At 64.9% G+C, this 114,392-nt stretch carries 96 protein-coding genes, 5 tRNA genes and 1 pseudogene (2 of these 102 cut by a window edge); 60 read left to right on the top strand and 42 right to left on the bottom strand.

What is annotated here, in order from left to right:
- The 5 genes in view from ACZ1JC_RS21240 to ACZ1JC_RS21220 are tightly spaced (at most 27 nt apart) and all read left to right on the top strand, a layout consistent with a single transcriptional unit that may run on beyond the window.
- Positions 1-1,209 carry the 3' portion of an efflux RND transporter periplasmic adaptor subunit gene (locus ACZ1JC_RS21240; protein WP_465138278.1) on the top strand. It extends 120 nt beyond the left edge of the window, so only the last 1,209 of its 1,329 coding nucleotides appear in the window; its start codon lies off the left edge, out of view; the stop codon is at positions 1,207-1,209.
- Positions 1,210-1,219: 10 nt separating this feature from the next.
- A complete protein-coding gene (locus ACZ1JC_RS21235; RefSeq protein ID WP_465138279.1) occupies positions 1,220-1,954 on the top strand; it encodes an ABC transporter ATP-binding protein in 735 nt (244 codons plus the stop codon).
- Positions 1,954-3,162, top strand: a complete 1,209-nt coding sequence (locus ACZ1JC_RS21230; RefSeq protein ID WP_465138280.1) for an ABC transporter permease — start codon at positions 1,954-1,956, stop codon at positions 3,160-3,162. The genes ACZ1JC_RS21235 and ACZ1JC_RS21230 overlap by 1 nt, the downstream gene beginning before the upstream one ends.
- A 21-nt stretch (positions 3,163-3,183) precedes the next feature.
- Positions 3,184-3,933, top strand: coding sequence for an enoyl-ACP reductase FabI (gene fabI / locus ACZ1JC_RS21225; protein WP_465138281.1), 750 nt, complete (start codon positions 3,184-3,186; stop codon positions 3,931-3,933).
- Positions 3,934-3,960: 27 nt separating this feature from the next.
- Positions 3,961-4,779 carry a universal stress protein gene (locus ACZ1JC_RS21220; RefSeq protein WP_465138282.1) on the top strand — a complete coding sequence of 273 codons (819 nt, stop codon included), beginning with the start codon at positions 3,961-3,963 and terminating at the stop codon, positions 4,777-4,779.
- A 4-nt stretch (positions 4,780-4,783) separates the two neighbouring features.
- On the opposite strand, the gene ACZ1JC_RS21215 is transcribed toward ACZ1JC_RS21220, so the two are convergent.
- Positions 4,784-7,447, bottom strand: a complete 2,664-nt coding sequence (locus tag ACZ1JC_RS21215; RefSeq protein ID WP_465138283.1) for an HAD-IC family P-type ATPase — start codon at positions 7,445-7,447, stop codon at positions 4,784-4,786.
- Positions 7,448-7,807: 360 nt separating this feature from the next.
- Between ACZ1JC_RS21215 and ACZ1JC_RS21210 the strand changes: the two genes are divergently transcribed.
- From ACZ1JC_RS21210 to trxA, 13 genes are all read left to right on the top strand, one after another.
- Positions 7,808-8,071, top strand: a complete 264-nt coding sequence (locus ACZ1JC_RS21210) for a GlsB/YeaQ/YmgE family stress response membrane protein (RefSeq protein WP_465138284.1) — start codon at positions 7,808-7,810, stop codon at positions 8,069-8,071.
- Between the two features lie 79 nt (positions 8,072-8,150).
- Positions 8,151-9,122 (top strand): L,D-transpeptidase family protein, encoded by a 972-nt coding sequence (locus ACZ1JC_RS21205; protein WP_465138524.1) that lies wholly within the window; start codon positions 8,151-8,153, stop codon positions 9,120-9,122.
- A gap of 120 nt (positions 9,123-9,242) precedes the next feature.
- A complete protein-coding gene (locus ACZ1JC_RS21200) occupies positions 9,243-10,253 on the top strand; it encodes a 2-hydroxyacid dehydrogenase (protein ID WP_465138285.1) in 1,011 nt (336 codons plus the stop codon).
- Positions 10,254-10,256: 3 nt separating this feature from the next.
- Positions 10,257-11,756 (top strand): L-lactate permease, encoded by a 1,500-nt coding sequence (locus ACZ1JC_RS21195; protein WP_465138286.1) that lies wholly within the window; start codon positions 10,257-10,259, stop codon positions 11,754-11,756.
- 778 nt (positions 11,757-12,534) lie between these two features.
- Positions 12,535-14,727, top strand: coding sequence for a catalase/peroxidase HPI (gene katG / locus ACZ1JC_RS21190; RefSeq protein ID WP_465138287.1), 2,193 nt, complete (start codon positions 12,535-12,537; stop codon positions 14,725-14,727).
- Between the two features lie 370 nt (positions 14,728-15,097).
- Complete coding sequence (gene ahcY, locus ACZ1JC_RS21185) at positions 15,098-16,513, top strand: adenosylhomocysteinase (RefSeq protein WP_465138288.1); 1,416 nt, start codon at positions 15,098-15,100, stop codon at positions 16,511-16,513.
- Between the two features lie 242 nt (positions 16,514-16,755).
- Complete coding sequence (locus tag ACZ1JC_RS21180) at positions 16,756-19,116, top strand: sensor histidine kinase (RefSeq protein WP_465138289.1); 2,361 nt, start codon at positions 16,756-16,758, stop codon at positions 19,114-19,116.
- Positions 19,113-19,559 carry a tRNA (adenosine(37)-N6)-threonylcarbamoyltransferase complex ATPase subunit type 1 TsaE gene (gene tsaE, locus ACZ1JC_RS21175; protein ID WP_465138290.1) on the top strand — a complete coding sequence of 149 codons (447 nt, stop codon included), beginning with the start codon at positions 19,113-19,115 and terminating at the stop codon, positions 19,557-19,559. The genes ACZ1JC_RS21180 and tsaE overlap by 4 nt, the downstream gene beginning before the upstream one ends.
- Positions 19,556-20,554, top strand: a complete 999-nt coding sequence (locus tag ACZ1JC_RS21170) for an aminoglycoside phosphotransferase family protein (protein ID WP_465138291.1) — start codon at positions 19,556-19,558, stop codon at positions 20,552-20,554. The genes tsaE and ACZ1JC_RS21170 overlap by 4 nt, the downstream gene beginning before the upstream one ends.
- Positions 20,551-21,276 (top strand): nucleotidyltransferase family protein, encoded by a 726-nt coding sequence (locus ACZ1JC_RS21165; RefSeq protein WP_465138292.1) that lies wholly within the window; start codon positions 20,551-20,553, stop codon positions 21,274-21,276. Before ACZ1JC_RS21170 ends, ACZ1JC_RS21165 begins: the two co-directional genes overlap by 4 nt.
- A complete protein-coding gene (gene addB, locus ACZ1JC_RS21160; protein WP_465138293.1) occupies positions 21,269-24,280 on the top strand; it encodes a double-strand break repair protein AddB in 3,012 nt (1,003 codons plus the stop codon). The genes ACZ1JC_RS21165 and addB overlap by 8 nt, the downstream gene beginning before the upstream one ends.
- Positions 24,277-27,771 carry a double-strand break repair helicase AddA gene (gene addA / locus ACZ1JC_RS21155; RefSeq protein WP_465138294.1) on the top strand — a complete coding sequence of 1,165 codons (3,495 nt, stop codon included), beginning with the start codon at positions 24,277-24,279 and terminating at the stop codon, positions 27,769-27,771. The genes addB and addA overlap by 4 nt, the downstream gene beginning before the upstream one ends.
- Positions 27,772-27,855: 84 nt before the next feature.
- Entirely contained in the window at positions 27,856-28,176 is a 321-nt protein-coding gene (gene trxA / locus ACZ1JC_RS21150) for a thioredoxin (protein WP_465138295.1), read from the top strand.
- A gap of 186 nt (positions 28,177-28,362) precedes the next feature.
- Here the strand turns inward: trxA and ACZ1JC_RS21145 are convergent, their stop codons facing one another.
- The 4 genes from ACZ1JC_RS21145 to argJ form a co-directional block, all read right to left on the bottom strand.
- Positions 28,363-29,328: a hypothetical protein gene (locus tag ACZ1JC_RS21145; protein WP_465138296.1), complete on the bottom strand. Its 966-nt coding sequence runs from the start codon at positions 29,326-29,328 to the stop codon at positions 28,363-28,365.
- 196 nt (positions 29,329-29,524) lie between these two features.
- Positions 29,525-30,337, bottom strand: coding sequence for an inositol monophosphatase family protein (locus ACZ1JC_RS21140; RefSeq protein WP_465138297.1), 813 nt, complete (start codon positions 30,335-30,337; stop codon positions 29,525-29,527).
- A gap of 23 nt (positions 30,338-30,360) precedes the next feature.
- Positions 30,361-30,984 carry a glutathione S-transferase family protein gene (locus ACZ1JC_RS21135; RefSeq protein ID WP_465138298.1) on the bottom strand — a complete coding sequence of 208 codons (624 nt, stop codon included), beginning with the start codon at positions 30,982-30,984 and terminating at the stop codon, positions 30,361-30,363.
- A gap of 2 nt (positions 30,985-30,986) precedes the next feature.
- On the bottom strand, positions 30,987-32,213 hold the full coding sequence (argJ, locus tag ACZ1JC_RS21130; protein ID WP_465138525.1) for a bifunctional glutamate N-acetyltransferase/amino-acid acetyltransferase ArgJ: 1,227 nt from the start codon (positions 32,211-32,213) through the stop codon (positions 30,987-30,989).
- Positions 32,214-32,363: 150 nt separating this feature from the next.
- Between argJ and ACZ1JC_RS21125 the strand changes: the two genes are divergently transcribed.
- Both ACZ1JC_RS21125 and secA read left to right on the top strand, forming a co-directional pair.
- Positions 32,364-32,642, top strand: a complete 279-nt coding sequence (locus ACZ1JC_RS21125) for a hypothetical protein (RefSeq protein WP_465138299.1) — start codon at positions 32,364-32,366, stop codon at positions 32,640-32,642.
- 110 nt (positions 32,643-32,752) lie between these two features.
- Positions 32,753-35,491 carry a preprotein translocase subunit SecA gene (secA, locus tag ACZ1JC_RS21120; RefSeq protein ID WP_465138300.1) on the top strand — a complete coding sequence of 913 codons (2,739 nt, stop codon included), beginning with the start codon at positions 32,753-32,755 and terminating at the stop codon, positions 35,489-35,491.
- Positions 35,492-35,593: 102 nt separating this feature from the next.
- Here the strand turns inward: secA and ACZ1JC_RS21115 are convergent, their stop codons facing one another.
- From ACZ1JC_RS21115 to ACZ1JC_RS21100, 4 genes are all read right to left on the bottom strand, one after another.
- Entirely contained in the window at positions 35,594-37,633 is a 2,040-nt protein-coding gene (locus ACZ1JC_RS21115) for a TonB-dependent siderophore receptor (protein ID WP_465138301.1), read from the bottom strand.
- 281 nt (positions 37,634-37,914) lie between these two features.
- A tRNA-Asn gene (locus ACZ1JC_RS21110) sits at positions 37,915-37,989 on the bottom strand.
- A gap of 80 nt (positions 37,990-38,069) precedes the next feature.
- Positions 38,070-38,144: transfer RNA gene (locus ACZ1JC_RS21105), tRNA-Asn, on the bottom strand.
- 157 nt (positions 38,145-38,301) lie between these two features.
- The gene (locus tag ACZ1JC_RS21100; protein WP_465138302.1) at positions 38,302-39,081 is read right to left on the bottom strand and encodes an NAD kinase; all 780 of its coding nucleotides are present in this window, start codon (positions 39,079-39,081) and stop codon (positions 38,302-38,304) included.
- A 104-nt stretch (positions 39,082-39,185) separates the two neighbouring features.
- Here ACZ1JC_RS21100 and ACZ1JC_RS21095 point away from each other — a divergent pair, with 104 nt between their 5' ends.
- The gene (locus ACZ1JC_RS21095; protein WP_465138303.1) at positions 39,186-40,508 is read left to right on the top strand and encodes an EAL domain-containing protein; all 1,323 of its coding nucleotides are present in this window, start codon (positions 39,186-39,188) and stop codon (positions 40,506-40,508) included.
- 2 nt (positions 40,509-40,510) lie between these two features.
- Here the strand turns inward: ACZ1JC_RS21095 and mfd are convergent, their stop codons facing one another.
- From mfd to ACZ1JC_RS21080, 3 genes are all read right to left on the bottom strand, one after another.
- Positions 40,511-43,981: a transcription-repair coupling factor gene (mfd, locus tag ACZ1JC_RS21090; RefSeq protein ID WP_465138304.1), complete on the bottom strand. Its 3,471-nt coding sequence runs from the start codon at positions 43,979-43,981 to the stop codon at positions 40,511-40,513.
- Between the two features lie 103 nt (positions 43,982-44,084).
- Positions 44,085-44,366, bottom strand: coding sequence for an FAD assembly factor SdhE (locus ACZ1JC_RS21085; RefSeq protein ID WP_465138305.1), 282 nt, complete (start codon positions 44,364-44,366; stop codon positions 44,085-44,087).
- 46 nt (positions 44,367-44,412) lie between these two features.
- A complete protein-coding gene (locus tag ACZ1JC_RS21080; RefSeq protein ID WP_465138306.1) occupies positions 44,413-44,835 on the bottom strand; it encodes a baeRF12 domain-containing protein in 423 nt (140 codons plus the stop codon).
- A gap of 108 nt (positions 44,836-44,943) precedes the next feature.
- Between ACZ1JC_RS21080 and recG the strand changes: the two genes are divergently transcribed.
- Both recG and ACZ1JC_RS21070 read left to right on the top strand, forming a co-directional pair.
- The gene (gene recG / locus ACZ1JC_RS21075) at positions 44,944-47,001 is read left to right on the top strand and encodes an ATP-dependent DNA helicase RecG (protein ID WP_465138307.1); all 2,058 of its coding nucleotides are present in this window, start codon (positions 44,944-44,946) and stop codon (positions 46,999-47,001) included.
- Positions 47,002-47,082: 81 nt separating this feature from the next.
- Positions 47,083-47,388 carry a helix-turn-helix domain-containing protein gene (locus tag ACZ1JC_RS21070; RefSeq protein ID WP_465138308.1) on the top strand — a complete coding sequence of 102 codons (306 nt, stop codon included), beginning with the start codon at positions 47,083-47,085 and terminating at the stop codon, positions 47,386-47,388.
- A 129-nt stretch (positions 47,389-47,517) separates the two neighbouring features.
- On the opposite strand, the gene ACZ1JC_RS21065 is transcribed toward ACZ1JC_RS21070, so the two are convergent.
- The 3 genes from ACZ1JC_RS21065 to ACZ1JC_RS21055 form a co-directional block, all read right to left on the bottom strand.
- Positions 47,518-47,594, bottom strand: a tRNA-Pro gene (locus ACZ1JC_RS21065).
- An 86-nt stretch (positions 47,595-47,680) separates the two neighbouring features.
- On the bottom strand, positions 47,681-49,240 hold the full coding sequence (locus ACZ1JC_RS21060; RefSeq protein WP_465138309.1) for a methyl-accepting chemotaxis protein: 1,560 nt from the start codon (positions 49,238-49,240) through the stop codon (positions 47,681-47,683).
- Positions 49,237-49,572 (bottom strand): hypothetical protein, encoded by a 336-nt coding sequence (locus ACZ1JC_RS21055; protein ID WP_465138310.1) that lies wholly within the window; start codon positions 49,570-49,572, stop codon positions 49,237-49,239. The genes ACZ1JC_RS21060 and ACZ1JC_RS21055 overlap by 4 nt, the downstream gene beginning before the upstream one ends.
- A 149-nt stretch (positions 49,573-49,721) precedes the next feature.
- On the opposite strand from ACZ1JC_RS21055, the gene thyA reads away from it, so the two are divergent.
- The 5 genes from thyA to ACZ1JC_RS21030 all read left to right on the top strand — a co-directional run bounded on the left by thyA (position 49,722) and on the right by ACZ1JC_RS21030 (position 55,134).
- Complete coding sequence (thyA, locus tag ACZ1JC_RS21050; RefSeq protein WP_465138311.1) at positions 49,722-50,693, top strand: thymidylate synthase; 972 nt, start codon at positions 49,722-49,724, stop codon at positions 50,691-50,693.
- 154 nt (positions 50,694-50,847) lie between these two features.
- Positions 50,848-52,146 carry a thiamine pyrophosphate-dependent enzyme gene (locus tag ACZ1JC_RS21045; protein ID WP_465138312.1) on the top strand — a complete coding sequence of 433 codons (1,299 nt, stop codon included), beginning with the start codon at positions 50,848-50,850 and terminating at the stop codon, positions 52,144-52,146.
- A 5-nt stretch (positions 52,147-52,151) separates the two neighbouring features.
- Positions 52,152-53,204: an alpha-ketoacid dehydrogenase subunit beta gene (locus ACZ1JC_RS21040; protein WP_465138526.1), complete on the top strand. Its 1,053-nt coding sequence runs from the start codon at positions 52,152-52,154 to the stop codon at positions 53,202-53,204.
- 4 nt (positions 53,205-53,208) lie between these two features.
- Entirely contained in the window at positions 53,209-54,534 is a 1,326-nt protein-coding gene (locus ACZ1JC_RS21035; protein ID WP_465138313.1) for a dihydrolipoamide acetyltransferase family protein, read from the top strand.
- 15 nt (positions 54,535-54,549) lie between these two features.
- The gene (locus ACZ1JC_RS21030; protein WP_465138314.1) at positions 54,550-55,134 is read left to right on the top strand and encodes a YdeI/OmpD-associated family protein; all 585 of its coding nucleotides are present in this window, start codon (positions 54,550-54,552) and stop codon (positions 55,132-55,134) included.
- Between the two features lies 1 nt (position 55,135).
- Here the strand turns inward: ACZ1JC_RS21030 and ACZ1JC_RS21025 are convergent, their stop codons facing one another.
- Entirely contained in the window at positions 55,136-55,594 is a 459-nt protein-coding gene (locus tag ACZ1JC_RS21025; protein ID WP_465138315.1) for a hypothetical protein, read from the bottom strand.
- Between the two features lie 243 nt (positions 55,595-55,837).
- Here ACZ1JC_RS21025 and ACZ1JC_RS21020 point away from each other — a divergent pair.
- A tRNA-Asp gene (locus ACZ1JC_RS21020) sits at positions 55,838-55,914 on the top strand.
- 64 nt (positions 55,915-55,978) lie between these two features.
- A tRNA-Asp gene (locus ACZ1JC_RS21015) sits at positions 55,979-56,055 on the top strand.
- A gap of 139 nt (positions 56,056-56,194) precedes the next feature.
- Here ACZ1JC_RS21015 and ACZ1JC_RS21010 read toward each other — a convergent pair.
- From ACZ1JC_RS21010 to ACZ1JC_RS20995, 4 genes are all read right to left on the bottom strand, one after another.
- On the bottom strand, positions 56,195-56,410 hold the full coding sequence (locus tag ACZ1JC_RS21010) for a DUF2842 domain-containing protein (RefSeq protein WP_465138316.1): 216 nt from the start codon (positions 56,408-56,410) through the stop codon (positions 56,195-56,197).
- 2 nt (positions 56,411-56,412) lie between these two features.
- Complete coding sequence (locus tag ACZ1JC_RS21005) at positions 56,413-57,015, bottom strand: 5-formyltetrahydrofolate cyclo-ligase (RefSeq protein ID WP_465138317.1); 603 nt, start codon at positions 57,013-57,015, stop codon at positions 56,413-56,415.
- 289 nt (positions 57,016-57,304) lie between these two features.
- On the bottom strand, positions 57,305-57,649 hold the full coding sequence (locus tag ACZ1JC_RS21000) for a cell division protein ZapA (protein ID WP_465138318.1): 345 nt from the start codon (positions 57,647-57,649) through the stop codon (positions 57,305-57,307).
- Entirely contained in the window at positions 57,646-57,849 is a 204-nt protein-coding gene (locus tag ACZ1JC_RS20995; RefSeq protein ID WP_465138319.1) for a hypothetical protein, read from the bottom strand. The genes ACZ1JC_RS21000 and ACZ1JC_RS20995 overlap by 4 nt, the downstream gene beginning before the upstream one ends.
- 211 nt (positions 57,850-58,060) lie before the next feature.
- Between ACZ1JC_RS20995 and tkt the strand changes: the two genes are divergently transcribed.
- The 5 genes from tkt (at position 58,061) to ACZ1JC_RS20970 (ending at position 64,662) form a co-directional block, all read left to right on the top strand.
- Positions 58,061-60,049 carry a transketolase gene (tkt, locus tag ACZ1JC_RS20990; RefSeq protein WP_465138320.1) on the top strand — a complete coding sequence of 663 codons (1,989 nt, stop codon included), beginning with the start codon at positions 58,061-58,063 and terminating at the stop codon, positions 60,047-60,049.
- A 16-nt stretch (positions 60,050-60,065) separates the two neighbouring features.
- A complete protein-coding gene (gap, locus tag ACZ1JC_RS20985; RefSeq protein ID WP_465138321.1) occupies positions 60,066-61,073 on the top strand; it encodes a type I glyceraldehyde-3-phosphate dehydrogenase in 1,008 nt (335 codons plus the stop codon).
- A gap of 279 nt (positions 61,074-61,352) precedes the next feature.
- Positions 61,353-62,552, top strand: coding sequence for a phosphoglycerate kinase (locus ACZ1JC_RS20980; RefSeq protein ID WP_465138322.1), 1,200 nt, complete (start codon positions 61,353-61,355; stop codon positions 62,550-62,552).
- A gap of 24 nt (positions 62,553-62,576) precedes the next feature.
- Positions 62,577-63,692, top strand: coding sequence for an acyltransferase family protein (locus ACZ1JC_RS20975; protein WP_465138323.1), 1,116 nt, complete (start codon positions 62,577-62,579; stop codon positions 63,690-63,692).
- Between the two features lie 58 nt (positions 63,693-63,750).
- On the top strand, positions 63,751-64,662 hold the full coding sequence (locus ACZ1JC_RS20970; RefSeq protein WP_465138324.1) for a fructose bisphosphate aldolase: 912 nt from the start codon (positions 63,751-63,753) through the stop codon (positions 64,660-64,662).
- Positions 64,663-64,719: 57 nt separating this feature from the next.
- Here ACZ1JC_RS20970 and ACZ1JC_RS20965 read toward each other — a convergent pair whose 3' ends face one another.
- Positions 64,720-65,274, bottom strand: coding sequence for a hypothetical protein (locus ACZ1JC_RS20965; RefSeq protein WP_465138325.1), 555 nt, complete (start codon positions 65,272-65,274; stop codon positions 64,720-64,722).
- A gap of 143 nt (positions 65,275-65,417) precedes the next feature.
- Here ACZ1JC_RS20965 and ACZ1JC_RS20960 point away from each other — a divergent pair, with 143 nt between their 5' ends.
- The gene (locus tag ACZ1JC_RS20960; RefSeq protein ID WP_465138326.1) at positions 65,418-65,966 is read left to right on the top strand and encodes a hypothetical protein; all 549 of its coding nucleotides are present in this window, start codon (positions 65,418-65,420) and stop codon (positions 65,964-65,966) included.
- Positions 65,967-65,993: 27 nt separating this feature from the next.
- Positions 65,994-66,632 carry a thiamine phosphate synthase gene (gene thiE, locus ACZ1JC_RS20955; protein ID WP_465138327.1) on the top strand — a complete coding sequence of 213 codons (639 nt, stop codon included), beginning with the start codon at positions 65,994-65,996 and terminating at the stop codon, positions 66,630-66,632.
- 335 nt (positions 66,633-66,967) lie between these two features.
- On the opposite strand, the gene ACZ1JC_RS20950 is transcribed toward thiE, so the two are convergent.
- From ACZ1JC_RS20950 to npdG, 4 genes are read right to left on the bottom strand one after another with little or no spacing between them, the layout of a single operon-like run.
- Positions 66,968-67,888 carry a TIGR03619 family F420-dependent LLM class oxidoreductase gene (locus ACZ1JC_RS20950; RefSeq protein WP_465138328.1) on the bottom strand — a complete coding sequence of 307 codons (921 nt, stop codon included), beginning with the start codon at positions 67,886-67,888 and terminating at the stop codon, positions 66,968-66,970.
- A 19-nt stretch (positions 67,889-67,907) separates the two neighbouring features.
- Complete coding sequence (locus ACZ1JC_RS20945; RefSeq protein ID WP_465138329.1) at positions 67,908-68,765, bottom strand: SDR family NAD(P)-dependent oxidoreductase; 858 nt, start codon at positions 68,763-68,765, stop codon at positions 67,908-67,910.
- Between the two features lie 13 nt (positions 68,766-68,778).
- The gene (gene cofC / locus ACZ1JC_RS20940) at positions 68,779-69,423 is read right to left on the bottom strand and encodes a 2-phospho-L-lactate guanylyltransferase (protein WP_465148461.1); all 645 of its coding nucleotides are present in this window, start codon (positions 69,421-69,423) and stop codon (positions 68,779-68,781) included.
- Positions 69,420-70,070: an NADPH-dependent F420 reductase gene (npdG, locus tag ACZ1JC_RS20935; RefSeq protein WP_465138331.1), complete on the bottom strand. Its 651-nt coding sequence runs from the start codon at positions 70,068-70,070 to the stop codon at positions 69,420-69,422. The genes cofC and npdG overlap by 4 nt, the downstream gene beginning before the upstream one ends.
- An 85-nt stretch (positions 70,071-70,155) precedes the next feature.
- On the opposite strand from npdG, the gene cofE reads away from it, so the two are divergent.
- Genes cofE through cofH form a run of 3 tightly spaced genes read left to right on the top strand, consistent with a single transcriptional unit; the run spans position 70,156 to position 74,209 of the window.
- Positions 70,156-70,938 (top strand): coenzyme F420-0:L-glutamate ligase, encoded by a 783-nt coding sequence (gene cofE / locus ACZ1JC_RS20930; RefSeq protein WP_465138332.1) that lies wholly within the window; start codon positions 70,156-70,158, stop codon positions 70,936-70,938.
- Positions 70,935-71,879, top strand: a complete 945-nt coding sequence (cofD, locus tag ACZ1JC_RS20925; protein WP_465138333.1) for a 2-phospho-L-lactate transferase — start codon at positions 70,935-70,937, stop codon at positions 71,877-71,879. The genes cofE and cofD overlap by 4 nt, the downstream gene beginning before the upstream one ends.
- An 11-nt stretch (positions 71,880-71,890) precedes the next feature.
- A complete protein-coding gene (cofH, locus tag ACZ1JC_RS20920; RefSeq protein ID WP_465138334.1) occupies positions 71,891-74,209 on the top strand; it encodes a 5-amino-6-(D-ribitylamino)uracil--L-tyrosine 4-hydroxyphenyl transferase CofH in 2,319 nt (772 codons plus the stop codon).
- Here the strand turns inward: cofH and ACZ1JC_RS20915 are convergent.
- The gene (locus ACZ1JC_RS20915) at positions 74,179-74,856 is read right to left on the bottom strand and encodes a TetR/AcrR family transcriptional regulator (protein ID WP_465138335.1); all 678 of its coding nucleotides are present in this window, start codon (positions 74,854-74,856) and stop codon (positions 74,179-74,181) included. The genes cofH and ACZ1JC_RS20915 overlap by 31 nt on opposite strands.
- 81 nt (positions 74,857-74,937) lie before the next feature.
- Here ACZ1JC_RS20915 and ACZ1JC_RS20910 point away from each other — a divergent pair, with 81 nt between their 5' ends.
- On the top strand, positions 74,938-75,708 hold the full coding sequence (locus tag ACZ1JC_RS20910; RefSeq protein ID WP_465138336.1) for a Coq4 family protein: 771 nt from the start codon (positions 74,938-74,940) through the stop codon (positions 75,706-75,708).
- On the opposite strand, the gene ACZ1JC_RS20905 is transcribed toward ACZ1JC_RS20910, so the two are convergent.
- From ACZ1JC_RS20905 to ACZ1JC_RS20895, 3 genes are all read right to left on the bottom strand, one after another.
- Positions 75,695-76,168 carry a VOC family protein gene (locus ACZ1JC_RS20905; RefSeq protein ID WP_465138337.1) on the bottom strand — a complete coding sequence of 158 codons (474 nt, stop codon included), beginning with the start codon at positions 76,166-76,168 and terminating at the stop codon, positions 75,695-75,697. The two genes, ACZ1JC_RS20910 and ACZ1JC_RS20905, sit on opposite strands and share 14 nt — an antisense overlap.
- Before the next feature lie 188 nt (positions 76,169-76,356).
- Positions 76,357-77,538, bottom strand: a complete 1,182-nt coding sequence (locus tag ACZ1JC_RS20900; protein WP_465138338.1) for a sulfotransferase family protein — start codon at positions 77,536-77,538, stop codon at positions 76,357-76,359.
- A 142-nt stretch (positions 77,539-77,680) separates the two neighbouring features.
- Complete coding sequence (locus ACZ1JC_RS20895) at positions 77,681-78,577, bottom strand: helix-turn-helix transcriptional regulator (RefSeq protein WP_465138339.1); 897 nt, start codon at positions 78,575-78,577, stop codon at positions 77,681-77,683.
- A gap of 167 nt (positions 78,578-78,744) precedes the next feature.
- Between ACZ1JC_RS20895 and ACZ1JC_RS20890 the strand changes: the two genes are divergently transcribed.
- Genes ACZ1JC_RS20890 through ACZ1JC_RS20880 form a run of 3 tightly spaced genes read left to right on the top strand, consistent with a single transcriptional unit; the run spans position 78,745 to position 81,842 of the window.
- Positions 78,745-79,539: an SDR family NAD(P)-dependent oxidoreductase gene (locus ACZ1JC_RS20890; RefSeq protein WP_465169075.1), complete on the top strand. Its 795-nt coding sequence runs from the start codon at positions 78,745-78,747 to the stop codon at positions 79,537-79,539.
- A 22-nt stretch (positions 79,540-79,561) separates the two neighbouring features.
- A complete protein-coding gene (locus tag ACZ1JC_RS20885; protein ID WP_465138341.1) occupies positions 79,562-80,569 on the top strand; it encodes a zinc-dependent alcohol dehydrogenase in 1,008 nt (335 codons plus the stop codon).
- A 1-nt stretch (position 80,570) separates the two neighbouring features.
- Complete coding sequence (locus ACZ1JC_RS20880; protein WP_465138342.1) at positions 80,571-81,842, top strand: MBL fold metallo-hydrolase; 1,272 nt, start codon at positions 80,571-80,573, stop codon at positions 81,840-81,842.
- A 197-nt stretch (positions 81,843-82,039) separates the two neighbouring features.
- Here ACZ1JC_RS20880 and ACZ1JC_RS20875 read toward each other — a convergent pair whose 3' ends face one another.
- A complete protein-coding gene (locus ACZ1JC_RS20875) occupies positions 82,040-83,137 on the bottom strand; it encodes a helix-turn-helix transcriptional regulator (protein ID WP_465138343.1) in 1,098 nt (365 codons plus the stop codon).
- A 93-nt stretch (positions 83,138-83,230) separates the two neighbouring features.
- Here ACZ1JC_RS20875 and cysD point away from each other — a divergent pair.
- The 11 genes and pseudogenes from cysD to ACZ1JC_RS20820 all read left to right on the top strand — a co-directional run.
- Positions 83,231-84,145, top strand: a pseudogene (cysD, locus tag ACZ1JC_RS20870) (sulfate adenylyltransferase subunit CysD); the annotation flags it as partial.
- A 95-nt stretch (positions 84,146-84,240) separates the two neighbouring features.
- A complete protein-coding gene (cysN, locus tag ACZ1JC_RS20865; protein ID WP_465138345.1) occupies positions 84,241-86,184 on the top strand; it encodes a sulfate adenylyltransferase subunit CysN in 1,944 nt (647 codons plus the stop codon).
- The gene (locus ACZ1JC_RS20860; protein ID WP_465138346.1) at positions 86,184-86,921 is read left to right on the top strand and encodes a 3'(2'),5'-bisphosphate nucleotidase CysQ; all 738 of its coding nucleotides are present in this window, start codon (positions 86,184-86,186) and stop codon (positions 86,919-86,921) included. The genes cysN and ACZ1JC_RS20860 overlap by 1 nt, the downstream gene beginning before the upstream one ends.
- A 75-nt stretch (positions 86,922-86,996) precedes the next feature.
- Positions 86,997-87,665: a TetR/AcrR family transcriptional regulator gene (locus ACZ1JC_RS20855; RefSeq protein WP_465138347.1), complete on the top strand. Its 669-nt coding sequence runs from the start codon at positions 86,997-86,999 to the stop codon at positions 87,663-87,665.
- Positions 87,666-87,954: 289 nt separating this feature from the next.
- Complete coding sequence (gene acuI / locus ACZ1JC_RS20850) at positions 87,955-88,938, top strand: acrylyl-CoA reductase (NADPH) (protein WP_465138348.1); 984 nt, start codon at positions 87,955-87,957, stop codon at positions 88,936-88,938.
- A gap of 117 nt (positions 88,939-89,055) precedes the next feature.
- Positions 89,056-90,756 (top strand): class I adenylate-forming enzyme family protein, encoded by a 1,701-nt coding sequence (locus ACZ1JC_RS20845; protein WP_465138349.1) that lies wholly within the window; start codon positions 89,056-89,058, stop codon positions 90,754-90,756.
- Between the two features lie 12 nt (positions 90,757-90,768).
- The gene (locus ACZ1JC_RS20840) at positions 90,769-91,185 is read left to right on the top strand and encodes a nuclear transport factor 2 family protein (RefSeq protein ID WP_465138350.1); all 417 of its coding nucleotides are present in this window, start codon (positions 90,769-90,771) and stop codon (positions 91,183-91,185) included.
- An 81-nt stretch (positions 91,186-91,266) separates the two neighbouring features.
- A complete protein-coding gene (locus ACZ1JC_RS20835) occupies positions 91,267-91,713 on the top strand; it encodes a MarR family winged helix-turn-helix transcriptional regulator (RefSeq protein WP_465138351.1) in 447 nt (148 codons plus the stop codon).
- 141 nt (positions 91,714-91,854) lie between these two features.
- On the top strand, positions 91,855-92,592 hold the full coding sequence (locus ACZ1JC_RS20830; protein ID WP_465138352.1) for an SDR family oxidoreductase: 738 nt from the start codon (positions 91,855-91,857) through the stop codon (positions 92,590-92,592).
- Between the two features lie 47 nt (positions 92,593-92,639).
- On the top strand, positions 92,640-94,121 hold the full coding sequence (locus ACZ1JC_RS20825; RefSeq protein WP_465138527.1) for an aldehyde dehydrogenase family protein: 1,482 nt from the start codon (positions 92,640-92,642) through the stop codon (positions 94,119-94,121).
- Entirely contained in the window at positions 94,051-94,893 is an 843-nt protein-coding gene (locus ACZ1JC_RS20820) for a TetR/AcrR family transcriptional regulator (RefSeq protein WP_465138353.1), read from the top strand. Before ACZ1JC_RS20825 ends, ACZ1JC_RS20820 begins: the two co-directional genes overlap by 71 nt.
- 214 nt (positions 94,894-95,107) lie before the next feature.
- Here ACZ1JC_RS20820 and ACZ1JC_RS20815 read toward each other — a convergent pair whose 3' ends face one another.
- Positions 95,108-95,926, bottom strand: coding sequence for an enoyl-CoA hydratase/isomerase family protein (locus tag ACZ1JC_RS20815; protein WP_465138354.1), 819 nt, complete (start codon positions 95,924-95,926; stop codon positions 95,108-95,110).
- Positions 95,927-95,940: 14 nt separating this feature from the next.
- The gene (locus ACZ1JC_RS20810) at positions 95,941-98,151 is read right to left on the bottom strand and encodes an acyl-CoA dehydrogenase family protein (protein WP_465138355.1); all 2,211 of its coding nucleotides are present in this window, start codon (positions 98,149-98,151) and stop codon (positions 95,941-95,943) included.
- A 227-nt stretch (positions 98,152-98,378) separates the two neighbouring features.
- On the opposite strand from ACZ1JC_RS20810, the gene ACZ1JC_RS20805 reads away from it, so the two are divergent.
- Positions 98,379-99,719 (top strand): amidohydrolase family protein, encoded by a 1,341-nt coding sequence (locus ACZ1JC_RS20805; RefSeq protein WP_465138356.1) that lies wholly within the window; start codon positions 98,379-98,381, stop codon positions 99,717-99,719.
- A gap of 189 nt (positions 99,720-99,908) precedes the next feature.
- On the opposite strand, the gene ACZ1JC_RS20800 is transcribed toward ACZ1JC_RS20805, so the two are convergent.
- Positions 99,909-100,712 (bottom strand): helix-turn-helix domain-containing protein, encoded by an 804-nt coding sequence (locus ACZ1JC_RS20800; RefSeq protein ID WP_465138357.1) that lies wholly within the window; start codon positions 100,710-100,712, stop codon positions 99,909-99,911.
- Between the two features lie 101 nt (positions 100,713-100,813).
- A complete protein-coding gene (locus tag ACZ1JC_RS20795) occupies positions 100,814-100,957 on the bottom strand; it encodes a hypothetical protein (RefSeq protein WP_465138358.1) in 144 nt (47 codons plus the stop codon).
- A gap of 67 nt (positions 100,958-101,024) precedes the next feature.
- On the opposite strand from ACZ1JC_RS20795, the gene ACZ1JC_RS20790 reads away from it, so the two are divergent.
- Positions 101,025-101,972 (top strand): enoyl-CoA hydratase/isomerase family protein, encoded by a 948-nt coding sequence (locus ACZ1JC_RS20790; protein ID WP_465138359.1) that lies wholly within the window; start codon positions 101,025-101,027, stop codon positions 101,970-101,972.
- On the opposite strand, the gene ACZ1JC_RS20785 is transcribed toward ACZ1JC_RS20790, so the two are convergent.
- Genes ACZ1JC_RS20785 through ACZ1JC_RS20765 form a run of 5 tightly spaced genes read right to left on the bottom strand, consistent with a single transcriptional unit; the run spans position 101,898 to position 107,571 of the window.
- Positions 101,898-103,325, bottom strand: coding sequence for an amidohydrolase family protein (locus tag ACZ1JC_RS20785; protein WP_465138360.1), 1,428 nt, complete (start codon positions 103,323-103,325; stop codon positions 101,898-101,900). The genes ACZ1JC_RS20790 and ACZ1JC_RS20785 overlap by 75 nt on opposite strands.
- Positions 103,319-104,518: a CoA transferase gene (locus ACZ1JC_RS20780; protein ID WP_465138361.1), complete on the bottom strand. Its 1,200-nt coding sequence runs from the start codon at positions 104,516-104,518 to the stop codon at positions 103,319-103,321. Before ACZ1JC_RS20780 ends, ACZ1JC_RS20785 begins: the two co-directional genes overlap by 7 nt.
- Positions 104,508-106,007 (bottom strand): class I adenylate-forming enzyme family protein, encoded by a 1,500-nt coding sequence (locus tag ACZ1JC_RS20775; protein WP_465138362.1) that lies wholly within the window; start codon positions 106,005-106,007, stop codon positions 104,508-104,510. Before ACZ1JC_RS20775 ends, ACZ1JC_RS20780 begins: the two co-directional genes overlap by 11 nt.
- Positions 106,008-106,013: 6 nt before the next feature.
- Complete coding sequence (locus ACZ1JC_RS20770; RefSeq protein WP_465138363.1) at positions 106,014-106,304, bottom strand: hypothetical protein; 291 nt, start codon at positions 106,302-106,304, stop codon at positions 106,014-106,016.
- 37 nt (positions 106,305-106,341) lie between these two features.
- Positions 106,342-107,571 (bottom strand): CaiB/BaiF CoA transferase family protein, encoded by a 1,230-nt coding sequence (locus tag ACZ1JC_RS20765; protein WP_465138364.1) that lies wholly within the window; start codon positions 107,569-107,571, stop codon positions 106,342-106,344.
- Between the two features lie 339 nt (positions 107,572-107,910).
- On the opposite strand from ACZ1JC_RS20765, the gene ACZ1JC_RS20760 reads away from it, so the two are divergent.
- Positions 107,911-108,228 (top strand): hypothetical protein, encoded by a 318-nt coding sequence (locus tag ACZ1JC_RS20760; RefSeq protein ID WP_465138365.1) that lies wholly within the window; start codon positions 107,911-107,913, stop codon positions 108,226-108,228.
- A gap of 131 nt (positions 108,229-108,359) precedes the next feature.
- Here ACZ1JC_RS20760 and ACZ1JC_RS20755 read toward each other — a convergent pair whose 3' ends face one another.
- Both ACZ1JC_RS20755 and ACZ1JC_RS20750 read right to left on the bottom strand, forming a co-directional pair.
- Positions 108,360-108,851 carry a MarR family winged helix-turn-helix transcriptional regulator gene (locus tag ACZ1JC_RS20755; RefSeq protein WP_465169074.1) on the bottom strand — a complete coding sequence of 164 codons (492 nt, stop codon included), beginning with the start codon at positions 108,849-108,851 and terminating at the stop codon, positions 108,360-108,362.
- An 18-nt stretch (positions 108,852-108,869) separates the two neighbouring features.
- The gene (locus ACZ1JC_RS20750) at positions 108,870-110,123 is read right to left on the bottom strand and encodes an acetyl-CoA C-acetyltransferase (RefSeq protein ID WP_465138367.1); all 1,254 of its coding nucleotides are present in this window, start codon (positions 110,121-110,123) and stop codon (positions 108,870-108,872) included.
- Between the two features lie 267 nt (positions 110,124-110,390).
- Between ACZ1JC_RS20750 and ACZ1JC_RS20745 the strand changes: the two genes are divergently transcribed.
- Both ACZ1JC_RS20745 and ACZ1JC_RS20740 read left to right on the top strand, forming a co-directional pair.
- Entirely contained in the window at positions 110,391-112,073 is a 1,683-nt protein-coding gene (locus tag ACZ1JC_RS20745) for an MFS transporter (RefSeq protein WP_465138368.1), read from the top strand.
- A gap of 89 nt (positions 112,074-112,162) precedes the next feature.
- Positions 112,163-113,200, top strand: a complete 1,038-nt coding sequence (locus tag ACZ1JC_RS20740; protein WP_465138369.1) for an NAD(P)H-dependent amine dehydrogenase family protein — start codon at positions 112,163-112,165, stop codon at positions 113,198-113,200.
- On the opposite strand, the gene ACZ1JC_RS20735 is transcribed toward ACZ1JC_RS20740, so the two are convergent.
- Positions 113,201-114,392, bottom strand: the 3' portion of a protein-coding gene (locus ACZ1JC_RS20735) for an efflux transporter outer membrane subunit (RefSeq protein WP_465138370.1). Its footprint extends 218 nt past the window's final position; the window shows 1,192 of its 1,410 coding nt (coding positions 219-1,410); its start codon lies off the right edge, out of view; it ends in the stop codon at positions 113,201-113,203. It abuts the gene before it with no gap.

Here is a 114,392-nt window from a genome sequence, read left to right as displayed (position 1 = left end):
TGCTTCGGCGGTGGTGAGAAGGCCAGCTATGCCACCACTAAGGCGGAGAAGGGCAAACTTGTCACCACGGTGTCCGCCACGGGCAAGCTGGCGCCGACCAATCAGGTGACGGTGGGCTCCCAGCTTTCCGGCCTTGTGGTCAAGGTGCTGGTCGACGTGAACGACCGGGTGGAGAAAGGGCAGGTTCTGGCCGAAATCGATCCCGAACAGATCGAGGACCAGATCCGCCAGTACACCGCGCAGATGAACGCCAATCAGGCGCAAGTTGCGCAGGCAAAGGCGACGCTGGCGGAATCGCAGGCGCAATTGGCCCGGCTTGAGGAAGTGGCGCGGCTTTCGGGCGGCAAGGTGCCGTCGAAGACCGAGCTGCAGACCGGCCGCGCCGACGTGCAGCGTGCGCAGGCGGCGGTGAAGACGGCGGAGGCAAATGTCGAGGCGGCCCGCGCGACTTTGGCGCAGAGCCAGACGCAGCGTTCGCGTGCAATGATCGTCTCGCCAGTGTCCGGCGTGGTGCTCGCGCGCGAAGTCGATCCTGGCCAGACCGTGGCATCTTCGTTCAACACGCCGACGCTCTTCGTAATTGCCGAGGATCTCAGCAAGATGAAGCTGGAAGTCGCCATCGACGAGGCGGATGTGGGCACGGTGAAGCAGGGGCAGGCTGCGAACTTCACGGTCGATGCCTTCCCCGGCCAGACATTCCCGGCGAAGATCACCCGCGTGGAGATCGGTTCGAACCAGACGGTGTCTTCGGCGACGTCTTCCAGTTCATCGACGACGACCAGCACCAGCGGGCAAGTGGTGTCCTACGCGGCCGACCTTTCGGTCGCCAACGAGGACTTGCGTCTGCGTCCCGGCATGACCGCGACGGCGGAGATCGTGACTTCGGACAAGAGTGACGTGTTGCTGATCCCCAACGCCGCGCTGTCCTATGCGCCTGATTCCGGCGGCACGGCCAAGAAGTCCGGAGGCGGCGTTACGTCCGCGATCGGGTTCCGTCCGCCCCGGCGCGGCGGTCAGGCCACGACCAAGAGCGCGACGCTGGAACGCGGATCGCGCCGCACGATCTACGTGCTGGGCGCGGATGGCAAGCCGCAGGCGATCGAGATCGTGACCGGATCGACCAATGGCCAGCAGACCGAAGTGACCGGCGGCGACCTGAAGCCGGGAATGCAGGTCATCACCGGCCAGCTCGCCTCGGCCGGAAGCTGAGGCCGGAACGATGGCCGAAATCGGGCCGATCATCTCCCTGCGCGGGATCACCAAGGTGTTCGGCACCGGAGAGACCGCGTTCCGCGCGCTGAAGGGCGTGGATCTGGACATTGCGGGCGGCGATTTCGTGGCCATCATGGGGCCTTCCGGCTCCGGCAAGTCGACGATGATGAACATCCTCGGCTGTCTGGATGTCGCCAGCGGGGGGCAATACCTGTTCCACGGCCACCATGTGGAAACGCTGGATCGCGATCAGCGCGCATTGCTGCGGCGCAAGCATTTGGGCTTCGTGTTTCAGGGCTTTAACCTGCTGGCGCGGACGTCCGCGCTGGAGAACGTGGAGCTTCCGCTGCTCTATCGCGGCGATGCCAAGCACGACCGCCGCCGGATGGCGCTGGAAGCGCTGGACCGGGTCGGCCTTGCCGATTGGGCAGGCCACACGCCGGGCGAGCTTTCCGGCGGACAGCAGCAGCGCGTGGCGATTGCGCGTGCCATCGTCACCAATCCCGAAGTGCTGCTGGCGGACGAGCCGACCGGCAACCTGGACAGTCAGCGTTCGGTTGAGATCATGGAGTTCCTCACCACGCTCAACCGCGATTCCGCGATCACTGTCCTGATGGTGACGCACGAGCCGGACATGGCCGAATATGCGCGGCGGATCGTCCACTTCAAGGACGGGCTGATCGACCGGATCGATCAAGGCAATGCCGCGGCAAACGGGGCCGAGAGCGGAGTGACGGGCTGATGCTGGGCACGATCTTCCTTCTCGCCCTGCGTTCCATTCGCCGCCATGTGCTGCGTTCGTTGCTGACGATGCTGGGCATCGTCATCGGCGTGGCGGCCGTGGTCTCCATGGTGACGCTGGGTAAGGCGACGACGGCTGCGGTGACGCAGCAGATCGCCGCACTGGGCACCAATATCCTGCAGGTGCGCCCCGGACAGGGCTTCGGCCGCGGCGGCGGCGGGGCCACGCCGCGCGATTTCGAACTTTCCGACATTATCGCCATCCGCCAGCAGGTGGGCGGGGTGACCGCGGTGGCGCCATCGGTTTCCTCCAGCGCGACGGCGATCTACGAAGGCGCCAACTGGTCCACCACGATCAACGGCACCACGTCGGACTACTTCAAGATCCAGCCCTGGCCGCTCAAGGAAGGGCGCCTGTTCTCGGAGGATGAGGAAACCGCCGGCAAGGCCGTCTGCATCATCGGTTCCACCGTGTCGAAGAACCTGTTCGGCAATGCCGATCCGGTGGGCAAGCGGTTCCGCATGGGCGACGTCAGCTGCGATGTCATCGCGCTGCTCAGCACCAAGGGGCAGGCCGGTTTCGGCGGCGATCAGGACGATACCGTGATCATGCCGCTGAAGACGGTGCAGCGGCGGTTTCTGGGCACGACCACGATCCGCACCATCCTTGTCGGCGTGGATGACGATTATTCCAGCGAGCAGGTGCAGTCCACGCTGACCAACCTGCTGCGCGAACGCCGCCGGATCACGGCCGGCAAGGAAGATGATTTCAACATCTTCGACACCAAGCAGATTTCCGACACGCTGACGCAGACCACCTCGATGCTGACCAGCATCGTTGCGGCGGTGGCGGCGATCAGCCTTGTGGTGGGCGGGATCGGCATCATGAACATCATGCTCGTCTCGGTAACGGAGCGCACGCGCGAGATCGGCATCCGCCTCGCCATCGGCGCGGTGGCGAGCGAGGTGCTGCTGCAGTTCCTGGTGGAGGCCATCGTGCTGTCCTGCCTTGGCGGGCTGATCGGACTGGTGCTGGCGCAACTGGTGGTGGCGGTGGCGGTGCCATTGATGAGCGTGCCGTGGATATTCGATCCCGGCGTCAACATCGGCGCTTTTCTGGTTTCGGCGGCGATCGGCGTGATCTTCGGCTATTTCCCGGCCCGCCGCGCGGCGAGCCTCAACCCCATCGATGCGCTTCGTCACGAATAGGCCTAGCGAAGGAGGCGGTATATGCGCGGACTGATCGTGGGCATGGCGAACGACCAGTCGCTGGCATGGGGCTGCGCAGAGGCGTTGCGCGCGGCCGGGGCCGAACTGGCGATCACCTATCAGAACGAGAAGGCGCGCCGCTTCGTAGAGCCGCTGGCGCAGGAACTGGAGGCGCCGATCTTCCTCCCGCTCGACGTTACCGATCCGGAGCAGACCGCCGCGCTCTTCGCGGAAATCGCGCAGCGTTGGGGCGGGTTGGACTTCCTGCTCCACTCCATCGCTTTCGCGCCCAAGGAGGACCTGCATGGCCGGGTGGTGGACAGTTCGGCGGAAGGCTTCTGCATGGCCATGGACGTGTCCTGCCACTCGCTGATCCGCCTTGCACGCCATGCGGAGCCGCTGATGCGGGAGGGCGGTTCGATCCTGACGATGAGCTTCTACGGCTCCGAAAAAGTCGTGCCGGGTTACGGGCTGATGGGCCCGGTCAAGGCCGCGCTGGAATCCAGCGTGCGCTATCTGGCGGAGGAACTGGGCGCGCAAGGCATCCGCGTGAACGCGCTTTCCACGGGGCCGGTGCGCACCCGCGCCGCCTCCGGCCTTTCGCATCTGGACGAACTGATCCGCCTTGCCTCGGACAAGGCGCCGCTGCACCAGTTGGTGACGATTGAGCAGATCGGCCACATGGCGGCCTTCCTGCTCGGCCCCAAGGCCCGGTTCGTCACCGGGCAGACCATCTATGTGGACAGCGGTTATAACGCAGTCGGCGGGTAGGCTGTTTCGGCGGGAGAATTTGGTGCGATGAAATCCTCGATACTGGTCGCCACAGATCTGAGCGCCCGCAGCGACCGCGCCGTGGATCGCGCTTTCGAACTGGGCCGCGATCTGGGCATGGCGGTGGAGGTCATCCACGTCCGCAAGGCCGAAGGGCACGATGGCATGCCCGAACTGGCACTCAAGAACCGCGTGCGCGAGACATTGCCGGAAGGCAGCGAAGGGGCCGAAGTGCTGATCCCCGAAGGCTCGCCGCCGGGCACGATCGCCGCTGTCGCCAAAGATCGCGGCGCGGCGCTGATCGTTGCCGGAGTGGCGCGGTTCAACCAGATTTCGGACTATTTTCTGGGCACCGCCGTCGATTACCTGATCCGCCATGCCGAAGTGCCGGTGCTGGTGGTCAAGCAGCGTCCGCGCCGCCTCTATCGCCGCATTCTGGTGCCCACCGACTTCTCTCCGGCCTCAAAGGCCGCGATCGTGGCGGCGGCGCGGCTGTTTCCCGAGGCCGCGATCCGCGTGGTTCACGTCTTCCATGTCGGTTTCGAAGGCTGGGGCGTGGCCGATCATGTGCGCGAGGAAACGCTGGCACGGGCCGAGGGCGGCATGGCGGAATTCCTGGCCGCTTCCGAATTCGCCGAAGTGGCGCCGGGCCGCATCGAAAGCACACTCGCCAGCGGCGAGCCGGAAAGCGCGGTGGGGCAGGCGATAGACGATTGGGATGCCGATCTTGTCGTACTGGGCACGCAGGGCGGCGGCGGCTTGCGCCGGGTCACCGGGGGCAGCCGGGCATCCTCGCTGCTCTCGTGGATCAGGCCGGACACGCTGATGGTGCGCCTGCCGGATTGAGGTCCTAATTCAATTCCTCGAACCAGCCGAGTTTGCGCATCAGCGCCTTCTCGCCCTCCAGCAGGAAGAACAGCGCGACGCCCATGGCAATCAGGGCCGCGCCGTCGCGGATCGAGACCGGCGTGGTATCGAATATCTCCTGCATCGGCGGTGCGTACGTGAAGGCCAGTTGTGCAATTACAGCGCAAGCGATGGCGATCAGCACCACGCGCGTTCCGTGGATGCCTTCCAGCGAGAGCGAGCGCATGTGCATGTAGCGCACGTTGAACAGGTAGGCGATCTGGGCGATCACCAGCATGTTCACCACCGTGGTCCGGGCGGTCTGGACGGAATCGCCCAGCCGCTGTGCACCGAAGAACACGCAGAGTACGGCAGCGGCAAATACGGTCGAAACCAGCACTACGCGCCAGAGCAGGAAGCTGGAAAGCAGCGATGCGTCGCGGCTGCGGGGCGGGCGCTCCATGATCCCCGGCTCGGCCGGTTCGAAAGCCAGCACCAGCCCCAGCGTCACGGTGGTGACCAGGTTGATCCACAGGATTTGCGTGGCCGTCATCGGCAGGGTGAAGCCGGCCAGAATGCCCAGCACCACCGCGATGGCGACGCCGCCGTTGGTGGGCAGGGTCCAGGCGATCACCTTGCGAATGTTGTCATAGACGGTGCGCCCTTCGCGCACGGCGGCGACGATGGAGGCGAAGTTGTCGTCCAACAGCACCATCTCCGCCGCTTCCCGCGCGGCCTGCGTGCCGGTGAGGCCCATGGCAGTGCCGACGTCGGCCTGCTTCAGCGAAGGCGCATCGTTCACGCCGTCGCCGGTCATGGCGACGATCGCCCCACGCGATTGCTGGGCGCGCACGATGCGCAGCTTGTGTTCGGGGCTGGCGCGGGCGAAGACGGCGATGTGGGGCACGGCGTCCGCCAGGTCCTCGTCGCTCATGCTCTCCACTTGCGCACCGGTCAGGGCCTGGGGATCGTCCGCCAGATCGAGCTGGCGGGCGATGGCCAGCGCGGTTCCCGCATGATCGCCGGTGATCATCTTCACCGCGATCCCGGCGGAGCGACATTCCGCGATGGCCAGCCGCGCTTCTTCGCGCGGGGGATCGATGAAGCCCATCAGGCCCAGCATCGTCGCGCCTTGCAGCAGGGAGAAGTCCAGCCGCTCGGTGCCTTCGGGCAATTCGCGCAGGGCGAAGCCCAGAACCCGCTCTCCCTCGTTGGCGGCGCGGGCGATGGCTATGTCCCAGGCCTCGGCTTCCTGTGCGCTGCCGCCCAATGCCAGCACCGCTTCGGGAGCGCCTTTCACGAAGGCGCAAGTGCGCCCGGCGCTGTTCCGGCACAGCGTGGCCATCAGCCGATAGCTGGCGTCGAAGGGAATCTCGTCGATCCGGCGCCATTCGCGGCGCAGTCCGTCATCGTCGATCCCCGCCTTGCGGGCGAGTGCGATCAGTGCGCCTTCCATGGGATCGCCGGTGACGGTCCAACTGCCATCGACGAGCCGCAGGTGCGCATCGTTGCAAAGCGCGCCGCATTGCACGATGTCGGCGGCGACATCGGCCTTTCCATCGGGTGAGGAGATAGCGCCTTCGGGCAGATAGCCGCTACCCTCCACCCTCAGTTCCTGCCGTCCCGCGAAGATCCGCGTCACCATCATCTCGTTGCGGGTCAGTGTGCCGGTCTTGTCGGTACAGATCACCGAAGTGGCGCCCAGCGTCTCCACGGCGGGCAGCTTGCGGATCACCGCCTTGCGGGCTGCCATGCGCTGCACGCCGATGGCCAGCGTGATGGTGATGACCGCCGGCAAGCCTTCCGGAATCGCGCCGACAGCCAGTGCGACGACCGCGATCAGTGCATCCACCCAATCGAATTCGCGGATCTGCACGGCGAAGGCGAACAGGGCGATGCTGGCCAGAAGGATTGCCAGTGTCAGCCGGTTGCCGAACCGGTCGATCTGGTGCAGCAGCGGCGTGACCAGTTCGGGCACCGCCCGGAGGAGGGTGCTGATACGCCCGATTTCCGTGCGCGATCCAGTGGCGACCACCGCCCCGGTCGCCTGCCCCCGCGCGACCAGAGTGCCTGAATAGGCCATCGCCGTACGATCGGCGAGCGGGGCTGCGGCCTCGACAGGGGCTTCGCTTTTTTCGGCAGCCACGGATTCGCCGGTCAGCGCCGCTTCCTCCACAGCCAGCCCGCGCACGCGGATCAGGCGCAAGTCCGCCGGCACGCGGTCCCCCGCATCGAGCATAACCAGATCGCCGGGCACCAGCGTTGCCGCGTCCACGTTTTCGCGGATGCCTTCGCGCACCACATGGGCATTGTCGGAAATCAGGCTTTCCATGCCGCTAAGCGCCTTTTCGGCGCGGCCCTCCTGAACGAAGCCGACGGCCGCGTTGACCACCACCACGGCCACGATGACCAGCGCATCTACCGCGTGCTGCAACAGCAAGGCTGCTATCGCAGCGGCCAGCAGAAAATAGATCAGCGCATTGTTGAACTGGGAAAGGAAGCGCAGCACCGGATTTCGCCCGCGCGAAGAGGGCAGCGAATTGGCGCCGAAGGTGGCAAGGCGGCTGGCGGCCTCCGCTTCGCTCAGGCCATCCGTGCCGGTGTCCAGCGCGGCGAGCACGTCGCCGGTATCGAGGGAATGCCAGTCGCGAAGCGTGTCAGTCTGCATCGAACCTCCCCGGGGGCGGAAGCGGTAGCCGAACGCCTGTCAGTCAGGCCTAATCGCATGAAATTTCTGGCATCGGACTGTGACGAAGGCAAGATAACGCTGCGTTCGTCGGCAAGGCAGAGCAGTGGCTGAACGGATACAGCGCTGTCCGCGGAACTGAAATGCGATCAATCGGTTGTCGCGATCCAGACAAGATGGGTGGGAACCAGGTGAAAATGCGCAGTATCGATTGACGATTGCAAGTTCAAAGCGCAGTCTGCCCGCCGCATATACTCTCTCAGTTCGATGTTCTTTCGTATTTCAGGACTTTCGGTGCGCCCGGGGTGGTCTTGGTCGGCCGGATGATGTCAGGAGGTAGGCATGGGCTGGATTATCGCGTTGATCGTGGGCGGCGTTGCCGGCTGGCTTGCCAGCCTTGTCATGAACCGTGACGCTTCGATGGGCATCATCTGGAACATCGTCGTCGGCTGCGTGGGTTCGGTGATCGGCAATTTCATCGCCGGCTTCTTCGGTATGGGCGGTACGGTTCAGCGGTTCTCGATAACCGGACTGATCATCGCCTTCATCGGCGCGGTCGTGCTGCTGGGCATCGTCAATCTGATCCAGCGCGGCAACGTGCGCTGACTAAACGCGCGGCCAGTACCAGGGGCAATTTGCAGAGGACCGGATGAAGTCAGGAATGGGTTGGGCGCTGGGCGCGTCAATGGTGTTGGCCGCAACGTGCTGGACGAATACTGGCTTCGCGCAAGGCGCCAAGGCAACCTCGCCCGCGGAATTCGCGCGGCGGATCGATGGCCTGAAGCCCGGTGAATGGGTATGGGCGCCCACTGTCTCGCCCAGCGGGCCGGTGCTGGTCTACGTCGATCTTTCGAAGCAGATCGCACTGGTCTACCGCAATGGCGTGCGCATCGCGGCCACCACCGTGTCCAGCGGGAAGGACGGGCATGAAACGCCCACCGGCGTGTTCACCATCCTGCAGAAGGATGCGCAGCACCGGTCCAGCAAATACAACAATGCCGCCATGCCCTATCAGCAGCGGCTGACGTGGGACGGCGTGGCGCTCCATGCCGGCGGGCTTCCGGGCTATCCCGAAAGCCATGGCTGCGTGCACCTGCCTTATGGCTTTGCGCGCGAACTATTCACGATCACCAAGCTGGGCGTCACCGTGGTGGTGGAGGGCGATGCCGCCACCCACATGCGCACCAGCGAAAACAGCCTGCTGACCCCGTTCGACAATCGCGGTCGCCCTACGGAGCACAAGCCGCTGTCGGACGGCCAGCAATATCGCTGGCAGCCCGAACTGCAGGCGCAGGGCCCATTGTCGATCATCGTCTCCAAGCTTGACCAGCGCGTGGTGGTGCTGCGCGGCGGCACCGAAATCGGCCGCAGCATTGCCGACATCGACGACAAGGATCATGGCAGCCACGTCATCACTTTGGTCAGCCGCAACGGCAAGCCGGAATGGGTCTATGTCGGCCTGCCGGGCCATGCGGAGGACGATGGGCATGCGGTGGACGAGGCCGTGCTCAATCGCCTGCGCCTGCCGCGCGGGTTCTATGACAAGGTGAAGGCGGCCATTCAGCCTGGGGCGACGATCCTCGTCACCGATTCGCGCGTCGGTTCCGGTCCTCTGGAACACTTGACGGTGATCGACGCGGTGCAGCCCACTCTCTGATCGTCCCACCCGCAGCACATATCGTCGACGGCAGCCCAGATGGGGGCCGACAGCGGGGCTTTGGTTTGTCAGGTCAGGTGCTGCTCCTTTGGAAATCTCCATTACTTCAGGAGAACTTGCGTGAAGATCGCCGTTTTCAGCACGCGCCCCTACGATCGTGAATTCCTGGATCTGGCCAATGAGCAGGCCGGCGGACGGCATCGCTTTTCGTGGTACGAATCCCGTCTGAACGCCACCACCGCCAATCTCGCGCGCGATCACGATTGCGTCTGTGCCTTCGTGAACGACCATCTGGGGCGGGAGGAACTGGAAATCCTGGCCGGGCAGGGCACGCGCCTGATCGCGCTGCGCAGCGCCGGCTTCAACAACGTCGATCTGGAGGCGGCGCGCGATCTGGGGCTGCAGATCGGCCGCGTGCCGGCCTATTCGCCCGACGCCATCGCCGAACATGCGGTGGCCCTGATCCTGTGCCTCAACCGCAAGATCCACAAGGCCTATGCCCGCGTGCGCGAAGGCAATTTCGCGCTGGAAGGCCTGCTGGGCTTCGATCTGAAGGGCAAGGTGGCAGGCGTGATCGGCACCGGCAAGATCGGGATCAACGTGGCGCGCATCCTCAAAGGCTTCGGGTGCGAGGTGCTGGCCAGCGATCCGTTCGAAACCCCGGAACTGACGGCGATCGGTGGTCGCTACGTTTCGGTGGAGGATCTGATGGCTTCGTGCGACATCATCACCTTGCACTGCCCGCTCACCCCCGAAACGCGCCATCTGATCGACCGCGCGGCGATCGGCCGGATGAAGCACGGGGTGATGCTGATCAACACCAGCCGCGGCGCGGTGATGGATGCTCGCGCGGTGATCTCCGGCCTGAAGAGCGGGCGGATCGGTTACGTCGGGCTGGACGTCTATGAGGAAGAGGAGGACCTGTTCTTCGAGGACTTGTCCGAACAGGTGATCCGCGACGACGTCTTCGTACGCCTGATGACTTTTCCCAATGTGCTCATCACCGGCCATCAGGGCTTCTTCACGCGGGAGGCGATGTCCGCCATCGCCGGCACCACCATCGCCAACGTCAGCGCTTTCGAGGATGACGGCGTACCGCTCTACCCGGTCCAGGTCGAACGTCGGGGCTGACCCGTGGCGGGGTTCGCGCTTCTCCCCATCCTTGTGCTTGTGGTCCTGATGATCGGGCTGCGTTGGTCGGCAGCAACGGCGGGCACGTTTTCGGCAGTGACGGCCGCCGTGGTAGCCGTGGTGATCTTCCAGTTCGGAGAGACGCCGGCAGACCTGGCCGGGCCGATCCTGGAGGCTGCATTCACTGCGGCGACCATCCTCTGGATCATTTTTCCTGCACTTTCGATCCACGAATTCCAGACGCGCGTGGGCGCAACCGTGGTGATCGGGGAGTGGCTTTCCTCGATCTCCGAAGATCCGGCGGCGACGGCGCTGCTGCTGGCGTGGTTTTTCACGATGTTCCTGGAGGGCGCTTCGGGCTTCGGCACGCCGATTGCGATTGTGGCACCGATGCTGGTGGCGCTGGGCATTCCGGCTTCGCGCGCCGTGCTGATGGCGCTGCTGGGGCATGTGGTGGGGGTATCGTTCGGGGCCGTGGGCGCGCCGATGGTGCCGCTGCTGGAAGCGGCGATCATGGATGAGCGGCGTCTGTCTCTGGAAATCCTGCTGCTGCACGCCTGCCTGGGCTGGACGATGACGCTGTTCGTCGTCCGCTATGCAACGGTTGATGTGGCCGGCGGTGCCGCTGTGCCCACCCGGGCGCGCCGTCTCGCACTGGCGGCGGCGGTTTGCTTTTTCGGCGCAGCGGCCCTGATCGCGGCGCTGACCGGGGCGGAATTGCCGACGCTTGGTGGAGCGTTGCTGGGCGGGGCGCTGTTCGCAGCCTGGCTGCGGCGCGGTCCATCCGCCTCGACCCGGCCCGGCCCCGGCGGGAAGGCGATCCTGCTTGCCGGTCTGCCTTATGTCGTGCTGGTGCTGCTGATCCTCGCCAGCCGGCTGATCGATCCGCTGCGAACCGCCTTGCGCGCGCATCGGCTGGAATGGACGTACGGAACCGGCTTTGGAGACGTGATGCTGCCGTTCTATCACCCCGGCACCATGCTGTTCGCCGCCTTCGTGGTGACGGTGGCGGTACACCGCAGCCCGCCGCGCGTGGTGGGGGCATCGATGGTAGCGGCGGCGCGCCGGTTGCCGCAGGTGGCCATCGCGCTCCTGGCGGTGCTGACGTTGGCGCGCTTCATGGTGCATGGGGGGCTGATCGAAGCCCTCGCGCTGGGGGCGACCACGCTGTTCGGGCGGCTATGGCCACTGGCGGTGCCGTTGGTGGGCGCGTTGGGATCGTTCGTCACCGGGTCGGGAACGGCATCGAACATCATCTTCGCGAACTTCCAGGTTGCCGCCGCCGATGCGGTTCGCCTGCCGCATGGGCTGGCGCTGGCGGGGCAAAGCGTGGGTTCCGCGATCGGCAACATCATGGCGCCGCACAACATCGTGGCCGGTACCGCGACGGTGGGACTGGTGGGGCGGGAGGGGGAAACGCTCTCGCGCACGGTGCCGATCTGCCTTGCTTACGCGGCGGCTGCAGGCGCCCTGTTGCTGCTGCTGCAGGTCGTGCTGCCTTAGAGGGCCGGTGCCGCCTCAAAATGCCCTTTCGGGCATTTTTCAAACAGCCCCTTACTTCTCGCGGAACTTTCCGACAGCGATTTTCAGAGCTCACTTGGCTTGTTTTACTTTACGTGACGTAAACCACGTTCTTGCGAAATCGCATCCACTTTATTCAACAGTTTTTAAATGCGCTTGACTTGATCGTGGCGATGATTGTCTTATCCGCGTAATAATTGGCGGCGACAGGGTGCTCAGGGCGCTGGCGGTCTCTTCCGAAAGTTTCGCGGCAGGCCCCTGAACGCCTGCCCGCAAGGGAGTGCGTCCTCAGATCCGGAAGTGATCCGATCATGAGGACGTCATTTTCCGCCTCCTGTCTCAAGTTACCACCGAGTGCGACAGGAGGCGGAAAATACCCCGCCTTTTCCTTTTGCGTTCTGTTTTCGCGGCGATGGAATGTGTTTTGCGCAAGTCGAGTTGATGGGCATTGTGTCATCGGCAAGTCGCGCACGTCTGCAATAGTTTCCCTCATCTGATCCGTCTCGATTGATGATCGGAATTTTGCATGAAGGTCAGTACAATGCGGCCTTTGATCGCATCGCGGATTCTGGCAATGTCCCGCAATCGACAGGCGATTCCGGCGGCTTCGGTCTCTTGTTCCGGCCATTGTTCCGACAAGTCTCCACGGCATCCGTAAACGTCTGCGTGCCTCCGGCTATTCCATGACGTGAGCCCCCCAGAAGCCCGAAAGAGGATCAAAAAAGGCAGCCGGGAAGAGGAACCAACAAGGAGAAAATCCATGGACGCGAAGACCAGTGGCTGCCCGATGCACGGCGAACCCGTGCGATCGCTCCTCGGACGTACCAATCGTGACTGGTGGCCCAACCAGCTCAGCCTCGACATCCTGCAGCAGGGCGGCACCAATCCCAGCCCGATGGATCCGGATTTCGATTATGCCACCGCCTTCAAGTCGCTCGATCTTGCCGCGGTAAAGGCAGATCTTACTGCGCTGATGACCGACAGCCAGCCGTGGTGGCCGGCGGATTACGGGCACTATGGCCCGTTCCTGATCCGCATGGCCTGGCACAGCGCCGGCACCTATCGCATCGGTGACGGGCGCGGCGGGGCCGGGCAGGGCGATCAGCGCTTCGCTCCGCTCAATTCCTGGCCGGATAACGCCAATCTGGACAAGGCGCGCCGCCTGCTCTGGCCGGTGAAGCAGAAGTACGGCGCCAAGCTTTCCTGGGCGGATCTGATGATCCTGGCCGGCAATGTCGCCTTCGAATCGATGGGCGCGCCGGTGCTGGGCTTCGGCGGCGGACGTGAGGACGTCTACGAGCCGGAGATCGCCGTCTATTGGGGCACCGAAGAGCAATGGGTGGGCCAGGGCGCCGAAACGCGCATCCAGCCGGACAAGGAAATGGTGCTCGAAAACCCGCTGGCGGCGATCCAGATGGGCCTGATCTACGTCAATCCCGAAGGCCCCGGCGGCAATGCCGATCCGCTCGGCTCGGCGCGCGATGTGCGCGAGACGTTCGCCCGCATGGGCATGGACGATGTCGAGACGGCGGCGCTCACCGTGGGCGGGCACACGTTCGGCAAGTGCCACGGTGCGGGCGATGCCGCCAAGGTCGGCCTTGAGCCGGAGGGCGCCGATATTGCGCAGCAAGGGCTCGGCTGGCTGAGCGGGCATGAAAGCGGATTTGGCGATCACACGATCACCTCCGGCCTTGAAGGCGCCTGGACGCCCACGCCTACCCAGTGGGACATGGGCTTCCTGCACATGCTGCTCGATTACGAGTACGAACTCGTGCACAGCCCCGCCGGCGCGCAGCAATGGCAGCCGGTGAACCAGAAGCCGGAAGACATGGCGCCCGGCGCGCACAGTCCCGACCGGCGCCTGCCGACCTTGATGACCACGGCCGACATGGCGTTCAAGGCAGACCCCGAATACCGCAAGATCCTGGAACGCTTCCGCGCCGAACCGGCGTGGCTGGAGGACCAGTTCGCGAAGGCCTGGTTCAAGCTCTGCCACCGCGACATGGGTCCGAAGGCCCGCTACCTCGGCGCCGATGTACCGGCGGAGGACTTCATCTGGCAGGACCCGCTGCCCAAGGCCGACGGGTCCGCAATCGGCGCCGCGGATGTCTCCGCGCTGAAGGAGAAGATCGCCGCTTCGGGCCTTTCGGTGGCCGAACTGGTGTCCACCGCATGGGCCTCCGCCGTGACCTACCGCCAGTCGGACCATCGCGGCGGCGCCAATGGTGCGCGCATCCGTCTGGCCCCGCAGAAGGACTGGGAAGTCAACGAACCGGCCAAGCTGGCCAAGGTCCTTGGCGTCTATGAGGGCATCAAGGCTGGGTTCGGCAAGTCGGTCTCCATCGCCGACCTGATCGTGCTGGGCGGCAGTGTCGGGATCGAGAAGGCGGCTGCCGATGCCGGCACCCCCATCGAAGTGCCGTTCACGCCGGGCCGCGTCGATGCCACGCAGGAACAGACCGACGTGCACGGCTTCGCCGTTCTCGAACCGCGCGTGGACGGCTTCCGCAACTACATCCAGGTGCCCTACAACGTTCCCACCGAGGAACTGCTGGTGGACCGCGCGCAACTGATGGGCCTCAGCGCCCCGCAGATGACCGTGCTGGTGGGCGGTCTGCGCGTGCTGGGTGCCAACTTCGGCGGTTCGAAGGACGGGGTATTCACAACCCGCGAGGGGCAGTTGACCAACGACTTCTTCGTCAACCTGCTCGACATGAAGACTGCGTGGAAGCAAGTGGATGAGCAAGCGGACGAGACCTTCGTCGGCACTGACCGTGCCAGCAACCAGCAGAAGTGGACGGCGACGCGGACGGACCTTGTGTTCGGTTCCAACTCGCAGCTTCGCGCGCTGAGCGAAGTCTATGCCGCCGCCGATGCGGGCCAGAAGTTCGTGCGCGACTTCGTGGCCGCATGGGTGAAGGTGATGGACGCCGATCGCTTCGATCTGGCGTAATTGCCCAGGAGAATGCCCCAAGGGGCATTCTCCTGTTCGGCACCGGCCCGCTCCCCCACCCGACCACTCACGAGTGTACCCTTGATGGGTGGTCGGGTGGGGGAGCGGGCCGGTGCCGAACCAGAAATTCGCTCTTCCGCGAATTTTCTGGCAGATAGCTCATCGAAGTAGGGAAGGGGCGGGGGAGTACGATCTCCCGCCCCTTTCTCGTGCCCGCCATGGTCGCGCCCACCGCTTCTGAAAATCGGATATAAAGATATCTTTATATTTGCGTCCGACGGATCGAACGGGTAGGGACGGCACCATCGCGGCACCCTTCGCCATCCCGGTGCGGGGGCCGCAGAGGCAACACTTCCAGGAGTTCGCGCCCGTGGCCACGACCACCGCCCCCGACTACGCCATTGCAGACATCTCGCTCGCCGATTTCGGCCGTACCGAGATCGCCATCGCTGAAACCGAAATGCCCGGCCTGATGGCGCTGCGCGAGGAATTCGGCGCATCGCAGCCGCTCAAGGGCGCGCGCATCACCGGTTCGCTGCACATGACGATCCAGACCGCCGTGCTAATCGAGACGCTGGTCGCTCTCGGTGCCGACGTGCGCTGGGCCACCTGCAACATCTTCTCCACGCAGGACCACGCCGCCGCTGCCATCGCCGCGCGCGACATCCCCGTGTACGCGATCAAGGGCGAGAGCCTGGCCGAGTACTGGGACTATGTAGGCCGCATCTTCGACTGGTCGAGCGAGGGTAACCCGGACCTCACCTGCAACATGATCCTGGACGACGGTGGCGACGCCACCATGTTCGCGCTCTGGGGCGCCCGCGTCGAAGCCGGCGAACCGCTGTTCGAACCCTCGAACGCCGAGGAAATCGAATTCGTCCGCGCGCTCAACGCCTTCCTCAAGGCGAAGCCGGGCTACCTCTCACGCACCGTCAACGCCATCAAAGGCGTTTCGGAAGAGACCACCACCGGCGTGCACCGTCTCTACCACCTCGCCAAGGACGGCAAGCTGCCGTTCCCCGCGATCAACGTGAACGATTCGGTCACCAAGTCGAAGTTCGACAACCTCTATGGCTGCAAGGAATCGCTGGTCGACGCGATCCGTCGCGCCACCGACGTGATGCTGGCCGGCAAGGTTGCCTGCGTTGCCGGGTTCGGCGACGTCGGCAAGGGTTCGGCCGCTTCGCTCCGCAATGGCGGCGCCCGCGTGATGGTCACCGAAATCGACCCGATCTGCGCCCTTCAGGCCGCCATGGAAGGCTATGAAGTCGTCACCATGGAAGACGCCGTGAAGCGCTGCGACATCTTCGTCACCGCCACCGGCAACGAAGCCGTCATCACCGGCGAGCACATGGAAGCGATGAAGGACAAGGCGATTGTCTGCAACATCGGCCACTTCGACAGCGAGATCCAGATCTCGGCGCTCGACAACTACGACTGGAAGGAAGTGAAGGCCGGTACCGACCTCGTGACCTTCCCGGACGGCAAGCAGATCATCGTGCTGGCCAAGGGCCGTCTGGTGAACCTGGGCTGCGCCACCGGCCACCCCAGCTTCGTCATGTCGTCCAGCTTCACCAACCAGACGCTCGCGCAGATCGAACTCTTCACCAAGAACGACGAGTACGAGAATAAGGTCTACGTGCTGCCCAAGCACCTCGACGAGAAGGTCGCCGCGCTGCACCTCGAAAAGCTGGGCGTGAAGCTCACCAAGCTTTCGAAGAAGCAGGCCGACTACATCGGCGTGCCGGAAGCCGGTCCGTTCAAGCCGGACCACTACCGCTACTGATTTGTTTGGTCGGGAATGCCCATCCGGGCATTCCCGATGCGGCACCAGCCCACTCCCCCACCCGACCACCCATCAGGATACACTCGTGGGTGGTCGGGTGGGGGAGTGGGCTGGTGCCGCAAAATTCGCCTTTGGCGAATTTTCAAACAACGCCTAACCCGCGAACAACATGGGGAGAGTACCGGCACTGCGGTACTCTCCCCATTGTCTTTGTGGCCCCGGGACAGCATAGCCAGAGGCTAATGGATCACGAACGCTTCGTACCCCTTATCATCGGGCTGCTTCTCGCCGCATGGATGCTGGCGGCAGCCTGGGCGGTGCTATCCGCAAGAGGCCGCCAGAAGCGCGCGGAAGCGCAGCTTCGCTCCGCCCGGCGCCTTGCCCGCATGGTGGAGGAATCGCCGGCGATTCCACTGCTGGTCCGCTCCGACGGCCGCATCGAAGGCCCGCCGCGCGTCGCGCAGTGGCTGGGTTTCGAGACGGTGCCGCAGTTTCTTTCCGAACTGGACGGCGGCGATCGCGGCTTGCCTGCCGACAAGCTGGCCGAACTGACTGAGGCAGTGCGCCGCGTGCAGAAGAGCGCCGCGCCTTTCCGCATGGTCGTCACTCCGCGCAATTCCGCCCGTTCGCTGGCGCTGCGCGGACACCTGGCCGATCCGCAGGTCTCGCCCGGCGGGGCAGCGCTGGTCTGGCTCTTCGACTTTTCGGACAGCGAAGGCGAACTCGTTCGCCTGCGCGACGAAGCCGCCCGTGCGCGCGGCGATTTCACCGCACTGGTCTCGCTGATCGAGGCCGCACCGATGCCGATGTGGTTCCGTCGTCCGGACGGCGAACTTCAGCTGGTGAATTCCGCCTATGTCACGGCTGTCGGCGGCGAAAGCGCGCAGGGCGTTGTCGCGGCTGGCACCGAACTGGTGGAGATCGTCGACGGCGTCAGCCCCTCGCAAGTGGCGCGCATCGCCGCGCAGAAGGGCGCGCCGATCCAGCGCATCGTCTCCACCACGATCGACGGCCAGCGCCGCGCCATGCGCGTCAGCGATCTGCCGCTGGGCGAGGATGGCGTTGCCGGATACGCGGTGGACATCGAAGACCTTGAGGAAATGTCGCGATCCTTCCGCGCGTTCCGCGATGCCCAGCGCGCCTTGCTCGATCAGCTTTCCGCCGGCGTTGCGCAGTTCGATGGCCGCAAGCGGCTCAGCTTCGCCAACCAGCCGTTCCAGCGCCTGTTCAAGCTCGACCAGAAGGCGCTGCAGGACCCGCCGGTGTTCGAGCGTTTGCTGGATGCCGCGCGCGATGCCCAGCGCGTTCCCGAAGTGCGCGACTTCCCCGCATGGCGGCGCGAGAAGGGCGCCTGGTTCGCCTCCAGCGAAAGCCATGAGGAAGCCTGGACGCTGTCCGATGGTACCCACTTGCGCATCGTCGCCCAGCCGCTGCCCGATGGCGGCCTGCTGCTGATCGCGGAAGATCGCACCGAGCAATTGCGCCTCTCCGCCGTGCGCGACACGCTGTTGCGCACGCGGACGGCGATGTTCGACAGCCTTTACGAATCGGTGGCCGTCTTCGCGCCCGATGGCCGCGTGCAGCTCTGGAATCGCCGCTTCGCCGCCGACTGGGGCCTGGAGAGCGACTTCCTGGACACCCATCCGCATGTCGAGGCGCTGCTCAAGAAGATCGCCCCGCGCCTCAAGCGTCCGGCAGAGGCCGAGGTGGTCGGCGGCGCCGTGCGCGCTGCCGCGCTCGACCGTTCGCACAAGGGCGGTCGCATCGCCTTGGCGGACGGGCGGATGCTGGAATATGCGGGCGTGCCGCTGCCGGACGGCAACGGCCTGCTGGCAGTGCTGGACATCACGGATTCGCAGAAGGCCGAAGCCGCGCTGCGCGAAAGCAACGAGGCGCTGATCGAGGCGGACGCGATCAAGACGCGCTTCCTGGCCAAGATCAGCTACGAACTGCGCACCCCGCTCACCTCCATCGGCGGTTTCGCCGAACTGCTGGAAGCGGGCGTGGGCGGTGATCTCAACCCCGGCGGGCACGAATATGTCGCCGCCATCCTCGCCTCGGTCGACCAGCTTGGTGAGCATATCGACAGCCTGCTCGACCTTTCGCAGAGCGAGGCCGGCCTGCTGCCGCTCAAGAAGGAAGAGATTGACCCGATGCCCTTCATCCGGGCCGTGGTGGAGGAGCGCTCAGCCCGCCTCGAACGCGCCGGGCTGGTGCTCGATCTGCGTGCGGACGGATTGTTGCGGCCGTTCCAGGGGGACCGTCGCCGCCTTGCCCGCGCGGTCGGCCACCTTGTCGACAATGCCATCGCCGCCTCGCCGCGGGGGCAGCGCGTCCTCGTCCAGATGGCGCGGCGCAAGTCGTCCGAAGGTGAGGACGTGGTGCAGATACTCGTGCAGGATCGCGGGCAAGGCATGGACAGTCGCAGCCTCGCGCTGGCGCTGGACGGCATGAAGCAAAGCGCCGACGGCAAGAGCGTGGAGCGCAGCCAGGGCCTTGGTCTGCCGCTGGCGCGTCAGCTTGTCGAGGCGCACGGCGGCGCGCTGCGCCTCGTTTCGGAGCGCGGCAAGGGGACCAGTGCCGTGGTGGAGTTGCCCGAATGAAGATCGCGCTTCCGGACCTGGCGGCGATGGACCGTTTCGGCCGCGCCATTGCCGATGTTTTGCGTGCCGATGACGTGGTGGCGCTGGAAGGGGGGCTGGGCGCGGGAAAGACCACGCTGGCCCGCGCGATCATCGCCGGGCTGGGGCATGAGGGCGAAGTGCCGTCGCCCAGTTTCGCCATCGTCGAAGTCTACGACCCGCCTGCTGTGCGCTTGCCGCTGGTCCATGCCGATTTCTACCGCCTTGCCCATCCGTCGGAGGCGGACGAGATCGGGCTGGACGACTATCGGCAGGGCGCCGCGCTGATCGCGGAGTGGCCCGATCACGCCGGCGGTTTCACGCATGAGCCGGGCTGCCTCTCGATTACGTTGGAAGTTGCGGAAGAGGGGCGGATCGCCATTGTCGAAGCGGGGACGGATTGGGTAGGGCGAATCCCGAAATGAGCACGATTCCCGCTAACCTCCCCGAGGGCCTTGAGCCTTTCCTTGCCGATGCCGGCTGGCACGGCGCCACTGTCGAACCGCTGGTCGGTGACGCATCCTTCCGTCGCTATTTTCGGGTGCGCGGATCGCACGGCGAATGCGCGATGCTGATGGACGCGCCGCCGCCGACCGAGGATCCGCAGCCCTTCCTGCGCGCCGCGCGCTGGCTCGACGCGAACGGCATGCGCCCACCGCGCATCCTGGCCGAGCGGGCCGATCGCGGGCTGGTGCTGATGGAAGACTTCGGCGATGCGCGCATGCGCGACTATATCGACCAGTGGCCGGACGACGAGCGCGCGATCTATCGCGGCGCCGTCGATGCGCTGGTGCAGCTTCACAAACTGCCGCCCGGGCCGTTCCTCGACTATTCGATGAGCGAGTATCAGCGCGAGGTACGCCTGTTCCTTGAATGGTATGCCCCTGCGCAGAACCTCTACGTCGACGCTGCCGGCTTCACGGCCGCGTGGGAAAGCGTGCTGGGTGAGATGCTGCCCCGCCAGCGCCCCGGCGTCACCGTGCTGCGCGACTATCATGCCGAAAATATCATGCTGCTCGGCGCGCTGGAAAAGCAGGGCCTGCTGGACTTTCAGGACGCGCTGGTCGGCCACCCCGCCTATGACCTCGTCTCGCTGCTGCAGGACGCCCGCCGCGACGTTTCGCCCGAGCTTGAGGCGGAGATGTTCGACCACTATCTGCGCGCGACCGGCGTCGATGCGGAAACCTTCCTGGCCGATTACGCCCGCCTTGGCGCGCAGCGGAACACCAAGATCGTCGGCATTTTCGTGCGCCTGTTCAAGCGTGACGGTAAGCCGCGCTACCTCGACCTGATCCCGCGCGTCTGGGCCCAGCTGGAGCGCGATCTCGCCCACCCGGCGCTGGAGCCGGTGGCGCGCTGGTTCGATGCCAACGTGCCCGACGAACTGCGCGCGGCCAATGGCGGGAGCTTCACGGCATGAACCAGAACCCGCTCGCCAGCGATACGGCGATGGTGCTTTCCGCCGGCATCGGCAAGCGGATGCGCCCGCTGACGGCCACCCAGCCCAAGCCGCTGGTGCGCGTGGCGGGCAAGTCGCTGATCGACCATACGCTGGACAAGCTGGAAACGACCGGTGTCACCAAGGCCGTGGTCAACGTCCACTACCTTGCCGATGCGCTGGAGGGCCACCTGAAGGTCCGCCGCAAGGGGCCGGAGATCGCTGTTTCGGACGAGCGCGAGCAACTCCTCGAGACCGGTGGCGGCATGGTCAAGGCCGCGCCGTTGCTGCCGGAGACATTCTTTTGCCTCAACAGCGACAACATCTGGCTCGACGGGCCGGAAGACGTGTTCCACGAACTCTCGCTGGCGTGGGATGAGAACACGATGGACGCGCTGCTGCTGCTGGTGCCGCATCCGCGCGCAATGAATTATCGGGGGGAGGGCGACTTCCACCTCGATACCATGGGCCGCGTCACCCGCCGCAAATTCGGCCATGTCGCGCCGTTCATCTATTCGGGCATCCAGCTGGTATCGAAGCGCCTGCTGCGCGATGCGCCGGAAGGCCCGTTCTCCACGAACCTCCTGTGGACCCGCGCGATCGAGGAAGGCCGCCTGTTCGGCATCGTTCACACCGGCCTGTGGTTCGAAGTTGGCTCGCCGGACATGATCAAGCCCACCGAGGAATGGCTGACCCGTGCCTGATAGGGGCGGGCCGAAAGTCTACTCCATCGCAGCGCATCGCGGGTTCGCCGATGCCCTCGTGGCCGGGCTTGCCCCGCGTTACGGGCAGGGGGAGCTTGGCCTTGCCCGGCTGACCTTGCTGCTGCCCAGTCGCCGCGCGGTCCGCACGGTGACGGAGGCGTTCGTGCGCCATGCCGGCACTGTCGAAACGCCTGGCCTGCTGCTGCCGCGCATGGTCGTGGTAGGCGATCTGGACCTCGATGAGACGCTGGGCCCGCTGCTCGATCCGCTGGGCGCGGCGGACATCGCGCCTGCCGCCGATCCCACCCGCCGCTGGTTGCGGCTCGCCCATTACTTGCGCGAAGTCGACGGCGATGCTGCGGGGAAGGGCGCGGCCTTGTTGCGCCGTGCGTGGGAACTGGGCCGGACGATGGACCGCTTGCTGGTCGAGGGCATTGCCCCGCTCGACCTGATGAGCGAGCGCGTGATCGGCGTCGTCGGCGAACTCGCCAGCCACTGGACCGACAATACCCGCACGTTCCTGAAAGTGCAGCAATATTGGCTGGCGGAACTTGCGACGCGGGGCGAGATCGACGCGCCCGAACGCCGCAACCAGCTGTTCGAGCACGCCGCCCGCGAATGGCGCGCCGCCCCGCCCGCCTTCCCGATCGTTGCGGCCGGCGTTACCAGTGCGTCCCCCGCGCTGGCGAAATTGCTGCGCGTGGTGAGCGAACTGCCCGAAGGCAGCGTAGTGCTGCCGGACTTCGACCTCTCGCTGCCGCAGGATGTGTGGGAGGAACTTGGCACGGCCGGCAATCCGGCAGAGCCCGAGGACCCGCCGTTCGGCGCGCATGACGCGGTGACGCACCCGCAATATCACCTGAAGCTGCTGCTGAACCGCATGGGAATCGGTCGCGATGAAGTGGCGGCGTGGCACCGCTCCGGCCCCGGCGCTTCGCCGCCTTCGCGCAGCACAGTGATCTCCAACCTGTTCCTGCCGCCGCAGGCCTCCACGACGTGGGTGGCGCTGGAGGCGGAGCAGCGCCGCCTGCCCGGCGTGCGCCTGATGGAAAGCGCGCATCCCGAACAGGAAGCGCAGGCCATCGCCATTCTGGTACGTCAGGCGCTGGAAGTGCCCGAGCGCCGCGTGGCGGTCATCACCCCCGATCGCGGCCTTGCCGCGCGCGTCGTTGCACATCTCACGCGCTGGGACATTGCCGCCGACGACACCGCCGGCCTGCCGCTTTCGCAGACTGCTGCCGGCCGTCTGATGCTGTTGCTGGCCGAAGTCATGGCCGATCAGGCGGCGCCGGTGCCGCTGATCGCGCTTCTGGTCCATCCGCTTGCCGGTGCCGGCGAAGGCCGCGCGCGCTGGCTGGAAGCGGCTCGCAAGCTGGATCGGGACTTGCGCGGGCCGCGCCCCGGTGGCGGTCTTGCCGCGCTGGCCGAGATCGCGGAAGCGCGCAAGCTCGGCGACTGGTGGGCCGAGGTCGAGGCCGTGCTGGCGCCGCTCTTCGCTTTGGAAGAAGGCGATCCGCTTGAGCTGATGCTGGGCAAGCTGGCCGATGCCGCCGAATTGCTTTGCGGAGAGGCGATCTGGTCCGGCGCGGACGGGCGCTCGCTCAGTGCCATGGTGGAGGAACTGCGCGCCGCCGCCGCTTCGGCCGGAACGCTGTTCGATCCGCGCGAACTCCACGCCATGCTGCGCGATGTGATGGACCGCGCGGCGGTACGCCCGCCGTGGGGCGGCCACCCACGCGTATCGATCTACGGCTTGCTGGAAGCGCGCATGAGCCGCGCCGATCTGGTCATCTGCGGCGGACTGGTGGAGGGCACCTGGCCGGCCTCTCCCTCGCAGGACGCGCTGCTGCCGCCCGCCGTGCTGCGCGCGCTGGGTGTGCCGGGGGCGGACTTCCGCATCGGCCTTGCTGCGCACGATTTGGCCGCAGCATTGGGCGCGCCCGAAGTGGTGCTCAGCTGGGCGCTGCGCGATGCGGGAGGCCCGGTGATCCCCTCGCGCTTCGTGCTGCGCGTCAAGGCACTGCTGGGCGATCAGGCGGAGCGCCATATCGAGACCGAGGCACTGCGCCTTGCGCGCATGATCGACGACGCAACCCCGGTTCCCCCGCATCCGCGCCCCCAGCCGATGCCGAGCGCGGAACAGCGCCGGGTGGACCTTTCGGTCACCGGGCTCGACCGTTTGCGCGGCGACCCTTACGAATTCTACGCCAATGCCATCCTTGGCCTCTCGCGGCTCGATGCGCTGGATGCGGAGCCAAGCGCGGCGTGGAAGGGCGAAGTCGCGCACCTCGTGATGGAGCGCTGGCACCGCGCGGGCGAGCCGGTCGACGGCTTGCACACGATCGCGCAGCAAGTCTTGGTGGAAAAGAACGCCCACCCGCTGATGCGCGCGCTCTGGTGGCCGCGTTTGTCCGCAGCGCTCGATACGTTCCGTGATCTCGTGCTGGCGCACAAGACCCATGGCCGCCGCGTCATCGCCACGGAGGCGAAGGGCGGCATGGATTATCGCGGCATCAAGGTTCACGGCCGGGCCGACCGCATCGACCGACTAGCGGACGCTAAGCTGGGGGTGGTGGACTACAAGACCGGCTCTCCGCCGACCACGCGCCGCGTGGAAGAGGGCTTTGCGCTGCAGCTTGGCCTTGTCGCCATGATTGCCGAGGCGGGCGGGTTCAAGGACCTGGACGACAATGTGATCCACGGCGAGGCGGAGGCGTTCGAATATTGGTCGATGGCCAAGAACAAGGACACCATCGGCTACACCACCACGCCGATCAAGGAAGGCAGCAAGCGCACCGGCGTGCTGCTCGATGAGTTCATGCCGCATACCGAGGACTATCTGAACGACGCGCTCGACCGCTGGATTCTCGGGACCGAGCCGTTCACGGCAAGGCTCAATCCGGAGCTGGGCTCCTACGCCGATTACGATCAGCTGATGCGGCTGGACGAGTGGATCACCTCGCTGGGCGGCCGATCTGAGCCCAAGACGGGAGACGGCGCATGAGCGGCCCGGCAACCGTCCATCCACTGCACGGCAACCAGATGCGCGCGGTCGATCCGCGTGACAGCGTCTGGCTTTCCGCATCGGCGGGCACCGGCAAGACGCAAGTTCTGTCCTCGCGCGTGCTGCGACTCTTGCTGCAGGAAGGCGTATCGCCTTCACAGGTCCTGTGCCTCACCTTTACCAAGGCCGGCGCCACCGAAATGGCCGCGCGTATCAACGGGACGTTGGCCGAATGGGTGCGTCTGGAAGAGACGCAGCTGTTCCTGCGCCTTGATGCCATCGGCGCGCCCACCGATCCCGAAACGATGGCGCGGGCGCGCACGCTGTTCGCGGCCGTGCTCGATTGCCCCGGCGGGGGGCTGCGGATCGATACCATCCACGCGTTCTCGCAGTGGCTACTGGCGACGTTTCCGCTGGAGGCCGGGCTGGTTCCCGGCACTCGCCCGATGGAGGACCGCGAGCGCACTTTGCTGGCGCGGCAGGTATTGTCCGATCTGCTGGTGGAGGCGGAAGAGGCGGCGCTTGGCGACACGCACTTGCTGCGCGCCATCGCCCAGCTTTCGCTGCGGCATGGTCCGGACTCGGTGATGGACTTCCTGCTACGCTGCGCTTCGGCGCGGGAGGCGTGGTTCGGGCCGGGATCGTGGCAGGCGGGCGACATGCGCGATCATGTGCTGCGCCTGCTGGGGCTGCCCGCCGATGCCGGTGAGGACATGCTGGCGGCCATGTGCGCGGACGATCAGTTCGACGTCCGTTCGTTGCGCCGCTGCTGCGAGGTGCTCGCCGAGTGGAACACCGCCACCGCGCACAAGGCGACCGACGTGCTGGTGCCCTGGCTCATGCATTCGCCCGCCAAGCGCGCGGAGCAGGTGGAGGACCTCTACGGCGCGCTGTTCACCAAGGACGATGCTGTCCGCAGCGCGAAGAACCTTGCGAAGTTCGAGCCGGATTACGAAGGCTATGCCTCGCGCGTGGGCGAGTGTCTGGTCCGCATCCGCGAGGTGAAGGCGATGCTGGGGCTGGCCGACCGGCTGGTGCCCGCGCTGCGCCTTGGCCGCGCCTTCGCCATCGCCTGGGACGAGGCGAAGCAGCGCGAAGGCTTGATCGATTTCGACGACCAGATCCGCCGCGCCGCCGATCTCTTGCGCGGGCAGGCTTCCGCCGACTGGATCCGCTACAAGCTGGACCGCCGTTTCGATCATATTCTTGTCGACGAGGCGCAGGACACCAACGCTGCGCAGTGGGACATAGTCTTCGCCATGGCGGAGGAGTTCTGGGCCGGAGAAGGGCAGCGCTCTGATCTGATGCGCACGCTCTTCGTGGTGGGCGATTACAAACAGGCGATCTTCCGCTTTCAGGGCACCAGCCCGGAAAACTTCCGCCGCGCGGCGGAACGCGTGCGCGGCATGATGGACGATGCTGCGGACAATGCCGACGTGCTGCGCAGCGCGATCATGCCGCGTCGGCTGGTCGAACTCGGGCTCGATCGCAGCTTCCGCACAGCGCAGAAAGTGCTCGATTTCGTGGATGAGGCCATTGGCGGCATCGGCCACGGCAACTTCGGTCTCGACCGTCCGGCCGAACGCCATGTCGGGCAGGAGCGACCCGGCTATGTCGCGCTGTGGCAGCCGGTGGCCGAGGAAGTGGAGGAGGAAGAACCTCTCGAAACCGACGACGCCGACGGCGCGCAGCCCAACTGGCTTTCCCGTCCGGATCGCCAGATGGCGGAGCGTATCGCCCGTCAGGTGCGCGAATGGCTGGACGAAAGCGGCCCCGGCTTCGCGCTCCACAAGGGCAAGCCGCGTCGCGCGGGGGCGGGGGACATCATGGTTCTGGTGCGCCAGCGCAAGGAACTGGCCGGGCTGATCGTCGCGCGGCTCCATGCCGCAGGCGTGCCGGTGGCGGGCGTCGACCGTCTGCGTCTGGGCGCGCCGCTGGCGGTGAAGGACCTGATCGCCGCGCTGCGCTTTGCGGTGCAGCCGCTGGACGACCTGACGCTCGCCAGCCTGCTCGTTTCGCCGCTAGTGGGCTGGAGTCAGGAGCAATTGCTGCGCTTCGGGCACCGTGCGAAGGGCGTGCGCCTGTGGGATCATTTGCGCACGCAATCCGGCCCCGAAATTGGCGTGGCCATGCAGCAATTGGGCGAACTGCTGGCGCGGGCCGATTATGCGCCGCCGCAGGCCATGCTGCACTGGCTGCTGGTCGGCCCATGGCAGGCGCGGCGCAAGCTGGTCGCGCGACTGGGCAGCGAGGCCAACGACCCGATCGACGAACTGGTCAATGCCGCGCAGGCCTATGTCATGACCGACACGCCCAGCCTCGCGGGCTTCCTCGCGTGGTTCGACGCGGGTGACGGCGAATTGAAGCGAGAGGCCGATGCCGCGCAGGGACTCGTCCGCGTGATGACCGCGCATGGATCGAAGGGCCTGCAGGCGCCCATCGTCATCCTTGCCGACGCCACCGGCAACCCCGAGGCGGCGCGGGAGCGCGGTTTCGAACTCTCCGACCCGCGCGACGCGCGCCGCAAGGTGCCGCTGCCGCCGCTGTCGAAGGACGAGAAGGCCGGCCGCATCGCCGCGCAGATCGCCGAAAACCGCGAAGGGGACGAGCAGGAACACTGGCGCCTGCTCTACGTCGCCATGACCCGCGCCGAGGAAGCGCTGTTCGTCGGCGGTGCGCTGGGCAAGCGCGACAAGGACGGCCCGGCCGAAAAGAGCTGGTTCGCCCGCCTGCGCACTCTGTTCGAGGATGGGGCCGACGTGGAGGACGCGATCTGGGGCACGCGCTGCGATTACGGCACGCCGCCCGCGCCGCTGCCACCGGAAGTCCGCTCGGTGCAGCTACCGCTGCGTGAGCCGCTGCCGCGCTGGCTGGAGCGTGTCGCCCCCGCCGAACCGCGCCCGCCGCGCCCGCTTGCGCCGTCCGCGCTGGGCGAGGAGGATGCGCCCGATCCGCCGTTCCCGCCGGGCGCCGGCCGCGATGCCCTGCGGCGAGGTACGCTGGTGCACAAGCTGCTCGAACGCCTGCCGCAAGTTTCCGCCGACATGCGCGAGGAAGCGGGCTGGCAATGGCTCGCCCGCAATGCCGCCGATCTCGACGAAACGGCGCGTCAGTCCATGCTGGACAGTGCGCTGGCGGTGCTGGGCAACCCCGCGTGGGCCGATCTGTTCGGACCGCAGAGCCTTGCCGAAGTGCCGGTGGCCGCCGTCGTCGGCGGGCAAGTGGTGGCAGGCACGATCGATCGCCTGATCGTCGAGCCCGGCCGCGTGCGTCTGGTTGACTACAAGACGGCGCGCCGCCCGCCCGAACGACTGGAACAGGTGCCCAAGGGCGTGCTGCGCCAGATGGCGGCCTATGCTGCCGCGCTGGAAGTGGCCTTTCCGGGCCGCACGGTGGAGGTGGCCTTGCTCTACACGTCCGTCCCGCGCCTGATCGAAGTTCCGCACGCGGCGCTGGAGGCGAACAAGCCCGACTTTGCACAGGCTGAGTAAAGCTATGTGCGTCGGGACGTTGCCACGAAACAATTCGTCCCTAGATTGCGTTCAACCCGAGATACCCCCGAGGAGTTCAAGTTCATGGCGACCATTGCCGTTACCGACGCCAGCTTCGAAACCGACGTTCTGAAGTCGGACAAGCCCGTTCTCGTCGACTTCTGGGCCGACTGGTGCGGTCCCTGCAAGATGATCGGCCCCGCTCTCGAAGAGATCAGCGACGAACTGGGCGAGAAGGTGACCATCGCCAAGATGGACATCATGGCCAACACCGGCATCCCGGCCGAGATCGGCGTGAAGTCGATCCCGCTGATGGTGCTGTTCAAGGATGGCAAGCCCGTCGCCCAGAAGCTGGGCGCCGCGCCCAAGAGCGCGCTCAAGGGCTGGCTCGAAGGCGAACTCTGAGATTTCGCCGGGGACACGAACTCCCCGAGCAGTAAGCAAAAACCCCTCCGGCCGTAATGCCGGAGGGGTTTTTTGTTCGCGTGCCCGGCGGAAGACGTCGGGGTGTAGCGGACGTGTGGCAGCGGGGTGTCGATCCGGGCATGAAAGTTTCAGTCTTTGGGAGGGCAATCCGCGCACCCGTCCGAGCTAGCGCATCGTCGTCTTGGCCCTCGCGGCCGCGACGATCAATTCGGCGTGCGGAAGCTGGTCCAGCGCCAGCCGCTTCCATAGCGGTTGGTGGGCTATCTCGGTACACAGCGCTGCCCAAAAGGCGTTTTCCCCTGCAAGCGGATGTCCGGCGTTTGTAGGCCACGCGCGATGCAGCAGATTTCGCGCAAGATCGGCGTGTCCCGAAAGAGCCAGGTCGGCAAGCGTCTGAACTGTTGTTGGGGTGCCCGCACTGGATTCCGGTGGATAGAGCCGGGCTGCTGCGTGTCTGTCTTTCGCCCATTCGCCCAGTTCGTGGCGCATCGCTGTCAGGCGTGCATCTAATTGCTCGGCAGATGGAGGCAATCCGTTAACGGCTGCGAAATCGAGCGCGAAATCGCCGCCTTGCGGATTTGCTTTCCAGCGGACGGGTAGTTTCACGATCGCCGCCCCGGCATGCGGGGCACCGTTGAAGAACTCGATATTGAAAGGCAGTTCGAAGGCGGGTGAGGTGCCGTTCGAGTGTACCGCCACGCTGTCCATGCGTTCGCCCTGTAACTTACGGATAGTCAGTTCGGGCGTGAAGCTGATGACGAACAAATCGCCAAAACCACCTGATCCGCCGCTTTCTCCAAGGACCACCAGGCTGGGGGCCGATGCCGCAGAACTTGCGGTCCACAAGGGAGCCACCCCCATATACCTCGCGCCAAGCAGCGTAACCTTTTCTCCCTGTTGGACAGCGATGGCACGGCAATAATCGTCGCTATCGCCGCCCGGCGGGCAGGGCGTGACGATCACAGCATTGCTACCGTTCTGCCAGATTGTGCTCAAAGGCTGGGGCGCCGCCTCGGCAGAGCCGACGAGCGTCAGAGATGGAAAACTTGCCAGCAAAAATAGGGGGATACGCATCGAGGGCCGCCTGTGGAATGCGGCTTCAAGTCTCGTCCGGTTGGCGTCGTCGGTCAAGGTGGCACTCATGCCGTTTCAGGGGAATGCGATTTTCCTACATGGCGGCGGTCTGCCACTCTCCAAGAACACAAGGTTCTTTGAAATCGTCGGAAATCCGAGACTTTTCTGCCCGCAAGGTGACACTTTTCACAAGGTGACAGATTTTGTCCTGGACCGTGTCAACTGTGTCAACCGAAGTGTCACCTTGTAACCGTCAGCTTTCCAGTGCGGCAAGGCGGGTGGCGAGGCTTTCGAACAGCGCCGGGCTGGCGGCGCCGATCAGGCCTTTGCGACCGATCTCGTCGACGCGATAGGGGCTGCCGTCGGGGCGGGCGCACTTGCCGCCGGCTTCATTGAGGAACAACGCGCCGGCCGCATGGTCCCAGGGCAGCGTGCGTTCGAAGATCGCCACGTCGTTCTGGCCGAGCGCGAGGCGCGGATATTGCTCGGCGGCGCAGCGCGGAATGTCGACCATGCGGTAATGCGGGGCGACTTCGGTGCGCAGGCGTTCGCGGCGCGATTCGTCGGTGAAGATCAGGGAGATCGCGGCGACGGGCGGCTGCTCTCCGGTGGCGCGGGCAGTCAGGCGCTCCTCGTTCACCCAGGCGCCGCCATTGATGGAGGCGCGGCAGAAGCGGCCGGTCAGGCAGTCGAGAATCCAGCCGCCCAGCGTCTCGCCCTTGTCTGCCAGCGCGATTAGCATGCCGAACGGGGCCTGGCCGGATGCGAAGTTGTTGGTGCCGTCCAGCGGATCGACGATCCAGCAGAGCCGGTCCTTGAGCTTCAGCAGTTCGTCCTCGTCCGCGAAGGTGGCTTCCTCGCCCACGACGGCGGCTTCGGGGAGCAGGGCGGTGAGGCGCTCGGCCAGGATCGCCTCACTCTCGCGGTCGGCCACGGTGACGACGTCGTTCACCGCCTTGCTGATGATCTGCTCGCTCGACAGCGACTGGTAGTGCGGGAGGATCACATCGCGGGTGACCTCGCGCATGATCGTTTCGACTGCGGCGTTGAGCGAAGGAGTGATCATGCGGGAGGGCCTTTTAAGAACGATTAGGTGAGCGGGATCATGACCTGCTGCGCATAACCCTTGCGCTCACGGATGCGGGCGTACCATTCGGCTAGGGCCGGGAACTCGGGCTTCTCGAACGGCAGCGAGAACCAGGTGTAGGCGTAGACGCCCATCGGAATGTCACCGATGCCGAACTGCCCGCCAGAGAGCCACTGCTTCTCGCCGAGGTAGCGCTCCAGAACGGTGAGGTGGGCGGCGCATGCCTTCACGTCGCGCTCGATGGCGGGCATGTCCCACTCGCTCTGCGGAATGCGCGCCATCGAGAGGAAGGGCAGGCGCTGGGCGTCGGCATACGTGATCTGCCAGTCCATCCAGCGGTCGGCCAGCGCCCGGTCGATGGGATCGCGCTGGAACCAGCGCTCGCCGCCGTACTCGGCCGCCATGTAGCGCAGGATCGCGTTCGATTCCCAGAGGACGAGCTTGCCGTCCTCGATCATCGGCACCAGCCGGTTCGGGTTCTTGGCGAGGTATTCCTCGGTATAGCCGAACTGGCCGCCGATATCGTGGCGCACGTAGTTCAGGCCAAGTTCCTCGGCGAACCAGGCGACCTTCTTGACATTGTGGGAGTTCAGGCGCCCCCAGATCGTGAACACGGGTGCGGGCACGCTTAGCTCCTGTAATCGGCGTTGATCGAGATGTAGCCGTGGGTCAGATCGCAGGTCCACACGGTGGCAGCGCCTTCGCCAAGGCCAAGGTCAACCTCGATGGTGATATCCTGCCCCTTGAGGTGGGCGGCGACGGGGGCCTCGTCATAGTCGGCGAGCGGCAGGCCCTCACGCGCGGCCCAGGTGCCGCCGAAGCCGATGGAGAGCTTGTCGCGGTCGGCGGGTTCGCCCGCCTTGCCCACGGCCATGACGACGCGGCCCCAGTTGGCGTCCTCGCCCGCGATAGCGGTCTTCACCAGCGGCGAGTTGGCGATGGCCATGCCGACCTTGCGGGCGCTCTCGTCCGAGACGGCGCCGGAAACGGCCACTTCGATGAACTTCTGCGCACCTTCGCCATCGCGCACGACGAGGTGGGCAAGCTGGCGGCAGACGTCATGGATCGCGGCGGCAAAGGCATGGGCGCCGGGCGAGGCGATCGAGGACAGCGGCGCGTTGCCGGCCTTGCCGGTGGCGAAGGCCAGCACGGTGTCGCTGGTCGAGGTGTCCGAATCGACCGTGATGCAGGAGAACGTGCGGAAGTTCGCGGCGGAGAGGCACTCTTGCAGGAAAGCCGGCTCCACGGCGGCATCGGTGAAAATGTAGCCGAGCATCGTCGCCATGTCCGGGGCGATCATGCCCGATCCCTTGATGACGGCGGCGAGAGTGACCTTAGTGTCGCCGATCATCGCGGTGGCCGTGGCGCCCTTGGCGAAAGTGTCGGTGGTGGAGATGGTGTTCGCCACGTCCTCCCACGAGCAGGGCTCTGCGGTGAGCGCCTTCTCCACGCCTTCGCGGGCCTTGTCCTTTGGCAGCGGCACGCCGATCACGCCGGTGGAGGAGACGAAGACCTGCTCGCGCGGGCAGGCGACATGGGCGGCGACCTGATCCATGATCTGCTCCACCGCTTCGCGTCCGCGATAGCCGGTGAAGGCGTTGGAATTGCCCGCGTTGACGACCAGCGCGCGGGCATGGCCCTGCTTCACATTGTCGCGGCCCAGTTCGACTTCGCTGGAGCAGCACAGGTTCTTGGTGAACACGCCGGCGACGGCGGTGCCTTCGTCCAGCTCCACGTAAGTCAGGTCGCATCGCCCCCAGTCCTTGTACCCGGCACGCACGACGTGCGGGGTAACGCCGGCGATCGGCGGCATGGCGGGGAAGGGCGAGGCGAGCGGGGAGGTGGGATAGGCCATGGCGGGTGCGTAGCGCATGGTCATGACAGGTCAAGAGACGCTGTAATTACTGAGCGCCTCGCAAGTATCGCGGCGATCTTCCGTGCGTAAATCGGGCTACGGCGCTCTCTTGTGTGGACAGGGCGGAAAGCGGTCCCTATCTGATCCGCCATGGCAAACCGCCTGCTACTCACCCTGCTGGCCCTTCTTACGGGCCTTGCCGCGCAGATCGGCCCTGCCGAGGCGCGTGCGTCGCAGGTAGCCAGCCTGCAGGTGGTACTTACCGAAGCTGCCGTGGCCGCCAAGGCGCCGCGCGCGCCGGTTGCCCTGGCGCAATTGCCCGAACCGGGCCTGCGCAACACTCGCCGCCACGCGCCGCCGCTTGTCGCGGTGCCGGATTCGCCGGCGGTGCCTTCGGTTCTGACCGGGATAGACCGCGCGCGCGAATAGCGCGCCGGCTTCATTCGCACCTTCGCGAAACCTATTCACGCGCTCCGCCAAGGGCGGCTGCGCGCATATCCGACTTTCATGACTTAAAACGAAAAACAGGGATTTCCGCCATGTTCGGCGCACTCGCCAAGTCCATTTTCGGCTCGTCCAACGACCGCTACGTCAAGTCGCTCGACAAGATCGTCGCCCAGATCAACGCTTTCGAATCCGTCCTTGAGGCGATGAGCGACGACGAATTGGCCGCGCAGACCGCCAAGTTCCGTCACCAGCTGTCCGAAGGCAGCACGCTTGACCAGATCATGCCGGAAGCGTTCGCCACCGTGCGCGAAGCCTCGAAGCGCGTGTTCGGCATGCGTCACTTCGACGTGCAGCTGATCGGCGGCATCGTGCTCCACCGCGGCGAAATCGCGGAAATGCGCACGGGCGAGGGCAAGACCCTCGTCGCAACCACCGCGACCTACCTGAACGCGCTGGAAGGCAAGGGCGTCCACGTCGTCACCGTCAATGACTACCTCGCCCGCCGCGACGCGGAGCAGATGGGCAAGCTGCATGGTTTCCTGGGCCTCACCGTCGGCGTGATCGTGCCCAACCTCAACGAATACGAACGCCGCGAAGCCTATGGCGCCGACATCACTTACGGCACCAACAACGAGTTCGGCTTCGACTACCTGCGCGATAACATGAAGCATGAGCGCACCCAGATGGTGCAGCGCCCCTTCAACTTCGCGATCGTCGACGAAGTCGACTCCATCCTGATCGACGAAGCGCGCACGCCGCTGATCATCTCCGGCCCCACCGACGACAAATCGGAACTCTACATCCAGGTCGATGCCGTCGTTAAGCAGTTCCTTCCGGAGGACTACGAGACCGACGAGAAGACCAAGAACATCAGCCTGACCGAAGACGGTGTGGAAAAGGCGGAGCGTATGCTCGAAGCCGCCGGCCTGCTGGTCGGTTCGAACCTCTACGACGTCGAGAACACGCAGGTGGTTCACCATCTCGACCAGAGCCTGAAGGCCGTGGTCATGTTCAAGCGCGATACGGACTACATCGTGAAGGACGACAAGGTCGTCATCATCGATGAGTTCACCGGGCGCATGATGGACGGCCGCCGCTGGTCGAACGGCCTGCATCAGGCGGTGGAGGCCAAGGAAGGCGTGCGGATCGAGCCGGAGAACCAGACGCTCGCCTCGATCACCTTCCAGAACTATTTCCGCATGTACCCGAAGCTTTCGGGCATGACCGGCACGGCCGCCACCGAGGCGGCCGAGTTCTACGACATCTACAAGATGAACGTCGTCACCATCCCGACCAATGTGCCGATCCAGCGCATCGACGAGGAAGACGAGTTCTACAAGAACACGCTCGACAAGTTCGGCGCCATCGCCAAGCTGATCCGCGAAAAGCACGAGATCGGCCAGCCCGTCCTCGTCGGCACGGTGTCGATCGAGAAGTCGGAACTGCTGTCGGACTTCCTGACCAAGGAAGGCGTCAAGCACTCGGTGCTGAATGCCCGTTTCCACGAGATGGAAGCGCATATCGTCGCGCAGGCAGGCAGCCTTGGCGCCGTGACGATCGCCACCAACATGGCCGGTCGCGGTACCGACATCCAGCTCGGCGGCAACGTCGAGTTCCGCGTCGAGGACGAGCTGCGCGACATGCCCGAAGGGCCTGAGCGCGACGAAGCCATTGCCAAGATCAAGGCGGAAGTCGGCGAGCAGAAGCGTCTGGTGCTGGCCGCCGGCGGTCTCTGCGTGATCGGTACCGAGCGTCACGAAAGCCGCCGCATCGACAACCAGCTGCGCGGCCGTTCGGGCCGTCAGGGCGATCCGGGCCTTTCGAAGTTCTACCTCTGCCTTGAGGACGATCTGCTGCGCATCTTCGGTCCGGACACGCTGTTCGCCAAGATGATGAACAGCAACCTGGCCGATGGCGAGGCGATCGGGTCCAAGTGGCTGTCGAAGGCGATCGAGACCGCGCAGAAGAAGGTTGAGGCGCGCAACTATGAAGTGCGCAAGCAGGTCGTCGAATACGACGACGTGATGAACGACCAGCGCAAGGTGATCTACGAGCAGCGTTCGGACATCATGGATGCCGAGACCGTGGACGATGTCGTGGTCGACATGCGCACTGACACCGTCAACACCATTGTTGCAGATGCCTGCCCGCAGGGTTCGTACCCCGAGCACTGGAATGTCGAGGGCCTCAAGGCCAAGGCGGCCGAACTGCTCTCCCTGGAGGTGCCGCTTGACGCGTGGATCGACGAGGACGGCATCGATCCCGAACTCGTCGAGGAGCGCATTGCCGCCATGGCCGAAGCGCACATGGCCGAGAAGATGGCGAACGACGATCCGGCGATCTGGCGTCAGGTCGAAAAGTCGATCCTGCTCGACCGTATCGACCACTACTGGAAGGAGCACCTCGCCACGCTGGACGCGCTGCGTCAGGTGGTGTTCCTGCGCGCCTATGCCCAGAAGACGCCGATCAACGAGTACAAGACCGAAGCCTTCGGCCTGTTCGAACGCATGCTGGAAACGATCCGCGAGGACGTGACCCGCATTCTCTCGGTCAGCCAGCTGCAGATTCCAGAGCCGGTGCAGCTTCCGGAACTGCCGGACTTCCTGACCGGCCACATCGATCCGCTGACCGGCATCGACAACTCGAACGACGGCGACGGTTCGGCGCTGATGCCCGAACTGTTCGGTTCGCTGGCGGGCAGCCCGCAGGCCGGCGTCGGTGCGGGCGCTTCGGGTGAGAATCCCTATGCGGACCTGCCGATCAGCCGCAACGCGCTGTGCCCCTGCGGTTCGGGCCAGAAGTACAAGCACTGCCACGGCGCTCTGGCGTAAGGCGGAAACGGAAAACGGCGGCCGCTGCATCTGCAGCGACCGCCGTTCCCTGGAGAGCTCTTCAAGGGGCCGTGGCACAGCGCCGCGGCCCCTTTCTCTATGTCAGAAGCTGACGCCCAGCGTGCCGCGCACGGTACGCGGCGCGCCGTAATAGGCCTGATCCCACTGGAGGCTGGTCCAGTACTTCACGTTGGTCAGGTTATCGAGATTGACCGCGAGCGAGACGTTCTTGGTCACCTGATAGCGGGCCATCAAGTCGAAGATCACATACTCGGACTGCGCGATGTAGTCGTTGTGGATCTTGCTCTGATAGCGGGCGGAGGCGCCCAGACGCAGATCGTTGAAGAACTGCGGGGTGTAGCTGGCATTCAGACGTACCGTATGGCGCGGGATGAAGGCGCGTGCGTTGTTGCCTGCGTCATCCTCGATATCGGTCCAGGCATAGCCGCCCGAAAGCTGCATCCCGGCGAACACTTCGCCGGAGACGTCCACCTCGACGCCGTGCGACTTGGCATCGACGGCTTCGTAGATCGTCTGGAGAATGTCGGGATCGAAGCCGATCGATTGGGCGACATTGTCCTGCTGCGTCTTGAACACGGCGACGGCGGCGGTCAGCTTGCCGCCGTTCCATTCACCCTTGATGCCCGCCTCGTACGTCTTGCCCTCCAGCGGCGCGATGTTCGAATGATCGGCCGTCAGGTAGACCTGCGGGCTGAAGATCGTCGCATAGCTGGCATAGGCGGTGAGGTTGTGGGTGAGGTCGAAAGTCAGGCCGGCGAAGGGCAGGAACTTCGTCTTGTCGAAATCGAACGGCGCGTCATAGCTGCTGCCGCTGCGCTTCGCATTGGTGACGTTGGCGCCCAGCATCAGCTTCAGCGGATCGACCAGTGACAGGCGGACAAGGCCGTAGGCGCTGGCGATTTTGGTCGTGTAATCGGCCGTGACGCTGTAGTCGCCCCAGTTCGGATAGGGGAAGCTGCCTTCGAAGGCGGTGTTGCCGGGCAGCGGGGTGCCGATCGCGTCGGCATCGACCGATTCCTGCTCCACCAGTCTCGACTGGCCGTAGTTCACGCCCAGAACCACGTCATGCTCACGCCCGGCGACATTGATCTTGCCGGTGATGTTGGCATCGACCGTCGTCTCGCGCAGCTTGTCGAGATAGGCGCCGGGATAGGCGACCAGCGAATCCGCACCGTAATAGACGTAGAACAGCTTGGAATCCTGATTGCGCGCGCGGCGCAGCACGGAAACCTTGCCGACCCAGCCATTGCCGAAATCGTGGGTCACGTCGCCGAACAGGTTGCGGTCCAGCGAGTACCAGGTCGACCAGGGCTGCGCCGAATTGGTCGAGCGCGGATAAGTCGCGGGCGTTCCGTCCAGATTGGTGAAGGGCAGGGCGCCCCAGCTGACGCCGCGCGGATCGCTTTCCTGCCAGGAATAGCCCACCGTGGCGACGGTGTTCGGGCCGAGATCGGCGGCGGCGACGCCGTAAAGCGTCAGGCGCGAGGTGTGGTAGTAATCGAGGTAGGAATCGCCGTCCTGATAGGACGCGACGAAGCGCGTGCGGATGGACCCATCCTCGTTCAGCGGGGTGTTGACGTCCACGTCGCCCCGGATCTCGTTGTAGGAACCGTAGCTGAGGCTGGCAGTGCCGCCCAGATCCTTGGTCGGGCGCTTGCGCACGAAGTTGATCGCGGCGGAGGGGTTGCCGGTCTGTGAGAGCAGGCCGGTGGCGCCGCGCACGATGTCCACGCGCTCGAAGATCGAGGTATCGATCTGGCCGTTCTGGAGGCCGTAGCTGAGCGGCTGGCCGATCCCGTCGAACTGGAAGTTGACGATGTCGAACCCGCGCGCGTTGTAATAGGTGCGGTCGGTCTCGGCGCTGTCCACGTTCACGCCGGTGGCGCGACGGAGCAGGCTGTCTACGGTGTTGAGGCCGAAATCATCGATCTGGGCACGGGTGATCACGCTCACCGCCTGCGGGGTTTCGCGCAGCGAGATGTTGAGGCGCGTCGTGCTGTTCTGCGTGTCCACGCCGTAGTCCGTTGCCGTGCCGGTCACCAGAATCTCTCGGTCGCGGGCGTTTTCGTCCGCTTCATCGGCCCATGCGGCTGGCGCAAAGGCGATGGCCGCGGCTGCCATCAGGGGCGCCGCCATTGCAATCCGCGATGTTGCGGCGCGAAAAACCTTGCGATGATGACGGCTTGCCGACCGGGCCCCCTGCGCGACCCCCTGCTTGATGGGCACTTAAAATCTCCTTCGATAATGCGACTGACTTGCAATAGCGGCGTGCATAGAGGCACATTGCTGCATGTCAACGCCAAGGGGCTTTCAGCGCGCAGGCGTGGTTTCACCGCCACAGGTGGTGGAAGGCCGTCGATTAATGTGGAGATGGCGCGCAAGCCGACACCGGGCAGGAGGCATGGCTCCCCGAGTAGGATTCGAACCTACGGCCATTCGATTAACAGTCGAATGCTCTACCGCTGAGCTATCGGGGAACAGCCTGACGGTGTTTCCACCGTGGGCGGAAGAGTTGCTTCCGATGCCTGGGCACCGCTTCGAACCCTTCAGAAAGAAGTGGCTCCCCGAGTAGGATTCGAACCTACGGCCATTCGATTAACAGTCGAATGCTCTACCGCTGAGCTATCGGGGACCGGCCTATCAGTGTCTCCACCGGCGGGCAGGGGTGCGCCTATAACAGTGCCATCGGGATTGGCAACCCTGATCACGACCAAAATGCTGCGAAAATTTTTCCACAGCCTGCGATTTTATACGCAAGCGCCCGGGAATTCGCCGTTTTGCGTGGGGTTTCAGACCTGGAACTGTTCGGCGAAAATGCGTTCCTCCAGCGTGAAACCGGGGTCGAACAGAAGGGTCAGTTCCTTTTCATAAGTGGCACGGATTCGCACCGACTTCACATCGCGGACTTCCTTCTGGTCGGCCACGGCGGCGACGGGGCGCTTTTCGGATTCGCGGACGTGGAATTCCACTTCGGCGCTTTCGGGCAGGATAGCGCCTTTCCAGCGGCGGGGACGGAAGGGGCTGAGCGGCGTTAGCGCCAGCATCGGCGCGCCCAGCGGCAGGATCGGGCCGTCGGCGGAAAGGTTATAGGCGGTGGAGCCCACCGGCGTTGCCACCAGCACGCCGTCGCCCACCAGTTCCTCCATCCGAACGCGGCCGTTGATGCGCACTTCCAGCTTGGCGGTCTGGCGCGTTTCGCGAAGCAGGGAGACTTCGTTGATCGCGTAGTATTTGTACTCGCGCCCGTCGTTGCTGACTGCGTACATGCGCAGCGGCGTCACCGGCACGCGGTGGGCCTCCATCACCCGGTGGATGATCGGGATGTGATCGTGCGGGCCGTTCATCAGGAAGCCCACGGTGCCCAGGTTCATGCCGTAAACCGGCTTGATACTGTCGCGATCCAGCATTTCGTGCAGGACGTGCAGCAGAAAGCCGTCGCCGCCCATGACGACCAGCACGTCCGCTTCTTCTGGGCTGACCCACTTGTGGGCATCGCGCAGGGCCTCCGCGCCTTCCTGCGCCTTCGCGCTGTCAGAGACGATTAGGGCCAGCCGGGGTTCTTCAGTCATTTTCATATTCCTCAAAGGCGCGGCGATTGCGCCTCCGTCATCCTTCCGGCGGACCTTTCGAATTTTGAAGGCTTTGGCAAGGGCGTTGCGCTAAGGAGGCGGCCATGGGCTCAAGAAGGGATGGGGCGCCACAGGGCAAGGCCCGGGCGCTTGAAGACAGGTTGACCGGGATTCCCGGACTGGATGCCGTGCGAGAGCGCGTTGCGGGATGGCGTCTGGGCGACGAATCGGGCTCGGCACACATCCACGCGATGCTGCTGGGCCTGCGCCGGCTCGACGCGATCAATATGGCCTATGGCGCCGACGCAGGTGACGGCGCGCTTGCCGAAGTCGCCAGCCGCATCGCGCATTTTGCCGGTGAGGAACTGGACGGGTACTGGCTGCTGGCGCGTGCCGGTGGCGGCTCCTTCATGTTGGTCGCCAACGAGGCGTGCAGCCGCGAACGCTGGCAACTGATCGCCGATCAGCTTGCCGAGGCGGTCTCGCGCCCGGTCACCGTGCCTTCGGGCGTCCTTCGCCTGTCGCCGCGCATCGCGCTGGTGCGAACTCTGGCTGATGAAAGCGTGGATTCTATGTTGGATCGCCTAAGTCACGCGCTGGATTCGCTGCGCGATCAGCAGGGAACGATGCTGGCCTGGGCCGATGGAGAGGCCAGCCCGCCCGGTCATTCCGCCGCGCAACTGGAAGCGGACCTGCTAGGCGCGATCGATCGCGACGAGATCGAGATTCTGTTCCAGCCCCAGTTCAGCCTTGCCGACGACCGGCTGACCGGGGCCGAGGCGCTGGCGCGCTGGAAGCATCCGCAACTGGGCCGAATCGGCGCCGGCGCGCTTTTCGCGATTGCCGAGAGGGCGGACCACATGGCTCCGCTTTCCCGCCATATCGCCACCAAGGCGCTTTCGGCGGCGGGAAGCTGGCCGAAGAACCTGCGCCTTTCGATCAATGTCACCCCGGCGGACCTCGCCTTCGGGAACTATACGCGCCAGATGCTCGATCTGGTGCGGGCCAGCGGTTTCGCGCCGCGCCGGCTGACGCTTGAAGTGACCGAGCAGGCCCTGATCGGCGATATTACCCAGGCCGCGCAGATCATGGCGGAGTTCTCCGCGCAGGGGATCCGCATCGCGCTGGACGATTTCGGCGCGGGGTTCTGCAACTTCCGCTACCTCAAGGTCCTGCCGATCCATTACCTCAAGCTCGATCGTTCGATGATCGACGGCATCACGAGCGACAAGCGCGACGTGGCCGTGCTGCGCGCCATCGTCGCCATGGCCAAAGCGCTGGACCTTGAGGTGATTGCGGAAGGCATCGAGGAAGAAGCCCAGCGCAAGGTCGCCGCGCGAGAGGGCTGCACGTATTATCAGGGCTTCCTGCGCGCGCAGCCGATGAGCGTGGCAATGTTCGCCAAGCTGGCGCGCTCCTCGGGATAAAGTCAGCCCTTCCGCGCCACCGCCGCGAGGCCCTTGGTCAGTTGCAGCAGGCCGTTGAGGCGGCTCTTGGGGTCGCCCCAGGCGCGTTGCAGAACCAGCTTGTTGTCCGGCCGCAGCTTGACCGCGCCCTGAAGCCGCTCGGCGTAGGCGATCAAGCCCACCGGGTTGGGGAAGCTATCGTTGTGGAAGCTGACCAGCGTGCCGCGCGGCCCCACGTCGATCTTGGCGATATGCGCCTCGATCGCCTGCCGCTTGATCTGGATAAGCTGGACCAGGTTCGCCGTGGCCTGCGGCAGTGGCCCGAAACGGTCAATCATTTCGGCCGAGAGCGATTCGATCTCGTCCTTGCTGTCGGCATCGTTGAGGCGGCGATAGAGCGCCATGCGGACGGCCAGATCGGGAACGTAGTCCTCCGGGATCATGATCGGCGCTTCCACCGTGATCTGAGGAGACAGGCCCGAGGTGTCCTTCTCCAGCCCGACGCCGCCTGCACGGGCTTCGAGAATCGCGTCTTCCAGCATCGACTGGTAGAGTTCGAAACCTACCTCGCGGATATGGCCCGACTGCTCATCGCCCAGCAGGTTGCCGGCGCCGCGAATGTCGAGGTCGTGGCTGGCAAGCTGGAAGCCCGCACCGAGCGAATCGAGGTCGCTCAAGACCTTAAGGCGCTTTTCGGCCACCTCAGACAGAGCCCGGCCCGCAGGCGTGGTCAGATAGGCATAGGCGCGCAGCTTGGATCGGCCCACGCGCCCGCGCAGCTGATAGAGCTGGGCAAGGCCGAAACGGTCGGCGCGGTGGATGATGATCGTGTTGGCGCGCGGAATGTCGATGCCGCTCTCGACGATCGTGGTCGAGAGCAGCACCTCGTACTTGCCCTCATAGAAGGCGCTCATGCGCTCTTCCACTTCGCCGGCGCTCATCTGGCCGTGGGCGGAGATGACCTTCACTTCGGGCACGCTCTTGGCCAGCCATTCCTCGACTTCGGCCATGTCGGTAATGCGCGGCACGACGATGAAGCTCTGGCCGCCGCGATGATGTTCGCGCAGCAGAGCCTCACGCATCACCATCTCGTCCCATTCCATCACGTAAGTGCGCACCGCGAGGCGGTCTACCGGCGGAGTCTGGATGGTAGAAAGTTCGCGCAGGCCCGACATCGCCATCTGCAGCGTGCGCGGGATCGGCGTGGCGGTGAGCGTCAGCACGTGCACGTCGGTGCGCAACTGCTTCAGGCGCTCCTTGTGATTGACGCCGAAACGCTGTTCCTCGTCGACGATGACGAGGCCGAGGCGCTTGAAATTGACCGTTTTCGAAAGAATCGCGTGGGTGCCGCAGACCACGTCCATGGTGCCTGCGGTCAGGCCCTCGCGCGTCGCCTTGGCTTCCTTTTCGGGCACAAGGCGCGAAAGGCGGCCCACTTCCAGAGGAAACCCGTTGAAGCGCTCGGCAAAACTCGAATAGTGCTGGCGCGCGAGCAGGGTGGTCGGCGCGACGACGGCGACCTGCTGGCCCGCCATCGCGGCGACGAAGGCGGCACGCAGGGCGACTTCGGTCTTGCCGAAGCCGACATCGCCGCAGACGAGGCGGTCCATCGGCTTACCCTCGGCCAGATCGCCGAGCACGTCGTCGATGGCGTGTTCCTGATCCTCGGTTTCCTGCCAGGGGAAACGGTCCACGAACTGGTCGTAGCTCGATTTTTCAGGCAGCAGTGCGGGCGCGACGCGCAGGGCGCGCGCGGCGGCGGTCTTCATCAGTTCGCCCGCGATCTCGCGGATGCGTTCCTTCAGCTTGGCGCGGCGCTTCTGCCATGCTTCGCCGCCCAGCTTGTCGAGCGCGACGCCTTCCGCCTCGCTGCCGTAGCGCGAGAGCACGTCGAGGTTTTCGACCGGGATGTAGAGCTTGTCGCCGCCTGCATAGGTCAGCATCACGCAGTCGTGCGGGCTCTTGCCGACCGGGATCGACTGCAGGCCTTCGTAGCGACCGATGCCGTGGTCCATGTGGACGATCAGGTCGCCGGGCGTCAGTGCCGCCAGTTCGGCGAGGAAGGCGTCCGAATCCTTCTTCTTTTTCTTCCGGCGGACAAGGCGGTCGCCCAGAATGTCCTGCTCGGTGACGACTTCGACCGAATCGTTGGAGAAGCCGGTCTCCAGCGGCAGCACCAGCGCGGCAGAGCGGCCCTGCACGGCAAGGCCGAGCGCTTCCTGCCAGGTTTCGGCCAACTTGGGTGCCAGCCCCTGCGCCTCGCCCAGAATCGAGACGAGGCGGGCGCGGCTGCCAGTCGAATAAGCGGCGAGGATCGCCTTGCGGCCGGTCTTGGCGACGGCATGGAGGTGCTTGGCGGCAGCCTCGTAGGCATTGTCGCCGCGCGCACGCTCGGGCGTGAAGTCGCGGGCATTGCCGAAGCCGAAATCGATGACCGTCTTGGTTTCCGGCTGCGCGAAGGGATCGGCGCGGTGGACCGGGAAGGCGGCAACGGCCTGTTCGAACTCCTCGCGGCCCAGATAGAGCGCATCGGTCGCCAGCGGGCGGTACGATCCCGCCTTCTGGCCGGAGGTTTCGAGGCGGGCCTTGTGATAGTCCGCGATGTCGGTGAAGCGCTCGTCCGCGGCGCCCAGTGCGGGGCTGTCGATCACCAGCAGGTCGTCGTCCGAAAGGTGATCGAACAGCGTGACCAGACGGTCTTCGAACAGCGGCAGCCAGTGTTCCATGCCGGCAAGCCGGCGGCCGTCGCTGACGGCCTGATAGAGCGGGTCCGCAGTGGCATTGGCGCCGAACATCTCGCGATAGCGGCTGCGGAAGCGCTTGACGCTGTCCTCGTCCACCAGCGCTTCGCTGGCGGGCAGCAGCAGGTGATCGGGGACGGTGCCGGTGGAGCGCTGGGTGCCGGTATCGAACAGGCGCAGCGTTTCCAGCTCGTCGCCAAAGAAATCGAGGCGCAGGCCGCCTTCCAGACCGGAGGGCACGATATCGAAGATCGAGCCACGCACGGCGAACTCGCCCGCGTCGATGGCGGTGTCGCTGCGCTGGTAGCCCTGACGGCGCAGCAGCGCGATCAGGCTTTCGTGGCCGATTTCCGCGCCGGGCTTGAGCAAGCGCACCGATTCGCGAATGCGGAACGGCGTCAGCACGCGCTGGAGCACGGCATTGGCGGTGGTGACCAGAAGCTGCGGCCCGGTGCGCTTCAGCTGGAGCCGGTGCAGCGCGGCCAGACGACGCGCGCTGACCGAAAGGGCAGGGCTGGCGCGGTCGTAGGGAAGGCAATCCCACGCGGGGAATTCGATGACGTCCAGTTCCGGCGCAAAGAACTGCGCGGCCTCGGCAACGGCGCGCATGGCGCTTTCGTTGTCGGCGATGAACACCGCCCGGCCTTTCGCGGCCCGGGCAAGGTCCGCCATGACCAGCGGCTGGGCACCGCGCGTTACCGAAGCGAGGGTAAGGGGCGATGTCGCCGAGAGAATGCGTTGGAAATCGGTCATGCGTGTCGTGCGGGGCCTTCGACAAGCTCAGGCTGAGCGGGTTTGAAAGATGGGCTCATCCGCCGCTCCTGCTGAGTTCCCGGCTTGTCGATGCGGCGAAGCATCAGCGCGGGATATCGACGTAATCGAGCTTCATCATACGGTCCATCAAGGGGCCGCGATATTCCTCGGGAATGCTTTGGGTGCCCAGCGCCCATGCCATGATGTCGACATCCTCTTCCTCGATCATCGTTTCGAAGAGGGTGATCTCGGCTTCGGTCCATTCGGCGTGGAATTTGTCGAAGTAGCAGCCGATCATGTAGTCGGCCTCGCGCGTGCCGCGATGCCAGGCGCGGAACTTGAGGCGGGCGAGCCGGCCCTGCCTCTCGGGGGTGAGTTCGGTCATGACCGCGCCGTTACGATACGGCGCGGTCATGAGCAAGTTTTGGGTATTAGCGCTGGATCACCTTGATGATCTCGCTGACCGGGCGGCCTGTCATCGTCTTGGGCACTTCGGCGCGCAGCGACGCTTTCAGTTCCTTGTGATAATGCCGCCGCATCTCGCCCAGCGAACGCGGGTCGGCGACGATGACCAGTTCCGCGATTTCGCCTTCCAGAACCTGCTGGTTGAGCCATCCGGCCACGGCGGCGGCATGGGCGCTTTCGTCCAGCGAATCGTTGCTGCCATCGCCGGTGCGGGCCTGATGACGCTTGGGCGCATCATTGCGGCGGGCACCGGCGCTGAAATTGGTGGCCTCCAGCGCGGGAGGATCGATCGCGGTGAGCTTGGGGACGGCTTCCGCGCCCGAATTGCGGTAGAGTTCGAAATTCTCGCCATCGACGATCGCGAAAACGGTTCCGTGCGGTAGAAGCATGGAAGTCTCTCCTTTGCTGGTGGGTTCACTTTCGCCAACGAGGCTGTCCGCAAATCCGTTCCCCAATGGTCTGGCGAAACGCGCCATAGTCACGCTAAGAGGCTGACCATGCGGCCCGAAGCGTTGAATTGCCTGTTTGTAGAAACCGATTCCCTCGACGGCGTGGGCCCCAAGCTCAAGCGTCCGTTGGAAAAGCTTGGCCTCACCCGCATCCGCGATCTTGCCTATCACTTGCCCGACCGTTTCGTGGAACGGCGCGCGGTGACCAATCTGGATGAGGCGAGCGTGGGCGAGAACGTGATCGTCCAGCTCACCGTGCGTGAGCACCGCTCGCCGTCCGGCCGGGGCCCGTTCCGGGTCGTGGCCGAGGATTCGATCGGCAATATTTGCACGATCACTTATTTCGGCCGCGCATCCTATACCGCGAAGAAGCAATTGCCGGTGGGCGAGACGCGTTGGGTGGCAGGTCGGCTCGACCAGTATGGCCAGATGCTCCAGATGGTGCATCCGGAACATGTCTCCGAAGATAGCGCCGCGCCGGTGGGCCAACTTTGCGAGGCGGTCTATCCGCTGTCCGAAGGGCTGACGCAGGGGCGCGTGGCGGGACTGGTCCAGCAGGCGCTGAAAGTGCTGCCCGAACTGGCGGAGTGGATCGAGCCCGGCCTCTACGCAAAGATGAAGTGGCCCGTGTGGCGCGAGGCGGTGATCGAGGCGCATCGCGGCGCCAATGCCCCGGCGCGCGACCGATTGGCCTATGACGAACTGCTGGCCAACGCGCTGGCCCTGATGCTGGTGCGCGAGAGCAATCGCCGCCAGTCGGGCACGCCGCTCAAGGGCGACGGCTCGCTGCGGGCCAAACTGAAGCTGCCTTTCGCGCTGACCGGCGCGCAGAAGCGCTCCATCGACGAGATCGAGGGCGATGTGGCGCAGCAGGCGCCGATGCTGCGGTTGCTGCAGGGCGATGTGGGTGCGGGCAAAACGGTGGTGGCGCTCAATGCCATGCTGATCGCGGTGGAGGCGGGGGCGCAGGCGGCCTTGCTGGCGCCGACCGAAATCCTTGCCCGCCAGCACTACGAAACGCTGGCGCGGATGCTTCAGGGCACGGGCGTGCAAATCGCGCTGTTGACCGGGCGCGACAAGGGCAAGGCGCGGGAGGCGATTCTGATGGGGCTGATCGATGGCTCCATCAATATCGTCGTCGGCACGCATGCGATCTTTCAGGATACCGTGTCTTACCGCAATCTCGCGCTGGTGGTGATCGACGAGCAGCACCGCTTCGGCGTCGGCCAGCGGCTGATGCTGGCGCGCAAGGGGCGGCGGACGCCGCATACCTTGGCGATGACCGCCACGCCGATCCCGCGCACGCTGACTTTGGCGCAATATGGCGAGATGGAAGTTTCCAAGCTCGACGAACTGCCGCCGGGTCGCCAGGCGATCGATACGCGCGTCGTTTCGGTAGAGCGGATGGGCGATGTCGTCGGCGCGATCGCCCGGCATATCGAGACCGGACAGCAGGCCTATTGGGTCTGCCCGATGGTCAGCGAGAGCGAGAACGACGATCTGGCCGCGGCAGAAGCGCGCTATGCGACGTTGAAGGAGCGGTTCGGCGATACCGTGGTGCTCGTTCACGGGCAGTTGAAGCCTGAGGCGAAGGATGCCGGCATGGAACGCTTCGCCAGCGGTGAGGCTTCGGTACTGGTGGCGACCACGGTGATCGAGGTCGGTGTGGACGTGCCGAATGCCACGCTGATGGTGATCGAGCAGGCAGAGCGCTTCGGCCTCGCCCAGCTTCACCAGCTGCGCGGACGCGTGGGGCGCGGCAGCGAGAAATCGACCTGCCTGCTGCTGCGCGGCCAGCAATTGAGCGAAACCGCCCGCCAGCGCCTTGCCCTGATGCGCGAGACGCAGGATGGTTTCCGGCTGGCGGAAGAGGATCTGCAACTGCGCGGCGGCGGCGAATTGCTGGGCACGCGGCAGTCCGGCGATACGCCGTTCCGCATTGCCAGCCTTGAGCAGATCACCAAGCTGTTGCCGCTCGCCCATGATGACGCGCGGTTGCTGATCGAGCGCGACGGTGGCCTCACCGGCCCGCGCGGCGAGGCGGCGCGGTTGCTGCTTTATCTGTTCGAGCGGGATTGGGGCGTACAGCTTCTGCGCGGCGGATAGGCGGGGACCAGAAAGCCGGGCCTCAGAAAGCGGGGGACGCTGCAATTGACTTGGCCGCGTCGCCCTGTGATGGCCTGAGCCATGCCCCAGAAACCGGATATCCAGCTCGCCATTTTTGCCCAGGCAGTCGACGCGGTCGGCGGACAGCGCGTGATGGCGCGCTACATGGGCGTTTCCGAGAAGGAAGTGCGCGATTTCCTGGCCGGCGATGTTCCGCTGGACCGCAATGCGCTGCGCTCCGCCTCGCAGGGGCTCATCAAGCAGGCCGACATGTGCCGCCGGCTTGAACGCAAGCTGTCGCCCGCCTTTGTCGAGAACATGACCGAGAAGCAGTTGGAAGGGCTGACGCTGCCTGACGGCCGCCCGGAAAACCACAAGCCGGGCTGATCTCGCTCAGGCAGCTTTATCGGCAGGCGGAGGTTCGGGTGGAACCTTCGCCTTTTTTCTTGCGCGTGCGATAGGCAACAAAAAACCCGGCGTTTCCGCCGGGTTTTTCTGCTCACCCGAAGGTGAAAATGGTCGGGGAAAGAGGATTCGAACCTCCGGCCCCTGCCTCCCGAAGACAGTGCTCTACCAGGCTGAGCTATTCCCCGACCGGTGGGCGTTCCGAAGACCGCCCTGGGCAGGAGCGCGCCTATATAGGGCGACTCTCAGGGTGGCAAGGGGCCAAAATCGCTTTTCATGCGACGCGGCGATTTCCTCCTGTGGACAAGTCGCCGCTTTTTTCGGGCATCCCTCCGGAAACGCGGAAATGCGCCACTATCCGGGCCATCGTCTGCGCTTCTTCGGAAAGATGACGGGCTGCGGCGGTGCCTTCTTCGACCATTGCGGCGTTGTGTTGGGTCGCGGAATCGAGGTTTCCGACCCTTTCGCTGATTCGTCCGATCTCGTTTGCCTGCTCCTCGCAGACCTGCACGATGCGGGCGACGGCGCCGTCGATTTCGGAAATGTCGGTGACGATCGTTTCCAGCGTTTCGCCCGAACGACCGACCAGCGTCACGCCCTGAGAGACCTGGCGCGATGATGTGTCGATCAGTGCCTTGATGCGGTTGGCGGCGTCGCCGGAGCGTTGGGCCAGTGCGCGCACTTGCGATGCGACGACGGCGAATCCCTTGCCGGCTTCCCCGGCGCGCCCGGCCTCGATCGCGGCATTGAGGGCCAGCAGGTTGGTCTGGAAGGCGATCCCGTCGATCAGGGCGACGATCTGCGCGATTTCGTGTGCGGACTGTTCGATCTCGCCCATGGCGGAAATGGCGCTGTCCACCACGGTGCTGCCCGCCTGCGCGTCGTCGCGCGCACGGGCCGCGTTATCTTGCAGGGTGCGGGCACTGGTGGCGTTTTCCTGAACGGTAAGGTTGAGCTGGCGCAGGGTGCTGGCGATGTCTTCCAGCGTGGAGGCCTGCTGCTCGGTGCGCTGGGCCAGATCGTCGGTGGCGATGCTGATTTCGCGCGAGCCGGTCTCGATCTGGCGGGCCGCTTCGCTGACGCTTTGGACGATGCCGTCCAGATCGTTCGCGGCGGCGTTGAAGAACCGGCGCAGGTCTTCATAGCTTTCAGGAAATTCGCGCGCGAGCCGCAGCGAGAGGTCTCCGCTGGCCAACGAGCGCAGGCCGTCGCCGATCTGTTCGATCACCACGCGCTGTTCGTCGGCAGCGCGGGCGCGTTCGCGTGCGGCGGCTTCCTGTACGCGTTCGCGCTCGGCATGCGCGGCGGCCTGTTCGAGGATCAGTTTTTCGAGCCGGGCGGCGATCATGACCAGTACCGCTGTCTCAAGCACGACGACCACGGCGTGGAGAATCACGCGGCCCAGTTCGCCGCCGTTGGGGAACACCAGCGTCGGCGCGACGAAGTTGGTCAGAAGGTGGTGGACGGCGGTGATCGCGGCGGCGACAAGGATGGGGCGCCAGTCCGCCAGAATCGCCAGCATGGCGATCGCGGCGAAGAAGATCATGTGCAGGTCGAGCATCCATTCGCGGCCCGACCACTGCCAGAGCAGGATGGCCGGATAGAGCGGTAGCGTGATGCCCAGCACCATGCGGGCCTGCGCGCCGTTGCTGCCGCTCAGGACCAGCAGGCTGGGAACGATCGTGATCAGCACGGCGGCGATGACGGGGGCAATGCCGGGAGCCATGCCGGTCTGGGCGAAAGGCAGGCCGCCCAGCGTGACGAGCACGCTGAGCCAGCAGACGATCAGGAGCCCGCGGGCTCCCTTGCTTCGCAAGTCTTCGAGTTGGTTCATGATTGCGTTGCCGGGGTGTGAGTGGGGGGAGCGCCGCAAACCGATTCCGGTACGGCGAAGAGAAGGGCGCCATGGCGCAGGGCGGACAGCGTCGCGGCGGGCGAGGGTACGCGCACGAAAGCCGCGCCCGCGTAAGGGCCGGTGGCCAGAAATCCCGCATGTTCCGCGCGCGCCCAGGTGAGCGTTTCGCCGGCGCTGCCGTGGAGCGGCATATAGAGTGCCGCTCCGCCGCGTGCAGGGGTGAGCGCAAAGGCCATCACGGCAAGCGCGATCAGGCCCTGAAGGGCCAGTGCGCCGCGTAAGCCTGTCTTGCGTTCGGGGGCGGGATCCATGCCCTTATTATAGATTGCCGCGTGGGCGGGCGGAGGGGATGACCATTACGTAAACCAGCACGGTTCGCAGGATGGACGGGAAGGCATCGATCGGGGAGGGACGCGCTCGCGCTCTTCCCCTTCGCGGCTTGCAGGGTTAGGTCTGGTGCATGACCGAAAGCCTGCTCGAAGCCGCCGTTCCCGCATCCTCCGGCCAGGAGCGCCATTGGGAATGGCAATACCTCGACCTGATGCGGCGCATCTGGGAGCATGGTGACGAACGGGTGGACCGCACCGGCGTCGGCACGCGCTCCGTCTTCGGCGCGACGATCCGGTTCGACCTCTCCGGCGGCTTGATGCCGCTGCTCACCACCAAGCGCGTCTACTGGAAGACCGCGAGCCGCGAGATGCTGTGGTTCCTGACTGGGGAGACCAATATCCGCCCGCTCTGTGCCCAAGGCGTCGAAATCTGGACCGACTGGCCGCTCGACCGCTATCGCAAGGCGACGGGCGAAGATATCGCCCGCGCCGATTTCTCCCGCCGGATCGTCGAGGATGAGGCCTTCGCGGCGGAATGGGGCGATCTCGGTCCGGTCTACGGCAAGCAGTGGGTCGACTGGCCGGTCTATGAGCCTACCGGCGACGGACTCTATAAGAAGCGTGAGCAGGGCGTGAATCAGGTCGCGCAAGTGATCGAGAGCCTGAAGAGCAATCCCGGCAGCCGCCGCCACATCATCGAAGGCTGGAACGTCGCCGAGCTGGACGCGATGGCGCTGCCGCCGTGCCACAAGACCTATCAGTTCCATGTCGCCGATGGCCGGCTGTCCTGCATCCTCTATCAACGCAGCTGCGATCTTGGCCTCGGCTTCGCGTTCAACATGTGGTCACTGGCGCTGCTGACGCGCATGTTCGCGCAGCAGTGCAACCTTGAGCCGGGTGAGGCCGTTTGGATGGGTGGTGATGTCCATCTCTATCTCAACCACGCAAGCCTCGTCGAAGAGCAGCTTTCGCGTCAGCCCTCCGGTGAGGCGCGGCTGGATATCGTGCGAAAGCCCGATTCGATCTTCGACTACCGGATCGAGGATTTCGCGGTTTCCGGCTACGCGCCGCAGGCCCATATCGCCGCGCCCGTCGCGGTGTGACGGCCCATCGGGGCGGCCAATCGACTCTGTATTGACATTACCCTTGGTTGAAATATTGTGACCTGACCGTGGAATTTTGAAACGCACCGTTAACCTTTGGTTTCGGCGTAGTTTCTCTCTTCGCGGCCCGATTCAAGGCGGGAGAGGAAGCAAGATGGCCCTAGGCCCGACACGTACAGGAAAGTCGCGCGGCAACCTGCCGCCACTCGATCTCTATATCCCCGAGCCGAAGTTCCGGCCCGGCGATCCGGTCGATTATTCGCATCTGGAGATCCCCGCGGCCGGCAAGCTGGCGCGCCCCGATGAGGGCTGCGCCGCCAGCGAGACATGGCCGCTGACGCTCGACCTGATCCGCGTTCTGGACGAGAACGATGCGGCGGTGGGCGCGTGGAACCCCAATCTCGATCCCGAGACGATGCGCCGCATGCTGGCATCGATGGCGCTCACCCGCGCTTTCGACGATCGCATGTACCGCGGCCAGCGCCAGGGCAAGACCAGCTTCTACATGAAGTCCACGGGCGAAGAGGCGGTCTCGATCGCTTGCGCCCATGCGCTTGCCTTCGACGACATGGTGTTCCCCAGCTACCGCCAGCAGGGCATCCTGATCGCGCGCGGCTATCCGCTGGAGGAGATGGTCAACCAGATCTACTCCAACCGTGCTGACCCGCTAAAGGGCCGCCAGCTGCCGATCATGTATTCGGCCAAGGACTACGGCTTCTTCTCGATTTCCGGCAACTTGGCCACGCAGTTCCCGCAGGCGGTGGGCTGGGCGATGGCTAGCGCGATCAAGGGCGATACCCGCATCGCCACCAGCTTCGTGGGCGAAGGCTCCAGCGCGGAAGGCGATTTCCACGCAGCGATGACGTTTGCGGCGGTCTACAACGCGCCGGTCGTGCTCAATGTCGTCAACAACCAGTGGGCGATTTCCAGCTTCTCGGGCTTTGCCGGGGCGGAGCGCACCACCTTTGCCGCACGCGCCACGGGTTACGGCATCGCCGGCCTGCGGGTGGACGGCAATGATATCCTGGCGGTCTATGCCGCGATGGAATGGGCCGCCAACCGCGCCCGTTCCAATCAGGGGCCGACGCTGATCGAGCACTTCACCTATCGCGCCGAGGGTCACTCCACCTCGGACGATCCCACGGCCTATCGCTCCGCGCATGAGCGTGAGGAATGGCCGCTGGGCGATCCGATCATGCGCCTGAAGAAGCATCTGATCGCGCTTGGCGAATGGTCCGAGGAACAGCACGCCGAGATGGACCGCGACGCTGCCGAGCAAGTGAAGACCGCCACCAAGGAAGCCGAGAAGAACGGCATCCTGGGCCACGGCCTGCACCATCCGTTCCACACCATGTTCGAGGACGTCTTCGAGGAACTGCCCTGGCACCTTGAAGAGCAGGCGGATCAGGCGATCCGTGAGCGGCAGAGCAAGTTCCCGGATTGGAAGGACTGATCATGATGATTGAAGAAGATTCGGTCAGCCTCCACGACGCGCCGACCCGCCAGATGAACATGATCGAGGCGATCAACGACGCGCTCGACATCATGATGGCGCGCGATCCCGATGTGGTGACCTTCGGTGAGGACGTCGGCTATTTCGGCGGCGTGTTCCGCGCGACGGCCAACCTTCAGAAGAAGTACGGCCGCAACCGCGTGTTCGATACGCCGATCAACGAATGTGGTATCATCGGTGCCGCCGTGGGCATGGCCGCATACGGCCTGCGCCCGGTGCCGGAGATCCAGTTCGCGGACTATATCTATCCTGGCATGGACCAGCTCGTCTCCGAAGCGGCGCGTCTGCGCTATCGTTCGGCGGCGGAGTTCATTGCGCCGATCACGGTGCGTTCGCCTTTCGGCGGCGGCATTTTCGGCGGCCAGACCCACAGCCAGAGCCCGGAAGCGCTGTTCACGCACGTTTCCGGCCTGAAGACGGTGATCCCGGCCAGCCCCTATGACGCCAAGGGCCTGCTGATTTCCGCCATCGAAGACAACGATCCGGTGATCTTCTTCGAGCCCAAGCGCATCTATAACGGCCCGTTCGACGGCTATTACGATCGCCCGTCGAAGACGTGGAAGGGCCACCCGCTCGGCATGGTGCCGGAGGGGTACTATTCGATCCCGCTCGGCAAGGCGCGGATCGTGCAGGAAGGTTCGGCGCTGACGGTGGTGACTTATGGCACCATGGTCCACGTGGCCGAGGCGGTGCTGGCCGAAAAGGGCGTCGATGCCGAGATCATCGATTTGCGCAGCCTGGTTCCATTCGATCTGGAGACTGTGGAAAAGTCCGTGGAAAAGACTGGGCGTTGCCTGGTGATACACGAGGCGACCCGCACCTCCGGCTTTGGCGCCGAACTGGTGACGCTGGTTCAGGAGCGCTGCTTCTACCACCTTGAAGCGCCCGTCGAGCGCGTGACCGGCTTCGATACGCCGTACCCGCACAGCCTTGAGTGGGCCTATTTCCCCGGTCCCGTCCGCATTGGCGAGGCGGTCGATCGTCTGTTGAAGGATTGATTTGATGGGACGCTATACTTTCAGGCTCCCCGACATCGGTGAGGGCATTGCCGAGGCAGAGATCGTCGCCTGGCACGTCAAGATCGGCGATCGGATCGAGGAAGACGACCGCGTTGCGGACATGATGACCGACAAGGCGACGGTCGAGATGGAAAGCCCGGTGTCGGGTGTGGTGGTCGCAGTCGCCGGTGAGGCGGGCGATGTCATCGCCATCGGATCGCCGCTGGTGGTGATCGAGGTCGAAGGCGCGGGCAACGAAGTCGACGGCGCGAGCGCGCCCAAGGTCGAGCCCGAGGTGGCCAGTGCTTCGACAGGCTCGGCACGAGCGGAGGTTGTGGAATTGGCTCCGACGCCCGCACCCGTTGCTGCGCCCGAACCTGCACCGGCTCCCGCACCAGCCCTCAAACCCGCTCAGGCTGAGCCTGTCGAAGCCCGCGCGCCGACGCCTGCCGTACACGCCAAGGTTACGGCCAGCCCCGCTGTCCGCAAGCGCGCGTCGGACCTCGGCATCAATCTGGCCGAAGTCCGCCCTGCGGAAGACGGCCGTGTGCGCCACGGCGATCTCGACGCCTTCCTATCCTACAATGCCTCGGGCGGTTTCCAGCCCGCCGGGAACAAGGGCAAGGACGAACAGGTCCGCGTGATTGGCCTGCGCCGCCGCATTGCCGAGAACATGGCGGCGTCCAAGCGCCAGATCCCCCACTTCGCCTATGTCGAGGAATTCGACGTGACGGCGCTGGAGGAAACGCGCGCGCAGCTTAACGCCGGTCGTGGTGACCGTCCGAAGCTGACGATGCTGCCGTTCCTGATCGCTGCGATCTGCAAGCTGCTGCCCAAGTACCCGATGCTCAACGCGCACTATGATGACGAGGCGGGCGTGGTGACGCGTTACGGTTCGGTCCATCTGGGCATGGCCGCGCAGACCCCGGCGGGCCTGATGGTGCCGGTGATTCGCGATGCGCAGGACCGTAACCTGTGGCAGCTCGCCACCGAGATCGGCCGTCTTGCCAATGCGGCGCGCGATGGTTCGGCGAAGTCGTCGGAGCTTTCGGGCTCGACGATCACGGTCACCTCGCTCGGGCCGATGGGCGGCGTCGCCACGACTCCGGTCATCAATCGCCCCGAAGTCGCCATTATCGGCCCGAATCGCATCGTCGAGCGGCCGATGTTCGTGAAGGGCGCCGATGGCGTGGAGCGCATCGAGAAGCGCAAGATCATGAATATCTCGATGTCGTGCGATCACCGTGTGGTAGACGGTTGGGACGCGGCAAGCTTCGCGCAGGACCTCAAGAAACTGATCGAGGCTCCGGCGCTGATTCTAGCGGGCTAAGATAGAGAGGGCATCATGGGCAAAGATCCGCGCGTCGACGACTATATCGATAAGGCTGCGGACTTTGCCCGCCCGATCCTCACCCACTTGCGCGATCTCGCCCATCGCGCGCTGCCCGAGGCCGAAGAGGCCATCAAATGGGGCATGCCGCACTTTCTGGTGAAGGGTAAGAACGTCGCCGGGATGGCGGCGTTCAAGGCGCATTGCACGTTCGTCATCCATGGAGATGGGCGACAGGGCGATGCCATGGGCCAGTTCGGGCGCATCACTGCCGTCGGCGATCTGCCGCCCGAAGGCGAACTCATCGAAAAATTGCAGGCCGCCGAGACGAGGGTGCTGGAAAAGGGCACCGCGCTGAAGTCTGCCGCGCCGCACGCGCCCAAGGCGGAAATTCCGATGCCGGAGGACTTCGCTGCAGCGTTGGCGTCCTCTCCCACCGCTCAGGGGCACTACGATGCCTTCTCGCCATCCCAGCGGCGCGAATATCTGGAATGGATCACCGAGGCCAAGACAGAGGCCACGCGTGCCAAGCGCATGGCTCAGGCCGTCGAGTGGATTTCCGAAGGCAAGCGCCGCAACTGGAAGTACGAGCGCTGCTGAATCAGCGCACGATGCCGCTGTAGGTGATCTGCCCGCGTCCACGCGCCGCGCTCTGCGGCGGGATGCGCCAGCGGACATGCGTGACGTCTTCGGGGGTGGCCAGCCGGCTACCGATTCTCAGCGTGCCGATGCGGCCCCACGAGCGGCCCCCGTCTACAGAGACCTCCTGCATGTCCTCTGCGCTCTGCTGATAGGTGAGGGCGGTGGGCACCGGATTGGTGATGACGAAGCCGCCGGCGTCGGCTGCGCGTACCCAGGTGACGATCGTTACCACCCTGTCACCGCGAACAAGGCGGCTGGCGGGTTTCAGCCGACGTGAGGCGGCCGAGCCACTGCGTTCCACATAGACGGCGCTGTCGGTGGCTACGGCGGGCCCTGTACGCAGTTCTGCCTGTGCTTCTGTGGCGGCCAGCGGGCCGGCCGCGAGCGCGAGCGTCATGGCGAGATGGAATGCTTTCACCCGAATACCCCCTGCATGTCTTCCGCGCCGTTTCCGCGTGGATGGGGATTTTCTGCGATTCCAGTCACCAACATATAGTTAACGCCGATTGACCACGTTCCCGGCCGGAAGGGCAGGGGTGGGATCGGGCAGGAATTTTCGGGGGTGTGGATAAAAACTTTTCATTGTTCGGGTCATTCCCGTTGACAGGGTGGGTGCCCTGCCATAGAGGCGCGGCTCCCAAGCGGACGCAACCGCAAGAACGCGGGTGTAGCTCAGTTGGTTAGAGTGCCGGCCTGTCACGCCGGAGGTCGCGGGTTCGAGCCCCGTCACTCGCGCCACTTGGGAAAAATGCTGGTAATCCAGCGACTTGAGGTAGTCTAAAAACCTCACATACATTGCTGCGCGGGTGTAGCTCAGTTGGTTAGAGTGCCGGCCTGTCACGCCGGAGGTCGCGGGTTCGAGCCCCGTCACTCGCGCCATTTCCTTCACGGGAAGTGGTAAGGCAATGAAATGAAAAAGGCCGGGTTCACGCCCGGCCTTTTCTTTTGCCCGTGCGATTCAGAGGCGCGACTCATGTCACAGCGAAGACGCTTCCCGGAAAATAAAAGCGCCGGGGAATCACCCCCAGCGCCCGGTCTCCATCCAGATCAGGAACCGCTTCAGCGGCAATATCCAGACGACACCTAGAATGACATAGACCGGCGTCTGGAGTAGCGGATGCCACCCGCCGATCAGCGGGGCCAGATAATGCGCGATCAGCAGGCCGTAGGCGATCAGGACGGCGAACAGCCCCAATACGCCCAGCGGGATTCGCAGAGTCGGTGTCTCGCGCAAGTTCAGATTTCCCCCTCGTAGATCCGTGTCGGCGTCACCACGGCATCGAGGATGCGGTCGTGCGCTTCTATCGGCAGGGTGTCGGCCAATTGGCAATCCCATGCAAGGCCGATCGCGGGCACATCGGGATTGGCATCGAGCCAGCGATCGTAATGGCCGCCGCCTTGACCCAGGCGATGCCCTTCGGCGGTGAAGGCCAGCAGTGGAACGATGACGATGGCGGGAACCACCGGATCGCTTTCGGGAAGCGGCTGCAGCGCGCCCCAGGGGCCGATGGTCAGCTGTTCCTCATCGAAAGGATTGTCCCAGCGGCGGAACTCCATCGACGATTCGCGCGATTCGAACCACGGCAGGGCGACACGCCGCCCGTTTTCGGAAAGCCAGCGTGCCCAGCCGAAGGCCGGCGCTTCATCTCCCACGGGGGCGTAAAGGCCGATGGTCAGCCCCTCCGGCATCATTTCGGCGACGGGGGCGGGTGGACGATTGAGCACCAGCGCCCGCAATCCTTGCGGAAGCGATGCGACATGCTCTGCACGGGCGACGCGATGCGCCTTGCGGAGCGCCGCCTTTTCGGTGGCGGGGGAGAGGGGGCGTGACGAATCCACCGGTGATCCCATTCCTGGCATTCGGAGCCGCACACTAACACCTGCGGCCTCGATCGGCATGTTGGATTTCCAACATGTGATATGTTGGAAGGGCGAGGGTTTGATTTCTGAAAGGGGGTGACGGGCCCACCATAGGGTCGTTTGCCTAGAAATCCTCTGACGCCTCAACGTCAGGTGGGGACCATGTACTCCGGACCAGGGTCCGGGCAGGGACAGCCCCCTTGGATTTGCTTATAGCCTCAGGGATGTTCGAACGGCTCGTGCCGGGCAGATCCCGTCGCCGCCCTAGTTAGGGATTATCGACCGATCCCTCAAGGAGGTCGGCAAGATTTTCGACGCGCTGTGCGATCGCCACAAGGCGTTCAGCCAATTCGGGCGGAAATGCAGGGGCGGGAGCAGGTGGCGGAGCGGCTGTCGGGGCCGGTTCGGCGGGCTTGTTGCGCAAGTTATGCACTTCATCCGCCAGCATGATCGCGGCGAACAGCAGCATGCGAGTCTCGGTCTGGCCCACGGCGCCGGCCGCGGCCACCTTCTCGTCGATCAGGCGGCCGAGATATTCGACATGGCTTTCCTGCCCGTCGGCGCAGGCCAGCGTGAAGCCGCGTCCACCGATGGTGAGATTGACGTTGCTCATGGCCGGCCCGGCTTTTCTGGCTGGTTCCCGGCTTCGGGCCGCGCCAGCAGTTCATCGAGCTCGCCGAGGGCGTGTTCGACCGAAATCCTCAGGCGTGCATCGCGCGCCCGCTGCTCCACTGTTTCGGGGATCGTCTTGTCGAGCCGGGCCAATGCCGCCTCGATCCGTTCGACGACCTGGCCGATCGATACTTCATTCATAACTCACCGGTTACTGCGAAACCGCAAAAAGGCAAGAAATCGGCACGGTTTGCCGACATTGGCTTCGACGAAACGAAGAGTTTGTGCCACCACGCGATTGCGCAAGGGCCGCGCTTGATTGCGGCCCGGGTGAACTTGACGCCCGCTGGCCTCTCCCTAAAGGGGGTCGGCAAGCCGAATCATTCCTTTTTCCGTTTACCGGAGCCACCCGATGACCCTTGCAGCCGACCGTCTCGCGCCGATGGCCAACGCCATTCGCGCGCTCTCCATGGACGCGGTTCAGGCCGCCAACAGCGGCCACCCCGGTATGCCGATGGGCATGGCCGACGTTGCCACCGTCCTGTTCTCGAAGTTCCTGAAGTTCGATCCCGCCGCCCCCAAGTGGGCCGATCGCGACCGCTTCGTGCTGTCCGCCGGTCACGGTTCGATGCTGATCTATTCGCTGCTCCACCTGACCGGCTATGCCAGCCCGACGATGGATGACATCCGCAATTTCCGCCAGCTCGGCTCGGTCTGCGCCGGTCACCCGGAAAACTTCCTGATCGAAGGCGTCGAATGCACCACCGGCCCGCTGGGCCAGGGCCTGGCCATGGCGGTCGGCATGGCGATGGCGGAGCGTCAGCTGAACGCCACGTTCGGCGACGATCTGGTCGACCACAAGACCTGGGTCATTGCCGGTGACGGCTGCCTGATGGAAGGCATCAACCACGAAGCCATCGGCCTTGCCGGCACGCTGAAGCTGGGCCGCCTGAAGGTTCTGTGGGACGACAACAAGATCACCATCGATGGCGACACCTCGCTTTCGACCAGCGAAGACATCCCGGCGCGCTACCGCGCTTCGGGCTGGGACGTGTTCGAGTGCGACGGCCATGACTTCGCCGACATCGAACGCGCGCTGGCTCAGGCTGCCGCTTCGGACAAGCCGACGCTGGTCGCCTGCAAGACCGTGATCGGCAAGGGCGCGCCCAACAAGCAGGGCGGCCACGACGTTCACGGCGCCGCGCTGGGCGAGGCCGAAGTGGCCGCCGCCCGCGAATATCTGGGCTGGACCTCGGCTCCCTTCGAAGTACCGGCGGAAATCCTGGCCGACTGGCGTTCGCTGGGCGAAGCCGGCGCCAAGGCCCATGCCGATTGGTTCGGCCGCCTTGCCGCTTCGGACAAGGCTGACGAGTTCACCCGCCGCATGGCCGGCGAACTGCCAGAAACCGACGCGATCCGCGCCAAGCTGGCCGAATGGCTGGAAGGCGAATCCACCGTCGCCACCCGCAAGGCTTCGGAAAACTGGCTGAACGTGCTGGCTCCGGCGATCCCCGAGATGATCGGCGGTTCGGCGGACCTTACCGGTTCGAACAACACCAAGGCCAAGTGCCAGGATCCGTTCACCCCGGACAACTACGGCGGCCGTTACGTCTATTACGGCATCCGTGAATTCGGCATGGCTGCCGCGCTCAACGGCATGGCGCTGCATGGCGGCGTGATCCCCTACGGCGGCACCTTCCTGATCTTCTCGGACTACTGCCGCAATGCGATCCGCCTCTCGGCGCTGCAGCAGACCCGCGCGATCTACGTGCTGACCCACGATTCGATCGGCCTTGGCGAAGACGGCCCGACCCACCAGCCGGTCGAACATGTCATGTCCATGCGCATGATCCCGAACCTCTACGTGTTCCGCCCGGCCGACGTCATCGAGACGGCGGAATGCTGGAACGTGGCCCTGGAATCGCAGGACACGCCTTCGGTGCTGGCGCTTACCCGTCAGAACCTGCCGCAGCTGCGCAAGACCGGCGACATGCTCTCGGCCCGCGGCGCCTACACGCTCCGCCACGCCGAAGCGGACCGCAAGGTCATCATCGTGGCTACCGGCTCGGAAGTCGAACTTGCGGTCAAGGTCCGTGCGGAGCTTGAATCGCAGGGCATTGGTACCGATGTCGTATCCATGCCGTGCATGGAACTCTTCGCCGCCCAGGACGAAGCCTACCAGCACGAAATCTTGCCCAATGATGCGTCGATCCTGAAGGTTTCGATCGAAGCCGGCGTCACCATGGGCTGGGAACGCTATACCGCACAGAGCCGCAATGGCGGCCTGAACATCGGTCTCGACCGCTTCGGTGCCTCGGCTCCGGCCAAGGACCTGTTCGCTCGTTTCGGCTTCACTGTCGAAGCGATCGTTCCGAAGATCCTCAACAAGCTTAGCGTGTAAACAGGAGAATTTACCAATGGCGACCAAGGTTGCGATCAACGGTTTCGGACGTATCGGGCGCAATGTCGCTCGCGCCATTCTCGAACGCACGGACCATGACCTCGAACTGGTGTCGATCAACGACCTGGCCGATGCCAAGGCCAATGCTCTCCTGTTCAAGCGTGACAGTGTCCACGGCACCTTCGAAGGCACCGTGGAAGTGGACGGCACCGATCTGGTCATCAATGGCAAGCGCATTCATGTGACGGCCGAGCGTGACCCGGCGAACCTGCCGCACGCCGCCCAGGGCATCGACATCGTGCTGGAATGCACCGGTTTCTTCACCAACAAGGAATCGGCATCCAAGCACATCGACGCGGGCGCCAAGCGCGTTCTCGTCTCCGCCCCGGCCAAGGGCGTGGACCTGACGGTCGTTTACGGCGTGAACGACAAGGAACTGACGGCAGAGCACGTGATCGTGTCGAACGCATCGTGCACCACCAACTGCCTGGCGCCTTTCGCCAAGGTTCTGCACGAGAAGATCGGTATCGAGCGTGGTCTGATGACCACGATCCACTCGTACACCAACGACCAGAAGATCCTCGACCAGATCCACAGCGATCCGCGCCGCGCCCGCGCCGCCGCGATGAACATGATCCCCACCAGCACCGGCGCCGCCGTTGCCGTGGGCCTCGTTCTTCCGGACCTGAAAGGCAAGCTGGACGGTTCTTCGATCCGCGTGCCGACCCCGAACGTCTCGGTCGTCGACCTGACTTTCGTGCCGAAGCGCGAAACCACCAAGGAAGAAGTCAACGCGCTGCTGAAGGAAGCGGCCGAGGGCGAACTCAAGGGCGTGCTGGGCTATACCACCGAGCCGCTGGTTTCGATCGACTTCAACCACGATGCGCACTCGTCGACCATCGACAGCCTTGAGACGCACGTGCTCGAGGGCAAGCTGGTCCGCGTTCTGTCGTGGTACGATAACGAGTGGGGCTTCTCCAACCGCATGGTCGACACGGCCGGCGTGATGGCCAAGTTCCTCTGATGCTTCTGCTCTGAGGTCTTGATGGCGGCGGATCGCCCCGTCGGCACCCTGCGGAGGAGGAGCCGCGTGGATGCCGATGGTGGGCGGTCTGCCCCACCACTGTCGCCGCGGAAGTCCTTACGGGACTTTCGCGGCGCAGTGCATCGGGCCGGTTCGTGGCGGCATTGCCTTCGGGGCATCGTCTTGGCGGTCCGGGCCGTATAAACTGCGAAAAAGATATTCTGACGGCGTGCCTGTAACGGCGCGCGCCGCCGTGGGTGACGAGATAAGGATCGAACGATGAGCGCTTTCAAGACCCTTGATGACCTTGGTGACGTGGCCGGAAAGGTCGCGCTGGTTCGCGTCGATTTCAACGTACCGATGAACGATGGCGTCGTCACCGACGATACCCGCATCCGCGCCGCCGCGCCGACGATCCTGGAACTCTCCGAAAAGGGCGCCAAGGTCCTGCTGCTCGCCCACTTCGGCCGCCCCAAGGGCGAGCGCGTGCCCAGCATGTCGCTGTCGATGGTGGTCGGCGCGGTCGAGAAGGTGCTCGGCAAGGAAGTGATGTTCGTGCCGGAAGTGGCGGGTGACGTGGTCAAGCAGGCCGTGGGCATCCTGCGCGCGGGCGACATCGCGATCCTCGAAAACACCCGCTTCTGGAAGGGTGAGGAAAAGAACGACGCCGAACTCGTCCAGGCGATTGCCGCCAACGGCGATCTCTACGTCAACGATGCCTTCTCCGCCGCGCACCGCGCCCATGCCAGCACGGAAGGCCTTGCCCGCGTGCTGCCCGCTTATGCCGGCCGTTCGATGCAGGCCGAGCTGGAAGCGCTGGAAAAGGCCCTCGGCGCGCCGGAAAAGCCCGTTGCGGCCGTGGTCGGCGGTGCCAAGGTTTCGTCCAAGCTGGATGTGCTGAAGCACCTTGTCACCCAGGTCGATCACCTGATCATCGGCGGCGGCATGGCCAACACCTTCCTCGCTGCGAAGGGCGTGGACGTGGGCAAGTCGCTCTGCGAGCATGACCTGACCGGCACCGCGAACGAGATCCTCGAAACCGCCGATGCGTCGGGCTGCACCGTGCACCTGCCCTACGAAGTGGTGGTGTCGAAGGAATTCGCCGCCAACCCGCCTTCGCTGCGCACCTGCAACGTGCATGAAGTGGCTGCGGACGAGATGATCCTCGATGTCGGCCCGCTCGCGGTGGAAGCGCTGGGCGATGTGCTCAAGACCTGCCGCACGCTGGTGTGGAACGGCCCGCTCGGCGCGTTCGAGACGGTGCCTTTCGACGCGGCGACCGTGGCGCTGGCCAAGACCGCTGCCGCGCTGACCCGCGAAGGTTCGCTGACCTCGGTCGCCGGTGGCGGCGATACCGTGGCCGCGCTCAACCACGCGGGCGTGGCGAACGACTTCTCGTATATCTCGACCGCGGGCGGTGCTTTCCTCGAATGGATGGAAGGCAAGGAACTGCCCGGCGTGGCGGCTCTCGAAGCCTGATCGCGCGGGGCTGAGGCGGCGCACATGGGCACATCGAATCCCGTTGATGCTCAGGGCTGGAAAGCCCCGCGCCCGCCTTGGCACGGCCGCTATGTAACGCTCGACGGCATGCGCGGGATCGCTGCGCTTGCCGTCGCGCTGTTCCACTTCAATATCTCGCAGGCCCCGCACGGCTACGTGGCGGTGGACTTCTTCTTCGCGCTTTCGGGCTTCGTACTTGCCACTAGCTATCTGCCGCGCTGGCAGGCGGGCATGGGCACCGGCGAGTTCATGCTGAAGCGTCTGGTGCGGCTTTACCCGCTGTTCCTCGTCGGCGTGGCGCTGACGACGGTGGTGGGGCTGGCCCGCCTGCACACTGGCGGCGATACCTCGCTGAGCCTCAAGACCATCTTGATCAGCACCGGCATCAATGCCGTGATGCTGCCGTCTCCGCTGACCAACACGCTGTTTCCGCTGAACGTGCCGGCATGGTCGCTGTTCTACGAACTGGTCGCCAATTTCGCGATGATCGCGCTGCTGTTCCGCCTGCCGCGCCTTGGCATCGTGGCGGTCTGCGCGCTGTCAGCCTGGTGGTTCGTGCCGGCGGTGCTGGAGAACGGATCGGGCAATATCGGCGCGGTGTGGCATGAATGGCCGGTGGCGCTGGCCCGCACGCTTTATTCGTTCGGTATCGGCATGTTGATCGCGAAGCTGCCGCAGCCCGAACACCGCCCGGCGACATGGGCTGGCGTTGCCTGTCTTGTCGCCATAGCGGCAATGCTGATGGCCGATCCGCAGTTCCTGTCCACCACCGAATACGATCTTGCCTGTGCGCTGGTGCTATCACCGCTGCTGGTCTGGTGTGGATCGCGGGTGGAGCCTTCGCGCCGGTTTGCCCGCGCCGCCTGGTTCGTGGGCGAGGTTTCTTTCGCGCTCTACGCCGTGCATTGGGCGGTGATCGAGCCGATGCGTTACTTCAAGGACGATCTGCATTACGATGCCGTGCTGATGGCCTTCGTCTTCCTTGGCCTGTGCCTTGCGATAGCGTGGCTCTGCGTGAAGTGGATCGACGTGCCGGCCCGCACTTTGTTGAACGGCCTGCTGCGCCGCCGCGCGATGGCGCGCGTGATGCGCCACGCCGCCGCTCATCCGCTGCCTTGAAGGCGCGGACAAACCGTTTCGCTCCGGTTCGCCGGGGCAAATCTAGGAGGAGAAACCCATGGAATTTTCTGAGATGGCGGCCAAGATAGCCGGCGGAAACGGCTTTATCGCCGCGCTTGACCAAAGCGGCGGTTCGACCCCGAAGGCGCTGAAGGGCTACGGCATCGAAGAAGGCGCCTGGTCGACCGAAGAAGAGATGTTCGGCCTGATCCACCAGATGCGCGCGCGCATCATTTCGTCGCCGGTGTTCACGGGTGACAAGGTTCTCGGCGCGATCCTGTTCGAGCGCACCATGGACGGCCAGGTGAACGGCGTTCCCACCCCGCAGGCGCTGATCGCCAAGGGCGTGGTGCCGTTCATCAAGGTGGACAAGGGCCTTGAGGACGAAGTGAACGGCGTGCAGCTGATGAAGCCGATGCCGACGCTCGACGCGCTGCTGGAACGTTCGAAGGCGCTGGGCGTGTTCGGCACCAAGGAGCGTTCGGTGATCAACTCCGCGAATGCGGAAGGCATTGCCGCCGTCGTCAAGCAGCAGTTCGAAATCGGCAAGCAGGTGCTCTCGCACGGCATGATGCCGATCGTCGAGCCCGAAGTGAACATCAAGAGCGCCACCCGCGCCGAGTGCGACCAGATCCTGCTGGCCGAGCTGCTCAAGAACCTGGACGCGCTGCCGGAAGGCCAGCAGGTGATGCTGAAGCTTTCGCTGCCGATCGTGCCCGGCACCTTCGATCCGCTCGTTTCGCACCCCAAGGTGCTGCGCGTCGTGGCGCTTTCAGGCGGTTACGAGCGTCCCGAGGCTTGCGTCGAACTGGCCAAGAACAAGGGCATTATCGCCAGCTTCAGCCGCGCGCTGCTGCAGGATTTGCGCTCGCAGATGAGCGATGCCGAGTTCGATGCCGCCCTCGGCGAAGCGATCGACGAGATCTACAAGGGCTCGACCCAGAAGGTGGACGCTGCGGCGGCCGCCTGATCTTTCGGATCACGCAACAGGAAAGGGCGGTGCCGCAAGGCGCCGCCCTTTTGCGTTTCAGATGCCGCCCATGAAACGGAAACCGAATTGATAGGCGAGCGGGGCGGGCTTGACCCCGGCTACCGGGGTTGGGCTCGCATCCAGCAAGGTTAGCGTGCCGTCGGCCACTTGCACCGGCTGTCCCAAGGTCAGGTCGATCTTCTGCGGGCCCGACCCGAGATCGACCCGCACGCGCAGCCTGACGCGTCCGGCCTGGATGCATTGCACGCCTTGCGGGCAGCGGCTGTCCTCGATCAACGAGAGCGGGGTGACCTTGGGGCCATCGACGTAAACCGTCTCACCGATCCGCGTATAGGCCAGCGGAGGCCCCTTGTAGGGCGGCGTTGGAGTGGCGGCGGGCATCTCGACCGGACGCGTATATTCAGGCTCGGGCGGAGGCGGCGCTTCGGGTGGCGGAGGAGGGGCCTGATAAGGCGGAGTCGGCACTTGCGCCGAAACAGAGGGCGGCGGGCCACCCCCTTCGGGAATGATGCGGCATCCGGCCAAGGCGAACGCCAGCAGGGCCAGCGCAGGAATGGGCGAAAGGGCGGGCGTCGGTGCGCGTCGTTTCATGTTCCTCCCACAGTGTTTGAGCGGACTTATGGTTCCGAGTGCTGCGGGCAGGGTATCGGCGGGGGCTGAACCGCTCCAGAACGAAAGTCGCTTTGCGTCGGCCTTTCGGATGGTTAGGGTCTATCCTTACCTATGGGGAAACCATGAAGTATACAGCAAGGACTGGCGAGTTCGGATCGTCGCTCTTCCTTTCGATGGCGGTCGTCGCATCGGTGAAGGTGGCGCCGTTTTTCCTTTCGGAAACGGTGGTCGGTCTGGTGCTGCCGCCGTTTCTTGGCTCGCTGGTGGCGACGAAGCTGATCGCCTTGCTGCGCCCCTCGCTCGATCCGTTTCTGCGGCGTGCGATTGCGCTGCTAGTTGGGGAAACGGTCTGGCTGATGGCCGATGCCCTGCGTGCGGATGCGATTCCGATGGGCATGACGGTGGACATTCTCGTAGGGTTTGCCTTGGCGGCGCTGCTGGTCTGGCGGCCCTCGCGTGTTCTCTTACGCGCGCTGATCGGTGGTGTGGCGCTGGCCGCCGCAGCGGCGATCTACCTTGCATTTGCCGCGCCGGGTTGGGATCTCAACACAGGGGCGGAGGCGCTTCATGCGGTGATGCGGCTCACCATTCTGCTTTTCGCCGTGGCAGCGTTGCGCACCGTCAATCGCGAGCGCGAAGACGCTTGCTTCGAAGACGAACTCTTTTCCTGAGCCTCACGAAAGGCTAGGTGCGCGCACATGGAAGAGATTGAACGCGAACCGACGCAGCTTTACCTGATTTCGCCGCTCGATGTGACCGGCGCTTTCCCCGACCGCCTTGCCCGCGCGCTCGATGCCGCGCCGGTGGCGGCGTTCCAGTTTCGCGTCAAGGACGTGGACCAGCACGAGGCGGCGCGCCTTGCCGAGCCGCTGCAGAAGATCTGCGGCGATCGCGACGTGGCCTTCATCGTCAACGATTCCACCAGCCTCGCCAAGCGCCTTGGCGCGGACGGCGTGCATCTGGGGCAGGAAGACGGCTCGGTAGAGGAAGCGCGCAAGGCGCTCGGCCGCGATGCGCAGATCGGCGTTACCTGCAACAACAGCCGCCATCTTGCGATGGACGCTGGCGAAGAGGGGGCGGACTACGTCGCGTTCGGCGCGTACTTCCCCACGACCACCAAGGACGTGAAGCACATGGCCGGGCTCGACCTGCTGGAATGGTGGCAGTCGATCTTCGAAATTCCCTGCGTTGCCATTGGTGGCATCACGCCCGAAAACTGCGCGCCGCTGGTGAAGGCCGGTGCGGACTTTCTCGCGGTGTCGGGCGCGGTGTGGAACGGTGATGAAGAGGCTGCGGTCAAGGCATTTCATGAGGCTATGACTGGGGCGATGGCCTGAGGCCAAGGCGGCCGTCCGGCGGTTCTTCGGAACGATCACCGGACGGCACTTGACCGGGTTGCCCGGACGAGACCACGCTAGCCCCACCAAACCGAGCTTACCCAACTAGACCGGCCTGACCCGACATCGGGCTTATCCAACTAGGCCGAGGCGACCTAACAAAACCCCGTCATCCCCGCGAAGGCGGGGATCCCGCTTATTCTTGAGCTGTAGCGCGAAGGAAGCGGGGCCCCCGCCTTCGCGGGGGCGACGAAGTGTTGTTGTGATGGCGTTGCTCGGTTGTGTGGTTAGTCAGTTTGTGGTCTGGCCGGCGGCAGGATTGGCGCAAGCCCGAGTCAAAAATCGATCTTCGCGATCACGTCCTCGCCGAACTTCAGCGCCAGATCGCAGTATTCCGCGCGCGTATCGGCATAGACCGTCGCGCCGGCGCCATGAATGCCCAGCGACTTCAGATGCGCGAAGTGATCCAGTGCTTCCTGCGCGCTCCACCCCTGCTTGATCGAGTAAGTGGACGAGGCGATGACCTTCGGCGGCTCCGCACGGCCGATCTTTTCGGCATGGGCGTGCATGTAAGCGATGGCCTCGCTGATGTCCTCGTCGCCCTCCAGATTGGCGGTGCGGGCGGTGTCGGTCACGGACTTGGGCACGAAGAACGGATGCCATGCGTCGCCCATTTCGGCCGCCCGGCGCAGGGCGCGCTTGGAATTGCCGCCGACCAGCAGCGGCGGGTTCGGCTTCTGAGCCGGCGTCGGCAGCATCCGGTTGCCCAGCGCGGTGTATCCGGTGCCCTCGAAAGTGAAATCCTCGCCGGTCCAGGCCAGCTTCATGGCGGTGATATATTCGTCCATCAGGTCGTTGCGGCTGTCGAAGTCGACACCCAGCGCCTTGTATTCCGCCTTCATATACCCGGCGCCGAGGCCCAGAATCACGCGGCCATTGGTAAAGTGGTCCAGCGTCGAAACCCCGCGCGCCACCACGAAAGGATTGCGATAGGGCAGTACCAGAATGTTGGTCTGCAGCCGCAGCTTGGTGGTCACCGCGCCCAGCATCGACAGCATCACGAAGGGATCTTGCGCGTAGTGCCCGCCCGCATCCAGCCAGCGGGCCGAAGGCGCCGGATGGTCGGTGACGGTGCCGGCGTAGAAGCCCGCCTTTTCCACGGTTCGCGCAATCTCGTGCACGGCTTCCATGGTGCCGTATTCCTGCGGCTTGTCGACCCGGTCGAAGGGCAGGCTGGTGCTGAGCGTGAAGGTCATGCTTGGCTCTCTCGTTCTTTCAGGCGGACGCTTCGGGTGGCAGCACCCAGTCGTCCTGATCGTTGCGGACCCATCCGCCGGAGGCCCAGGTGCCGCCGTCGACGGGGATGATCGTGCCGGTGACGTATGTGGCCATTTCGGAGGCAAGGAACACGGCGACACGGCCGCATTCCTCGTCGATGCCCGCACGGCCGAGCGGAATGCGGCGGCGGATCGATTCCTCTTGAGCGGGCGTGGGTCGGTACCAAAGCTCGGGATCGACCGGCCCGCCGAACTGGCCGCGCGTGCCCGGCGTCACCGTATAGTCGGGCGCGATGGCGTTCACGCGGATGCCGTGGTGGGCAAGCTCTACCGCCAGCGTGCGGGTGAGATTGTTGATCCCGGCCTTGCACGCGGCATAGACCGCATAGCCCGGCGCCGCGCGGGAGGCTTCGATGCTGGTGACGTTGATGATCGATCCGCCGTTTCCGCTCTCGATCATGATCGGCAGCGCGGCCTGCGTGGCGGCGAGATTGGAAACGAGGTTGAGGTCGATATGGCGGCGCCAGTTCTTCTCGGCCAGATCCGCGAAGGGCCGCCGGGTTACGCCGCCGGCGTTGTTTGCCAGCACATCGAGCCGTCCGAAATGGCGTGCTGCCTCGGCGACCGCATTCTGCACGACATCGACGTCCATCGCATTGCCGGCGATGCACAGCGCCTTGCATCCGCGCGCCTCGATCAGTCCGGCGACTTGATCGCAGCGTTCGGGGATCACTTCCAGGATCGCCACGTCCGCACCCATGTCGGCCATGCAGAGCGCGATCGATCTCCCGATCCCGCCGCCGCCGCCGGTGACGAACACGACTTTTCCCGTCAGGTCGATGACCGAGCCATCCACACCCGTTCTCCCTTCAAGTAAGCCGTTTTCGGCCTCCGGAGCGTGGCCAACCGTCGATTGCCGGGTTGTAGACGCGCCTTAAAACGCGAACAGCATCAGCGAGATCGAGAGGGTCGTCTATATCTTTCTCCAGTCCACAGGAGAGGATCGTCTCCACGGTAAGGCCGCGATTTATCGCGTGTTTGCAATGACTTGAGAAGCTGTCTTGACCGAAGGAGAAAGGAAACCAGACCCCTTCCGGCAATGGCAGCGACAGCGCATTGGTGCCGGTGCGATGGCGATCCGGCGCGATGCCCACCGTCTCGGGCCCCAGATTGGCGAGGCGCTCGACATCATCCAGGCTGAGGCACGGCAGGTCCGCCGGCAGCACCACGATGCGTTCCGGCCCGGCCGCAGTGATGGCAGACATCGTGCTTTCCAGCGCCCCGTTCAGGTCCGGCCCCGGATCGTCGAAGCGCACCACCTTGCTGCCCAGATTGGGCCGCGCCGGACCCAGCACGCAGACGCGCTGGATGGCCCGACAGCCGCTCACCGTATCGAGCACATGGCGCAGCATGCCTGAAACCAGCGCCTCCCGCTCATCGGGATCGAGCGCGGAGGCCAGTCGGGTCTTTCCCATTCCCGGCGCCTTGACCGGGATGAGCGCCCAGCAGCTCACGGCACCTCGGGTGCTGCGGTGAGGTTGGTGAAGCGTATTCCTGCCCCGTCGGCCTTGTAGGTCTTGTTCATGTAGATGAGGATCGACGTCAGCGCCTCGGCCGCCGCCGAATTGGCCAGCGCGCCGCCGGAAAGGCCGCGCAGGCCCATGCCGGGGCACAAGTCCACCACGGTCTGGCGCGCCTCAACGTCGTCCGAGAAGACGAGCACGTCGCAGTCGATGGCGTGATCGCTGTCGAGGTGGTGGGCAGAGACGTTGTGGAACGCGGTGACGAGGCGGGCGTCCGGCCCCAGATGTTCCCGGGCCTGCATTGCGGCGCTGCCCTCTGCGGGAAGCTGCACGCGCATGACCTTGGGCGGCACCAGCGGCACGGTGGTGTCCACGACCACCGCAGAGCCGACCACGCCCGCGATCTGGCGCAGCGTATCGCCTTGCGAGGCGTGAGGCACGGTGACGATCACCACGTCCTTGCCCTGTGCGGCCGTGCCATTTTCGGCATAGCCCGCCGCGCCCAGTTCCTCGGCCGTCGCACGGGCCTTGTCCGCCGTGCGGGATCCGATGGTCACCTGATGCCCCGCCTTGACGAGCCTTCGGGCGATCCCCTTGCCTAGCGCACCGGTTCCGCCGATCACCGCGATCGCTGCCATCAGATTATCTCTCCCGCGAATTCTTGGTCGTTGTCATTGTCGTTCCCGGTGCGGCGGCTTTAGACACGGTGGTTCGGGAGGGCCGATGAAGCGAAATCCAGAACTGACCGTGCGACCGCTGACCGGGTTGCCTATGTTCGCTACCGGAATGTCGATTGCGCAAGCGATATGCGCGAGCCTTGAGGGTGAAGCCGACCGGTTACGCGATGGCGATATCTTGGTGGTGGCGCAGAAGATCGTCTCCAAGGTGGAGGGCCGCACGCGCGATCTTGCGGCGTTCGTGCCTTCTGAGGAAGCGCATGAACTTGCCCGTGCAACCGGCCGCGATCCGGAGATGATGCAGGCGATACTTGAGGAGAGTTCTCAGATCCTGCGCCGCACCCCGGCGGCCGTGATCGCGGCGCATCGCACCGGGCACGTGCTGGCCAATGCCGGGATCGATGCATCGAACGTGGAAGGCGGAGAGGCTGGCCGGGTGCTGCTCTGGCCGCTCGATCCCGATGCATCCGCGCGGGCGCTGCGGAGCGAACTTCAGAAAGAGTGTGAAGTTCGGATCGGCGTGCTGATCGCGGATTCGATGGGGCGGGCCTGGCGGATCGGCACTTTGGGCAATGCCATCGGCTGCGCGGGGCTGACCGTGTTGGAAGACCGCCGTGGTCTTGCGCAGGACCTTTATGGCCGCACACTTCAGGCGACGGTGATCGGTATTGCGGACTCGGTCGCCGCCATGGCGGCGCTGGCGATGGGTGAGGGCGCGGAAGGCACTCCGGTCGCGCTGGTGCGCGGCTGCGGGCGCTGGGTGACGGAGGAAGACGGACCCGGCGCGGTGAGCGGGCTTCGGCCTATCGAGCAGGACATGTTCCGATGAGCCGCAAACACGTACTCGCGCTTTCGGGCGGCGTCGGCGGAGCGAAGCTGGCGGCCGGACTCGCTGCAGTCATAGCATCGGAAGACCTCACGATCGTCGTCAATACCGCCGATGATTTCGAGCATCTCGGCCTAACCATCTGTCCTGACATAGATTCCGTGACTTACGCGTTGGCCGGTCTCAACGACATCCAGCGCGGTTGGGGTGTGAAGGACGAGACGTGGCAGACCATGGCCATGCTCCGCGCGCTGGGCGAGGAGCGGTGGTTCAACCTCGGCGACCGCGACATGGCGATGCACATCGCGCGGTCATGGCGGCTGCGCGCAGGTGAGACTCTTTCTGAAGTGACGGCACGGTTGACGCGCGAACTCGGGGTCGCCCATGCGGTCGTGCCGATGAGCGACGATCCGGTGCGCACGCAGGTGCTTACGGAGGCAGGCTGGACCGATTTTCAGCGCTGGTTTGTGGGCGATCAATGCGTTCCGGTGGTTTCCGACGTGCGTTTCGAGGGTGTGCCGGGCGCCAAACCCTCGTCCGGATTTGCTGATGCGCTGGCACGGGAAGACCTTGCTGCCATCGTCGTTTGCCCGTCCAACCCGTTCCTCAGCGTCGATCCGATCCTGGCGGTCGACGGGGTGCGTCCGGCTTTGGCGGCGCGGCGGGTGCCGCTGATCGCAGTCTCGCCTATTGTCGGCGGAACCTCGGTGAAAGGTCCGCTGGCCAAGATGCTGGCCGAGCGGGGGCAGGCGGTGAGCAATGCGGCCATCGCTCATCACTACAGCGATCTTCTCGACCACCTCTTGATCGACCATGCCGATGAGGCCGATGTCTCTGGCTTGCAGGCACGGGGCCTCACGGTCACCGTGACGACGACAATGATGCGCGAAGCCGCCGACAGGGAAAGGCTCGCGAAGGAGGTGCTTGCCCTCGCAGGCATCTGAAGGGTGAGCAGATGCAGGATGAGACCCGCCAGTTGAAGGCATGGTTGTTGGCCGCTCCGCTGGAGGAGGTCACCGCCCGGGCAAGCGCCAGACGCGATGCGCGTGGTCCGGCGCGGATGACTTATTCGCCCAAGGTCTTCATCCCGTTGACGCGCCTTTGCACCGACGTCTGCCACTACTGCACGTTCGCGACGACGCCCTCCCGGCTCGAAGCGCCTTACCTCACGCCTGAGGAAGTGCTGGATATCGCCCGCGCCGGGGCCGCTGCGGGCTGCCGGGAGGCGCTGTTCACGCTGGGCGACGCTCCCGAGCGCCGTTATGCCGCCGCGCGCGACTGGCTGGCTGAGCGGGGCTTTGCGCGCACCGTGGATTACGTGCGCCACTGCGCCGAACTGGTGCTGAAGGAAACCGGCCTGCTGCCGCACGTCAACGCCGGCGTGCTGGAGGAAGACGACTACCGGATGCTGCGCCCGGTCGCGGCTTCGGCGGGGCTCATGCTGGAAAGCACGTCGGAGCGGCTGCTGGAAAAGGGCATGTGCCACCATGGCTCGCCCGACAAGGTGCCGGCGCTGCGCCTTGCCTCGCTGGCGGCGGCCGGTCGCGCGCGGGTGCCGATGACCAGCGGCGTGCTGATCGGCATTGGGGAGACGGCCGAAGAACGGATCGAGGCGCTGATCGCTCTGCGTGATCTGCACCGCGAACACGGCCACTTGCAGGAAGTGATCGTCCAGAACTTCTGCCCCAAGCCGGGCACGAAGATGGCCCGCGCGCCGGAAGCGAGCGAGGCGGATTTCCTGCGCGTGGTTGCCGCCGCGCGCATCCTGCTGCCGGACGAAGTCTCGGTACAGGCGCCCCCCAATCTGAATGACGAGCGGCTTGTCGAACTGATTGACGCCGGGATCGACGATTGGGGCGGCATCTCTCCGGTCACGCTCGATCATGTGAACCCGGAAGCGCCCTGGCCCGAAGTGGAGCGGCTGCGCGCGATCTGCGCGGGCAAGGGCCTGCCGCTGGTCGAGCGCCTGACGATCTATCCACGCTTCGTGATGAGCGAGGACCGCTCATGGCTCGATCCGGCGATCCGCCCGGCAGTGCTGCGCCATGCCGATGCGGAAGGACTGGCGCGAGACAGCGTCTGGAGCCCGGGTCTGGCCGATCAGCATGCGCCGGGCAGTGTTCGCGCTCCGCTGGGGCAGCACCATGCCGGGCCGGTGGCGGTGTCGCTCCATCGTATCCTCGACCGTGCGGCGAGCGGGGTGACGCTGAGCGAGGACGAGATCGTCGCCCTTTTCGCCACCCGCGGCGCGGCGGCGCAGGCAGTAGTCGCGGCGGCCGATGCCCTGCGCGCCGAAGTCAGCGGCGATACCGTGACGTACGTCGTCAATCGCAACATCAACTACACCAATATCTGCACCCACACCTGCTCGTTCTGCGCCTTTTCGAAGACCAGCAGCAAGGCGGGTTTCCGCGACAAGCCCTATAATCTCGACTTATCCGAAGTCGCCGGTCGCGCGCGTGAGGCGGTGGAGCGCGGGGCGACCGAGGTCTGTCTGCAGGGCGGCATCCACCCGAGCTACACTGGCGAAACCTACCTTTCGATCCTGCGCGAAGTGAAAGCGGCGTGCCCGGACCTTCATGTCCACGCCTTCTCCCCGTTGGAAGTAAGCCAGGGCGCGCGCACGCTGGGGATGCCGGTGCGGGACTATCTGGCAATGCTGAAGGACGCGGGGCTGGGCTCGCTCCCCGGTACGGCGGCTGAGATCCTCTGCGACGACATTCGCGAGCAGATCTGCCCGGGCAAGCTGACCACGCAGGAATGGCTGGATGTCGTCGGCACTGCGCACCGTGTCGGCCTGCCGACGACTTCGACGGTGATGTTTGGTCACCTCGAAGGCATCGAGCACTGGGCGCGGCACTTGCTGGCGCTGCGCAATCTCCAGCTCGATACCGGCGGCATCACCGAGTTCGTGCCGCTGCCGCTCGTCCATATGGAAGCGCCGTTCTACCGGCGCGGGCAGTGTCGCAAGGGGCCGACCTGGCGTGAGGCGGTGATGATGCACGCGGTGGCGCGTCTTGTGCTGAACGGGGCGATCAACTCGATCCAGTGCTCGTGGGTGAAGCTGGGCATGGACGGCGCGGCGGCCGTGCTGGCGGCGGGCGCGAACGATCTTGGCGGGGTGCTGATGGACGAAAGCATCAGCCGTGCCGCAGGGGCCGCGCACGGGCAGGGCGTGACGATCGCGGAGCTGCGCACGGCGGCGGAAAGCGTCGGGCGCACGCTGAAGCAGCGCACCACGCTTTACGGCGAAGTGGTGTCCGAACCGGCCTGAACCGGCTCCTCCTGAACTGGTCTGGCGAGATCGGCATAGCCCATCACCAGCCGGACCAGTCCGTCCTCGATCTCGGCATCGCCCGGCGCGGTTTCGGGGCGCATGATCATCGCGCGCAGCACGCCGACGAAGGCATTCGTCAGTACGAAAGCCTCTCCCCGCGTCAGCCGGCGATCGCTGCCCGGCGGATTCGGGCCAGCGGGCGAGGAGAGCAGGGTGGTCAGATGCTCCAGCAGCGGCGCCATCCGGTGCGTGCCCCTTGCCAGTGACCGCTCCATCAACAGCCGGTGTACGCGGCGCCGGTCGCCATAGGCCGCCGCGACGGCCCGCACGATCAGCCCCACACGCTCGCGCACCGATACCGTCGCCTGATCCGCCAGAACGGTGAGAATCCGCTCCGACAGCGCGGCCATCTCACGATCGGCCAGACTATCGAGGATCGATTCCTTGTTGGGGAAATACTGGTAGAGCGTGCCGATGCTGACGCCCGCCGTTTCGGCGACGGCATTGGTGGTGAAGCCGTCATAGCCTTTCGCGTCGAGCAGCCGCATGGCGGCCTCCAACATGAGTTCCACTTTGTGCACGGCGCGGCCCTGACGCGGTTTGCGCGTCTTAACTGGCGGATTTTCATGCGGTTTTTCGGTCATGGAATAGGGCCGGTAACGCGAGTTTCAGAACATGAGTATTGCTCATATTAATATCGTCATCAGCATCTGTCCAAGGACCGAATGATGACACCGGAAATCTCGACCGTGATCCCTGACCGCCGCGATTGGGGCACCGCCTTCAAGGCGCTGCGCCGCCTGCTGGCCGATGCCAACGATACGGCGCAGGTCTTCCGCATCATGCGCGCGCTCAATGCAGGCACGGCGAAGGCGGGCTATCTGCGGTTGATGGGCACGGCCCAGGGCGGCCGCCTTGCCTATGAGCGGGCGGAATTGGCCGAGCGTTTTTCGGACCCGGCCTTCATCGCCCAGTTCCGCGATGGCACCGTGGGCGCCGCTTATGCCGAATTCCTGCGCAAGACCGGCTATTCCGCCACCGGGCTTGCCGAAGTGAGCAAGATCGACGGTGTCGATCTCAACTTGCGTCATCCCTATCTCTGGTACGGCCGGCGCATGCGTGACACGCACGATATCTGGCACGTGCTCACCGGCTATCGCGCCGATGAGCCGCTGGGCGAGCTTTGCCTTGTGGCCTTCTCCTATGCGCAGACGCGCGGATTGGGATGGGGGTTCATCGCGCTGGGCGGAGCGCTGAAGGCGCTGCGGGCGCGCGGCGGCAAGCTGGTGCTGCGCGCGATCCGCGAAGGCTATCGCCGGGGCAAGAACGCCGCCTGGCTGCCCGGCGAGGACTACGAACGCCTCCTGGCCGAGCCGCTCGATATGGCGCGGGCGCGGCTGAACATTGCCGAACCGACCGCCTACCGAATTGCGCGAGAGGCAGTGGGTCGTGCCGCCGTACGAGCCGACGGCACGATGCCGATTACATTTTCTTGATCTGCTGCCACATGGCTTCGGGCATCCAGGTATATTCGATGTAGTGCCCGAAGACCTTGCGGGCATCGAGGTAGAGGAACTTCAGCGCGTTGGGATCGTCGCCTTCCGGACGCTCCATGGCGATCGGGAACTCCTGACTGTCGACCCGTTTGCGGAAATCCGCCCAGTCGTCCACGCCGAAGCAGATGTGGTGAAAGCGCAGCGGGCCTCCATTCGACAGGCAGTTGGCATAGATGCCCACTTCGTCGACCTCGTTCTCGATCAGTTCGATCTGGAGTTCGCCGATCCAGATGAAGCAGATCCGGCCCTTCTGGCGCTTCAGGCCCTGTGGGGTGAGCACCTGCTGGTCCACCGGGATGATCATCGGTTCGCGGGTAAGCCCACGACCGCGGAATAGGTCGATCCCGGCTTCCAGATTGTCGCAAACGTAGGCGTTCTGGTAATGGCGGCCTTCGAGCATCAGTCTCTCCTCAGGATTTTTTGTCCGCCCTTGCTGCCGTCATCCCCGCGGAGGCGGGGATCCCGCTTTTTCTTGCGGCGTGGCTAGAAGAAAGCGGGGCCCCCGCCTTCGCGGGGGCGACGAGGTGTATTGGGCAGGCGGCAGTTCGTGCCGGGTCGATGCCGGCTTTCTTCCGAGCCGTCCCGCGATCAGCCTTCGCGGGCGACGTCGTAGCGCGAGAGATAGCGTTCGAAGAGCGGCTCAAGCTCCGCCTTTTCGATGCCGTACTGCGCCAGCTTGTATTCGTGCTTGCCGAACTTGTCCTGCGGGTTGTCGGTCACCCACTGCTGGATGCCGGCCTCTGCCTCGGCGGTCCATTCGTCGCCCAGTTGCTGGTAGACCTTCTTCATCGTGCCGATCGGATCGGCGGTCATGTCGGCGTAGTGGACGTCGATCACTTTGTCTTCGCCGTACTTGTCGCGGAAATCCATGATCCGGTTGGCGTGCTCGGCCGCCTGCCAGGTGTAGTTTTCCTTGAGCCACGCCGTGTCCGGCTTGCCCATGTGCGCCATGTGGCTGAGCGAGATGATCGAGCAGAGCGAACCGGTGGCGGTGAACGGATCGCGGTGCGCCCAGAGCACGCGGGCATCCGGATAGACCTTGAAGATCGTCTCCAGCCACAGCGCATGGCTGGGCTTCTTCACGTTCCACACGCCGCCAGCGTTCTGCTGGAGAACCTGCAGGAACTTCTTGTGGTATTCGTAGGCGCTGGTCATGTCGCAGGAGAAGATGAACTCCTTGTAGCCCGGCAGCGTGCCCTTGGAATCGATCATCAGCGTCTTGAAGTCGTGTGCCATGAAGAACACGCACTCATTGGGATAGACGGCCGAGCCGCGATAGTATTTGCCCATGGCCGGATTGGCTTCGAGCATCGCCTTTTCCTGCGCCAGGCGGGCCTGCGCGCGCGGATCGGTGGTGAGCAGATCGCTGGAGGCGACCGGCGGCACCGGATCGTCGATTTCCCAGGTCAGCGGCGAGCGGCGCGCCGGGTCGGCGGCCAGCAGGTTTGAAAGCAGGGTGGTGCCGGTGCGCGGCACGCCCATCACGAAGACCGGCTTTTCGACCGGGCGGCTGAGCAGTTCCGGGTTCTGGCGCAGATAGTCCGAAATCTTCAGGCGACCGCGCAGATAGTGCAGCGTGTCGGCGGCGGCGCGGGCGATGCCGCCTTCGGTGTACTGGCCGCGCGCGATGCCGGCGTTGAAATCGTCCACGAAGACGTCGAAGCCTTCGCGCCATGTGTTATTGTCGAAGTCCCGGATGCCGGTGTCCTTCATCGCCTGTTCGACGAGAGCGTCGCCGACGAGCTTGTTCGCCGTGAGTTGCTCGGCCATTTCGTGATCCTCTTTCCCGTGTCTCGATCCGGGCCGCTGCGGCGACCTCATGAGCATGAGTTAGCCTGTGCGCGGGGCCGATTGGCAATGCGGCTGGCGCGTCAGATCGGGTCGATATGTCGAATCCGGGCCAAGACCCGCGCTAGGCGGCGACGGAGGGCATCGAGGCCAGCGCGCGGCCTTGTCGCTGGCGGAAGGTGCTGGGGCTGGCGCCGACCGCGCGGCGGAACGCGAAGGTGAAGCTGGACGGTGAGGAGAAGCCCATGGCGAAGGCGATGGTCTTCACGCTTTCGCCCTCCATCAGCAGGCGCTTGGCGGCTTCCATCCGGCGCTGTTCGATGTAGTCGCCGATTGAGCAGGCGCGGCTGACACGAAAGCCGCGCGTCAATTGGCGCACCGAAAGTCCGCACGAATCGGCCAGTTCCTTCAGCGGCGGCGCGGTGAGGTCGTTTGCCAGTCGTTCCTCGATCAGTCGTAGCCGCCAGCCGGAGAGGCCCCCGGTCATCGGCCTTTCCGAGACTTCGAGGCCATAGCGGCCCAATTCGATAGCCAGTTCGCTGCCTAGCAATTCCAGCATCCGCTGGGAGGCGAGGCCGGGGTGCCGCACTTCGGCGGTGATGCGGAATAGCAGGGCGCGCACCTGTGCGCTGCCGATGTCGAGCGCGGCGGCCAAATGCGCATCGTCCCACGGCAGGTCGCGGCCGACAAGCTCGTTCACCAGCGCGGCGTCGATCGTGCAGACCAGCGAGGCCTGTCGCCCGCTGCCGCCGCGAATGTAGAGCGATTCGCCGGGCGGAATCGCGAAAACGTCTCCCAATCGCTCGAATCGATGCGGGCCCCAGCGTTCGCGATAGCCGCCGCGCGATTCCAGCGGGCGCGGCGTCAGGCACATGTTGACGTGATAGCCGGCGCCCACGGCGTGGCGCGTGTCGGTCGGCTCCGGAATGTCGAACCGCACGATCTGTGCGGTAATTCCCGCGGCGCAAAGCTCCGCATCGACGATCATCGTCGGCGTATGGGCGGAGCGGTTATCGGGCATTGCAGGCTCTCCCGGACTTGTCGGGTCTATGGCCCGAATTCGTGTCCCTGACGCTTGGATAGGGCCTGAATTCTATGATTGCCAAGCTTGCGGGACAAGCCGCCCACGGGAAACATCGCGCCAACGAAAGTGCCGGCAAAAAGGTCGGTAACGGGATCGAGGAGAGAATGATGGCCAAGGGCCTTTTTGACTGCACGGGCAAGGTGACGGTGGTGACCGGTGGTAACGGCGGCATCGGTTTCGGCTTTGCCATGGGCGTGGCCAAGATGGGCGGCGATCTGGCGATCTGGGCGCGCAACGCGGAAAAGAGCGCGAAGGCCAAGGCCGAACTGGAAGCGGCCGGCGCAGGTAAGGTGATCGCCTATCAGGTGGACGTTTCGGAAGAGGCGAACATCAAGGCCGGTTACGAGCAGGTGATCGCCGATTTTGGCCGCGTGGACTGCGTGTTCGCCAACTCGGGCGCGTCGCCGCGTTATAACTCGGCCTTTGAGATGCCGACCGAGCATTGGCATGACTTCCAGAAAACCGCGCTGCACGGCGCTTTCTTCACCTTGCGCGAAGGTGCGCGTCTGATGAAGGAGCGGATCGAGGCGGGCGACCAGAGCGGCGGCAGCCTTGTTGCCTGCGGTTCGCTCTCGCTGTTTCAGGGCCTGCCGGGCAAGATGGAATATGCCGCGTCCAAGGCCGCGATTGCAGCGGCGGTGCGCTGCCTGGCCATCGAACTGGCGCCGCTGGGCATTCGTGCCAACGTCGTCGCGCCGGGCCTGATCATGACGCCGATGATGGGCGAGGGCGCCCGAGCCGATGCCGTGGCCGCGCATTTCGCTCCGACGATCCCGATGAAGCGCACCGGTTATCCGGCGGACTTCGAAGGCATCGGCGCCTATCTTTGCTCGGACGCCAGCTCGTTCATGACCGGTGAGACGGTTACGATCGACGGCGGCTACATGGTTCGTCCGTAAGCGGCGCCAAGGGAGAGAAGCGATGGAACTGCTCAAGATCCACGGTGTCGGCGATGTCCGCGTCGATGCTTACGAACGTCCAGCGGCGGGGCCGAAGGACGTAGTCGTCAAGATGAAGTCGGTCGGCATCTGCGGATCGGACCTGTCCTACATCAAGATGGGCGGCATTCCGCCGGGCGTGGAGACCGCGCTGGGCCATGAAGGCGCGGGCGAGGTGATGGAAGTCGGCGCCGAAGTCGCCGGGATTTCCGTGGGCGATGCCGTCATCGTCAATCCGATGATGACGCCCAGCAACATCGGTTCGGGCGGGCCGGAAGGCGCGTTCACGCAGGAACTGCTGGTGCGCGAGGCCCGGCTGGGCGATTCCATCCTGCCGATCCCCGAAGGCATCTCCTACGACGTGGCTGCCATGTGCGAGCCGCTGGCCGTCGCCATGCACGGCGTCAATCGCGCCGATGTGAAGCCGGGCGACAAGGTCGTCGTGTTCGGCTGCGGGCCGATCGGGCTCGGCATGTTGCTCTGGCTGGTCGATCGCGGTGTGACCGATGTTGTCGCGCTGGACCTTTCGGAAGAGCGTCTGGAACGCGCGCGGGCGCTGGGCGTTCGGGCCGCGCTCGATCCCACCAAGATCGATCTGCGGGCGGAACTGGCGAAGCTGCACGGCGAAGTGCCCAGCTATGGCCGCGTGGGCGTGGGCACCGATGCCTTCATCGACGCAGCGGGCGCGCCGAATATCCTGACCGACGTGATCATGATGGCCAAGCTGCATGCCAAGCTGGTCATCACCGCCGCCTACATGCGGCCCATCGAGTTCCCGGTTGGCCGCATGCTGACCAGCGAGATGACGATCACCACGGCGGTCGGCTACCCGACCGAAATGCCCGAAGTGGTGGCCGCCATGCCCCGCCTGAAGGACAAGATCGCGCCGATGATCAGCCACAAGCTGCCGTTCAGCGAGATCATGAAGGGCCTGGAAATCGCCGCCACGCCGCAATCCGCCAAGGTCATGATCGGTATCGAGGAGGCTTGAAATGCCAAGTGCTGACAGTGTGAAGGACGCTGGGGTGAAGGACGCCGGGCCGAAGCTGGCAGGTCTGGTCCGCTCGGGAGACGAGCAGGCCGAGGCTATCGCGATCACCGATTTCGTGTTTCAGGCGAACGATATCTCGAACGCCTACCTCGTGACGACGGCCGAGGGCGACGTCATGATCAACACTGGCTTCATGGACAATGCAGAGCGCACCAAGCGCCTGCTGACCCCGCCGCGCACCGGCCCGTTGGCCTTCATCATCCTTACCCAAAGCCATGCCGATCACTTCGGCGGCGTGCCGGAATTCCTGGAAGAGGGTACGCAAGTCGTCGGCGGGCCGGGCTTCAACGAAGCGCTTTCGGACATGATGGCCCTTCAGCCCTTCTTCGGGCCGAGGAGTGGCAAGCTCTGGGGATCGACGCTGAAGCGCGGCGGTTCGCCCAAGCCGGCGCCGAACGTGGTGCCCGATATCCTCGTCGACCGCCGCCTGACCATCGACCTGGGCGGGCGGACGTTCGAACTGATCTCCACGCCCGAGGGTGAGACCATCGACGCACTGACGGTCTGGATGCCCAAGGAGAAGATCGCCTTCACCGGCAATGTCTTCGGTCCGGTCTGGCTGTCGATGCCATTCCTCAACACCCTGCGCGGCGACAAGCCGCGTCTGGTGCGCAATTATCTGAAGTCGCTGGAAACGATCCGCGATCTTGGGGCCGAGATCATCGTTACCGGGCACGGCGAGGCCATTCGCGGGGCCGAACGCATCCGCGCCGATCTCGACAAGATGCACGCGGCGGTCAGCTATGTGCGGGACTACACACTTGAAGGCATGAAGGCGGGCAAGGACGTGCATACCTTGATGCGCGAATTCGCCTGGCCCGAGGGGCTGGAGATCGGCGAATTCCACGGCAAGGCGGCCTGGGCGGTCAAGTCGATCTGGCGCGAGTATTCGGGCTGGTTGCACTATGAGGACGGGACCACCGCGCTTTACGGGGTGCCGCGTTCAAGTGTGGATGCCGATCTGGTCGAACTGGCCGGCGGCGCGGCCAAGCTGGCCGAACGGGCACAGGCGAAGCTGGATGCAGGCGCTCCGCTGGAGGCTGTGCACCTGACCGATATCGCACTCGCGGGTGAGCCGGGCAATGTGGCGGCGCTCACCGTGCGCAAGGCGGCGCACGAGGCTCTGCTAGCGGCTTCGGGCGGCAAGAACCTGTCCGAGACGATGTGGCTGCGTTCGGAGATTGGCGCGATGGAGGCCAAGCTCGGGGATTGATGGGGCTGGGTTCTCAGTCCAAGCACATCCTCGTAGTCCAATACTTCCGTCGTCCCCGCGAAGGCGGGGACCTCGCTTGTTCTTCTGGCCTTGTGCTAGGACGCAAAAGGAAGCGGGGCCCCCGCCTGCGCGGGGGCGACGAAGTTTTTGGGGTTTGAGCGTAGTTTAGGGGGCGCAGGGTTGGGCAGGCGTGCGCTTTACGCCATCACCGCGCTGCTTTCGTAAACCAGCCTCACCAGTTCCGCCTGCCCGCGCACGCCCAGCTTGGCGTAAAGCCGCTTGGAGTAGTTGCGCGCCGTTTCCAAGGTCAGGCCCATGCGCTCCGCCGCTTCGGCGATGGAGTGGCCGTCCGCTAGCGCCATCGCCAGTTCCGCCTCGCGCCGGGGGAGGTCGAAGACTTCCGCCAGTCGCTCGGCGCTGTGGTCCGAATGCGGCCGGGGCAGGGTGCAGAGCGCCAGGATTGCCGGTGCCGCGAGAGCCTCCGCATTTTCGGCGGGCATCAGCAGCGCCTCGATATGCGGATTGTCCCGCAGCAGTAGCGGCCGCGCTGACAGGGTGCGATCCTGCGTCATTTCCGCCGCGATGGCTGCCAACTTGCGCTCGGCGGCGAGATCCAGGCCCAGCACGCGCTCGCCCGGGCGCAGGGCCGCGCCGCAATGCGTCTGCCAGAATTCCGCCAGCGCCGGATCGGCCGCCACCACGCGCGCTTCGGCGTCGAGCAGCATCCAGCCCTTGCTGGTACGTTCCAGCCCCATGGCATTGATCCGCGCCGCAAGCCGGTCGCGGTCCATCGCCACGAGGTTTTCGACCGCGATGGCGACGTAAGGCGCCAGGCTGGAGAGCAGGGCGCTGTCGGCGGCGGTACACTCACGCGCGCGGGCCATCAGCAGCCATGCGCTATAGCGCTCGCCGCCGGCGATCCGCACCACGCGCTCATCCCCGATGCCTAGTTTCGCCATGCGCCGGTTGCGATCCGCGCGGGCGACCGGGTCGTGATCTATCATCTCCCCGATCGAATAGACGCGCCCCGGCCGCAACCCGTCGTAGAGGTAGCGGTCGAGGTCGAACGGTCCCTGCTGTTCCGACTCGCGGGCCCGCGTTCGCAAGTCGATTCCGGCGTAGCTTTCGACGATTGCGGCGTGCGGACCATCGCCCATGCGAAGGATCAGGCTGACGTAATCGGCTTGGGTGCGACGACGCAATCTTTCCAGAAATGTCGAAAAGCGCGGATTTTCGGCATTTCCTTGAAAGAGCGGGATCAGGAGATCTGTCTCGTCGTTGCTGGTAAGAGCCATACCCTCCCATATGGGAGGTTCGCGCGAATGTCATCCCTGCGATTCGGAATCGGGACAGTTTGAAACCCAGCCAACAGGGCGCATGCCCGGGCAGAGGAAGACCTGATGAAAACACTCACGCATCTGGAGCGTCTCGAAGCCGAGAGCATCCACATCATCCGCGAAGTCGTCGCCGAGGCTGAAAAGCCGGTGATGCTCTATTCGGTCGGCAAGGACAGCGCCGTGATGCTGCACCTCGCCCGCAAGGCGTTCTATCCCTCGCCGCCGCCGTTCCCGCTGCTCCATGTCGATACGACGTGGAAGTTCAAGGCGATGTACGAGCTGCGCGACAAGATGGCGCGTGAGAGCGGCATGGAACTGCTGGTCTACCAGAACCCCGAAGCCATCGAGAAGGGCATCAACCCCTTCGACCACGGCGCGCTCCACACCGATATGTGGAAGACCGAGGGCCTGAAGCAGGCGCTGGACAAGTACGGTTTCGACGCGGCCTTCGGCGGCGCCCGCCGCGACGAGGAAAAGAGCCGCGCCAAGGAGCGCATCTTCTCCTTCCGCACCTCCTCGCACGGCTGGGACCCGAAGAACCAGCGCCCGGAACTGTGGAACCTCTACAACGCCAAGAAGGCACGCGGTGAATCGATCCGCGTCTTCCCGATCTCCAACTGGACCGAGCTGGACATCTGGCAGTACATCCACTTGAACGACATCCCCATCGTGCCGCTCTACTTCGCCGAAAAGCGCCCGACCGTGGAGCGTGACGGCATGCTGCTGATGGTGGACGACGAACGCTTCCCGCTTCGGCCGGGCGAAGTTCCCGTCGAACGCTCGATCCGTTTCCGCACGCTCGGCTGTTACCCGCTGACCGGCGCGGTGGAGAGCGAGGCGAAGACGCTTCCCGAAGTGATCCAGGAAACGCTCCTCACCACCACATCCGAGCGGCAGGGCCGCGCCATCGACAAGGACGCCGGCGGTGCCGGCATGGAAGTCAAGAAGCAGCAGGGGTACTTCTGACGAACTTTGTTCGTCACCCCAGCGAATGCTGGGGTCTCGTGCCGCCAATCGGAACTTATCGAGGGAGATCCCAGCTTTCGCTGGGATGACGTAAAATGGCCCAGACCGACACCGAAACCAAAGAAGCAGTCTACGTCACCGACCAGCTGATCGCGGACGATATCGACGCATACCTCGTCCAGCACGAGCACAAGACGATGCTGCGCTTCATCACCTGCGGCAGCGTCGACGATGGCAAGTCCACCCTGATCGGGCGCCTGCTCTACGATTCGAAGATGATCTTCGAAGATCAGCTGGATGCGCTCCAGTCGGACTCCAAGAAGGTCGGCACGCAGGGGCAGGAGATCGACTTCGCGCTGCTGGTCGACGGTCTTGCCGCAGAGCGCGAGCAGGGCATCACCATCGACGTGGCCTACCGCTTCTTCAACACCGAGAAGCGCAAGTTCATCGTTGCCGACTGCCCGGGCCACGAACAGTACACCCGCAACATGGTCACCGGTGCCTCCACCGCCGACCTTGCGGTGATCCTGATCGATGCGCGCAAGGGCGTGCTGGTGCAGACGCGCCGCCACTCGTACTTGTGCCACCTGATCGGCATCAAGAACATCGTCCTTGCGGTCAACAAGATGGACCTCGTGGACTATAGCCAGGAGGTCTTCGACAAGATCCTCGCGGACTATACCGAGTTCGCCAACTCGATCGGGATCGAAAGCTTCACCGCGTTGCCGATCTCGGGCTTCAAGGGCGACAATATCACGACGCTCTCGGAAAAGACCCCGTGGTACAAGGCGCCGCAGTACGCCGGTATTCCGCTGGTCGAGCATCTGGAAACGGTGGAGGTTCTCTCCTCGGTCGATGCCGAAAAGCCGTTCCGCCTGCCGGTGCAGTGGGTGAACCGCCCGAACTTGGACTTCCGCGGTTTCTCGGGCCTGATCGCCACCGGTTCGGTGAAGGCGGGCGACAAGATCCGTGTCCTGCCCTCGGGCAAGACCAGCACGATCACCCGCGTCGTTACTTATGACGGCGATCTGGAAGAAGCGGTTGCCGGCCAGTCGGTCACCGTCTGCTTCGCGGACGAGATCGATTGTTCGCGCGGTTCGGTGATCTCGATTGCCGATAGCCCGCCGCAGACTGCCGACCAGTTCGAGGCAACGTTCGTGTGGATGGCGGACGAGGCCATGGTGCCCGGCCGTGCCTACTGGCTGAAGATCGGCACGCAGGTCGTGTCGGCCACGGTTCAGGAGCCGAAGTACGAAGTCAACGTCAACACGATGGAGCATCTGGCGGCCAAGACGCTGGAGCTGAACTCGATCGGCGTGGCGGAATTGACCACCGACAAGCAGATCGTGTTCGAGGCCTATGCCGACAACCGCACGCTGGGCGGCTTCATCCTGATCGACAAAATGACCAACGCCACCGTGGCGGCGGGCATGATCCACTTCTCGCTGCGCCGTTCGCAGAACGTGCATTGGCAGGCCGTGGACATCGATCGCAAGCAGCACGCGGGCCTGAAGAACCAGCGCCCGGCGGTGCTGTGGTTCACCGGCCTTTCGGGTTCCGGCAAGTCGACCATCGCCAACCTTGTCGAGAAGAAGCTGCACCGGATGAACCGGCACACCTTCCTGCTCGATGGCGACAACGTGCGCCACGGTCTCAACAAGGATCTGGGCTTCACCGAGGCGGACCGCATCGAGAACATCCGCCGCGTGGGCGAAGTCTCGAAGCTGATGACCGACGCCGGCCTGATCGTGATCACCGCCTTCATCTCGCCGTTCCAGGCGGATCGCGAGATGGTGCGCACGATGCTGCCGGAAGGCGAGTTCTTCGAAGTGTTCATCGACACGCCGCTGAAGGTGGCCGAGGCGCGCGACGTCAAGGGCCTCTACAAGAAGGCGCGTTCGGGCGAGCTGAAGAACTTCACGGGCATCGACAGCCCGTACGAAGCGCCGCGCAACCCGGAAATTCGCATCGACACCACGGCGATCTCGCCGGAAGAGGCCGCAAACCTCATCGTCGACACGCTGCTGGGAGACGCCTGATGAGCCTGAATGACGGCGATCTCGCCGCGCATCTGGCCGAAGTGGCAGGCAAGATCCTGCTCGACGTGCGGGCTTCCGGCCTGTTCTCGGGCAAGTCGCTGGGCAAGGCGGGGGACCAGACCGCCAACCAGTTCCTCTGCCACGCCCTTCGCGAGCAGCGGCCCGAGGACGGGCTGCTCTCCGAAGAGGAAAAGGACAATGCCGAGCGTCTGGCCAAGGATCGCGTGTGGATCGTCGATCCGGTCGACGGCACCCGTGAATATGGTGAGGAGCGCGCGGACTGGGCGGTTCACATCGGCATGGCGGTAGACGGGGCTCCGGTGCTGGGCGCCGTGGCGCTGCCGGGCGCGGGCATTGTCCTGCGCTCCGACCAGCCGGGCGAGGTTCCGCCCGCGCCTGAAAGGCTGCGCATGGTCGTCAGCCGCACGCGTCCCGCCAAGGAAGCGACCGGCGTGGCCGAAGCCATCGGGGCCGAACTGGTGCCGATGGGGTCGGCCGGGGCCAAGGCCATGGCGATCCTGCGCGGAGAGGCGGACATCTACCTCCACTCCGGCGGGCAGTATGAGTGGGACAGCTGTGCCCCTGCCGCCGTCGCGCAGGGCTGGGGCCTCCACGTCTCGCGTATCGACGGCAGCCCGCTGGTCTACAATCGGGAGGACGTCTATATGCCGGACCTGCTGATCTGCCGGAAGGAACACGCCGAACTGGTCCTCGAAAAGGTCAAGGCCTTCCTTTGAGGACAAGCTGATCAACATTGTCGATTAGTAAGCACGCCGCTATGCTCGCCCTTTGATACAGGAAAAGGGGCGGGCATGGAGGCGAAAACACGGCGCAGGACGCGCGATCCGGTCGCGACGCGTGCCGTCATTCTGGATGCGGCGGCCAACCTTTTGGCCAAGGACGGGCCCGAGGGCGTCAGCCTCTCCGCCGTCGCGCATCTCGCCGCCGTCAATCGCGGCACGGCCTACCAGCATTTCGAAACACGCGAAAAGCTGATCGAGGCAACCATCCAGTGGGTTTCGGACAAGCTGTTCCATGCCGTTTTTGGTGATCCGGAGACTGTCGGGGAGCGGCGGGTCGAGGAAGTGGATGTCGTGTCGCTTACCGACCGTTTGGCCGATTTCGCGATGGAAAACCCGGATATCTGCCGCGTCTGGCTTCAGCAGGTGCTGGCCTCTCCGGACCCTTCGCAGGACCCGTTCTGGCGGGAATATTGCGGATCGCTGGGCCGCTTTGCGGGCACTGATCTGGCCGAGCCGGGCATCGATTTCGAAGTCTATTCGGTGATGAACCTGGCCGGCGTGTTCTTCTGGCCGATCCTCGCCCGCGCCCACGCTGCCGATGAAGGCGAGCGGCGCGAACTGTCGCGCCGCTATTCGCGAGAGATTCTGCGGCTTTCGATGTACGGCACGATGCGCGCCAAGGCCTTCCCGAAGGTGGCGGACCTGCTGGCCGCGCACGGGGTTTCTCCGGGCGGCTGAGGAAGCCTGCCCAGAGCCTTCAACTCCACCACCCCTCGTCATTGCGAGCGTAGCGAAGCAATCCAGAGCCGGGCCCACTCCGCTCTGGATTGCTTCGCTACGCTCGCAATGACGAGGAAGGGGGAAATGAGGCCAACAGGAGGAGTTGCGGCCTTAACCGATACCCCATCGGTGATGCCGCTTCGCCTAGGCGATGGCGTGAGGCGGCGGCATTGACGGAGCCGTGCATATTCCCTTTCAGCTAGGGCCTGCATCGTCGGGCCGGAACTGGCCCTTGAGGGAGTATGCCATGTTTTCCGCTATCGTGATCGACAAGACCGATGAGGGCCAGACGGTCACTCTCCAGCAGCTTGACGAAAGCGCGCTGCCCGAAGGCGATGTCGCTATCGACGTCGCGTTCTCTACGCTCAATTTCAAGGACGGCCTTGCCGTCACCGGCGCGTCGCCCGTCGTGCGCAAGTTCCCGATGGTTCCGGGGATCGACCTTGTCGGCACCGTCACGCAAAGCAGCCATGCCGACTGGAAGGCCGGCGATACCGTCGTGCTCAACGGCTGGGGCGTGGGCGAGGGCCACTGGGGCGGCCTGTCGCAAAAGGCCAAGCTGAAGGGTGACTGGCTGGTGCCGCTGCCTTCGGCCTTCACGCCGAAGCAGGCCATGGCGATCGGCACGGCCGGCTATACCGCTGCGCTTTGCGTCGATGCGCTGGTGGATTGGGGCGTGACCCCGGATCAGGGAGAAATCCTCGTCACCGGTGCCACCGGCGGCGTTGGTTCGGTCGCCATCGCCATTCTCAAGAAGCTGGGCTACTCGGTCGCCGCGCTCACCGGCAAGCCGGGCGAGGCGGACTATCTGAAGTCGCTGGGCGCGGAAACGATCATCGATCGCGCCGAACTCGCCGAAAAGGGCAAGCCGCTTCAGAAGGAGCGCTGGGCTGGCGTGATCGACACCGCCGGCAGCCACACGCTTGCCAATGCCATTGCGCAGACGAAGTACGGCGGCGCGGTCGCCGCTTGCGGTCTGGCGCAGGGCTTCGATCTGCCCTCGACCGTGATGCCTTTCATCCTGCGCGGCGTTTCGCTGCTGGGCATCGACAGCGTCATGGCCCCGAAGGCCAAGCGCCTGAAGGCCTGGGACCGTCTGGCCAAGGATCTCGACCCGGCTGCGCTGGAAACCATCGGCCAGACCATCGGCCTTGGCGACGCCATCGAGGCTGCTCGCAAGTTCATGTCCGGTGAGGTCACCGGCCGTTACATCGTTGACGTGAACGCCTGATGCAGCCGGCGCGGCGGGCGGTTTGAGGGAGCCGCCTGCCGCGCCAGAGCTTCGATGGGAGAAGGGGCAACCAGAGGCCCCGCAAGGATGGCGAGGCCAAATAACGGTGAGGAACGCATGGTAGAAGTCACGCAGGGCCTGTCCATCGCGCGGGGCATTCCGCTGGCGGAAGAGCAGGGCATCGGCCCGCTGACGCTGGGCGGTTTCGTCCGCGAGGTGTCGCGCCGTTATGGCCCTTCCGAAGCGGCGGTCATCCACCTTGGCGACCGCGTCGAACGCTGGACTTACGACGACCTCTGGGCTCGCTCGATGGAAGTCGCCCGCGCGCTTGTCGCTTGCGGCGTCGGCAAGGGTACCCGCGTCGGCGTGCTCGCAACCAACCGTCTGGAATTCCTCTCCAGCGTCTTCGGCGCCGCGCTCGCGGGCGGCGTCGCCATGACGGTGAGCACGTTCTTCACCCCCGCCGAACTGGAAACCGTGCTGCAGATGGGCGGATGTTCGGTGCTGTTGCTCGAACGGCAGGTGCTCAAGAAGAATTTTGCCGAAATCCTCGTCGATCTGGAGCCGCAGATCGGTTCGGCCAAGCCGGGCGAAGTCGCTTCCACCAAGTTCCCGTTCCTGCGCCACCTCGCCGTGATCGACAGCGACGAAGGCCTCGGCGCGATCGAGGGCTGGAGCACGTTCCTCGCGCGTGGAAACAGCGTCGATCCCGCGCTGGTTGATGCCGCTGCGGCCTCGGTGCAGCCGAGCGATCCCGGCGTGCTGTTCTTCTCCTCCGGCTCCACCGGCAAGGCCAAGGGCATCCTTTCCGCCCATCGCGGCGTCTGCCTGCAGCTCTGGCGCTGGCCGCAGTGGTACGACGTGAAGGAACCGCCGCGTACATGGTCGGCGAATGGGTTCTTCTGGTCGGGCAATTTCTCGATGGCCTTGGGCGGTACGCTCGGTTCGGGCGGATCGCTGGTGCTGCAGCGCTGGTTCGACGCGGAAGAGGCGCTCTCGCTGATGGAGGCCGAAAAGGCGTCGATGATGCTGGCCTGGCCGCATCAGTGGGCGCAGCTCATGGCGGCATCGAATTACGAGAGCGTCGATCTTTCGGCGATGCACTACCTCGATGCGCTGACGCCTTGCGCCCAGCACCCCACGATCAAGACCGACTGGCGCGAACCGGCGCAGGCCTTCGGCAATACCGAGACATTCACGCTGATCTCGGTCTTCGCTTCGGGCACGTCCGAGGAGGTTGCCGGCAAGTCGCACGGGGTTCCGACCGCCGGCTCCACGATCAAGGTCGTCGATCCGATGAGCGGGGCGACCATGCCGCTGGGCGAACGCGGCGAGATCGCGGTGAAGGGGCCGACGCTGATGCTGGGCTACCTCGGCGTGCCGCTGGACGAATCGCTGGATGGCGAAGGCTTTCTGCGCACCGCGGACGGAGGCTACATCGACGATCAGGGCCGCCTGTTCTGGGAAGGGCGCCTGAACGACATCATCAAGACCGGCGGTGCCAACGTCTCTCCTCTGGAGATCGACGAAGTGATCCGGGCCCATCCCGAAGTGAAGATGGTGCAGACGGTGGGCGTGCCGGACGATCTGCTGGGCGAACTGGTGGTTTCCTGCATTGTCCCGGTCGAAGGTGTACGCCCCGATGCCGGAGCGATCCGCGATTTCGCCAAGGAAAAGCTCGCCAGCTACAAGGTGCCGCGCAAGGTGCTGTTCGTGGCGGAGAGCGATCTGAAGACCACCGGCAGCGCCAAGATCAAGACGGCGGATCTCCGCAAGCTGGCCGCCGAGCGGCTGGAGACGGAATCTACGCCCGGTTAAGGGGAGGACAGCATGGCACAGACGCCGAGTTTCGAAGACTGGCTGGAGATCTGCAATCTCAAGGCCCTCTATTGCCGCCTACTCGATACCAAGGACTGGGATGGCTGGGCTGCGCTGTTCACCGAGGATTGCGAGATCGATACCCGCCCGGCAGGCGGTACGCTGGAAAAGGGGCGCGACACTTTCGTTGCGATGGTCCGGCACTCGCTGGCCGGCGCGAAGACCGCGCATCAGATTCACTCGCCGGAAGTAACGTTCCACGGCGACAGCGCCGAAGTAATCTGGGCCATGCAGGATCGTGTGATCAAGGACTCGTTCGCGCTGACCGGTTACGGCCATTATCACGAGACGTACGTGCGCTCCGCCGACGGCTGGAAGATCGCGAAACAGACGCTTTCTCGCCTGATCGTGGACATGGCCAAACCCTGAGGTGCCACCGCCGGGGCGTTCCCTGCGAAGCGATTGCGATTTCATTCGCAAATACTAAGCAAGCCTAGTATTTAACGGGCAATGGAACGCAAGATCGGCACCGTTCTGTCGCAAGTGGCGCGCTTGATGCGCCGGTCTTTCGACGAGCGGGCACGGGCGATCGGCGTAACCCGGCCGCAATGGCAGGTCCTCAGCGTGCTTCACCGCATGGAGGGGATCAACCAGGGTGGTCTTGCCGAAATTCTGGAGGTGGAGCCGATTACGGCCGGTCGCATGATCGACCGGATGCAGGATGGCGGGCTGGTCGAACGCCGCGCCGATCCGGCAGACCGGCGCGCCTGGCGGCTCTATCTGACGCCGCGCGGCCGCGAATTGCTGGAACAGTTGCAGCCTCTGGCCGAGGAAACAGCCGATCTGGCGCTGGAAGGCGTGCCCGATGCGGACAAGGAACGCCTGTTGGACGTGCTGGACACGATGCGCCTCAACTTGACGCGCCATCGGGCTTCGGATGCCACGGCCCAGGGGTGATCGGGTGCCGTAATGTATCGCGGGGACGGTCCTGTCGAACCATCGTGGCCGCGATAGGCAGCGCCTTGCAGAGAAGCTAGAGTTTGGGAAATCGTGCCGGCCAAGGATCGGCACTCGAAAGCCGTAATAGCGGGAGGATGCGTGGGTAAGACGATCGTGATCACTGGCGCCGGTGCGGGCCTCGGCCGCGCGCTTGCAAGGCGTTTCGCCAGTGAAGGGGAAACCGTGATCCTGCTGGGCCGCACGCTGTCCAAGGTGCAGGAACTGGCCGATGAGATCGGCGGCACGGCCATGGCGGTGGAGTGCGACGTGGCCTCCGCCGATTCCGTGCGCAAGGCTTTCCAGGCGATTGCCGAAAAGCACCCGAAGATCGACGTGCTGATCAACAATGCCGCGATTTACGAACCGTTCACGGTGGCCGAGGCGACCGACGCGCAGATCGACGGCATCATCGCCACCAACCTCAACGGTCCGATCTATTGCTGCCGTGCGGCGATCCCGATGATGGAAAAGGGCGGCCAGATCATCAACGTGGGCAGCGAATCCATCGCTGTGCCTTTCGTCATGCTCTCGCTCTACCAGTGCACCAAGGCCGGGCTCGAACGCTTCACCGAAGCGCTGGTGGAGGAACTGGAGCCTGCCGGCATCCGCGTCACCACCGTGCGCGCGGGGCCGATGTACGAAGCGGGCAAGACCGCTCCGGGCTGGAACCCCGATGCCGCCATGCGTTTCCACCAGGGCTGTGCCGCCAACGGCATCGACCTGCGCACCCGTCCCATTTCGCAGACCGACCACGTGACCGGCGTGTTCCGCTCGCTGCTCGATCTGCCGCCGGATGTGCGCGTGCTGCACGTTTCGGTCGGAGCGCGCCACCCATGAGCGACGCGCAAATCCTGCAAGACCCTATTCCCGCCAAGGATCAGACGATGACCACTCTTCCCGAAGCCAAGCTCTATATCGACGGCCAGTTGCGCGGCGCCAGCAATGGCGGCACGTTCGACGTGATCAGCCCATGGACCGGTGAGGCGATCGGCAAGGCCGCCGATGCTACCGCCGATGACGTGAATGCCGCCATCGCCGCCGCCCGCCGCGCTTTCGACGATACCGACTGGTCCACCAACACCGAAAAGCGCGTGGCGCTGGTGAAGAAGTACCGCGAACTGTTCGAAGCTGCCCGTCCGCGCCTTGGCGAACTCGCCATGCACGAAGCCGGCGCGGCGCAGGGTGCGGTCAACCGCGCCCATGTCGACATGGCTCTGGACGGTTGGGACGACTACATGGCCGTCTTCGACAAGCTGGAGTGGGAAAAGGACTACGGCGAAAAGCCGGCCTTCGGCATGATCCACAAGCGCGTGGGCGTGCGTGAGGCGATCGGCGTGGTCGGCGCGATCACGCCTTGGAACGTGCCGCTCTACGTCAACATCGGCAAGATGGTTGCCGCGCTGCTGGCCGGATGCACCGTGATCCTGAAGCCCGCGCCGGATACCCCGGGCATGGGCGCGATCTTCGGTGAACTGGCCAAGGAAGCCGGCTTCCCCGACGGCGTGATCAACGTGGTGTTCGGCGCCGATCCGGCGCTGGCGGGCGAAATGCTCGTCACCGATCCGCGCGTGGACCTGATCTCCTTCACCGGCTCCACCGGCGTCGGCAAGCGCATCATGGAGCAGGGCGCGCCCACGCTGAAGCGCGTGTTCCTCGAACTCGGCGGCAAGTCGGCCAAGATCGTGCTCGACGATGCGCCGAACTTCGCGATGGAAGTGGGCATGGCGATGCTCGTGTTCCACGCCGGGCAGGGCTGCGCCGTGCAGTCGCGCCTGCTGGTGCCGAAGAGCCGTTACGAGGAAGCCAAGGCTATCCTCAAGGGCGCCTATGGCAACTTCGGCGACAACTGGGGCGATATCCAGAACCCGGCGCACATCATGGGCCCGGTGATCTCCAAGCGCCAGATGGAGCGCGTGAAGAGCTACATCGATCTGGGCCAGGAAGAGGGCGCCACGCTGATCGCCGGCGGCAATATCCGTCCGGACAAGGGCGGCGGCTACTTCGTGGAGCCGACCTGCTTCGTGGACGTTACCAACGACATGCGCATCGCCCAGGAAGAAATCTTCGGCCCCGTGCTGGTCGTCATCCCCTATGAGGACGACGAGGATGCCGTGCGCATTGCCAACCAGAGCTCCTATGGCCTATCGGGCGGCGTCAGCTCGGGCGATCTGAACCGGGCCATCAATATCGCCAAGCGCGTGCGCACCGGATCGATGAGCGTCAACAACGGCATGTGCATTGCCGGCGACATTCCCTTCGGCGGCTACAAGGCGAGCGGCATGGGACGCGAATGGGGTGTCGAAGGCATCGAAGAGTTCACCGACGTCAAGATCCTCGCCTGGCCGGTCGGCCAGGCCGCGGCCTGACGTAAACGGTACGACCGAGGCTTTTCTGGGAAGCGACACCGGAGAAGAGAACGGCGGCGAGGACACCGGTATCCCGGCTGTCCCGCCGCACCTCGCTGCCGCCGTCACCGACGCATCGGCGGCGATCAGCCACAACCTTCATGGCCAGAGACTGGGCCGCAAGGGCCGCGTCACGCGTGAGCGCATCCTTGCGGCAGCGATCGAGCTTGTCGAAAAGACCGACGAGCCGGTGACGCTGGGTGCCGTTGCCCGCACCGTCGGGCTCGGCATGACGTCGATCTACAACTACTTCACCGATTTCACCGAACTGCTGCTGGCGGTGCTGGAACCGGTGATGGGATCGGCGCAGGACGAGTATTTCGTGCTGGCCCGCGAATATTGGCCGGATGAGGAACTCAATGCCCGGGCCATGGCGTTCGTGCGCGCCTATCACGCGTTCTGGGCCAGCCACACCGGCCTGCTGCACTTGCGCAACTCACTGGCGGATCAGTTCGACGTGCGGATCATGCACCAGCGCGTGAATTCCACCCGGCCGCTGATCGGCCTGTTCGTCGCGCAAATGGATCCGCGCGGGGTGCTGGGCGATACGGCGGTGCTGATGGCGACGACGTTGATGACCGGTATTGAACGCTCGATCACGCTGGCGACCGACAGGCGCTTGCGGCGGATTCTCGGCACTTTGCCGGGGCGCCGCGAGGAGAGCCTGCTGGAGATCAACGCGCGGCTGATGGAACTGGCGATCCGCGATACGCGGGAGCGCGCGGCGGGCTGAGATGGTCGGTGCGTTATGCCGTGCTGCGGCTAATTCAAGCCTTCACAAGCATATAAACATCAAATCAAAACACCCCGTCATCCCCGCGAAGGCGGGGATCCCGCTTGTTCTTCTGGCGTGGCGCGAAGGAAGCGGGGCCCCCGCCTTCGCGGGGGCGACGAGTGTTGATTGTTGGGGCGGCTGAGCTGAGCGGAGGGAAACCCCCGGCCCGCCCTTACTTCTTCTTGCCGCCCACGCCCTTCAGATACTCTTCCATGCCCCGGATATAGTCCGGGTTCAGCATCAGCGCGCTGTTGGCCATGCGCTCGATGTGGCGGGCGCTGTCGCGGCCCACTTCGGCGCTGAGTTCGATGGCGACTTTGGCCGCGCCCATCTGTTCCGGGTTCTGCTTGGTCAGGTGACGGCAGAATTCCATGACCTCCGCCTCGAACGTCTCGTCCTCATAGACCTGATGGACCAGACCCATGGTGAATGCCATGTCGGCCGGGGCAGGCTTGTTCGCCATGATCAGCCACCGCGCCCAGTGCGGCCCGCAGATGCGCGTCAGGCGCGAGACGCCGCCCGATGCCGGCAGGACGCCGAACAGACCTTCGGGGAAGGCATAGGACGCGCTCTTGGCGGCCAGGCGGAAATCGCACGAGAGGCTCATCTCCAGCCCGCCGCCCACGCACATGGCATGGTGGGCGACGACGAAGGGCTTCTCGATATGCTCGATCTCGTCCCACAGCTGCTGCATGTTGTTGAGATTGAGGCGGTGGTTCTCGCGAATGCCGCGCGCGCTGCCGCTGGTGGCGGTGGGCGAGATGATGTTCTGGTTCCCGCCGCGCAGGTCCGCGCCGGAGCTGAAGTAACGCCCGGCCGATCGGATCAGCATGACCTTTAGTTCGGGCGTCTCGCGAAAGCGCAGCACGGCCTGCGTCAGCAGATCCATCATCTGCCGGCTGATCGCGTTGAGCTTGTCCGGCCGGTTAAGCGTGGCGATCAGGATGCCGTCCACGTCTTCAGTGAGCAGGTGGGGTGCTTCTTCGGTCATTGTATCCCCCAGAATCAATTGCGTGAACGCGGCAGGCCGAGGCCCTTTTCGGCGATCATCGAACGGTGCACCTGGCTGGTGCCGCCGTAAATGGTCGTCCCGTGCGCATGGCGATAGGCGAGGTTGATCGCGTCGGCAGCCCCCTTGCGCTTGGCCAGCGAATAGGGTGCCGTCAGGTCCAGCAGATCGCGGGAATCTGTGATGAACAGTTCGGAGGAGAACATCTTCGCCATCGGGCCATAAGCGCCGTTGCCCTTGCCGTGCACTTGCGTCCAGTTGGCGCGATAGGCGATCAGTTCGGAGGCGAGCACATTGGCGTAAGTACGCGCCAGCCGTGCCTGAGCCTTGGCCGTTTCGATCAGCTTGCCGCCGCCGGCCACGGGGATTTCCTCGCAGAGTTCGACCGCGTTCTCCAGCATCGCGCGCTGCACTTTCGCAAAGCCGCCGCCGTGCTCCAGTTCGAGGCTGGCCGCCATGGTTCGGCCGCCCGCGTTGATCTCGCCCAGGCGCCACGTGTCGGGGATGCGCACGTTGTCGTAGAAGGTGATGTTGGTGCGCTCGTCCATGAACGTGTGGACGCCCTGCACGGTGACGCCTTCGGCCTTCAGCGGCACGATGAACATCGTCAGGCCCTTGTGCTTGGGCGCATCCGGATCGGTACGGCAGAGCATCAGCACATAGTCGGTAAGGTTGGCGCCGCTGGTCCACATCTTGGTGCCGTCGATCCGCCAGGACCCGTCCTCAAGCTGGGTGGCCTTGCACTGCGCGGCGAAGACGTCCGATCCGCAGCCCGGCTCCGAATAGCCGAGCGAGCAGATCGCCTCACCCGCCATCACCTTGGAGAGCACATCGCGCTTCAGTTCCTCGGTGCCGAAGCGGTGCATGATCAGGGCGACCATCTGCGAAACGCCGGCGACCGGATTGCTCCAGCCTTCTTCCTCGAAAGCATAGCGTGCGCCGGTGACGGCGTAGGGGCTGAGGCCGCGCCCGCCGACATCCTTGGGAAGCTGGAGATAGGCAAGGTTCGCCTCGACCAGCTGTTTGTGGATGACCGGGTTGTGGCCTTCCCATGAGAAGTGGAACTTCTCGCGCTGTTCGTCGGTGACGTTCTTGGCGAAGAACGCGCGGATTTCCTGCTGGATGGCGCGCGCATCCTCGCCCAGATCGAACTCGACCGGAACTTCGCCCACATCGGGAAGGCTGGCCTTCTCGCCCGCGTAGAGGCGGCGACCGGCTTCGGCCAGCCAGTCCTCCGGATCGCCCGCCACCAGCGGCCATGCTTTGGCACGCAGGTTGTAGAGGTGCACGTCATGCTCGGTGGTGAGGCCGATGCCGCCGAAGGTTTGCACGGCGTGGCGCACGGTGCGGCCCGCTGTCCCGGCGGCGTACCATGCCGAAAGCGAAACCTGCGCGCCGGCCGCCGCTTCGCCATCGGCGATCGAGCGCATGGCCTGCCAGGCGAGGAACTTGGCGGAATCGATCTCGCAGATCAGGTCCGCCATCGGGTGTGACAGGGCCTGGAACGTGCCGATGAACACGCCGAACGCCTTGCGCTCGCCCGCATATTCCGCTGCCATCGTCAGCGCCGCACGGCTGAGGCCCGACAGCGCCAGCGCCATCAGGACCTTCCATTCTTCAAGCCCGGCAGCAAAAGCAGCCAGTGCGTCTTCACCGCTGCCCAGAACGGTCGTCGGCAGGGCGGAGAGATCGAGTTCAGCGATAGCCGTGGTGGCAAGGGTCTGTTCCGCGATCCGCGCTTCGGCGGGAACGGTGATCAGCACGACATCGCTGCCCTTGCGCGCGACCACGGCCTCGGCAAACAGCCCGCCAGCGACCCACTGCTTGGGGAATTCGGCGACGTCCTGCATGGCGATCGTGACGACTGCCTCGCCGCCGACGGCACCCGCCAGAAGATCATCCTGACCGCCCAGCAGGGCGAGCAGGCGCGTTGCCACCAGCGCTTCGGCCAGCGGGCCGGAGGCGAGCGTGCGGCCGGCTTCTTCCATTAGCAGGCCGGCATCGAACAGGCCAAGGCCCATGCCGTCCGCGTCTTCGGGCACGCGCATCGAAAAGGCACCCAGTTCGGCAAGGCCGCTCCACAGCGCGGGGTCGAAACCGCCGGTTTCCTGCGCTTTGCGCACGCGGGCCATGCTCGAATTTTCATCGAGAAAGCGCGCGAAAGTGTCGCGCATCATGGACTGTTCGTCGGTGAGGTCGAAGTTCATGTTTCAGGCTTTCCCCGGGGCTTTTTCTTGTGACGTTTCCACGTCCTCATCATACCTCGCCGCCCCATTCAATCGGTGCGGGCACGCAATCGCGGGCGCGATAGCTCCATGCCCGGATCGTTCGCGCTGGCCGGTGGGGGAGGGTGGGCGTAGCCTCCACTCCCAAGGCGCCGGAAAGATGCGCCCGCCGGGGACCGATCCGGCCCGGCAACTTTGGGAGTGCCGTTATGCAGATGAACGACATGGTGCTGATCAGCGTGGACGATCACATCAGCGAACCGCCCGACCTGTTCAACAAACACCTCTCCGGTGCCGCTCTTGAATCCGCTCCGAAGCTGATTCAGGATGAGAATGGCAAGGATCTGTGGGTCTATCAGGGGCAGAAGTTCCCCTCGGTAGGACTCAACGCCGTGGTCGGCCGGCCTTTCGAGGAATACGGCATGGAGCCGACCTCGCTCGATCAGCTGCGCGCCGGTTGCTACGATGTGCATGAGCGTATCAAGGACATGGACGTCAATGGCATCGCATCCTCGCTGAACTTCGGTTCGGTGTTCGATTTCGCCGGTGGCCGTCTTCACCGCGTGCCCGATCGCGAACTCGCGAAAGTGCACGTAAGCGCCTATAACGATTGGCATATCGACGAGTGGTGCGGTGCTTATCCGGGCCGTTTCATCCCCTGTGCGATCCTGCCCACTTGGGACATGGACGCGACGATTGCCGAACTGAAGCGCGTCTCGGCCAAGGGTTGCCACACCGTCTCGATCAGCGAGAACCCCACCTGCCAGGGCCTGCCGAGCATCCACAACGCCTATTGGGATCCGTTCTACAAGGCGATCAACGATCTCGACATGACGATCTGCATCCACATCGGTGGCGGCAACCCGGCGCCCCATGCATCGATGGAAACGCCGATCGAGGCATGGATTTCGACGATGCCGATGTCGATCGCCTATGCCGCGTCGGACTGGCTTCAGCTTGAGGCGCTGCACCAGTACCCGGACATGCGCATCGCACTTTCGGAAGGTTCGATCGGTTGGGTGCCCTACTTCACGGAGCGGGCGGACTTCTCGAACTGGCGGCACAAGGCCTGGACAAACTCGCGCTTCCAGAAGATGAAGCCCAGCGAGATGTTCAAGCGGCACTTCCTCAACTGCTTCATCGACGATGCCTTCGGCCTTCAGAACATCCAGTTCATCGGTGAGGACAACATCGCCTATGAATGTGACTATCCGCATTCCGACACGCTCTGGCCGGAAGTGCCCGAGCATCTCTGGCCCTCGATCAACCACCTGACCGAAGAACAGATCGACAAGATCACGCACCGGAATGCGATGCGCTGGTTCCGCTTCGATCCGTTTCAGCACTACACGCGCGAGCAGCTGACTGTTGGCGCGCTGCGTGAGCGGGCAAAGGCGGAAGGCGTGGATACCAGCCCCAAGTCCTCGGCCGGCGAACGTCCGGTGGAAGAGCACGAAACCCGCCCCGTCACTTCGGGAGACATCATGAAGATGTTCATGCGACACGAAGATACCGATCGCACGGCGCGCATGCAGAAGCAGGAAGCCTGACCGCTTCCGCTCAAACGAAAAAGGCCCCGCGAGGTGTTCTCGCGGGGCCCTTACCGTAACGGTGTGCGACCCGTTCAGGATACTGAGCGTTTTCAAATCAGGTGGGATCACTTGATGACTAGGAAAACGCGTAAAATTAAAGATCTGGAGCGGTTGATCCGATGCAATCGGATCAACCGCTCCAGCGGATCAGGCGGCGTGCGGCAGCTGTTCCGGTTCGGCGAACTGGGCCGGATCGGGCAGGCACTTGCGCATCGCGTCGCTGAGCGACTGGAGCAGCGCTTCGGGGTTCACCTTGTCGTCCTTGCCGTAGATCAGGCTGATGACGAGCGGGTGGCCTTCGGGCTGACGCGGGACGAGACCGCAGAGCGCCTCGGCGCCGCTGCCGAAACCGGCGGGGCCGAATACATAGCGCGGATCGCGGCAGGCATCGACGCGGGCCATCATGTCGCCGAAGGTGAACTTGTTCAATTCATCGGCTTCGGCATTGAGGCGGCGCACCATGCCTTCGCAGCGCTGGCGGGCAACGGTCGAGAGCATCAGCCAGCCGGCGGCGCTCTGTGCCAGCGGCTCCTTGATGCCGCCCGAAAGCTCACGCGTGGCGGCAAGGGCGCGGGGGCCATGGCGCCAGTTGACGATCTGCACGTCGAGCCCGACCATCGCATGAAGCGCAACCGAAAGACCGGTCTGGGCGACAAGGCGGTCCATCAGGCGGACGATGCGGCCGTCACGAACCAGTTCGGGCTGGCCCGAGGTGCCGATCAGCGCGGCACGCGGGGTGAGGCTGTAAGCACGCGAATAGGGATCCTTGTGAAGCAGGCCGAGTTCGACGAGGCTCGACAGCAGTTCGGACGTGCTCGACTGCGGACGGTTATACCGGCGAACGATGTCCATGACGGTCGCTTCGCGGTGCGCATCGTCGAAATATTCGAGCACTTCGATCACGCGGCGTGCGATCTTGGCCTTGTTCGATGACGTGGTCTTTCCAGGCATGAGGTCTCTCCTCCCTCAAGTGTGGTGTGATGAACTCACTTCTCTCCCGAGTCGGGTCTCTTAAAAACTGAGCCTGACTCGTTTTTTGCTAAGCTTGGTTATCATTGCTTTTGATGGCCTGCAATAGGCTTCGCACTGACGATAAGTTGCGTTGTTTTGCCGCAGGCGGAAATATCGCGAAATTCCGCGATTTTTGACCAGGTGTTCAGCGGTAAAATGTGATTTTCGCGGGCCGGGCTGGTCAATCCGGCGCCGCCCGGCCATGCTTCGGGAAAGAGGCCAAGTGGCTGATCTGGAGGGAATTACAGGAAGATGCGGCCGGAAGACCTGACCTTTGCCGCGGCCGATCTGGCCGAAGCTGCGAGAGCGGCGCCAGTCGCCTTCGTGGACCTTGCGCGCGAGTCGGATGATCCGCCGCATTTGCACCTGCCGGTCTGTCCGGTGATTGGGATTGGCCCTCGCGATCACCCGCTGGCAACGCAACTCGATGCCGTTTTGGAGCCGCGCTTCGATGCTGCGCAGCTGGCACAGGCGGCGATTGCGCAACCGCATGCCGTTGCCGTGGTGACGCATGTTCTGCGCGCGGTGCCCCTCTTGCCGATCGACGATGCGCTGACCGTCGAGTCGCTGGCCTATGCGGCGCTACAGGGCAGCGAGTCGCACCGCCGTTGGATTGCCGCGCGCAAAACCGGAACCGCTGAGTCGCCCGGCCATGTCAGATTGTTTCGTGACGAGGCGTGTCTGACGGTCACCTTGGACAGGCCCGCCGCCGGCAATGCGATAGACCGGCCAATGCGCGACGCACTGCACGAGGCATTCGCACTGGCCAATATGGACACGAGCATCCGGCGCGTGGTGCTGCGGGCAGAGGGCAAGGCGTTCAGTCTGGGGGCGGAGCTGTCGGAATTCGGCACCACTGTCGATCCGGCCGAAGCCCATCGCATCCGCTGTCTTACGCTGCCGGCGCGCGAGGCGGCATTGTGCCGCGATCGTCTGGAAGCGTGGATAGACGGCGCCTGCGTCGGCGCGGGGTTGGAACTGGCGGCCTTCGCCGCGCGGGCGGTCGCCACACCGCGCACGTGGTTCCAGTTGCCCGAACTGGCCATGGGAATACTGCCAGGGGCAGGCGGTTGCGTATCGCTGAGCCGCCGGATCGGGCGCCAGCGAACCCTGCTGATGGTGCTGTCAGGCCGTCGCCTCAGCGCGCGGGAGGCGCTCGATTGGGGCCTCGTCGATGCGCTGGTGGACGCATTGCCCTGAGACGAGCGTGGCGCGCACGTCGGCGGAGTTGAGCCGGGTTCGCGCTTCTGCCCATGGCCGATCGAGCAGGCAGAGATCGGCGGCATCGCCCACTTCGATCCGCCGCTGGCGGGACAGATCGAGCGGATCGGCAAGGAACAGGGCAAGCGCGTGTTCGGGCGAAAGCGCTTCCCCGGGGTTGAACGACACCCCACTGCCGGTGCTGCGCAGCACGGCGGCCTTCATCGCTCGCCACGGATCGGTCCCGCCATACGGCGCGTCGCTGCCGCCGGCGAGGGGGATGCCGGCATCCTGCAGGGTACGCAGCCGGTAGAGGTCGCGGTGGTGATGCGGATCGACATCGCGAAGATAGCGATCGCCGCTTTCCTGGACGAAATGCGGTTGAACGCATGCCCACAGGCCCAGCGATGCCATGCGCGCGGCGAGTTCCCGCGGCACTATCGATGCATGTTCGATGCGGTCGCCCGTGAGCGCTCCGGCCGATTCGAAGAGCGCGAGCGTAAACACCAGTTCGACCTCGGTCACGCAATGGACCGCGACCCCGCGGCCCTGCGCATGGGCCTTGGCGATCCATTCGCAGGTCGTGTCGAAATCGGGCAGGGCGGCTTCATGCAGATGCAGTTTCGCCGGGCCCAGTCGCCAACCCTGTTGCGCGGCATCGGCCAGCGAAAGCTGTCCCGCCAGAATCGCATTCTGGCGAAGATGCCCGCGATCGGATTGCGAGGCGAAATGCCGCGCGATGACGGCATCGTTGCGCGGCGACACGTCCGTTACGCCGGTGATGCCGTGGCGGGCGAGTGCGTCGCTCACCGCCGCAAAGTCGGGCGGCGTGCTGGCAAGCGCGGCCTGCAACCACGCGTCTTCATCGAAAAGGCGGCCGGTTAGCCGCCCGCCGACGCGTTCGAGCCCAGGCGGCGGCGTATTTTCGGCCAGCAGTTCGTCCAGCGCGGCGCTGTTGAGCAGCCACATGCGGCCGGTGCGATGTTGCAACCGGATGGGGCGATGCGGCGCCATCCGGTCAAGCGTGGCGAGGCTGGGCAAGTCCCCGTCGAGCACGCTTTCGCAGAGGCCGAAACCCCGCAACCAGCCTTCGCCCGGACGGGAGAGGGCTAGCGCCAGATCGTGGCCACTGCTGATGGCAGGCGGCCCGCAATCGATCGAGGCCGCGCGCACCGCCAGCGCGGCGAGATGGATGTGATGATCATGCAGGCCGGGCAGCAAAGCACAGCCTCCGGCATCGATAACGGTCTCGTCAGGAAGCGGGGTGAGCAGGCCGATGGCGGCAATGCGCGGGCCGGCGATGCGCAGATCGGCCAGACCATGGCCGTAAATCTCCGCCGCGCGGATCAGCACCGGGCAAGTTCCGGCAGATAGCGCGCGGTATCCGCGCCGATGGGGCTGACGGGCGCGGTCATCCGGCGACGCTCCAGTGCGGGAAAGCGGCGGCCGATCGCAACGCCCCAGTCGTGCAGTTCGGCTTCGAGCAAGGCCGCGTCGAAAGTGCGCTCTTCGTGCAGGGCCATGGCGGTGATTGCGCTCATGGATAGACCGATGCGCCGGGCTTCGCCGCTGCGCAAGGCTTTCAAGACTTCGCGCGCGCCGGTTATCCCGGTGAGCGGATCGGCAATGGCATCGCCGATATAGCCCGGCTCCCCGGTCACGTCCGCCAGCGCGCGGGAAAGGCCGCCCGCCACGCCGCAATCGTTGCCGATGCCCACCCAGTTCGCCGCGTCGCCCCGCGCACCGTGCCCGGTGACTGAAAGCCAGACGAGGCCGGGAACGTCCCGCACCAGCGCCTGCGCATCGATGCCCAGATGGCGCAGCGCGCGCGGGCGTGAGCTTTCGATGACGACATCGGCGCGGCGGATGAGGTCCAGCAGACGGGCCTTTTCGCTGTCGCTGGCGAAGTCCACCAGCACATTGGCCTTGCCCTGGTTGATGAGGTCGAAGGTCGCCGGATCGTCGCGCCGGATCAGGTCGGGCCGCGTGCGGCTTTCGACTTTCACCACCTCCATTCCGGCCTGCCAGAGAAGGTGCCCGGCCAGTGGTCCGGCCCAGATGGCGGACATGTCCACCACCAGCGGCCGGTGTGACGCAGCCCGTTCGCGGGGGGAGCCTCGTGCGATTACCTCGATCGGCGGGGAGGCCGGCACTTCGTCCAGCAAGGCGACGGGAAGGCCCAGTAGACGGCCCGTTTCCAGCAAGGCGGCACCGTCGCTGCGCAGCACGGCCGCCGCGATGGCATCTGCGCTGCGGATGTCGAGATCGGCATCGCCGAACAGTGCCGGCAGCAATTCTCGGTCGATCTCACGGATCAGCGTAAGGGCGAACCAGTTGCCGTCGCGCGTCGGCATAAGGCGACTGCCGCCCAGACCGGCCGAGACGCGCCCGGCAATCCGGTATGCGCCATGCGCGGCGCGCTCTCCCAGCAGAGTGGCGCCGGAAAGGCGCGGCAGCCCGAAATCGCGGGCAAGCGCTTCCAGTTGCCGGTCGGCCCAGCGCGCCAGAGGGATCGCCGGGCCGTGGGATTCGGCATTAGTCCGCAAGGACTTCCTTGACCTTGCGCCGCAGCAGCTTGCCCATTTCGTTGTAGGGCAGTTCGGCGACGAACACGACTTTCTCCGGCACGCGCGAGGATCGCAGGCGGGTGCGGACAAGGTCCTTCAACTCCGTTTCGCACGGGTGATCGTGCCCTTCGCGGGTGACGATGGCGACGCCGACCGTCTCGCCCCATTCGATCGAGGGGATCGCGCAAGCGCAGGCATCGGCGATGGCTGGGTGGGTGAGCAGCACGTCCTCGATCTCACCGGGCGACATGTTCTCGCCCCCGCGCACGATCACATCGTCCGCGCGGCCGGAGAGGAACAGGTAGCCGTCCTCGTCCATGAAGCCGGCATCGCGGGTGGGGAACCAGCCCTCGGCGTCCAGCGCGCTCTTTTCCTTGTACTCGCCCGAGACCTGCTCGCCGCGCACGTAGATCTCGCCCGGTTCGCCAAGCGGCAGGACTTCGCCGTTCTCGCCGCGAATCTCGATCTCCACCGTCGGGATCGGCTTGCCGAGCGAGGTGAGGCGGGCGCGGACCTTCGGGTCGGATGAGGCCAGTGCCTCGCGGTGATCCTCGGGGCCGAGCAGGGCCACGGTCGAACTGGTTTCGGTCAGCCCATAGGCATTGGTGAAGCCAGCGCCGGGGAAACGTTCAAGCGCTTTCTGAATCACCTCGATCGGCATCTTGCCGCCACCATAGGCCACGGCACGCAGCGAGGATACGTCTCCGGTCACGCCTTTTTCCATGGCATCGATGATGCGGGCCAGCATGGTGGGCACCACGAAGGCGTTTGTGACCGTTTCGCTCTGCACCAGCGTCAACCAGCCCTCGGGCGAGAAGCTGGGCAGCATGACGATCTTGCGCAGCGAATAGATCGAGGAGAGCAGGGCGGAGATGCCGGCGATGTGATAGGGCGGCACCACGACCAGCGCGGCGTCCGCCTCATCGGCCGAACCGAACTCCACGGTGCCGAGGATGTAGCCCAGCAGGTTGGAATGGCGCAGGATCGCCGCCTTCGGTGCAGCAGTGGTGCCGCTGGTGAAGAGCTGGATGGCAACGCCTTCTCCGGGATCGTATTCGCGAGCGTCGTCCTCGGGCACGGTTTCCTGTGCCTTCAGCACGAATTCCTCGCGCGAGAACACGGTGTGCCCCTGATCGCCGGCAAGCCTGACGATGCGCTCCTCGTCGCCGATCACCAGCGCCGGGGCGACGCGGCCGAGCAGGGCGGCCAGGTCGGCATCGGGCAGGCGGTAGTTGAGCGGGCAATAGGGCACGCCCGCCAGCGCCGCGCCGAATACCGCGATCACCGCAGCCTCGCTGCTCTCATCGAGCAGGGCGACGTAGTCGACCTCGCTCTGGCGGATCAGTTCGAATGCGCCGCGTGCGGCGTCGAGCAGGTCACCATAGGTCCAGCGGCGCCCGTCGCAGACCAGCGCCACGCGATCGGGCGCAGCCTCGGCCGCCATTTCGAGAAGAAGCGCGATGTTCATGTGCGATCAGTCCGAAGCGGGCAGGGGCTTGGCGTCCTTGATGACGAGCGCGACGCCATCGACCGAAAGCGAACCCTTGCCGGGCTTCACGCAAAGCAGTTCGTACTTACCGTCACTGTCGACGTAGCGCTTGCCCATCAGCGTGCCGGCCGAGAAGTCGGCGGCCAGCGGGGCGGCATCGGCAGGCTTGGCCTCGCCCATCGGCGCGCCGCCGCATTCGATCGTGCCGTCGGCGCAGCGGATCACCATCACTTCGGTGTCGCAGGCGGCGCTCTTGAGACGGGTTCCAGGCTTCATTTTCCCAATTCCTCGTATTCTGATTTCGGCAAGCTGTTCAGGCGATTGCGCCCTTGGTCTTGAGTTCTTCGATCTTGTCCCACTCCACGCCGAGTTCCATCAGGACGATCTCGGTATGCTCGGAGGCCTGCGGCGAGCGGGTGGTTTCCAGCGGTTCGCCGTTGAACTGCACCGGGCCGCGCACCAGCTTGAGCGGAGCGCCACCATCGGCCGCTTCCACTTCGATCAGCATGTCGTTCGCCAGCGCCTGTTCGTCTTCGGCCAGTTCCAGCAGGTTGAGGATCGGCGCCCACTGGCCCTTCAGAGTCTTCAAGTGCTCCCGCCAGTAGGCGAAGGGCTTCTCTGCAAAGGCTTCGACCAGGATCTCGCTGGCGGCCTGCGAATGCTCGATCAGGCTCAGCACATCCTGGAAACGCGGATCGTCGGCGGCTTCGGGGCGGCCGACGTGCTCGAAAGTGTCGCGAATCAGGCCGGTGGGGCTGACCATGCACAGGTTGATCGTGCGCCCGTCGGAGGTCCAGAAATTGCCCATGAAGGGGTTCTTGGCGCCGCCGCCGGAGCTGGGCATCGAATTCTTGGTGATCACCCCGGTTTCCACGGCCTGCGCGATGTTGGCGCCGGAAGCCCAGGCGGCCGTGCTCATCAGCGACACGTCGAGTTCGGCGGCCTCGCCGGTCTTTTCACGATGGAAGAGTGCGGCGGAGATACCACCGGCGATGAACATGCCGCCGATCGAATCGCCGAACGCGGGCATGCCCTGCGACAGCGGGCCGGGCAGTTCGGGCGGGGTCATGCAATCGGCGATGCCGCTGCGCGACCAGAATGCGGTGCCGTCGAAACCGCCCTTTTCGCGTTCGGGGCCCTTGTTGCCCCAGGCGCTGCCGCGCGCATAGATGATGTTCGGATTGGCGGCGCGGATGTGCTCCACGTCGAACCGGTTCTTCTGGCGCACTTGCGGCAGGTAGTTGGTGAGGAACACGTCGCACTGCTTGGCCAGTTCGTAGAGCAGTTCCTGGCCTTCGGTGGTCGACAGATCGATGCCCACGCTGCGCTTGCCGCGGTTGGGGTGTTCGAACAGGGTCTGGCGCAGCGGATCCAGCTTCACGCCGCCCATGTTGAGGAAGCCGCGCTGCGTATCGCCGCGCACCGGGTGTTCGATCTTGATGACGTCCGCGCCCCAGTCGGCCAGAATTGCACCGGCTGCGGGCGTGAACGTGAACTGTGCCACTTCGAGGACGCGCACGCCCTGCATGACCTTTGTCGGCATCTGACAGTCCCCAATTATTCTTGCGTTTTATCGTATCGGTTCGGGGCACGAGAGGCGGGTTTTCGCCGATCGCACCGGTTGCCTTCGATGTGCGCGCAAAGGTGTTTGGGAGCAACACCACCGCCATCGTGGCGACGATCATCGGCCGGATTCGCCGGTGCGATCTTTGCATGCTGCGCTGCGATAGGCATGGCAGGCCGCGAAACCGCGCAGGAGCGATGGTTGCGAAAAAAGTTTGTGCAGTTGCGGCAATCGCAATTGACACCTAGGCAGGTAATTACTAACCTAGGTGAGTAAATAGCGGGGATGGACCCGCCTCAAGCACTCGGAGAGTTATCCATGAAGAAGTTTGTTGCCCTTGCCGCCGTCGCTTCGATCGCTTCTTTCGCCGTCGTTCCGGCTGCCTTCGCCGAAACCAACCAGTCGGTTCGCGCCGTCACCGAGGAAGCTGCCGCTCCCGTCGATCTGACCGCCGGCAAGATGCTCTATGCCGCCAACGGCACCCGCATTGCTCCGATCTACCGCGTTGCTGCCGACGGCAACCCGCAGGTGATCCTTAACGGCCGCCTGATCACCGTTCCGGCCACCAGCCTGACCGACGCGCAGGGCAAGCTGACCACTTCGCTGACCAAGAAGGACCTCGCTTCGGCGAAGTAAGCTTCCGGCCAGTTCTGGAAACAAGAAAAGGGCGGCACTTCGGTGCCGCCCTTCTTCGTTTGTGCTGCGCTGACCGTTCCAGTGACGGAATGGTAGGGGAGGCAAAAGTGCGGGGCCGAAGCCCGCCCTTTTCAGCCCCGGCTGACGTTGTCGTAGATGCGGCTGAGATAGTCGCGCATCTGCTCCACTTCTGCGTCCGAAAAGCCGTGGAACATGCGGGCTTCCGCTTCGCCGGCGATGTGGCCCAGCTTGTCGAGCAGGGGGCGCGCGGCGTCGGTGAGGAAGACCGACCGTGCACGCCGGTCATCGCGCCGATCGCGGCGTTCGAGCAGATTGTCGGCGCAGAGCCGGTCGATCAGCCGGCCTGCCGAGGCTTCCGACATTTCGAGGTATTCGGCGATGGTGCGCTGGGTCGAACCCGGATAGCGCGCCACCACCGCGATCATCGCCCATTGCGATCGCGTGACGTTGAGTTCGGAGACGAGGCGATCGAAATTGTTGCGCTGCAGGCGCGCGATCACCGTCATGCGCAGGCTCACCTGGCGGCGGGGGCTTTCGTCCTTGTCATTGAGGACGTCGCCGAATTTCCCGCTCAGTTTCTCTTCCGCCTCGGTGGCCAACACATATCTCCTTCTAATGCTTCAAATTCGTTCGATGATCACGGCCGGGGCCATGCCGCCCGCCGCGCACATGGTGATCAGGCCATAGCGCCCGCCGGTGCGTTCCAGTTCATCCAGCGCGGTGCCGATCAGGATCGCGCCGGTTGCGCCGATCGGATGGCCCAGCGCGATCGAGCCGCCATTGGGGTTCACCTTCGCGCGGTCAAGATCGAGATCGCGGATCAGCTTTTCGACGACGACGGCGAAAGCCTCGTTCACTTCCCAGATGTCGATCTGGTCCTTGGTGAGGCCAGCCTTGGCGAGCACTTTCTTCGCCGCCGGGACGGGGCCGTTCAGCATCAGTGTCGGGCAGTCGCCGGTTTCGGCCATGGCGACGATGCGTGCGCGCGGCTTCAGACCGTGCTTTTCGGCATAGTCCTTTGAGGCGAGCAGGATCGCCGAAGCGCCGTCGACCACGCCGGAGGAAATGCCCACGTGGTGGATCGGCTTCACGTCCAGATCCGGATAGACCTGATTGATCAGTTCCACGTAAGTCTTGCCGCCGGGCGCGGAGGGCATGTTGTAGAACATCTCGAATGCGGGCTTAAGCTGCGCAAGGCCTTCGGCGGTGGTGTCCGGACGGGGGTATTCCTCGTGATCTAGGATCACGTTGCCCTCATCGTCTTTCACGACGATGGTGGACTTGTCGAAACGGCCTTCCGCCATGGCGACGGCGGCGCGGCGCTGGCTTTCGACACCGAAGGCTTCCAATTCCGCGCGCGTGATGCCTTCCATCGCGGCAATCGCGTCGGCGGCGACGCCCTGGTTCGTCTGCGGGTGCTTGGCCTGAAGGCGGGGGTTGCCTGCGCCCATGCCGGCGCTGCCGAGCCCGGCCTCACGCATCTTCATGCCATAGGCATTGGCGTAGGAAAGCATGTCCATGCCGCCTGCGACCATCAGGTCGGACATGCCGGACATGATCATGGCGGCGGCAAGGTTGGTGGCAGTGATGCTCGACCCGCAGAAACGGTTGAGCGTGACGCCGCCCGCCTTCGCATCGTAACCGGCATCGAGTGCGGCCATGCGGCCGATGTCGCCGCCCTGGAGGCCGATCGCCGCCGAAACGCCCCAGATCACATCGTCGACATCGGCGGTATCAAGTGCATTGCGCTCCTTGATCGCGGCCAGCACGGTGGCGGACAAATGCTCGGGGTGCATCTGCGAGAGAGCGCCCTTGCCCATCTTGCCGATGCTGCGCGGCGTGCGGACAGTGTCGATGATCCAGGCTTCGGTCACGATCGGATCTCCTCAATTTCCCAGACGGGCGCGCGATATGTGGCGCCGTTTGCCGAGGTCATGCTGGCAGGTCGGGGGAATTGCAATTGGAGGGGGGTGTCCTATCGCAGCGGCGATTGCTTTCATTTGAAAGTATATGGTGGCTTATGTTCACCCCGTCAATCTTTGCAGGTGAAACAATAGATCGTGACGGCGGCGCAGCCCGTGCTTGACGCTGGCAGCGCGGGAGACACATCAAGGGAGAGGGACAGGACGAAGGGGAAATGCGTGCCGGCCAGCGGCCACGAAGAAGCGTCGCAACAGGCGACAACCGCGGGCGGCGCCTTCGCGCCTTTGCGCGAAGGAACATTCCGCCGGATCTGGACGGCAAGCCTGTTTTCCAACTTCGGCCAGCTTTTCCTGGGCGTTGGCGCCGCATGGGAAATGACGCGGCTGACCAATTCGGCCGAAATGGTCGCGCTGGTGCAGAGCGCGATGATGCTGCCGCTGATGGTGGTGACGCTGCCCGCCGGTGCCATTGCCGACATGTTCGACCGCCGCCGCATCGCCATGACCGGGCTTGCCTTCAGCGCGGTCTGCGCGGCGACGCTGGCGACGATCGCTTTCCTCGGCCTGATCACGCCGTGGCTGCTGTTGCTGTTCTGCGCGCTAATCGGCGCGGGTGTGGCGCTCTATTCGCCGTCATGGCAGGCTTCGATCCCCGAGCAGGTATCGCGCGAGCATCTGCCCGCCGCCGTGGCGCTGGGCACGATCAGCTATAACGTTGCGCGCAGTTTCGGGCCGGCATTGGGCGGCTTGATCGTCGTGCTTTATGGAGTGCGCGTGGTCTTCGGCATGACGGCGCTACTCTATCTGCCGCTGCTGTTCGCGTTTTTCCTGTGGCAGCGGCGTCATGTGCCTTCGCGCCTGCCGCCGGAGCGGATGGACCGGGCCATGCTGGGCGGGGCACGCTATGCGCTCCATGCTCCGGCGATCCGCACCGCCTTGCTGCGGGTGCTGACTTTCGGGCTTTCCACCGCGACCGCTTCGGCGCTTGCTCCGCTGATCGCGCGTGACCTGCTGCATGGCAATGCGGCGACGTATGGCCTGCTGCTGGGCGCGCAGGGTGTGGGCGCGGTGGCCGGCGCATTGTTCGTCAGCCGCATTCGCGAGGCGATTTCCACAGAACTGGCCGTGCGGATCTTCGCGATCGGCACCGGCGTGGCGCTGGCGGTGATCGGCTTCAGCAATGAACTGGTGCTGACTTGCGCGGCCTTCCTGGTGGTGGGCGCCTGCAACATCCTGACCATCGCCATGCTCAACGTCACGGTGCAGCTTTCGGCCCCGCGCTGGGTGACGGCGCGCGCGCTTTCGCTGTTTTCTTCCGCGATCACGGCGGGGATCGGCATCGGCGCGTGGGTCTGGGGGCAGGTGGCGCAGCAGACCGGGGTGGCGCACGCCTTGTTGGCGTCAGGCATTGCGGTGGCGGCGACGGCGCTGCTCGGCTTCATCCTGCCGATCGCTCGCGACGGGGCGAGCGGCACGTCCGAAATGCCGCTGGGGCATGAGCCCGAAGTCGGCATGGCGCTGACCTTGCGATCGGGCCCGGTGGTGATCGAGGTCGATTACGACGTCGATCCCGAACAGGCGCGCGAATTCTACGCGGCGATGATGAAGATGCAGTCCATGCGCAAGCGCAACGGCGGCTTCGCCTGGTCCATCGCGCGCGACATCGCCAATCCCTCGCTGTGGACCGAGCGCTATCATTGTCCGACCTGGGGTGATTACCTGCGCCTGCGCGATCGCTTCACGGAGGCCGATCTGGACATTCAGCGGGCCGCCGATGCCTTCCATCGCCGCGGTGCGGGCACGCGCGTGCGGCGGCAGTTGGAACGGCCGTTCGGTTCGGTACGCTGGAAGGCCGAGTCCTACGATCCGAAGCAGGATACGGTGGGCTGGATAGCGCCTTAGGGCGTGAGGCTGCGACTTGTCCCCATACGGGAATTGCCGGGGCCGATGCGTGCTGGCGTGGTGATGCAAAGACTTCCGGGAGAGAGTGAATGCAGGACAAGACCTGGCGCGTGGTGCAATGGGCCACGGGCAATATCGGCAGCCGCGCGCTGCGCACCGTGATCGAGCATCCGCGCATGGAACTGGTCGGCCTCTGGGTCTCGTCACCCGGGAAGGTGGGCAAGGACGCGGGCGAGCTTTGCGGGCTGCCGGCAACCGGGGTGAAGGCGACCAATTCGCTGGAGGACATCGTCAAGCTGGATGCCGACTGCGTGCTCTACATGCGGCAGGGTACCGACTGGGACGAGCTTTGCGCCCTGCTGGAATCGGGCAAGAACGTCGTCACCACGCGCGGCGACTTCCACAACCCGCGCCTGATGGACAAGGATTTGCGCGCGCGGATCGAGGCGGCCTGCGCCAAGGGCGGCGTTTCGATCTACTCCACCGGATCGAGCCCGGGCTTCGTTACCGAGGCGCTGGCGATCCCGCTGCTGTCTCTGGAGCGACGGCACGGCGTGCTGACGATCGACGAATTCGCCGACGTTTCCAGCCGCGATTCGCCGGACATGCTGTTCCACATCATGGGCTTCGGCGCGGAAATGGCCCCGTTCGATCAGCGCCGGGCAGAGCATCTCAAGGGCGATTTCGGCAGCTCGCTCTCGCAAGTGGCGGATGCGATGGGGCTGGAGATCGATGCGATCGAGGCTTTCGGGGAGCTTTCGGCGACGAAACAGGATCTGACCATCGCGGCCGGCACGGTGCCGGCAGGCACGGTAGGCGCGATGCGCACGACGATCACCTGTCTTCACAAGGGCGAGCCGGTCATGCGGTTCCGGGCCAACTGGTACGTGACGACCGATATCGAGCACGACTGGGATCTGCGCGAATCAGGCTGGCGGGTAACCACCAGCGGCGATGCACCGGTGCGGATGGACATCATGTTCCCGGTCGCGCCCGAGGACTATGCCGCCTTTACGCCGGGCCTGACCGCCCATCGCCCCGTCAACGCGATCCCCGCCATCTGCGCGGCAGCACCGGGGATCAGGACGACTGTGGACCTGCCGCAGATCATCCCGATCTTCGCGTAATTACGGCTGCTCGGGTGCGGTCGCCTGATCGCCCCCGAGCACGCGGTAGAGCGTGACGCGGTTGCTGGCGACGGCCAGACGCACGGCGATTTCCTGCTTGCGCGCGGTGTAGAGGCTGCGCTGGGCGTCCAGGTTGTCCAGCGAGCTGCTGATGCCCTGCTTGTAGCTGGCCTCGGTCAGCCGCGCGGTATCGGCCGCGGCATTGGTATAGGCACTGGCGGCGCGCAGGCGCTCGTCCAGAGTTCCCTGATCGGCAAGCGCGTCGGCCACTTCGCTGAAGGCGGTCTGGATCGATTTCTCGTAAGTCGCCAGCGCGGCGTCGCGCCTGGCCTTGGAGACATCGACATTGGCCACTTTGCCGCCGGCATTGAAGATCGACCAGCTGGCGTCGCCGCCGGCGCTGGCCGAAAAGGCGCCCTTGTCGAACAGCGAAGATAGCGAACCGCTGGCAAATCCCAGCAGCGTGGTGAGCGAGATCGACGGGAACAGTTCGGCCCGCGCCACGCCGATGTCTGCATTGGCGGCGCGCAGCTGGTATTCTGCTTCCACCACATCGGGGCGGCGCAGCAGGACTTGCGAACTGGTGCCGGCGGGCAGCACTGCGAGCTGGGCATTGACCTCGTCCACGCCGCCGGGAAGCAGGCTATTGTCGAAATCGGCACCGACCAGCAGGCGGATCGCGTTGATATCCTGCGCCAGCGCGGTCTTCTGCGCGGCAAGGTCGCCCTTGGCGGTTTCCAGAACCTGTTCGGCCTGTCGCAGATCGGTGCGTGGCGAGACGCCGCCCTTGAGGCGGGCGCCGGTCAGCGTGACCGAGCGCTCGGCATTGGCGGCGGTGGCCTCTGCGATCTTCAGCAGATCGTTGTCCGCCGCGTAGTTGGCCCATGCCTGCGCCAGATCGGCAACGAGGCCAAGACGCACGGTGCGCGCGTCCGCCTCGGTGGCGACGGCGGTATCGCGCTGCGCCTGCGTGGCGCTGGCGTATTTGCCGAAGAAGTCGATTTCGAAGCTGGAAATGCCGCCCCGCAGAGACAGCGCGGTGCTGTCGCCCGGCCCGTTCACCACGGTGCGCGTGCCCGATGCGGTGACGCCCAGCGCCGGAATCTGGTCCGCGCGGGTGACGCGCACTTGCGCGCGGGCGGCGGCCACGTTGGCGGCTGCCGTGCGCAAGTCGCGGTTGTTGACCAAGGCC

Source organism: Sphingomonas sp. BL-S-28 (assembly GCF_055521515.1).
The sequence above is the reverse complement of the archived record's forward strand: the minus strand, read 5'-3'. Positions and strand labels throughout refer to the sequence as shown.

Excerpts from the sequence above, each read along its gene's own strand:
- ACZ1JC_RS20765 (WP_465138364.1), bottom strand. The coding sequence starts at position 107,571 with ATGCCGACAAAGGTCATGCAGGGCGTGCGCGTCCTCGAAGTGGCACAG.
- ACZ1JC_RS20800 (WP_465138357.1), bottom strand. The coding sequence starts at position 100,712 with ATGCCTGGAAAGACCACGTCATCGAACAAGGCCAAGATCGCACGCCGC.
- ACZ1JC_RS21060 (WP_465138309.1), bottom strand. The coding sequence starts at position 49,240 with ATGAACCAACTCGAAGACTTGCGAAGCAAGGGAGCCCGCGGGCTCCTG.
- ACZ1JC_RS20890 (WP_465169075.1), top strand. The coding sequence starts at position 78,745 with ATGATGGCCAAGGGCCTTTTTGACTGCACGGGCAAGGTGACGGTGGTG.
- ACZ1JC_RS21125 (WP_465138299.1), top strand. The coding sequence starts at position 32,364 with ATGGCAAACCGCCTGCTACTCACCCTGCTGGCCCTTCTTACGGGCCTT.
- ACZ1JC_RS21100 (WP_465138302.1), bottom strand. The coding sequence starts at position 39,081 with ATGACTGAAGAACCCCGGCTGGCCCTAATCGTCTCTGACAGCGCGAAG.
- ACZ1JC_RS20885 (WP_465138341.1), top strand. The coding sequence starts at position 79,562 with ATGGAACTGCTCAAGATCCACGGTGTCGGCGATGTCCGCGTCGATGCT.
- ACZ1JC_RS21000 (WP_465138318.1), bottom strand. The coding sequence starts at position 57,649 with ATGAGCAACGTCAATCTCACCATCGGTGGACGCGGCTTCACGCTGGCC.
- ACZ1JC_RS21235 (WP_465138279.1), top strand. The coding sequence starts at position 1,220 with ATGGCCGAAATCGGGCCGATCATCTCCCTGCGCGGGATCACCAAGGTG.
- mfd (WP_465138304.1), bottom strand. The coding sequence starts at position 43,981 with ATGACCGATTTCCAACGCATTCTCTCGGCGACATCGCCCCTTACCCTC.
- ACZ1JC_RS20875 (WP_465138343.1), bottom strand. The coding sequence starts at position 83,137 with ATGGCTCTTACCAGCAACGACGAGACAGATCTCCTGATCCCGCTCTTT.
- ACZ1JC_RS20860 (WP_465138346.1), top strand. The coding sequence starts at position 86,184 with ATGAGCCTGAATGACGGCGATCTCGCCGCGCATCTGGCCGAAGTGGCA.
- ACZ1JC_RS20975 (WP_465138323.1), top strand. The coding sequence starts at position 62,577 with ATGGGCACATCGAATCCCGTTGATGCTCAGGGCTGGAAAGCCCCGCGC.
- ACZ1JC_RS21070 (WP_465138308.1), top strand. The coding sequence starts at position 47,083 with ATGCCCCAGAAACCGGATATCCAGCTCGCCATTTTTGCCCAGGCAGTC.
- ACZ1JC_RS20825 (WP_465138527.1), top strand. The coding sequence starts at position 92,640 with ATGACCACTCTTCCCGAAGCCAAGCTCTATATCGACGGCCAGTTGCGC.
- ACZ1JC_RS20960 (WP_465138326.1), top strand. The coding sequence starts at position 65,418 with ATGAAGTATACAGCAAGGACTGGCGAGTTCGGATCGTCGCTCTTCCTT.
- thiE (WP_465138327.1), top strand. The coding sequence starts at position 65,994 with ATGGAAGAGATTGAACGCGAACCGACGCAGCTTTACCTGATTTCGCCG.
- ACZ1JC_RS20760 (WP_465138365.1), top strand. The coding sequence starts at position 107,911 with ATGAAGAAGTTTGTTGCCCTTGCCGCCGTCGCTTCGATCGCTTCTTTC.
- ACZ1JC_RS20970 (WP_465138324.1), top strand. The coding sequence starts at position 63,751 with ATGGAATTTTCTGAGATGGCGGCCAAGATAGCCGGCGGAAACGGCTTT.
- ACZ1JC_RS21080 (WP_465138306.1), bottom strand. The coding sequence starts at position 44,835 with ATGCTTCTACCGCACGGAACCGTTTTCGCGATCGTCGATGGCGAGAAT.
- ACZ1JC_RS21210 (WP_465138284.1), top strand. The coding sequence starts at position 7,808 with ATGGGCTGGATTATCGCGTTGATCGTGGGCGGCGTTGCCGGCTGGCTT.
- ACZ1JC_RS21230 (WP_465138280.1), top strand. The coding sequence starts at position 1,954 with ATGCTGGGCACGATCTTCCTTCTCGCCCTGCGTTCCATTCGCCGCCAT.
- trxA (WP_465138295.1), top strand. The coding sequence starts at position 27,856 with ATGGCGACCATTGCCGTTACCGACGCCAGCTTCGAAACCGACGTTCTG.
- argJ (WP_465138525.1), bottom strand. The coding sequence starts at position 32,213 with ATGGCCTATCCCACCTCCCCGCTCGCCTCGCCCTTCCCCGCCATGCCG.
- ACZ1JC_RS20835 (WP_465138351.1), top strand. The coding sequence starts at position 91,267 with ATGGAACGCAAGATCGGCACCGTTCTGTCGCAAGTGGCGCGCTTGATG.
- ACZ1JC_RS21085 (WP_465138305.1), bottom strand. The coding sequence starts at position 44,366 with ATGACCGAACTCACCCCCGAGAGGCAGGGCCGGCTCGCCCGCCTCAAG.
- ACZ1JC_RS20810 (WP_465138355.1), bottom strand. The coding sequence starts at position 98,151 with ATGAACTTCGACCTCACCGACGAACAGTCCATGATGCGCGACACTTTC.
- ACZ1JC_RS21180 (WP_465138289.1), top strand. The coding sequence starts at position 16,756 with ATGGATCACGAACGCTTCGTACCCCTTATCATCGGGCTGCTTCTCGCC.
- cofH (WP_465138334.1), top strand. The coding sequence starts at position 71,891 with ATGCAGGATGAGACCCGCCAGTTGAAGGCATGGTTGTTGGCCGCTCCG.
- ACZ1JC_RS20845 (WP_465138349.1), top strand. The coding sequence starts at position 89,056 with ATGGTAGAAGTCACGCAGGGCCTGTCCATCGCGCGGGGCATTCCGCTG.
- ACZ1JC_RS20965 (WP_465138325.1), bottom strand. The coding sequence starts at position 65,274 with ATGAAACGACGCGCACCGACGCCCGCCCTTTCGCCCATTCCTGCGCTG.
- cofD (WP_465138333.1), top strand. The coding sequence starts at position 70,935 with ATGAGCCGCAAACACGTACTCGCGCTTTCGGGCGGCGTCGGCGGAGCG.
- gap (WP_465138321.1), top strand. The coding sequence starts at position 60,066 with ATGGCGACCAAGGTTGCGATCAACGGTTTCGGACGTATCGGGCGCAAT.
- ACZ1JC_RS20910 (WP_465138336.1), top strand. The coding sequence starts at position 74,938 with ATGATGACACCGGAAATCTCGACCGTGATCCCTGACCGCCGCGATTGG.
- ACZ1JC_RS21035 (WP_465138313.1), top strand. The coding sequence starts at position 53,209 with ATGGGACGCTATACTTTCAGGCTCCCCGACATCGGTGAGGGCATTGCC.
- ACZ1JC_RS21045 (WP_465138312.1), top strand. The coding sequence starts at position 50,848 with ATGGCCCTAGGCCCGACACGTACAGGAAAGTCGCGCGGCAACCTGCCG.
- npdG (WP_465138331.1), bottom strand. The coding sequence starts at position 70,070 with ATGGCAGCGATCGCGGTGATCGGCGGAACCGGTGCGCTAGGCAAGGGG.
- ACZ1JC_RS21030 (WP_465138314.1), top strand. The coding sequence starts at position 54,550 with ATGGGCAAAGATCCGCGCGTCGACGACTATATCGATAAGGCTGCGGAC.
- ACZ1JC_RS21055 (WP_465138310.1), bottom strand. The coding sequence starts at position 49,572 with ATGGATCCCGCCCCCGAACGCAAGACAGGCTTACGCGGCGCACTGGCC.
- ACZ1JC_RS20905 (WP_465138337.1), bottom strand. The coding sequence starts at position 76,168 with ATGCTCGAAGGCCGCCATTACCAGAACGCCTACGTTTGCGACAATCTG.
- tkt (WP_465138320.1), top strand. The coding sequence starts at position 58,061 with ATGACCCTTGCAGCCGACCGTCTCGCGCCGATGGCCAACGCCATTCGC.
- acuI (WP_465138348.1), top strand. The coding sequence starts at position 87,955 with ATGTTTTCCGCTATCGTGATCGACAAGACCGATGAGGGCCAGACGGTC.
- addA (WP_465138294.1), top strand. The coding sequence starts at position 24,277 with ATGAGCGGCCCGGCAACCGTCCATCCACTGCACGGCAACCAGATGCGC.
- ACZ1JC_RS20770 (WP_465138363.1), bottom strand. The coding sequence starts at position 106,304 with ATGAAGCCTGGAACCCGTCTCAAGAGCGCCGCCTGCGACACCGAAGTG.
- ACZ1JC_RS20775 (WP_465138362.1), bottom strand. The coding sequence starts at position 106,007 with ATGAACATCGCGCTTCTTCTCGAAATGGCGGCCGAGGCTGCGCCCGAT.
- ACZ1JC_RS21205 (WP_465138524.1), top strand. The coding sequence starts at position 8,151 with ATGGTGTTGGCCGCAACGTGCTGGACGAATACTGGCTTCGCGCAAGGC.
- cysN (WP_465138345.1), top strand. The coding sequence starts at position 84,241 with ATGGCCCAGACCGACACCGAAACCAAAGAAGCAGTCTACGTCACCGAC.
- ACZ1JC_RS21140 (WP_465138297.1), bottom strand. The coding sequence starts at position 30,337 with ATGATCACTCCTTCGCTCAACGCCGCAGTCGAAACGATCATGCGCGAG.
- ACZ1JC_RS20790 (WP_465138359.1), top strand. The coding sequence starts at position 101,025 with ATGCGGCCGGAAGACCTGACCTTTGCCGCGGCCGATCTGGCCGAAGCT.
- ACZ1JC_RS21165 (WP_465138292.1), top strand. The coding sequence starts at position 20,551 with ATGAACCAGAACCCGCTCGCCAGCGATACGGCGATGGTGCTTTCCGCC.
- katG (WP_465138287.1), top strand. The coding sequence starts at position 12,535 with ATGGACGCGAAGACCAGTGGCTGCCCGATGCACGGCGAACCCGTGCGA.
- secA (WP_465138300.1), top strand. The coding sequence starts at position 32,753 with ATGTTCGGCGCACTCGCCAAGTCCATTTTCGGCTCGTCCAACGACCGC.
- ACZ1JC_RS20855 (WP_465138347.1), top strand. The coding sequence starts at position 86,997 with ATGGAGGCGAAAACACGGCGCAGGACGCGCGATCCGGTCGCGACGCGT.
- ACZ1JC_RS20805 (WP_465138356.1), top strand. The coding sequence starts at position 98,379 with ATGCAGATGAACGACATGGTGCTGATCAGCGTGGACGATCACATCAGC.
- ACZ1JC_RS20915 (WP_465138335.1), bottom strand. The coding sequence starts at position 74,856 with ATGACCGAAAAACCGCATGAAAATCCGCCAGTTAAGACGCGCAAACCG.
- ACZ1JC_RS21115 (WP_465138301.1), bottom strand. The coding sequence starts at position 37,633 with ATGGCAGCCGCGGCCATCGCCTTTGCGCCAGCCGCATGGGCCGATGAA.
- ACZ1JC_RS20895 (WP_465138339.1), bottom strand. The coding sequence starts at position 78,577 with ATGCCCGATAACCGCTCCGCCCATACGCCGACGATGATCGTCGATGCG.
- tsaE (WP_465138290.1), top strand. The coding sequence starts at position 19,113 with ATGAAGATCGCGCTTCCGGACCTGGCGGCGATGGACCGTTTCGGCCGC.
- ACZ1JC_RS20995 (WP_465138319.1), bottom strand. The coding sequence starts at position 57,849 with ATGAATGAAGTATCGATCGGCCAGGTCGTCGAACGGATCGAGGCGGCA.
- ACZ1JC_RS21215 (WP_465138283.1), bottom strand. The coding sequence starts at position 7,447 with ATGCAGACTGACACGCTTCGCGACTGGCATTCCCTCGATACCGGCGAC.
- ACZ1JC_RS21040 (WP_465138526.1), top strand. The coding sequence starts at position 52,152 with ATGATTGAAGAAGATTCGGTCAGCCTCCACGACGCGCCGACCCGCCAG.
- ACZ1JC_RS20815 (WP_465138354.1), bottom strand. The coding sequence starts at position 95,926 with ATGACCGAAGAAGCACCCCACCTGCTCACTGAAGACGTGGACGGCATC.
- fabI (WP_465138281.1), top strand. The coding sequence starts at position 3,184 with ATGCGCGGACTGATCGTGGGCATGGCGAACGACCAGTCGCTGGCATGG.
- ACZ1JC_RS20740 (WP_465138369.1), top strand. The coding sequence starts at position 112,163 with ATGCAGGACAAGACCTGGCGCGTGGTGCAATGGGCCACGGGCAATATC.
- recG (WP_465138307.1), top strand. The coding sequence starts at position 44,944 with ATGCGGCCCGAAGCGTTGAATTGCCTGTTTGTAGAAACCGATTCCCTC.
- ACZ1JC_RS21170 (WP_465138291.1), top strand. The coding sequence starts at position 19,556 with ATGAGCACGATTCCCGCTAACCTCCCCGAGGGCCTTGAGCCTTTCCTT.
- ACZ1JC_RS20950 (WP_465138328.1), bottom strand. The coding sequence starts at position 67,888 with ATGACCTTCACGCTCAGCACCAGCCTGCCCTTCGACCGGGTCGACAAG.
- ACZ1JC_RS20900 (WP_465138338.1), bottom strand. The coding sequence starts at position 77,538 with ATGGCCGAGCAACTCACGGCGAACAAGCTCGTCGGCGACGCTCTCGTC.
- thyA (WP_465138311.1), top strand. The coding sequence starts at position 49,722 with ATGACCGAAAGCCTGCTCGAAGCCGCCGTTCCCGCATCCTCCGGCCAG.
- ACZ1JC_RS21220 (WP_465138282.1), top strand. The coding sequence starts at position 3,961 with ATGAAATCCTCGATACTGGTCGCCACAGATCTGAGCGCCCGCAGCGAC.
- ACZ1JC_RS20880 (WP_465138342.1), top strand. The coding sequence starts at position 80,571 with ATGCCAAGTGCTGACAGTGTGAAGGACGCTGGGGTGAAGGACGCCGGG.
- ACZ1JC_RS20980 (WP_465138322.1), top strand. The coding sequence starts at position 61,353 with ATGAGCGCTTTCAAGACCCTTGATGACCTTGGTGACGTGGCCGGAAAG.
- ACZ1JC_RS20840 (WP_465138350.1), top strand. The coding sequence starts at position 90,769 with ATGGCACAGACGCCGAGTTTCGAAGACTGGCTGGAGATCTGCAATCTC.
- ACZ1JC_RS21095 (WP_465138303.1), top strand. The coding sequence starts at position 39,186 with ATGGGCTCAAGAAGGGATGGGGCGCCACAGGGCAAGGCCCGGGCGCTT.
- cofE (WP_465138332.1), top strand. The coding sequence starts at position 70,156 with ATGAAGCGAAATCCAGAACTGACCGTGCGACCGCTGACCGGGTTGCCT.